This window comes from Priestia abyssalis, from assembly GCF_002019595.1.
In the GTDB taxonomy this organism is placed as follows: domain Bacteria; phylum Bacillota; class Bacilli; order Bacillales; family Bacillaceae_H; genus Bacillus_BA; species Bacillus_BA abyssalis.
This window is the reverse complement of record NZ_KV917369.1, coordinates 4530653-4645995: the sequence shown is the minus strand read 5'-3', so window position 1 is coordinate 4645995 and position 115343 is coordinate 4530653. Positions and strand designations below refer to the sequence as shown.

Sequence of the window (115343 nt, the reverse complement as noted above, 5' to 3'; positions counted from 1 at the left end):
TCCCATTACCAACCTCTTATTATACTATTTTACGCTCTAACACGATTCATTTAAGTGATGATAGTTCCACTGAGATAGATATTCAACCCCAGTCATTTTCAGAGTGGCAGTTAAATCGTCCAACTTCACCAGAGTGGTCCCCTCTTTTTAGCACGTATTCCTGTTATACGAAAAACGTAAGGTGAAAAGCAATGAAAACAAATCAACTAACAGTTATTTATGCCCCATTTTCTTACTTTTCAAAAATGGGGGAAGCACATTGGGATGAAACAGATTTATATCAAGAGATGATACAGTTCTATTTGCCGTTGTTTCATTATTTAGAAGATGAAGAAATTCCGCCATGTACTATTGCTATTTCTCCTCTTTTATTGGAGTTATGGGATCGTCCGGATTTTCAACAGCGATTTTTTCTTTATTTACAAAAAGAAAAAAAAGAGGATTCTCTTCGGTTATTTTTAAGGTGGAACCGTAATTTGTTAAATGGTTTGAGATATTTATCTGAACAAGGGAAAATTGAATGTATCCCGACAACTGCCAGTCACTGTTTACTTCCGTTTCTTTCAACAAGAAAAGGTAAGGCGATTCAAATTAGTTATGGCATTCATATCTTTGAAGTTTGTTTCCATAAAAAACCAAGGGGTTTTTGGGTAGAAGAGGGATTTATAACGGAAGAAATTGAAGAAATTTTACATGGAGAAGGGATTCAATATACATTTTTAAATAGAAAATTCCTTCTGGAAGATGACCAGGTGGCATCGAATCCGTATGTTTCTTCTCGAAATATAGTTATAATTCCGTATGACCAAGAAGTGAAAGCGTTATCGAACGTTTTTATGGCAAGTATCGAAACAGGGAGTATTCCAAAGAAGCTGTTTTCTTTACTTAAGAAGAGAAAAAGTGAATCGATAAATTTTCAATTACCTAAACAATTCTTCACTGAAAATGTACATTCTTCTACAATAAGAAGAAAGGCCGCTGTTAATCGCAAATTTAGGGAACAGTGGCTTAATCAGCTTACTCAAGAGATTTATACGATTGTGTACGAGATGGAAGAAATTCTATGGAAAATCATGGATTTTGCACAAAGCGCTCTTTTTTTACAAATGATGAAAATATGGTTCATTGTCGCGAGTAAGGGATGGGTGCAGTTTTTGACGAAAGATATGGAAAAGAAAGAATATGTTCTCGACTGTTTGAATATGCATGTAAAACACTTTAAATCTCTTTATAAAATGGTTGATGAAGGTTCGATTATTAATGAGTCAACCGATGTTCCTATCTTTTCCTATCTGTCAATAGAACATTTGAGAATGTTACGAGGAACATTCTCAAATGAGCCGCTTTATTTAGACAATGAAGAACATTCCAGATTAAATATTTTGATGCTGTCATGGGAGTTTCCACCCCTTGTAGTGGGAGGGTTATCGCGTCACGTGTTTGATCTATCTCGAACGCTGACAAAACAAGGTCACCAAGTATTTGTTATAACCACATTTGTAGAGGGATTACCAGCCTATGAAAAGATTCAAGGTGTTCACGTCTGCAGGGTGTTAAGTTTACAGCCTCATCACTCAGATTTCTTCGCATGGGTTAACAGCTTAAATGCAGCCATGGTACATGAGGGCTTACGCTTATGTAAACATATTCCGTTCCATATTGTTCATGCGCATGACTGGCTTGTAGGAAGTGCCGCCCGGGTGATTCAGGCTCAATTGAATATTCCATTAATTTGTACCATCCATGCGACAGAACATGGCCGTAACAATGGTATTCATAATGCTTTGCAAGAGAGTGTTCATGAAAAAGAAAGAAGGCTGATTCATGATGCTCACGCAGTTATCGTTTGCAGTGAATACATGAAAAAAGAACTTATCGATTTATTCTATGTACGACCAGATAAAATATCCGTCTTTCCAAACGGAATTGAGCCGGGAATGTTTTTATCTCAATGTCGACCAAATAATCTACAGAAAAAATATCAATTGTGCTCTGATGACAGGCTTATTTTTTCGGTAGGAAGAGTCGTATATGAAAAAGGGTTCCACATTTTAATCGAAGCAGCTGAAATCATACGAAAAGAAAAAGCGAATGTTCGAGTCATCATTGCAGGAAAAGGTCCTTTGTTGCATGAGTACCGTGCACTGATAAAAGAAAAAAAACTAGAAAAACATATTCAATTTATCGGCTATATTACGGATGACGAACGAAATCAGTTGTTTCATCTCAGCGATATAGTCGTATTTCCAAGTTTGTATGAGCCTTTTGGGATTGTGGCGCTTGAAGGAATGGTAGTGGGGAAACCAACTATTGTAACCAATACAGGCGGGTTGCAAACAATTGTGGAAGATGGTGTTTCCGGCATAAAGGTTCGCCCGAATGATGCCGTTCATTTGGCTGAGAAGATTTTAGTCTTATTGCAGGACAAAGAATATGCCCGTCGCCTAGGCGAAAAAGGTAAAAAAAGAGTGGAAACGATGTTTGGGTGGGATCACATCGCAACAGAAACAATAAAGCTGTTTGAAGAGAATGTCGTTACATTTCAAGAGGAGGGAGGGGAGTGAGCTGAAAGCAATCATATTAGCAGGAGGGGAGGGCATGAGGCTCCGCCCCCTTACTTACCGTACTCCAAAACCGATGCTGCCTTTATTAAATAAGCCCGTATTAGAATATATGATTGAACATTTAAAACATCATGGCATTATTGATATCGCTATTACGCTTAGTCATCTCCCTGCCTCTATTAAGGATTACTTTGGAGATGGAAGCAGGTGGGGAGTTCACATCTCCTATTTTTTAGAAGAGTTGCCGCTTGGTACGGCAGGAGCCCTTCGGAATGCACAATCATTCATAGAAGGTCCTTGTTTAGTCGTGAGCGGAGATGCGTTAACAACGATTGATTTTAATGAGTCGATCAACTATCATCGAAAAAAAAATGGAATCATGACGGTTATCACAAAAAAGTCTTCGACCCCGTTTCGCTATGGCACTGTATTATCAAGGCTTGACGGTAAAGTGGAAAAGGTCATCGAAAAGCCGAGGAAACATGAAGTTTTAAGTGACTATATCAACACTGGAATTTATATCATCGAACGAGATATGCTGGGGTATATGAAGGACAATACGGCCATGGATATCAGCCTGGATTTAATTCCGCTCTTACTCTTTGAAAAGCAGCCCATTTATCATTATTTAACGAAAGAATATTGGATCGACATAGGAGAGGTCGACCATTATTACAAGGCTCAGCAAGATCTTTTAGACAGGACATGTGCCTTTTCCATAAAGGGAGAAGTGATGGAAGATCGTGTTTGGATTGGCAAGGATGTTTACATTGAAGAAGATGCTACAGTACGGGGACCTGCGTTCATCGGTGATCACACGATTGTACGAAAAGGCGCGATAATTGGGCCGTATGCTGTAGTTACCGCCAATGGTATTGTTGGTGCAGATTCGTGCATAAAAGAAGCGATCCTGTTGTCTGATGTATTCATTGGAAAAAGTTCAACCGTTCAAAATGCAGTGATTGATGCCAATATAAAATTAGAGGATAAGAAAAAGCTTGGTCATGACCAACATATGGTGCTATATAGTGTACCGCAGGAGAAAAGAATTTCCAACGGTTATGTTTATCATGATGACGATTCACCACCACTGTTTTTTTATCATTATCCATTTGTTGTTCAAGGAACCATTCCCCATTCTGTTCTGGATGAACGGTCGTATGTTTTTATTGCCGGGGCGTTAAGCCAGCTATGGAAAAAGTATAAGAAAATCATTATTGGTTGTGAAGAAGGGGCGGAGTTTTTTAAGGAACAAATGGTTATGCATTTACTGTCGTGCGGCTTTGAAGTAGAAGACTTTCATCTTGTTGCGGTTCCTTTCGTTCAAGATGCGGTACAGAGTGAAAAGGCAGATGGGGCTGTTTATATTGGAAGACATCAAGAAGGTAGCAAAGACGATACTTTTGTTCAATTTTATGGAGAAGATGGGGTTTTAATCAATCGTAATTTGGAATGGAAGTTGGAACAGTTTTTAAGGAAGCAGCAATGGAGGAAAAAAGAACGGATAGGACAGCGGTGGTTAAAGAATGAAGAACAGCTTTTGGATAGGTATGTGGCAAAACTCCTTCACTCCCTTTGTCTCCCTGCCATTATTGGCGCAAATTTAAGGGTCATCGTGTCAGCCCCTGCCCTTATTCAAAAAACGTTGAAAAAGGTATGCGCAGAGCTTAATGTACAGTGCCTGCTGTATCAAGACATCAATGAAGAAAAGTTAATCATGGAAATAAAGAGAGCCAAGGTCCATTTTGCGATAAAGGTTAACGGTTCAGGGAGCCGTTTTCAACTGTTTGATGAAACAGGAGGAAAGTTGACTGAAACACAATCTTTAATTTTATATATGTTCCATCAGTATCTCATTCAAAATAAATGGTTGCATTTTTCTCATATGAACGAGACAGATCTTTTTTCTCTTAGGGATAAAGTTATTCACGCTAGTTTGCGAAGAAATGGAAGAAAAAAGTGGCTTAATACGGTTCCTTTTCAAACAAATGCTTTTTACGCTTTTTGTCAATTGCTTGAATTAATGGCCATTCAGTTTTTAGCCATTTCTCAAATTCTCGCTATTGTTCCTGATATTCACGTTGTAAAGGAATGTGTGTTTTGTCCGATAGATTTACAAGGAAGGGTTATGAGGAAAATTTTAGAAGACGTTGAGGGGCATGAAGTTGAATTGATAGAGGGAATGAAGATTTATCATTCAGAAGGAGGATGGACATTGATTATGCCGGATTATAAGTTATCAGTCATAAATGTTTATTCAGAAGCGAAGGAATCGTTTATTGCTCAAGAGTCATCCGCTTATTTTATCAATAAAATTAAAGAGTATCAGAGGATGTAGAGTCATGGATACTATCTTTCAAAATTTTCAGCCGTTATGTTTCCATGATGACAAAGATAGTTGCTTGAATTTTGAGGGGATCTTAACAAAGATGGGGATTTGGACAGAAGGCGAGTTTTGTTGGATTCACCCTTCTTTCGCTTCCCTAAGCACTATTCTAGAAGAATATTATTTAACGTTGAATTGTCAAACCTTTGATGCGTTTATTAACCATTGCAACGTATTGTATGTTAAAGTAAATATTAGTAATCAAAGCAATCGGTATCAGACTATTAAAATGTACTTGCAGCAAGAAATAGAATGTCAAAAACAACAAGATGTCGTTTATTATGCACCGAATGAACAGGCAATGATTCATCATTCAGCCGACCATGCTTTTCTTTGCAATGGAAAGTATAAAGAAAAAGGTATTATCCAATATTCCATGAGATCAAGAGAGCGAGATTTATCATCCCATTTGTGGAAAGATATACCTAAAGGGAGACTTTGTTTTCAGCCATTTTCTACGGGAAAAGTAACGAGTGCTTTTACATTAGAAGGAAATTTGGGTCCTTATGAGACACATACTGCCTGTTATTGGTTGATTAAAGGACAACATTCTCAAAATGCTCACATGTTAAATCAATTTCTTCGAAAAAACACACTGGAATTTCGAAAAGAAAAATGATATTATATTATAGTCTGATTTATGTTTTTATAGTTTGGAGGGAAAAACATGCGTGTAAATATTACTTTAGCTTGCACAGAGTGCGGTGAGCGTAACTATATTTCAAAGAAAAACAAACGTAACAACCCAGACCGTCTTGAGCTAAAAAAATACTGCTCAAGAGACAAAAAAGCAACGGTACACCGTGAAACAAAGTAAACAGTAGGGAATTTTCCTGCTGTTTTTTTTATTATATAGGCTATGTTAAAGCCTAGTGCATTCACTTTCGGCTTCTGCCGAAAAAATAGCGGGAAATCAATCCCGTTTGCTCATAAAGCGTATTCAAAAACAGGGGGGACAGGTATGGATCTTAAATCGGTTACTCGAAAGGAAGTAAAAGAGAGACTTCAGAATCTAAGTGTTGAACAATATGAAACATGGTCTGATTGCATCGCAGATACGCTTTACGAGACAGCTTGGTGGCGAAAGGCAAAGGTCATTGCACTTACTATTTCACGAGATAGAGAAGTATCTACAATTCCCATTATTGAAAGAGCATGGGCATCAGGCAAGGAAGTTGTGATTCCAAAGTGTGATCCACATCATCATATAATGAAGTTCTATCACATAACGTCTTTTTCCCAATTAGAAACAGTATATTTTGGTTTAAAAGAACCGATTGTAGAACAGACGACGTATTATAAACCGGAAGAAATCGATTTAATGATTGTACCGGGTGTGGTATTTTCGAGAAACGGCTATCGAATAGGCTATGGAGGAGGCTATTACGATCGCTATCTTGCTGATTTCCGCGGAATGAAAATTTCGTTGGCGTTTACTGTTCAATTACAAAAAGAAGTCCCATTTGAGCCTCATGATGTCCCGGTCGAAGCTATCATTACAAATGAAGGGATAACGGTTTGCCATGGTTGAACCCCTGTTTGTTTACATAGGAGTTATGGTGCTGTCTCTGTTAGCTTTTTGGTGGAAGGCCTTATCTGTATCGGGTGCTGTTGGGGCTGTGCTGGTGGGAGGAGCCGTTTATGCCGGTTTTGGGTTAAGCGGGTTGCTGTTGCTTGGTTTATTTTTTGGCACATCTACCTTTTGGAGCAAATTTAAAAAAGGCCAGAAAAAGGTACTCGAAGATAAATTAGAAAAAAACAATGCAAGGGATTTTATCCAAGTGATGGTTAATGGCGGAGGAGCGGCTCTTATGGGCTTGTTGTTTGCCGTCACTGAATCTTCTTTGTTTGAACTGCTTTTTATTATTAGCTTGGCTGCAGCGAATTCCGATACTTGGGCGTCAGAGATTGGGACACTTAGTAAGGGAAAGCCGTATTTACTTACGACCTTCCAGCAAGTGGAGCGCGGGACTTCCGGGGCTGTATCTTTATTGGGAACTTTAGCGGGGATCTGTGGTTCCTTATTAATTGTGTTGACAGCGTATCTTCTTTCATTTTCTTTGAAGGGCACAGATGTGGTGATCGTAACGATTTTTGGATTTATCGGGAACATGATAGATACCGTATTAGGAGCTCTCGTCCAAATCACTTACAAATGTCCTAGATGCGGCATTGAAACGGAGCGTTACAGCCACTGTCATACCGCTACAGTCCCAATACAAGGTGTAAAGTTTATTAATAATGATGTAGTAAACGGTCTTTCTAATCTAGCGGCGGTTTTCCTTGGTGCTGTATGGTATGGATGGATCGGATAAAGTGAAATTTCTATTAGCGGATGAATGATGGAATATATGGATAAAAATCGAAACAATGTGAAAAAGTAATAATAAGGGAGGTAAATGAGATGCAACGTGTCCTGACATTATTGCTTGTTAGTTTTATGATTTTTCTCGGTTACCGCAAACGCTATCGTTTATTAAATGTTGTATTGTCGAGTCAAATGATTCGCGAATTTGCCGTTCGTACCTTTTTTAATATGCCTTTTGTACGGGAACGCTTATTGAAGCAAATATTTCCGGCGTAAAGAATGGAACATGGATAAAAAATCCATGTTCCATTCTTTATGTATATAGATCGATCTAGAAACTATGACATGATCAAAGAACGTTCATGTCATAGTTTAAAATCTAAACTTCAACTCTTTTATATAGTTGCTTTTTTTATCTTTTTTTGCGATGGTTACATTAGATAAAGTAGAATTGCGTTCCATGTGACATTGTTGTCCGTTAGAGAGAAGAATCTTGTAGGGGGAGTTGAATACATTGACGATAAGGCAAGATTGGCTGTTTTGGTCAACCTTAAAGAAGCTGGCTGTTGAAGGCGAATATGAAATGATTAACATATCGAAAGACTTTCAAGAAGTATGGATGCTGGCAAATCATCGAACACCGGCAACAATCATACGCCTCGTGCGCCACAGCTTTCCTTGGGCTAATATAATAGAACAAGATATCCAATATGTATACGCAAAGGCGGAGCATCTGCGAAAGCAATGGTTTAAGAAACACCTGCACGTTCAAAATATTTATGTTAGTGATTATGAGCCGATCAATGAATGGAATCCTGTCCCGAAGGCAGAACAAATGATGGAGGGAAAAGCTCCTGCGCAAGTGAAAACCATGTTATGGACGGAGTCCAATAGCAGGGAAGGATATGAGCAATTATTAGGCAGCTCTTTTAACGATCCTCTCATAGAGGATGACCAGTTATTCGTTCATATAGAACATGTAAAGCAGCAAGTTGTGACATACATAAACAGCAAGAAAAAGGAAGAAAAAGAGCTTTTTGAATATGGAAAGCCTTTTTGGGCGTTTCTTTTACTTGCTGTTCAAATCATAATGTTTGGACTATTGGAATTTAGAGGCGGAAGCGAAAATACAGTGACGCTGATTGAAAACGGTGCAAAGTTCAACCCTTTTATTTTTGACGGGGAATGGTGGCGGTTTATCACGCCTATTTTTTTGCATATAGGGATGCTTCATTTATTAATGAATAGCTTTGCTCTCTATTATTTAGGCCCTCTTGTGGAAAAAATATATGGGAATTTTCGATTTTTGTTTATTTACTTATTTTCCGGCTTTACGGGTGTGTTAGGCAGCTTTCTATTTAGTTCTTCTGTATCTGCCGGAGCGTCGGGCGCCATTTTCGGGTGCTTTGGAGCTTTGCTTTATTTAGGGAAAACTCATCGTCAATTGTTTTTGCGAACGATGGGCTATAACATTATAGCTGTGATTGTGGTCAATCTTATTTTTGGATTTATCGTTCCCGGAATTGATAATGCGGGCCATATCGGAGGATTAGCAGGAGGCTTTCTTGCAGCTCATATCGTTTCGCTTCCAAAACATAAGAACCGTAAAGAGCAGTTGCTGGGACTGATGATAAGCGTCACCCTTGTCACAGCATTATTATTTTACGGCTTTAGTCCTCGTAACTTAGAAAAAGATACGGAGTATGCATTGAGGGTTGCCCGGACATTGAATGAAGAGGAACGATATGATCAGGCGATGCATGTGTTAATCCCATTTCAGGAAAACGGGATTCAAGATAGCCGCATCTACTTTCTACTTTCCTATGCACAAATAAAAAAAGACGAGATTGAAATGGGAAAGAGGAACCTTGAGAAAGCTGTACAATACAATCCTGATTTTCATGAAGCCCACTATAATTTGGCCCTAATTTATTTTAATACAGGAGAGTTGGAAAAAGCCAAAGTTTCTATTGAACGGGCTGTCGCGCTTCAGTCTGAAAATGAACAATACCGTCAATTGTTAACGCAAGTTCAAAGAGCCGTTCAATAGATTCTTGACGGGATTTAACTTTCCTTTATACTTTATTATGTACATGTTCTAACTATGAAAACAGGTGAAGATATGAAAACAATTTATGATGTGCAACAGTTGTTGAAAAAATACGGAACGATCATATACATAGGGGATCGTGTAGCTGATTTGGAGCTAATGGAAGCAGAATTAAGGGAGCTATTTCAATCACAATTGATAGAAGTGAGAGATTACCAAACAGCTGTATTGCTGCTTCGTCAAGAAATACAAATTCAAAAAGAAAAAAGGATGAAATGATATGAATGAAAAATGGCTAGTGGGTGTTGATGTCGGCGGGACAACAATTAAAATGGCGTTTGTTAATCATTATGGTGAGATTATTGAAAAGTGGGAAATCCCAACTAATATTGCTGAAGAAGGTAAAAACATTCCGACAGATATTGCAAAGGCAATTGACCAAAAACTCGTTGACCTGGGCCAGCCCCAAAATAAACTGGAGGCAATTGGGATTGGAGCGCCTGGGCCTGTCAATTCTGCAAACGGTTCCCTTTATGTAGCGGTAAACCTTGGATGGAGCAATTTTCCGTTAAAGGATCGTCTTGAAATGGAAACGTCCCTTCCAGTGGTGGTCGATAATGATGCGAACATCGCGGCAATCGGAGAAATGTGGAAAGGTGCAGGGGAAGGAGCAAAAGACTTGCTTTGTGTAACACTTGGTACAGGAGTCGGCGGCGGAATAATCGCAAACGGTTCCATTATTCATGGTGTCAATGGAGCAGCCGGAGAAATTGGGCACGTAACATCTGTTCCAGAAGGAGGAGCACCTTGTAATTGCGGTAAAACAGGGTGTTTAGAAACAGTAGCTTCAGCAACAGGTGTTGTTCGTTTAGGCATGCATGCGCTTGAAACGACTACAACGCCAAGTGTTTTACGTGAAGCGTATAGTGATAATGAAATGATAACGGCAAAGATGATCTTTGATGCGGCAAAGGCACAAGATGAGCTGGCTCTTCATGTCGTCAACGATTTGGCTTTTCATTTAGGGTTGGCTCTTGCAAACCTTTCAAATGGATTGAATCCTGAAAAAATCGTCATTGGCGGCGGTGTATCAAAAGCGCGAGATACATTGTTGAATCCTTTAAAAGAGCAATTTAAGCGATTTGCTTTTCCAAGAGTGGCTGAAGGAGCGGAATTAACGATTGCTACTTTAGGGAATGATGCAGGGGTTATTGGCGGAGCTTGGTTAGCAAAAGAGAAAATGAATCAGGCGTAATGTGCGTTCCGATATAATGGCAAACGTTTTCCTTTTCATTGAAAGTTAAAAGCTGTCCTTTTTATAAAAAGGACAGCTTTTAACTTTTTGATTCAGAATATTTAGAATTAAACCTTTTTCGAAACTTTTTCCAGATGAATCCGTCTAATTTAATAATGAAATGAATAAAACAGTAACATTACTATTCTATCTTCCTACTTTGGAGAAAGAATTGCATTTTTGTAAAAAAAACATTAAGATTAGTTAGGCCATTTAGGCAATGCTGTTTTTAGTAATATAACAGCAATATGACGGATGGTTAAGGAGGTACGGATTTGAAGCTTAGAGTGTCACTATCCAAGCTATCATTTATTTTAACAGCCGTATGTTTATTATGGCTAAAAACGTATATTGTTTACAAAACAAGCTTTAATATTGAAATTGAAAACGTGAAACAAGAAGTAATCCTATTTATCAACCCGCTCAGTTTTTTGCTGTTGGTGTTAGGAGCCGGATTATTTTTTAAAACGAAAAAAAGAAGGAACCGTTACATAGTAATCGCAAGTTTCATCATCTCTTTTGTTTTATTTGGAAATGTAATGTTTTATCGCTTTTTTAATGATTTTTTGACATGGCCTGTTTTGTTCCAGACGAGCAACATGGGAGATTTGAAAAATAGTGCATTTGAGCTGTTCAAAATAAGCGATGTACTGATGTTTGCAGATGTCTTGTTTTTAGCATGGATGGCCCGCCGCTTAAACAGCAATGCTTCCGCTTCTGTGTTCAATAAAAAAGAGCGTTTTGCTTATTACATTGCTGTTACAGCTATTTTTGTTTCAAATTTGGCATTGGCGGAATCAGAAAGGCCTGAACTATTGACACGTACATTTGATCGCGAAATGCTGGTGAAAAACCTTGGAACTTATAATTACCACATTTATGATGCCCTTTTACAATCAAAATCAAAAGCGCAAAGAGCGATGGCAGACAGCAGTGAATTCGTGGAAATCGAAAATTATTTGAAAGCAAACCAAAAGGAACCCAATGACGAACTGTTCGGTATAGCAAAAGGGAAAAATGTCATTTTAATTTCATTGGAATCTACTCAAAGTTTTGTCATCAACGAAAAGATTAATGGAAAAGAGATTACACCGTTTTTAAATAATTTCTTGAAGGAAAGCTATTATTTTGATAATTTTTATCATCAAACAGGGCAAGGCAAAACATCGGATGCGGAATTTCTTGTGGAAAATTCATTATATTCACTTGGGCGCGGGTCGGTATTTTTTACCCATTCAAGCAATGAATACAACGCCACTCCAGAAATTTTGAAACAACAAGGGTACTACACAGCCATGCTGCATGCTAACAATAAAAGCTTTTGGAACCGTGATATTATGTATCCTAAATTAGGGTTTGATCGTTATTTCTCTTTAAGCGATTATGAAGTGAACTCGGAAAATTCGATTGGCTGGGGCTTAAAGGACACTGACTTTTTTGATCAATCCATTGAGCATTTGAAGTCATTACCGCAGCCGTTTTATACAAAATTCATTACATTGACCAATCACTTTCCATTCGAGTTAAATGAAGAAGACAAAATGGTTGATGAATATGATTCTAACAGCCGTACATTAAATCGTTATTTTCCCACGGTTCGTTATACTGATGAGGCGGTTAAGTACTTCATTACCCGTTTGAAAGAAGAAGGTCTTTATGATGACTCCATTATCATTATGTATGGTGACCATTACGGTATATCGCAAAATCATAATGTAGCCATGAGCCAATATTTAGGGAAAGAAGTAACCCCATTTGTCTCAACACAACTGCAGCGCGTCCCGCTTATCATCCATATTCCGGGAGGAGAGCATAAGGGAACCATCCATACGGCAGCGGGCCAAATCGATTTAAAACCGACCATTCTGCACCTTCTTGGAATCGATACGAAAGATGATGTTCATTTTGGTACCGATTTGTTTTCAGAAGAAAAGATGGACTTTGTCGTCTTGCGTGATGGGAGCTTTGTTACGGGGAAATACGTATATACAGACAATAAATGTTATGACAAAAAAACAGAAGAAGAAATAGATGTGGAGTTTTGTCAACCTTATATGAAAAAAGCTAAGCAAGAGCTGGACTATTCAGATAAAATTGTATATGGTGATTTACTCCGTTTTTATGAAGGCACGGACTACCGCCCTGAAAAAGGAATGGTAAAGGAGTGAGAAGGAGCTTTGATGCCTTGTGTGTCAAAGCTTTTTTTGGATGGAGTGGAAAAATGGTTAGGAACATACTATCATAGGAATATGAAGGGTAAAGGTGGTTTTGTTGATGGGGAAAAAAGTTTATGTATTATTGTTTATACTATGTATACTTGCAGGGTGCGAGCTCCATTCAGCAGAGGGAACGAAGGATGGTGAACAGAATCCGCAGCCAGTTAAGCAATCCCCATCCATCAAAGCATTGAAGGTTGATGGTTCTTCCTTCTTCTCTGTTGGCGATTGGTATGATGATGAATCGGTTCTAGTCATGGAGGATGACGAAAAAGGCTCTCGCATTTATTTGTACAATATTTATACAGGTGAAAAAAAACGTTTTTTTGAAAGTGAAAATCGAATCATTTCAGTAAAAGCCAACCGTGACCATACATATTTTTTGATTCAAACGACTATATCAGATCAGCAAGCAGAACTGCTTTTTTTAAATCAGCAAGGTGAAATCATCCAATCCTTTCAAATGGATTCTTTTGATGTTCAGTATGTGTGGAATCCATATCACCAGGATCAAGTCTTCGTTACCTCGTTTTTCGAGGATTGGACGTTTCAATCATTTCTTTTAGACCTTTCCAACAAAACCCACGAAAAGTATATGCTTTCTCAGCCTTTTGCTCAATGGCTTACACAATCTGTCCTGGCCTATATTCCTATCAACCAAGACGATCCGTTGGGAGATGTTCCTCTTCTTGTTCACGATGTTCATACAAAAGAAGAAAAACAGGTGCTTAATGAAATTGTAAGTTTTTCCGCCTTTCCTGGAACTTTATTAACGATGGAACTACAACAGGGTGAAGAAGGAAGCGGAGTGTATACGTTTTATAAAAGTGATACATTACAAAAAATACAAAGTTTTTCCATGCCTCTTGTTTCAGATATTTCAGGATGGATTATTCCTTATCATCAATTTAATCCAGTCAATGACATGTTTTACATCTTCCAGCCAAGGGCATTAGAAACAATGGCGGAAGAAGAAGGTTTTGAACTTCTCTCCTTTTCCTTGAAAACAGGAAAGAAAGAAGTGATATTTGACCAAATAGACAATGTTCCTTTTAAGTTGTCGCCAAATGGCCAATTAGGTCTTATGGGATACCAGTCTGAAAAAATTATAGATTTAAAAACAAAAAAAATCATTTCTATTATTGAATTCACCTAAATAGACACATCCATCAGTCGATATACAGAAACTGCTGGCAAAGATGAGACTGATGGTTAGATGAGCTGAACAGACTTTCAGCGTCCGTTGAATCATGCTAAAAAAACAAGCCGCTTTATACGGGCAGCGGCTTGTTTTTTTATGTAATTCAATTGTTCATTAGTGGGCAGCCGGGAATCCATGATGTAACAAAGTCATGACGGTAAACCATCCGAAAACTGCAACTGTCGCTAAGGCAAATCCTACTCCGAGGAAATTTTTGTTGCGCAATGCTGTAAAAGCTCCGTATAGAGCAAGGATTGCCGTAAGTGCGAAGATGACCATAAGACCCATGAAAAGCCCTCCTTTGTATAATGAGTATCGTTTCGCTTAGCTGTATTAAAGTATAATACTGGTTTTAAGTTCATCGGAATGAATCATGAAAAAACAGCATCTTTCTTTAACGGAGCTTCACTTTATAATTGCTAACGCTTTCTTCACTCTTTTTTATTTTAAATGTTTTCAAAACATTTGTCGAGGCGAAAAAGGATACTTCTATGCCGAAAGAGGTGATGTTCCTTTTAATCCTCACACAACTTGTTGTAAAATATTGAAAAGAACGTTAAAAGGAGACTGATTACATATGAAATATCAACGTGTACCATTAGGGCCTCTTCAAACCAATTGCTATATCATTGAAAACGACAAAAAGGAATGTTTAATTGTAGACCCGGGTGAAGAAGGAAGAAAACTTATTCAGTTGATGGAACAGAGAAAGCTGACCCCTCTGGCTGTTTTGTTGACACATGCTCACTTTGATCACATCGGAGCGTTGGATGACGTACGCAAACGATATGAGCTTCCCGTCTATCTGCACGTTAAGGAGAAAGACTGGCTAGCAGACCCCGCCTTAAATGGCTCACAGTTTTTTATGATGGGAGCTATCTCGGTTAAGGCTGCCACACACCATTTAACAAAAGAAGGTTCCTTAACCATTGGGGACTTCACATGTGAAGTTTACGAGACTCCAGGCCATTCACCAGGGAGTGTTTCGTATTATTTCAAAGAGGCGGGAATTGTAGCCTCAGGGGATGCGTTATTTGAGGGAAGCATCGGACGTACAGATTTACAGGGAGGGAGTCATGAACAGCTTTTACAAAGCATTCATAAAAAGCTTCTCGTGCTGCCGGAAGATACGATTGTGCTATGCGGACATGGGCGTGAAACAACCATTGGCGATGAAATGGAAACAAATCCATTTCTAAATGGCTTTTAAGAAGGTGGAACAGGGTGATTCAATTGATTAAACAATTCATTAAGCAATCGCCGCAAAAAGGAATTCCCTATTCGGAATTTATGAGTCAGGTTTTGTATCACCCTATACATGGCTATTATATGAAAGACAGGGAAAAAGTTGGGAAAGAAGGAGATTTTCTTACTACTCCTCACATCTTTCCCGTTTTTGCCAAAATAATGGCCCGCTTTTTCAGCAAAGCTGTCGCACAGGGGGCTGTGCCGCCGGCCATTTGCGAAATAGGAGGAGGAGACGGCCGCTTTGCTTACCACGTATTACGAGAATGGGAGGTATTCTCTCCGGATACATTTTCGAAACTAACATATTATGTAGTAGAAAAAAGCTCTTATCACCAACAACAGCAACAACAAAATCTTACAGCATACCCCAAACTAGAGTATTTTCATAGTTTGGAGGAATTGAAGACAGCGATTGGGTCATTTAAAGGAATAGTGTTTTCAAATGAATGGTTTGATGCTCTTCCTGTAGAAGTCATTGAACAGACAGAGGGAGAACTGTATGAAGTCTGGGTATCGCTCGATGAGTTTGAAGAGTTGACAGAGGTATTAGTGCCTGTAAAGAATGAACAAATTAAGCGGTATGCAGACGAGTATAATCTTCAGCTGCGGGATGGGCAGCGAATGGAAGTCCCTCTAGTTATGTTAGAAAAGCTCAAAGAATTGCATGACCTGTTCCGACAAGGGATGATGGTAACGATTGATTATGGCTATACATTTGAAGAGCTTCGTCATCCATTGCATCACCGAGGAAGCTTGCGGGGATATTTGCGCCATCAATTAATATCAAATCCATTACTCCATGCAGGTCAGATGGACTTGACGGCCCATATTCACCTTGATAGTTTTATTGATGAAGGAAAGAGGTTAGGAGCAGAGGCCGTATCGGTTCAAAAACAACATGAATTTTTATTGGCCATTGGAATCTTAGACCTATTACAAGAACATGCCGGGGCGAATCCTTTTTCTGACGTCAGTAAACAAAACAGGGCAATCCGCAGTTTGGTTATGGACGCGGGAATGAGTCCGCATTTTCACGTAATTGTTCAAGAAAAGGGAATAGAACTAAATAAAGATCAGTTGTTTACGAGCAACTTTTTGATGAAGAATGGTTAAAAAAAACCTGTTGTACAAGTACAACAGGTTTTTCTATTAATGACCGCCGGCTCCTGGAACCATCATAAATGTTGTCCAATATGTAAAACCAGCAAAGAACACAGTGAGGTATGCTCCAAAAATGTAAATATACATACGTTCTGAAAGTTTCAAGTAGCTGAGAAAAGCAAAAAAACCTGTTTGACCTAAGAAAATAAGAGCCGTCGTTTGCATATGTCCAAGATAGAACATGACAGCAAATATACCAGTCCAAAATGCTAAAACACGGTACATACGGTCCATATATATCCCTCCTTTACACCCTCGTGTCAATTACTTACATTATTATAATGTACTTTTCGGGCAATTGTAAATATTACTTTGTTTTTAGTTTGCAACGCTTACATAATAGGTGCACGTTTCACAGCCTAAAGCCATGTTGTCTTTCGCTTTGAATGTTAGATGAGTGAACAATGCATCAAACATTCCTTTCAGAAAAGAGTTATGCATGCTGCAAATGGCTTCGTGCTGTTTGAAAGCTGATTCTTTAAATGGACAGTTGCGGATTTCGAAGGTGGCTGTTTGCTGATTTTCGTTTAGCGTCATGATTGGGAACACGCCTGTGCTTGCAGCTGCCTCTTTTATCATAGTCAACTTTTCTTCGTGAGAAAGCGTATCAATCGTTGACCATATGTGACAATAACTCTGTTTCATATAAGTCATTCCATACTCGTAAGCGCTGTTATTGAATAATGTTTGCCCTTCTTCACCGAGCTTTGTGATGGCATGGATCGCAATGTTAGATAAAAGCTGATAATTGCGATAAGGAAAAGAGAGTTGAATGACTTCGTCAGATAATTGATAAAATCGGCTTGGTCTCCCGCCTTTTCCCGTTTTTTTGGTTTCCGAGATAATCAGTTTAATTTCTTCCAATTTGGATAAGTGAAGTCTTGCGACGTTTGGATGGATATGAAATAAATCAGCAATTTCTTGAACGGTAACGTCTTTTCGGTGTTTTGAAATATATTCATAAATGTGAAAGCGTGTCGGATCGGATAGAACGCTTGTTACTTTTAAGGTCTCTTCCATTTTGGTTTCACTCCTAGTGCCCAATATACTTCCATTATAATACACGTTTGCAATGTGGAAAACGAAGAAGCGATTTAATAAAGTAAGTTTTGAAAAAAGTTCACAAAATATCTATACAGAATTATACAAACAAATCATTTGACATGCAAAAAAGCATGCACGTCAAATGATTTATATATTTACAAATTCTTAACAAAAATATTGTAGGAAAAACGAAGAAAAGAGAGAATATTGTAGATGTATCGAGAAGAAAAGGAGGAGATTCTTATTGTAGCAAGTATTGAAAAAACAGCGGAGCACCTCATTCATTATGCTTTTATGTATCACATTTCTGATGTGCATATCATTCCTCGGGAGGAGGATGCTGTAGTGCAAGTTCGAATGGGGAAAGAATTAGTCATTAAGGAGGTAATGTCCAAACGTAACTGCGAACGCCTGATAGCACATTTTAAATTTTTGGGTGGAATGGATATTGGTGAAAAGAGAAAACCCCAAAGCGGCTCTCTAGTTGTTACTATTCATGCTGAACCCGTTAGTCTGCGTTTTTCCACCTTACCCACTTTTTTTGAAGAAAGCCTCGTTATACGTATCCTGCCTCAAAACCACATTACACCTTTGCATAAGCTTTCACTTTTTCCTGGTGCGACCAGAAAACTAATCTCTCTTTTAAAACATTCCCATGGACTCATCATTTTTACAGGGCCAACCGGATCTGGCAAAACGACCACTTTGTACACACTATTGAATCAATCCAAAAAAATGTTCAGCCGCAATATCATAACACTCGAAGATCCAATTGAATGCAGAAGCGACGGAGTATTGCAAGTACAAGTAAATGAAAAAGCAGGCATTACGTATTCAACCGGTTTAAGAGCCATTTTAAGACATGATCCGGATATTATTATGGTTGGAGAAATCCGGGATGATGAAACTGCTCAAATTGCAGTGAGAGCGGCATTGACCGGGCATTTAGTTCTGACGACCATGCACACAAAAGACGCACCGGGATCTATTTATCGATTGCTTGAATTTGGCGTTAGATTCCAGGAGATTGAACAAACCCTTATCGCCGTTGCAGCTCAAAGGCTGGTTGAACTTCAATGTCCTTTCTGTCCAGAAGAATGTCATCCGTTATGCAGGAAAATGAGAAAACATCGTCAGGCTAGCGTATATGAACTGCTTTATGGAAAGGCGTTGAATCAAGTCATAAAAAAAGCAAAAGGAGAAGAAGAGGACGTCTGTCATTATGCCACACTAAGGGATGTCATCAAGAAAGGCATCGCTTTAGGTTACCTATATCCAAATTCCTTGGATGGGTGGGGGAAGGATGAATGAAACATCAGACACGAAGATGGAGCATGGAATCCCAATCCGTTTTCCTGCTAAAGCTTTCCGAGCTCCTTGAACATGGATATACGTTATCCCAGGCGATGGAATTTCTCCGGTTTCAGCTTTCTCCAAAGCTTTGTGAGGACATCGACTATTCGTTAAAGCAGTTGAAAAGCGGTGTGCCTCTGCATGATACGTTTGAAGCTTTGAATTTTCATCGGGATATTTTAGGATATCTATATTTTGCTGAACGTCATGGAGACTTGGTTTTTGCTTTAAAAGAAGGGGCAATGATGATTAATAGAAAACTGGCAAATGCCAATAAAATGAAAAAGGTCGTCCAATACCCCCTCATGCTGTTTTCCTTTTTATTCATCCTTTTTTTGTGATGACCACCGTGCTGCTTCCCCAATTTCAAACCCTTTACTCTTCGATGGGAACAGAAATTTCCCTGCCGCTCATCCTATTGATCAAATTCATAGGGGCATTCCCGTACGGATGCGTGACCTTTTTTGTGTTAGGGAGCGGTTCATACGCTCTATATCGGGTATATTGGCGAAAAAGGCCGCCTCTTCAACAAATGAACTTTTGGTTAAATATCCCCCTTATAAAAAACACCATTCCTTTATTCAACTCTTATTTTTTTTCTGTTCATCTCAGCAATTTATTAAAGGGCGGGTTATCTGTCCATGATTGTTTAAGTTTATTTGAACGCCAGAAGCATTATCCTTTTTTTCAAACAGAGGCTGCTTTCATAAAGGAGCAGCTTGTTGGGGGGATTGCTTTGGAGCAAATCATGGCTGACAGAAAATATTATGATTCCCAGCTTGCCAATGTGATTGCCCATGGGCAATCACATGGAGATTTGGGAAAAGAGTTGGGAAATCATAGTCAATTCATCCTTGAAAGATTGGAACAAACCGTATTCAAGTGGCTAAATATTGTACAGCCTGTGTTGTTTTCATTAATTGGCTTACTCGTTTTAATGATGTACTTAGCCATTATGCTTCCCATGTTGAAAATGATGTCAACGATATGACAAATGAAACAGATAAGGCAAGGTGAACATGGTTGGAGCTTATCACACCTAAATCCGATAAGAAGCCATTACTGGAATATTCAGTATGGGAAAGGAGGAAGTCAGGTTGAACAGATGCAGATTGAAGAAAAATGGATTCACGCTTATTGAGATGCTGGTCGTCATGTTGGTTATTTCGATTTTGCTGCTAATCATGATCCCTAATTTACTCAAAAATAATGAAGCCATCAATGGAAAAGGGTGTGAAGCGTATGTAAAAACCGTCCAAGCCCAGGTAGAGGTGTATAAAATCGAGAACGAAAACGACATTCCTACGATTGAAGAGTTAAAAAACGATGCTTATATTGATGCAGAAACATGTCCTAACGGTGATATCCTTCAAATTAACGATAAAGGAGAAGTAACAAGTGGCCCTAAGACAGAGGAAGTTCCAGTTGGATAAAAACGGGTTTACGCTGATTGAAGTATTGGTTGTATTGGCAGTCGTTCATGCCATCATGTTCGTAACCATCGTGAAGGTAGAGCCGCTTATGCAGCAATATCGATTGTACTGGTTTATTCAACAATTGGAGACAGACGTCTTTTATGCACAAGAGACAGCCATCACTCGAGGACAAGTCGTTTCATTGCGCTTTTTACCGGATAAGCATGAGTATTTTGTTCTTGCCGCGAACGCTCCCGCCCCGCTTTTTCGCCGCTCTTATGATTCACGCATTCAAATCGAGCTGGCAACGTTGGGGTCACAAATTAAGTTTCTGAGCAATGGAAATACTTCTAAGTCGGGAACGATGTTTGTTTCTTCAAGTTCTATTATGTACCGGGTGGTGTTTTTGCTCGGAACGGGTCGGTTTTATGCTCAAAAATTGTAGGGGATACACATTGCTTGAAATGTTGGTGGCATTCTCCGTTCTTTTATTACTCCTTACACATACGCTCCCCTTGTATATTCATGTTAAACAAGAAAGAAAAAACATTGAAATGGATAAAGCTGCCGTTAAACTTTTGCATCATAAGATACTGGAATATAAATACGACGGAGCTTTACCCGATTCGTTCACCGAAAAGCAAGGGGAAGTAGCGTACCATATAGAGTGGCATAAAGAACCGTCTGCTTTTTTCAAAGCATGTATTTCTTGGGAAGATTTAAATAAGCGCCAGCAAAAAAGGTGTGATTATATAAAAAGATGAAGAAGGAAGCCGGTTATACGCTGTTGGAGATGTTAATTAGTTTCTCGTTGTTTTTAATGATGATGTCGTTTGTTCCAATCATCATAAAAATGACAAAAGAACATCAAGAAACGTCAGTGTCTTTATCGACATTAGAATGGGATCTTTTCGTGCAGCAACTCACATCAGAAATAAGGACAGGGCATCAAGTGGAGTGCAGCCATCAAAAATTGACCTTTGTAAACGACTCTCATCAAACAGTCACGTATGAAAAATATGGGAACATGATACGACGGAGAGTGAATGGAAACGGACATGAAGTGGCATTGCAAAACATATCATCGGCCCAATTCATTAAAGTTCATCAAGGGGTCTTAATACAAATCAAGGATTTGGAAAGCCGATTGTATGCAGAGAGGATGAGTCTTTTTAACCGTGAAGGAATTGAAATGGGTTCGTAATGAAAGAGGATTTGTACTGCCTTTAGCCCTTCTGATTGCATTGCTCGTCTTTTTCGTTGTTCATCAGCAGCTGCAAGTATATGTATCAGAGGCGCTTTTCGCCCAACATGTAAAAAATTATTATCAATTGGAACACTTATTAGAAGCGGCAATGTCCGAGGCACCGTATAGCTTTGACGAAGAAGGGGAGGTAGGGCGAAAAAAGACGTATGCGCATCCACAAGGAGAAGTGACATATACGTTGCAATCGTGGCAAAATGATCGTATGATGGTTGAAATTCATTGTATTCTGTCACCGGAGGTACAAATGAAAGCGTTGGCTGAAATCGAACCGGAAAAAAGGTTTGTGATAGACTGGAAAAAATTATAAAAAGGGGAAACGGAAATGAAAACATTGTATCTTGTAGGGTTTATGGGATCTGGATGAAAGAGAATGGATTGGTTATTTACCTGTATTGCGATATCTGTGATGGAATACTCTTTTGGGTTAAAGAGACGACATCCCGGGCATAATAGTGGTTGAGGTGGTATTGAACGATGTCTACAAATGATTATGTGAAATTTGTCACCCAGCAATTTGTCCGTTATATTGACAAGCCAAAGGAAGAACGAAAACAACAGAGGAGACAAAGAAAAGAGGAACGGGACTCCTTTGTGCAGCGTTGGTTTGGTGTTATTCCTTTTGCTGTTATGATGTGGTATCGAAAAAAGAAAGAATAGCTTCATTCAATTTGTATTTGATGAAAAAATGACAATAATGAAACATAAAAACCGGTTGGGATGGCAACCGGTTTTTATGTTGGTGATTCCACAAATGAGATGGACTGAACTTTTTCTGTTTTGGTATCAAACACGATTGTGATAAACAAACCGAATTCTTTATTTTGATTTTGTACCCACAGTTTAAAGCGCTCTACCGTTTTGTCTGGTCCTTGCTGGGCACGGCCTAGATATAAAAAATCTTTGATTTGGGCAGTCGGATAACGCTTTTTTGCTTCTTTAATCGCAAGCCGGCTCCACTTCGCATAAGCAGGAATCGGTTTGGCCGGCGGCGAAGCTTCCGCTGGGGTCGCGGAGTGAGGATGAGAAAAAGGCACCATCGCCGTAAAGCATAGACAGATAACGATCCATATTGACTTCATTTTATTGGCACATCCTTTCTGGATTAAGCGGAAATGAGTTGTTTGCTCGTCTGTTCCGTTAAATAAAATAACCCTCCATTAATGGTCTGGACCGTAATTTTTGGTTCGTAAAGTTCCTGTAACGCTTGTTTTTCCACTTCATAACATTCAGGTTTCTCATCTATCTCTTCGTAAAAATGATTGAGAAGTGACAAATCTTCCTGCCACTTTTGTCTTGAGTAGGCTGCCCAGTCATGATTATCTTGTTCAATTTCACCTTGAATAAACTGCTGCAGCCGATTTATGCCGCTTTTCGGTTTAATTAATGGTGACAATGTGAAACAATAATCCGGGATTTTAGCCGACAAGTTATATTGCTCGAGCTGTTCCTGGAAAGAAATGGAAATGGAGCCGGTAATAAGATGGAGACCCAGTGATAAAACGATATCCTTTTTTAAATTGCATTGATATGATATTTTCACGTTCATTCCAACCCACGGATGCAGCGGCATATGAGAGGGTTGGACTTGATGAACACTCTCGTAAAGCCGAATGAATGCCCCGAGTTTTTGGGTAGAAGAAAAAATTTGGTGCAAACGCGGAGAGCCGAAATGAATTTTTTCTCCGCGAATCGTTGTATCGTCGAAAGAGGTGTCCGTAATAAACGTCAGCTGTGCCGGATTTGGAACACCGCCTGTCTTTTCAAGGTAATGCCAATAAAAAGGGCGGTTCATCAATTCTTTATCCATGTCGATGGTCAACTGGACTGTCAAATAAAAAGGTGTCTCTTCTACAATATCGCAATGGTGGGCTGTAAAATAACGTTTTAAAAATGAATGAATCTCATGTTGCTGCATGCCGTTGGTCTCCTTCATCGAATTGTTCTGCAAATTGAATGATGGATGTTAAATTATCCATCTTAATTTTCATTTCCCCCTCACTTTTGGATTGGAGGAAAATATCTTGAACATGTTCTTCGAAATTTTTGATTTCCAATCGGGTTAAAATATCATCCAGTTCACCGATGACTCGTTCGAACAAATTGATTTTTTCATAAAGAAGTTTCAAAATATGATCTTCAATCGTATTGGAAACAGAAAAATTGTAAATGTGAACATCGTGCTGCTGACCAAGGCGATGAATTCGCCCAATGCGCTGTTCCAGCTTCATCGGATTCCATGGCAAATCGAAATTGATGATATGATGGCAAAATTGTAAGTTGATGCCCTCGCCGCCGGCTTCTGTCGCGATTAATACTTGAGCGTTTTGTTGAAATAATTGTTTCATCCAGTCTTTTTTACCTCGTTTAAATCCTCCGCGGAACGGAACAGAGGAAATGCCGTGCTGCTTTAAATACCATTGCAAATAAAGCTGGGTCGCACGATATTCGGTAAAGATAATTACTTTATCATTCACTTGCTGAATTAATTCGAGTGCTTTTTCTGCCTTGGCATTTCGTGATATATTTCCAATTATTTCCGTTAGTTCTTCAATAAGCTGATGTGGAGGGTGATACTCTTCTGATTCCCGTTTCAGCATATTTTTTAAAGTCATATATACGGCTTCACGGCTGCTGCAAGCCTCCCGTTGAAGCGTTAAAACAGAAAAGGCGCTATTAATGAAGAAGTCGCCTTTATGAGACGTGATTTTTTCATATAATTGCCGCTCTTCTTCTGAAAATTCAACAGGAACCGTGTGAATGATTCGCTTCGTCCACTCGATACCCGTATCGGCTCTTCGGTTGCGAATCATCACTTTGCTGACGAGTTCATGCAAATGTGCATCATTTTGCACATCTCGTTTTTTCTTTGAGAACAAATCATCGAATAAAGCCTGATTTCCAAGGTGACCCGGCTTTAACAGCGAAACGAGATTAAAGATTTCTTCCAGCCGGTTTTGAATCGGTGTGGCCGTCAATAATAAACAAAATTTCTTTTTGAGCTGCTGAACGAATTCATAGTTTTTGGTTTTATTGTTTTTGAGCTTATGAGCTTCATCAATAATCACTAAGTCATAATCTTGCTGAAAGACGATATCGCGATGGGGAGGGCGTTTTGCTGTATCGATAGATGATACGACAATATCGCATTGTTCCCACACATAAGATTTTCGCTGTGCTACCGCTGGGATATAAAATTTTTGGTTTAGCTCCATCGTCCATTGGGAGACGAGGGAAGCTGGGACGAGAATCAATGCTTTTTTGACGAGGCCGCGAATCATGTATTCTTTTAAAATCAATCCTGCCTCGATGGTTTTGCCCAGCCCTACTTCGTCGGCGAGAATCGCTTTTCCATTCATTTCTTCTACTACTTGTTTGGCTGCTTCCAGTTGGTGTGGCAATGGAACTAAGTCAGCTAAGTGTTTCGGAGCCTGAAGCCCTTTGAAATCGGGAATCGTCGTTTGGTTTTGGATGTGATAGGCAAGCTTGTATGTTTCCCAATCGGACCATGGCCCATCTTCTTCTGTTCTTGCTAGAAAAGAATGTGTCCATTCATCATCGAATAAAATGTCTACATCCATGGTAAAACACCCCTTTCATCAATTTTTTGTTGAATTTTTGTCAAGATTAATGATAGGATGTAAATGTAATTCAGAAACTTTGAAATAAACAATTGATTTGGATTTTATCAACTTATTTTTATTTTAAGATTTTAAAAAGGTAAACGTAGTTTCCACCTAGTATGACCAACAAATGACAATTTTATATGGGCGAATGAGAATAAGAGGAGAGACTGCTTAAATGCGGCGCCGAAGGAGCAAGTGAAGAACGAATCTCTCAGGCAAAAAGACTCTTATTTGACGCAACTCTGGAGAGTGCTTACAATGTGAGCCACCCACGAGGCAAACCTATGAGATGACACACAACGGGTAAAACTTTCAGGTGAAAGGACAGAGACTTCCTAATGCATAAAAGGGAGTCGTCTGTCCTTTTTGTGCTGGCGTTAAAAAGATTAAAGGGGGAACATCAAATGGCAAATCTAAATAGAACACCGCTTTATGAGACATATAAACAATCGGGTGCAAAGCTTATCGATTTTGGAGGATGGGAGCTGCCTGTTCAATTTTCATCCATTAAAGAAGAACATGAAGCAGTCCGCACGAAAGCAGGCCTTTTTGATGTATCACATATGGGGGAAATAACAGTCAAGGGATCTGACAGCCTGGCGTTTCTTCAAAAAGTGATGACAAATGATGTTTCTGCATTAACAGACGGCAAGGCCCAATATACAGCTATGTGTTATGAAAATGGTGGAACAGTGGATGATTTGCTTATCTACAAAAAGAAAGATGACGAATACTTGCTTGTTGTCAACGCAGCCAATATTCCAAAAGATGTCGAGTGGCTTCAGCAGCACCTAAGCGGCGATGTGGCATTAACGAATGTATCGGATGATATTGCTCTGCTCGCCCTTCAAGGCCCGCTTGCGCAAAAAGTTCTGCAAAAGCTTACAACAGAAGATTTGTCAAAGATTAAGTTTTTCCATTTTAAAGATGATGTGAAGTTACATGGTGTGAAGGCATTAGTTTCCCGAACCGGTTATACAGGTGAAGACGGATTTGAACTTTATTGTGGGAAAGATGATGCATCCGCATTATGGTTGGCTATATTAGAGGCGGGAAAAGAAGAGGGAGTTCTTCCTTGCGGTCTTGGTGCTCGCGATACGCTAAGATTTGAAGCGAACTTGCCATTATACGGTCAGGAGCTGTCTAAAGATATTACGCCAATTGAAGCGGGGATTGGATTTGCAGTCAAAACGAATAAAGTTGATTTTATCGGAAAAGAAGTATTAAAGGAACAAAAAGAAAATGGAGCTCCGCGCAAACTTGTCGGACTTGAAATGATCGATAAGGGAATTCCGCGCCATGGATATGAGGTATTTGTTGGAGAAGAAAAGATTGGGGAAGTGACGACGGGAACACAGTCTCCGACTCTCAAAAAAAATGTGGGAGTGGCATTGCTAAAATCCGAATTTTCCAGCCTTGGAACAGAAGTGGAAGTCCAAATTAGGCAAAAACGCTTAAAGGCAAGAGTGGCAGCCACACCATTTTATAAGCGTTCAAAATAAGGAGACATCTAAAGGAGGAACTATAGGTATGTTGCATCGATATTTGCCAATGACAGATCAAGACAAAAAAGAAATGCTTCAAACAATTGGTGTCAGTTCTGTCGATGAATTGTTTGCGGATATTCCGGAAAGCGTGCGTTTCCAGGGGACATATAATATTAAAGAGGCAGCTTCAGAGTCTGAACTTGTAAAAGAGTTAAGCAAGTTATCGGCGAAAAATGCCAATGTAAAAGAACATTCTTCTTTTTTGGGAGCAGGTGTGTATGACCATTACATGCCGATCATTGTTGATCATGTGATTTCCCGTTCGGAATTTTATACGGCCTATACACCATACCAGCCTGAAATTTCCCAAGGTGAATTGCAGGCGATTTTTGAATTTCAAACGATGATTTGCGAACTGACGGGAATGGATGTTGCCAATTCGTCCATGTATGATGGTGGGACGGCATTGGCGGAAGCGGCTATGTTGAGCGCGGGACAAACGAAAAACAAAAAGATTTTAGTGTCAGCAGCAGTTCATCCGGAATCTCGCGATGTTTTAAAAACGTATGCAAAAGGCCAATACCTGGAAGTTATTGAAATCCCGGCTAAAGAAGGTGTGACAGATTTAGACGCTTTATCAGCTCATATGGATAGTGATGTAGCGTGTGTCCTTGTTCAATATCCGAATTTCTTCGGCCAAATTGAGCCGTTAAAGGAAATCGAACAAATTGCCCATCAAGGAAAAACGATGTTTGTCGTATCGAGCAATCCGTTGGCATTAGGTGCATTAACTCCTCCAGGAAGCTTCGGAGCTGATATTGTCGTGGGTGACGCACAGCCATTCGGTATTCCGACACAGTTTGGCGGTCCGCACTGCGGTTATTTTGCCACAACGGCGAAACTAATGAGAAAAATTCCAGGACGCCTTGTCGGTCAAACGACGGATGAGGACGGGAAACGCGGGTTTGTATTGACGCTGCAAGCGCGTGAACAGCATATTCGCCGTGATAAAGCTACGTCCAACATTTGCTCGAATCAGGCGTTAAACGCACTGGCTGCTTCTGTTGCCATGACGGCGCTCGGCAAAAAAGGCGTAAAAGAGATGGCATTACAAAATATTCATAAAGCACGTTATGCAATGAAAGCATTACAGGAGAAAGGCTTTTCTCTTGTCTTTACCGGTCCGTTCTTCAACGAAATGGTTGTCGTTTTTAACCATTCGGTGACAGAAATCAATGACTATTTGATTTCTAAAGGAATTATCGGAGGTTATGATTTAGGGCGGGATTACCCAGAGCTGGAAAATCATATGCTGATTGCTGTAACAGAGCTTCGTACAAAACAAGAGATTGATCAACTTGTGAAGGAATTGGGGGATTTCCATGCATAAAGATAACCAATCGCTCATTTTTGAACTAAGTAAAGAAGGACGCATCGGCTATTCATTACCTGCTCTAGATGTGCCTGAAACGAATGTCGAAGAATTCATTCCTTCTGACTACATCCGTACAGAAGAGCCGGACTTGCCGGAAGTGTCGGAATTGGATATTATGCGCCATTATACCGCTCTATCAAGACGAAATCACGGCGTGGATTCCGGTTTCTATCCGCTTGGATCTTGTACGATGAAATATAATCCAAAAATCAATGAACAAACGGCGCGCATGGCTGGTTTTGCCCATGTACATCCGCTTCAGCAGGAATCTACTGTACAAGGTGCAATGGAACTCATGTATGATTTGCAGGAGCATTTAAAAGAAATCACCGGCATGGACGAGGTAACATTACAGCCGGCAGCAGGAGCACATGGTGAATGGACGGGGCTTATGATGATTCGCGCTTATCATGAAGCGAACGGCGACGTTCATCGTACAAAAGTCATTGTACCGGATTCCGCCCATGGTACAAACCCTGCATCGGCTACGGTTGCAGGTCTTGAGACGGTGACGGTGAAATCGAATGAACAAGGGTTAGTCGATTTGGATGATTTACGCCGTGTTGTAGGAAGCGACACAGCGGCTTTAATGCTAACGAACCCGAACACGCTCGGACTATTTGAAGAAAATATTTTAGAAATGGCACAAATCGTTCATGAAGCGGGCGGTAAGCTTTATTATGACGGAGCGAATTTAAACGCGGTGTTAAGTCAGGCGCGTCCCGGCGATATGGGATTTGATGTCGTTCATTTAAATCTTCATAAAACCTTTACAGGCCCTCACGGCGGGGGCGGCCCGGGATCAGGTCCTGTAGGAGTGAAGGCGGATTTAATGCCGTTCTTACCGAAGCCGGTATTACTTAAAACAGAAGAAGGTTTCCGATTTGAGTACGACCGTCCGCAATCCATCGGGCGTGTAAAGCCGTTTTACGGGAACTTTGGCATTAATGTACGCGCTTATACGTATATCCGCTCAATGGGGCCTGACGGGTTAAAAGCGGTTACTGAAAATGCTGTATTAAATGCCAACTATATGATGCGCCGCTTGGCAGAATATTATGACCTGCCGTTCGACCGTCATTGTAAGCACGAGTTTGTTTTATCCGGCAGACGCCAGAAAAAACTTGGTGTTCGCACGCTTGATATTGCCAAACGCTTATTAGACTTTGGTTATCATCCGCCAACAATTTATTTCCCGCTTAACGTCGAGGAGTGTATCATGATCGAGCCTACAGAAACAGAATCGAAGGAGACGCTTGATGCATTCATCGAGGCAATGATCCAAATTGCCAAAGAAGCGGAAGAAAATCCGGAAATTGTCCAGGAAGCTCCACACACAACGGTTGTAAAGCGCCTCGATGAAACAACTGCAGCAAGAAAGCCGATCTTGCGTTATCAGGTTTAAGAAAAGCGGAGGCGCCTGTTCAGCTCGTGAAGGAAACAGGGATTGACCTATAAGGCGTTTTTTGCCTTATAGGGGCAATCATCTTTTCCACAACGAGCTAGGAGCCGTAGCTGGACCATAAAGAAAAGCGGCGAGGATATCCTCGCCGCTTTTTATTAGGCGTGCTACCTTATTTCTTTGATTTGATTTTACCAGACCATTGCTTAAAGCCGCCCTTTAATTGATAAAGTTCCTGATAGCCGTTTTTGCGGAGGATTTGAGCGGCACGGCCTGTACGAACACCGTTTTGGTCGTACAGATAAACGGGCTGATCTTTACGCATTTCGCCCATTCTCATGCGAAACTGAGTTAATGGAATGTTACGGGCTCCTAAAATGTGACCGCCTTCATATTCATTTGGTTCACGGATGTCAATAATTTGTGCTTTGCGGTATCCGGCACGGAATTCTTCTTCCGTCAATGTTTTTAAAATTTTGCGCTGATAAAAATACATCCCAACGGAGTACACGATGAAAGCTCCTAGTATGATTAATGCTAATGTCATTACAATCGCCCTTTCTTCATCTAAATCACATAAGCCTATTATATAAGTGAATGAAAATAGAAGTAAAGCCGTAATTCTTTTCCTTCGATAGAACTTTTGGTAGACTATTGAATAGTTAGTTGGATCAAACAGAGCTGGTCTATCAGTGAGTTTAAAAAAGAAAAATGATCCTGCTTTTTAAACTGAAAATGAACTGTCAACTTATATTCGGTTTTGTCAGCTTTTTACTAACAGTTCATTTTCAGGCGGCTGACTCAAAAGCATATTTTTATGCTTTTGAGTCAGCCGCAATTTAACAATAATGGGTGGGAATGAAGATAATGAAAGAAAAATGGAGATTTATTGATTCTGGAAATCGTGACCCGTATTATAATATGGCACTTGATGAGGTGCTGCTAGAATGGCACAGTGAAGGGAAAATCCCGCCGACGATCCGTTTTTATGGCTGGAATCCTGCCACATTGTCAATCGGCTACTTTCAAAAAGCGGAAAAAGAAATTGACTTTGATATGGTTAAAAAGCATGGGCTCGGATTTGTAAGACGTCCAACAGGAGGCCGCGGTGTCCTCCATGAACATGAGCTTACATACAGTGTCATTGTTTCAGAAGACCATGCTGATATGCCGAAAACCGTAACGGAAGCGTATCGGGTCATTTCACAAGGGTTATTGGAAGGATTTAAGTTATTGGGGCTTGATGCCTACTTTGCCGTTCCGAAAACCGAAGAAGAGAAAAACAGCTTGAAAAATCCTCGTTCTTCTGTTTGTTTTGATGCACCGTCGTGGTATGAACTGGTCGTAGAAGGACGTAAAATTGCCGGCAGTGCCCAAACGCGTCAAAAAGGGGTCATTTTACAGCATGGCTCCATCTTGCTTGATTTGGACGAGGACAAGCTTTTCAGTGTATTCAAATACCCGAGCGATCGTGTTAAAGAACGAATGCAGCGGGCTTTTCGTGAAAAAGCGGTGGCCATCAATGCGATTGCCAATCGAACCATTGAGCTTGAGGAATCAAAAGAGGCTTTCCAAAAAGGGTTTGAAATAGGACTGGATATCGAACTTGAACCTTATACATTGACGGAGGAAGAAGAACGATACGTCCAGCAGCTGGCAAAAACAAAATATGCTTCAGATGAGTGGAATTTCAAAAGATAGAGAAGAGGGTGGACAGGAAGAAGTAAAGCTTCCAGCTCACCCTTTTAGCATGAAAAAACTATAGATAGATTTATGGAGTTGGATAGGATCAACCATTTAAAGGTAGTTTTAATATGGAAAGGCAAATGATATGATGAAGGGCGTGCCGGAAATCAAGACTCTCTAAAGGTTCGGTGTGTCAATCTTTTTTTTATGGGGAAAATAAAATATTTCGCTTGACAAAGACAATATGTAGTATTATTGGAATAATTGAGATACTATATATTGAATTTAGCTGGTAGCTATGGTACTTTATTTATATTGCATGTCTCTGTCTATTTTCTATAATTTGGAAAAAAGGCAGAGACAAAATGTTGAATTTAGGGGAGTTGTAAGAATGACTGTTGCGTTAAATAAATCAACAAACATCGACGTAGAAAAGCTGAATAAAGACATTCAGTTATTTCCGCAAGTCCATCCGATTACACCGGATATGAACAAAACACATAAAGGTGTATCACGACTTGTGATGTTGGATCGTTATTCCTTTAAGGACACCGAGAAACTGACACTATCTGAAGGAGACTTCGTTGTTTTAACGGTAAAAGAAGATCCGAAGTTCCCGGCAAGAGGTCTTGGTTTTATTCAAAAAATAAATTGGGAAAACAAAACGGCAACAGTGCTGATCGAAGACGAGTTCCGAGGGGCTTTATCGAATGAACAGGAAACGTCAACAGGGCTCATTACACGTTCATTAGACGTGATTGAAAAGCCTCTTGAAGTGTACTATGAACAAATTGCCAAACGTAATGCAACAGGGCTTGCATCCGTTGAAACGACAGAAGAAAAACGCCAGGAATGGTTTGAGAAATTTTATAAAGAGTTAGTCGATTTAAACTTTGTACCGGCTGGACGTGTATTGTACGGAGCCGGAGCGGACACGGATGTTACATATTTCAACTGTTACGTAATGCCGTTTGTCCAGGACTCACGCGAAGGCATTTCAGAACACCGCAAGCAAGTGATGGAAATCATGAGCCGAGGCGGCGGTGTCGGAACGAACGGTTCCACGCTTCGCCCACGCAACACATTAGCACGCGGAGTGAACGGCAAATCATCAGGATCCGTTTCATGGCTCGATGATATTGCGAAATTAACACACCTTGTTGAGCAGGGTGGGTCGCGCAGAGGCGCACAAATGATTATGTTGGCGGATTAATTCATTCCAAATAGTTCCTTTTTGTGTTATTATACCTATAAGAACAAACGTTCCTGTAGGGGTGTTGGCCGTGAAGTTAACAAATGCATATCTATATAAACAATATATAGTTGAAGGTTTGTCTGTTAATCAAATTGCCAAAAATCTAGGTACAACGAAATCTCAAGTTAAAAGTGCTTTAAGAAGGCATGGTATAAGGAAGAAGCCGTTGTTGTTGGGAAATCAACTTTACGATAATAAAGAATGGTTATACGAACAGTATATAGTGAAGAAGAAGGGCTATACTGTAATTGCTAGTGAGTTAGGTGTTAGCTATACAACCATTCTAGACCGCATTCTATATTTTGGGTGGAGTCTTCGAGGCCATAAGGAAATAGATAAAGGGGCCCCTAGAAGGGGAACGAAGCATACACCGGAATCTATAGAAAAAATCAAGTCTACTCGTATAAAGAAGCGTATTTTAACTAAGTGCCAATATTGTGGAGAGAAGATTGAGCGGGTATTCTCTGCTTATAAAAGATCGGAGACTAATTACTGTAATCAGTACTGTTTCAGAAAATACTTAGAAGAGAATCGAGTTGAAACAGAAGATATTACTGATTCCGCCGAATATAAACATTGGCGCCTAAAGGTTTATAAGAGAGATGGCTATAGATGTAAAATGCCTGGTTGTTATTCGCAAAGTAGAGATATCGCGGCACATCATATCTTCCCGAAAAAATTGTACCCGGAAAAACAATTTGATATTTCTAATGGAATTACCTTATGTAGAAAATGCCATGAAAAAACTTACGGTAAAGAGGAACAATTTATTGAGATGCTAGTCCGCGTCATTCAGACAATGAGTGACTAGAAAATCGGGTGAATTGCAGGGAAATCCTTAGAGGCAATTGAGCTACAACGTGACTGGAAACGGTGAGCGTGAATGCTTTAAAAATCAATTGCATTGGACAATCTGCAGCCAAGCACCGTACAGGTGAAGGTTCAAAGACTATCGAAACCGTGTGTAAAGCACAGGGAGTAGAGTAGGGAAAGATATTCTTTCTCGAAGCGCCCGGCCTCTAACAGGTAAAGCTGAGGGTGATGATATAGTCTAATCCGTCTGCTTGAAAGCAGAGTTAAAGTATCCTGAAAAGGACGGTATTTCATGTGGCATCCAGACATCATTGAATTCATCATTTCTAAAATGCAAAACCCAAGAATTTTACGATTCTTGCTTGAAAATACAAATGACGAGCGAATTAAAAAAGCAGCACAGGATAAGCTGAAATTTACACCGCTGACAGAGCAGGAAAAAGCGATGTACCAAGGAATCGTAAATTATAAGAACATTCCTGGCCAAGGTGGATTTAACGATAAAATTTTCAAAGATGCGGAAGAAAAATTAAGAACAGGCGGCACATACAGCGTGCATAACCCTGAGTTTTTAACGGGTGCGAACATTTCCGTTTGCTTGACGAAGGATTTCATGGAAGCTGTTGAAAACGATGCAGATTATGAGCTTCGCTTCCCGGCTGTCGAAACATACAACGAAGAAGAAATGAAGGCATACAACGAAAAATGGCATGAAGTCGGCGACGTACGCGAATGGGAAAAACTTGGCTATCGCATTCGTACGTACCGCACAATGAAAGCGAAAGAGCTTTGGAACCTGATCAACATTTGTGCCACATATTCAGCAGAGCCTGGGATTTTCTTCATTGATAACGCAAACGAGATGACGAACGCAAAAGCGTACGGTCAGCAAGTCGTTGCGACAAATCCGTGTGGTAGAGTAGCTTAGTTTGCCTCACGTTAAAAATTGCGGAATGAAGCGGGAACCCTGTGATGGGAATCCGAACCGAAGGCTAAAGGTAAAGCTTTAGTCAGGGGCAACGCATAGGAGATGAACCTGTCTTAGCAGAATATAATTCTCCCACGAGGCCGCAACACCTAATGGTGAAAAGATATGCTGAACTATGCCGAACAAGAAGGGATAGAAGTAGAGGATAAAAAGCCTTTACGATAACAAAACTGGAACAGCCTCTCGCACCATTCTCCGTATGTAACCTTGCAGCGGTAAACTTAGCGGAAATGGCCGATAAGGAAAACAAAACGGTTAACTTTGAAAAGTTAAAGCAAACAGTAGAAGTAGGCGTACGCATGCAAGACAATGTTATTGATGCAACTCCTTACTTCTTGGAAGAAAATAAAAAACAAGCGCTGGGTGAACGCCGTGTCGGCCTTGGTGTCATGGGCTTGCACGATCTTCTTATCTACTGTGAAACAGAGTACGGTTCAGAGGAAGGCAACAAGCTGATTGACGAAGTGTTCGAAACAATCGCAACAACTGCTTACCGCGCTTCTGTTGAACTGGCAAAAGAAAAGGGAAGCTTCCCGTTCTTAGTTGGTGAAACAGAAGAAGAAACGGCTCGCTTGCGCGAAGCATTCACGAATACAGGCTACATGAAGAAAATGCCTGAAGATGTTCGTGAAGACATTAAAGAGTATGGTATTCGCAACTCGCATTTACTGACTGTTGCTCCTACGGGCAGTACAGGAACAATGGTTGGTGTATCAACAGGACTTGAACCTTACTTCTCGTTCTCTTATTTCCGAAGCGGACGTTTAGGTAAGTTCATTGAAGTAAAAGCGGATATCGTTCAAGAATATTTAGATCAGCATCCAGAGGCAGATCCGAATAACTTGCCAAACTGGTTCATCTCGGCGATGGATTTGGCGCCTGAAGCACATGCGGATGTACAATGTGTCATCCAGCGCTGGATCGACAGCTCCATCAGTAAAACGGTGAATGCACCAAGAGGATACACGGTCGAGCAAGTGGAAAAAGTGTATGAGCGTCTTTACAAAGGCGGTGCAAAAGGAGGAACGGTTTATGTGGACGGAAGCCGTGATGCCCAAGTATTAACGTTAAAAGCGGAAGAAAACACGTTTGACGATGAAGTGGAAGCAACCGAAACAAAACATGAAAAGCCGCATGTCGTTTTAGTGGAAACCATCAGCGACTTGCGTTCGACTGATGTGACAATCGGTTCGGAAGTAGGAAATACGTGCCCTGTTTGCCGTCAAGGAAAAGTAAAAGAAATCGGCGGCTGCAATACGTGCACGAACTGCGGTGCACAGTTAAAGTGCGGTCTATAAGGAGTCATAAAAAAGCTGTCGGGGTATTACCGACAGCTTTTCATATTATATAAATCCAAATTAATTTTTTAAGCTTTTCTATCGGACTTTCTTCTATGTAGGCCTTTCTGTTCTTCCATCCCGAGTAAGCTCACAAGGGTTCTCCTATAAGCGGCTGACAAGAGCCCTTAATGTCGCTTGGCAGCCGCTTATGCATAAATCATTTAGCATGGGCGCTCTTTGCCCATGCTAAATGATTTATGTGGATTTATATATACAAAATTTGCAGGGGATGCATTGTCTAACTTTTCGCTCATACTACATAAGAACATGGATTTCGATTGAAAAGAGGTGAGCGAACGGATGAAACCTTTTGTCCCGCAGCTTGTATATATTGAACCGCGTGCACTTGAATATCCACTTGGACGTGAGCTGAAAGAGAAATTTGAAAAAATGAATATTGAAATACGAGAAACCACTTCACATAATCAGGTAAGAGGACTGCCAGGTGAAACGGATCTTCAAAAGTATCGTGTCGCTAAATCAACATTAGTAGTAGGTGTGAGAAAGACGCTGAAATTTGATACGTCCAAGCCGTCTGCTGAATATGCGATTCCACTTGCAACAGGGTGTATGGGGCACTGCCATTATTGCTATTTACAAACGACACTCGGAAGCAAACCATACATCCGCACATACGTTAACTTAGAAGAAATTTTTGACCAAGCACAAAAGTACATGGATGAGCGGGCGCCGGAAATCACACGATTTGAAGCGGCCTGTACATCCGATATCGTGGGCCTTGATCATTTAACCCATTCTTTGAAAAAAGCCATCGAGTTTATTGGGCAAACAGAGCATGGACGCCTTCGTTTTGTCACGAAATATCATTTTGTCGATCATTTGCTGGATGCCAATCATAACGGAAAAACGCGTTTTCGCTTCAGTGTAAATTCGCGCTATGTCATTAAAAACTTTGAACCGGGAACATCTTCGTTTGACGAACGGCTGGAAGCAGCCAGAAAAGTGGCTAATGCCGGCTATCCATTAGGATTTATTGTCGCTCCGATTTACATGCATGATGATTGGCAGGAAGGCTATTTCGAATTGTTTGAGCGATTATCAAACGCATTGCAAGGTGTAAACTTACAGGACTTGACGTTTGAGCTTATTCAGCACCGCTTCACAAAACCTGCTAAAAAGGTGATTGAAAAGCATTATCCTAAAACAAAATTAGAAATGGATGAAGAAAAGCGGAAATACAAATGGGGCCGATACGGAATCGGGAAATATGTCTATCCGACAGAGGAAGCTCAAGATCTTGAAACGACCATGAGGCAGTATATTCATCAGTTCTTTCCTGAAGCCGAGATTCAATATTTTACGTAGAAAGAAGCGTCAAACTTGTTATTTTTAAGGTTCTATAGTAAAATTTCATTGATTGTCTTTTGTGAAAAATACAAATCATTGGAAATTGATTTAATAAATGAATGAAAAAGTAGAAATATAGAGAATTATTGGAGGAGATGCCATGCCTACGCCAAGTATGGAAGATTATATTGAACAAATTTATATGCTGATTGAAGATAAAGGGTATGCACGTGTATCTGATATCGCAGAAGCGTTGGCGGTTCATCCCTCCTCAGTAACGAAAATGGTGCAAAAGCTTGATAAAGATGAATATTTAATTTATGAAAAGTATCGCGGCTTAGTCTTAACATCAAAAGGGAAGAAAATTGGCAAACGTCTAGTATATCGTCATGAGCTGCTAGAACAGTTTTTACGGATCATTGGTGTTGATGAAAGCAATATTTACGGGGATGTAGAGGGGATCGAGCATCATTTGAGCTGGAACTCCATTGACCGCATCGGTGATTTAGTTCAATATTTTGAAGAAAATCCAAATAGCCTCGAGGCTCTTCGGGCTGTGCAAAAACGAAATGAAGAGGAACAGACATCTTCTTCGTCGTAAGAAATGGGTTTCACTCATCATATTATAAAGAAGTTTCACGTTTTTGAAGACTAACTTGATAGGAGTTGGTCTTTTTTGTTTTTTTATTAATGGGGTATCCCCTCTGTTGTTTTAGTGGGCCATTATACATAATTTTTATTGCATAATCCACGTGTTCTTCGATTACTAATGTAAAAGGAGTGGTTACCGAAGGAGGAACACATGTGTACATAGACGGTGTGTTTTCTGGTGGAGGGATTAAAGGGTTTGCGCTTATTGGAGCTTTGCAGGCAATCGAAGAAAAAGGCTTTGTATTTCGCCGCCTAGCCGGGACGAGTGCGGGCGCTATTATTTCGGCTTTTATTATGGCAGGGTATACGAGCCGTGACATATTTGAGATGATGAATGAGCTGGAGCTTGAACATTTATTGGATGAAAGGCGCACTATTCTTCCTGCTGGCTTAACAAAATGGCTCTGTTTGTATTGGCGTCTAGGCCTTTATAAGGGAGAAAAGCTGGAAAAGTGGGTGGAAGTGAAACTGAAAGACAGGGGAATCTATACATTTGCCGATTTGCCGCCTCATTCTTTACGAATTGTCGCATCTGATCTAACGAACGGCAAAATTCTCGTGCTGCCTGATGATTTACCTAATTACGGAATTTCTCCAGAGCGGTTTTCTGTAGCGAAAGCGGTGCGCATGAGCTGCAGTCTTCCTTATTTCTTCGAGCCGGTTAAATTAAAAAGTCTGGGTGAAACCATTGTAGTTGTAGATGGCGGTGTATTGAGCAACTTTCCGATTTGGTTATTTGATCATGAAACGAGGCCTAAGGTACGGCCTGTACTGGGAGTCAAATTGAGTCCAAAGGAAGAAGAACAAGAGAAAAATGAAATTAAAAACGCCATTGATTTATTCGGGGCTTTATTCGAAACGATGAAAGATGCGCATGATGCAAGACATATTTCCAAGCGCCATGAGAAAAACATCATTTTCCTGCCGGTCAAGCAAGTGGTATTAACAGAATTCCAGTTGTCCGATGAAACGAAATTGGAACTAATCCGATTAGGGAAAGAGGAAACGTACAAATTTTTCAAGAAATGGTGCTATTAAAAAAGCTGACGAAAACAGAGTTATTTCATCTGTTTTCGTCAGCTTTTTTTGAGATGGTTCGTTCCACTTTTCTTCATTGTCCAGCTGCGGCTCCTAATCTTTCAGCTATTTCACTTTTGGCCATGAAACCAAAAAGCGGTTTCCCGGTCAAAAGTTCCAACATCTCTCAAGATTGAACAGTCTCCTTCGCTTTTCTTATTGTCCAGCTCCACGAGCCAGCCCCTATGGCAATTTCGCTTCTTCCTGCGGAACCAAAAAGCGGTTCCTTGTCAGAAGCTCCAATTTCCTATGGGAGAGAGCCATGGATGGCGAAGGTTACAGCGTTGCTCACAGGACGTGAGCGCTCTTAGCTGGAACTTGGCTCGTTCCGCGTTTCCTAGAAAAAGGCCCGATTTTTTTCTTTCCTTTTTTTCCTTCAATAACGGTTAATTGGGTTTCTTTGCGTTTTTTCATCGTTTGAAGTTTATTAGGGCGTTTGCTCTTTTTCAAACTGCGAACATCGGCTTGCTTTTGCGTTCGTTCCCTTAATCGAGACTTCGATTGTTTAACGGCACGAATATATTCTTTGCTCTGCTGGCCGCTTTGGCCAGGGCGAAGGATATAGTTAAAAAAGACATAGAAGATCACAAGGAACAGCACCGTAAAGCCGATCGTACGCAATAGGCTCGTTGGTTTATTGATGAGTTCATAAAGAAAGCCAACCACTCCTAATGTAATAACACCGTATAATAAAGTTTTGATTAAGGGACGTCTCATCATGTTCACCTCCTGATATGTTCAGACAAACAACGCTACATCGTTTGATCATGTGCCGGCTTCATAAGAAATGGAAAGTAAATAACATGAAGGAAAACGGCTGAACAGACCGATGTATTAAACTACTTTATCTTCGTCAGCAGAAGCTTTATATTTTTCTTCTGCATGTAAGAGTTCGTTAAATGAAGCAATGGCTACTTCTACTTGTTCATTGGTCGGCTCCTTTGTTGTGAGAAGCTGAAGCCAAAGACCTGGATAGCCTAAATACCGAAGTACTGGTACATCACGCAATTTATTGGTAAACTGCAATACTTCAAATGAGATACCGAGTACAACTGGAATTAAAGCAAGGCGGTTGACGACGCGAACCCATAGAGGATCTGTCGGTACCAACAAATAGACAAACATTCCAACGACCACTGTGAATAAAATGAAACTGCTGCCGCAGCGGTAATGAAGCCTTGACATTGATTGAACGTTTTCAATTGTCAGTTCTTTATCCGCTTCATAGGCATTAATCACTTTATGTTCTGCACCGTGATATTGAAACACCCTTTTGATTAACGGTGTTTGTGAAATAGCAAAAATATAACCAAGTAACAACAAAAGTTTAAATAACCCTTCTACAAGAATTTGCGATAAGTCCGATGAAAAAACGGGCCTTGTCAATGCTGCCAGAAAAACGGGAAGAAGGGTAAACAGCACTTTGCCGAATAAAAATGAAATGACTCCGATTGTGGCAATACCGAGGATCAGCGTCAGCTTCGATTCTTTTTTTTCTTGTAAACGATAGTCTTCATTCGGGTCTAAATCAAACCTTTCGGATGAAAAATTTAAATGTCTGGACCCGTTAGCGCTCGCTTCAATAATGGCTGCAATTCCTCTTAAAAAAGGAAATTTTTTAAGAACGGTCAACACCTTATTGGGCTTGCGAGGAGAATGGAAAAAATCGATGGATTGATCTTTTCGCCGAATCGCCGTAACGCATGTGTGCTTTCCGCCGAACATTACACCTTCCATCACAGCTTGACCACCGTATACCGGTTTTGAAATTTTAGACATGTGTGACACCAACCTAACTAAACGAATTAACTTATTATTGTATATTCTACAGCAAATCGAAATAAACCTCTAGGTCGATGCATGTTATATATTGTAGCCAGAAAAATTCCATATAAATCCATTATATATAAAAAAATTACTTTGAAGGAAAAGCACAAATAGAAATCAAGGTTATAGTTCATACTATGGCTAGAGGTGAGTGGTTATGGCACAATCAAAGAAAAGTAGAAAAAACGAGAATCAGTCTGCGTCATTCCTTGCCAAAGTGGTTGTCATCGGATTGGCAGGAGGAATATTGTGGAGTTTTATTGCTTATTTGGCATCGATTGTTAACTTGACAGAAATTAGCCCGAATTTGATTTTACAGCCGTGGACGCTCGGTGCGTGGAAAGATAAAACGCTCGGAAATTTTATTAGTATTTTGTTAATTGGCGTTATATCGATTGTTGTTGCACTTATTTATTTTGCTGCTTTAAAACGGTTTAAAAGTATATTTGTTGGAATGATATATGGGGTAGCTCTATGGGCCATCGTGTTTTATTTGCTAAATCCTGTATTTCCTAACTTGAAAACCGTGAAAGAGCTTGAAATGAATACGGTTATTACTACATTATGCTTATACATCTTGTACGGTGTCTTTGTTGGTTATTCTATTTCTTTTGAAGCGGCTGAACTGGAGACGGCCTCTCAAACAGAAGGGGCTAATGAAGAGTAAAGGGTCACTCTTTGAGTTGGCCTTTTTTTTTGTTAATATGGTAAGTATATGAAACCGCATTGAAAGATCGGCGGATAAGAAAATTGAGTATCGTTTCTAAAGCTGGTTGATATTCAATAAATTTGTTTAAGTTCATAACGTTCACTGAAATGGGAGAAAGGGGAAGTCTTATGAAAAAGATATTAGTCGTCAACGGTCCAAATTTAAATCGATTAGGGGTTCGGGAACCAGGGATATATGGAATGCAAACGCTGGCGGATCTCGAGCATCGAATGCAAGAGTTGGGGAGGGGGCATGGAGTAGAAATCGACTGTTTTCAGTCCAATCATGAAGGAGCCATTATTGACCGCATCCATCAAGCTGACACTTTATATGAAGGAATCATTTTGAACCCGGGGGCATTTACCCACTATAGTTATGCGATTCGGGATGCTATTGCGAGCATTTCCATTCCTGTCATTGAAGTACATATATCGAATGTCCATGCAAGGGAGGAGTTTCGTCACCACTCGGTTACTGCACCGGTGACAAAAGGTCAAATTGTTGGCTTAGGTTTATATGGATATGAATTGGCCTTTTTTGCTTTAATAAATGAGAAAAAAGGAGAGAAATAATATGGGAAAATTAACGGGGCTGCGAGAGTCTTTTGCCAAAAATGGCATCGATGGAATGTTGATTACAAGCGGTTATAACCGCAGGTATATCACGAATTTCACAGGAACGGCAGGCATTGCGGTTGTTTCAGCTGAAAAAGCGGTCTTTATCACAGATTTTCGTTACGTGGAGCAAGCCAACGAGCAAATAAAGGAATTCGAAATTATTCAGCATAAAGGGCTAATTATAGAAGAGATAGCTAAACAAATAGAACGGCTTGGGATTAAGAACCTTGGGTTCGAGCAGCAGCATGTCACATTTGCTGAGTTTGCTTCATACAAAAAGAGTATTCAAGCTCAACTCGTTCCCGTTTCAGATATTGTTGAAAAGTTACGCTTGATAAAGACGGATTCAGAGATTAAGATATTAAAGGAAGCGGCAAAAATTGCAGATGCAGCGTTTGAACATATTTTAACCTTTATACGACCGGGTGTGACAGAACTTGACGTATCAAATGAACTTGAGTTTTTTATGCGCAAGCAAGGAGCCGTATCTTCATCATTTGACATTATTGTAGCCTCAGGCTATCGCTCAGCTTTGCCGCATGGAGTAGCCACACAAAAGACCATTGAAAAAGGTGAACTTGTTACACTCGATTTTGGTGCATACTATAAAGGATACTGTTCAGATATTACACGAACTGTTGCAGTGGGCGATGTAAGTGATCAATTAAAAACGATCTATGATGTCGTTCTGCAAGCGCAGCTTCGGGGGATGAACGGTATTAAAGCAGGGATGACCGGAAAAGAGGCTGACGCGCTCACTCGTGATTATATTAGCGAAAAGGGGTATGGCGAATATTTTGGCCATTCCACTGGACATGGACTCGGTATGGAAGTGCACGAAGGCCCTGCTTTATCGGTGAGATCTGACACGCTATTACAGCCGGGCATGGTCGTAACCGTAGAGCCGGGAATCTACATAGCAAACGTTGGCGGTGTCAGAATTGAAGATGATACAGTCGTTACGTTAGAAGGTAACGAATCATTAACTCACTCAACAAAAGAGTTGATTATCTTATAAGATGTAGGAGGATTTATTGAATGATTTCAGTAAACGATTTTCGTACAGGTTTAACAATTGAAGTAGACGGAGGCATTTGGCGCGTATTGGATTTCCAACACGTAAAGCCGGGTAAAGGTGCCGCGTTCGTACGTTCTAAATTACGTAACTTGCGTACAGGCGCTATTCAAGAGAAAACATTCCGCGGCGGTGAAAAAGTAGCGAAAGCTCAAATCGATAACCGTAAAATGCAGTATCTATATGCAAATGGCGACCAACACGTATTCATGGATACCGAAAGTTATGAACAAATCGAGCTGCCGGCAACAGCTATTGAATACGAATTGAAATTCTTAAAAGAAAATATGGAAGTTTCAATTATGATGTATCAAAGCGAGACAATCGGTATCGAGCTTCCGAATACGGTTGAATTAAAGGTTGTAGAAACAGAGCCTGGTATTAAGGGTGATACGGCTTCCGGCGGTTCAAAGCCGGCTATCGTGGAAACTGGATTAAGTGTCCAAGTTCCATTCTTCGTCAACGAAGGCGATGTATTAATTGTTAATACAACAGACGGTTCTTACGTATCACGTGCGTAATGTTTATTAAATACGCATGAATGCAGCGGCATGGATAAAAAGGGTATCCATGCCGCATTTTGCTTCTTTAGGACGAATGAAAAAGTTAAATAACGTAAAAAGCCTCCGGTGACTTTTATCGCACCGGAGTTTTTTTATGAGGTGGATTTTCATAAATTCGAATGAGCGGCATAGGCTTGTACTAGGATATATTAAAGGAATTCATCACGGATCGGAGGAACTTATGAAGCGCTGGTTGCATTATATTGACTCAACTGTTTTAACGATGGCCATTTTGCGGTTTGTTTCTTCCTTTATTGAATTGACGGCCGCCATTTTGATTTTAGTAAACAATGATGTAAAAAAAGCTTTACTTATTAACGGAGCTTTGGCGGTAATTGGACCGCTTGTGATGATGGCGTCCTTTTCCTTAGGCCTTGTATCCATTGCCGGCCAGTTATCCATCGGGAAATTCGTGCTCATCATTACAGGAGTCATTCTTATTTTGATTGGTGTTTTGAAATAATGGGGAGCCGAGACTTGTAAGACAACTCATAGTCATAAAGCGGTCAAGCCTGCATACATTGAGAATAATGATAAAGGGCGAGGGGATTAATGATGAACGAAATTTTATATATGCTTCCTAAAAGTATTGTTGATCTTTCTTCTCCGTTCATAAGGGATGAGACGAGAGGGTTGGAGGAAATTCGCATTCGCGTCGGACGTCCTCTTGAATTTATCGTAAAGGGAAAAGCCCAGTTCTGTCCGTATTTACCATCGGCAGAAGACGCCAAATTTATATTGAACAAGTTGAGTCAATTTTCCATTTATATGATTGAAGAAGAATTGAAAAAAGGCTATGTCACCATTGAGGGAGGGCATCGAGTTGGTTTGGCGGGAAAGGTCGTTACAGACAATGGATCTGTCAAAGTCATACGGGATGTCACATCTTTTAATATTCGTGTAGCAAAAGAAAAAATGGGAATTGCCATTCCGATTGTTCCATATCTTTATGAAGGGAAATGGCTCAATTCCATTATCCTTGGGCCGCCGCAAACGGGGAAAACAACGATGATCCGGGATATAGCTCGTTTGATGAGCACGGGGATGGAACAGAAAAATATCTCCTCCATTAAAGTGGGAATAGTGGATGAACGATCGGAAATTGCCGGATGTGTCAAAGGGGTGCCACAGCATACATTTGGTCCGCGGCTGGATGTATTGGACGCATGTCCTAAAGCGGAAGGGATGATGATGATGATTCGCTCCATGAGCCCAGACGTTCTTATTGTTGATGAAATCGGCCGTCAAGAGGATTGTGATGCCGTTTTAGAAGCCATTCATGCGGGTGTGGGTCTTATCATGACTGTTCATGGTTATAGCATAGACGATTTACGTAAGCGACCGTCTTTAAAGACATTGCTGGACACGGAGAGTTTTGAGCGGTTTGTGGTTCTTTCAAATGAAAGAGGACCTGGAACGATACGCCAAATCTATAATGGAAATCTGCATCCCATGCTGCAAAGGAAAAACGCCAAGGAGGAAGCGATATGAAGTTGTTTGGAGCCATCTTCATTTTAGCGGCTTCGACATGGGCTGGGTTCGAAATGGCGAAGCAGCTGAGCGACCGTCCAAGACAGCTAAGACAGTTAAAGACCGCCTTGCAGTCGCTCGAGGCAGAGATTATGTACAGCCACCGTCCACTGAGAGAGATTGCTTTACTGCTGGCAGCCCAGCTGCCTAAACCGTTGTCTCTTTTGTTTGAGCGGTTTGCATCAAGACTGGAATCGGAAGAAGCCGGTGTCAAATATGCGTGGGAGAACAGTTTGGAAGAGGTTTGGAGTCATACGTCTTTGAGACAGGGTGAAATGGAAGTGTTGAAGCAATTTGGGGAAACGCTTGGCCAACATGACCGCTATTCTCAGCAAAAACACATTTTATTGGCTCTTTCCCATTTGGAAAGAGAGGAGAAAGATGCAGTGGAAAGACAGGCGCAATATGAAAAAATGGTTAAAAGTCTTGGTTTCTTAACAGGACTATTACTCGTCATTTTACTGATGTAGCTTATGGGAGGAAAAATAGATGGGTGTGGATATGAATACAATCTTTCAAATTGCGGGCATCGGCATTGTGGTTGCTTTTCTCGTAACCGTATTAGAACAAATGGGAAAGAAAGATTATGCGAACTGGGTGACGCTAATCGGATTTATCTATATTTTATTCATGGTCGCTTCAATTGTAGAAGATTTATTTAAAAAGATTAAAGCCGTCTTTTTATTTCAAGGATAAAGGGGGTGATGCACCATTGAAATGATTCAAATTGTCGGATTGGGCCTAGTGGCTACATTTTTGGCGCTGATTCTGAAAGAGCAAAAATCGTCTTACGCTTTTTTGCTTGTCGTGTTTGTTGGATGCGTCATCTTTTTATTTTTAGTCGACCAAATTGCGGAGATCATTCGCATGGTTGAAAAGCTTTCGATTAATGCGCAAGTAAACATGGTATACGTCGAGACCATTTTAAAAATTATCGGAATTGCCTATATTGCCGAATTTGGCGCCCAAATTACAAAGGATGCGGGTCAAGGAGCCATCGCTTCTAAAATTGAACTTGGGGGGAAAATCCTGATTTTGTCTATGGCTATTCCAATATTAACGGTCATTATTGAAACAATCCTTTCGATGTTGCCAAACTAGCAGACGGTCTGTGACGGGGTGAATAAATATATGAGGTCGTTTAATAAAAAGCACTATTTAACTCTTTTTCTGCTTTTCTTTTTTTTTATCCCCCAAACTGTACAAGCATCTCCCACACAGCAAGAGATCGTCAATGAGCAAATTGATAAGTTGGGAATGGAGGAAATTAAATCGTTTTGGGATGACATCTTAAAGAATTACGGGGGTTTTTTGCCGGAAAGTCAAAAAGGCAGCCTATATGAGTTTTTGAAAGGGGAAAAGGATTTTTCGATTAAAGAGTGGTTGGCAGGGTTTCTTAAATTCTTTTTACATGAAATCATTGCGAACGGAAAGCTTCTTGGCACCTTGTTGATATTGACGATTTTTAGCGTCTTTTTACAAAACTTGCAAAATGCATTTGACCAAAAAGCAGTCAGTAAAGTTGCATATGCTCTTGTTTACATGGTATTGATCATTATTGCTTTAAACAGCTTTCATGTAGCCATTTCTTACACGACAGAAGCCATCCAAACGATGGTACAGTTCATTATGGCGCTCATTCCATTATTGCTCGCTTTAATGGCCTCATCAGGAGGTATTATATCCGCCGCTTTCTTTCATCCGATTATCATTTTCCTCATGAATACGAGCGGGCTGCTCATTCAATATATTGTGATGCCTTTCTTATTTTTATCCGCGTTATTAAGCATTGTCAGTACGCTTTCAGATCAATATAAAGTCACCCAGCTTGCCCAATTGCTCCGAAATATCAGTATTGGCTTGCTCGGAACGGTCTTGACTATCTTTCTTGGTGTTATTTCCGTTCAAGGTGCAACTTCAGCCGTAGCCGATGGAATTACCATTCGAACAGCTAAATTCATTACGGGAAATTTTATCCCGGTGGTTGGGCGGATGTTTACAGATGCGACAGATACGGTAATGGGAGCATCCTTATTGCTGAAAAACACGATTGGAATGGCGGGTGTAGCAGTTCTCTTGCTCATTGTTGCTTTTCCGGCTTTAAAAGTACTGTCTTTGGCCATTATCTACAAGCTCGCGGCCGCCCTGCTGCAACCGATAGGCGGCGGACCGGTTATCAGCTGCTTAAGCATTATCAGTAAAAATATCGTTTATATCTTTGCAGCGCTTGCCGTTGTTTCTTTAATGTTCTTCTTATGTTTAACTGTCATCATTACGGCCAGCAATGTGACGATGATGGTTCGATAAAGGAGGGAGAAAATTGGCCGCGCTCACACAATGGATCGCCAACATTATTTTATTTATTTTACTTGCTACCATTATTGATATGCTCCTTCCTAATTCGAGTTTGCAAAAGTATGCCAAAATGGTAATTGGCTTGCTGCTCATGCTGATCATCATTACACCTGTTTTTCAGGTTTTGCATATCAATGTCGATAAATTGCTCGCTTCTATGAATCTATCTTCCTTATCGGAACAAAAAAATATAGAAAATTTAATGGAATCGAAGAAAAAAGAAATACAAGCTTCACAACATGCATATATTTTAGAACAAATGGCTGTCCAAATGGAGACAGAGGTAAAAGAGGAGTTGATGGAACAGTATGGTGTAGCAATTGAAGATATCAAGATTGAACTGGAATCTTCTAATGAAAATAGCACTTATGAAAACATTACATCCATCTATGTAGCGCTTGAACCAAAAGGAGAAGAGGCCGTGTCTGCTATTAAAGTTGTTTCCATTGATACCTCCAAGCCCATCCAAAATGAACATGAAAATAAAAACGAGCACCAAATCACATCATTTCTTGCCAATAAATGGGGCATTCATGAAAGCAAAATTGCTGTGACGTTGGAGGAGGGAGTAAAAAAGGATGAGCAAGGATGAAGGTTTTTTTTCATCAATCCGCCGCTTATTTTTACCATCTAAGTCACCATCATCTGAGAAGAAAAACTCAAAGTTTTTTTATGTGATTGTACTGTTGGGAGCAGGAGCTGCCTTTATGCTTGTAAGCAATCCTCAAACATCGATCACTCCGCTGACGGAAAAAGTCTCTTCCAGTATACCGCCGGCTGAAGAGAAAGATGCTCCTGTATTCGGACAAAAAGAATCAGAGCATTCTAAATCGATGGTCAGCTATGAGGAACGCTACGAAACTCAATTGAAAGCAGCACTTGAAAGCATCGCCGGGGTAGGGGATGTAGAAGTCATCGTCAATCTCGATGCTACCGAGTCGCAAGTGTACGAGAAAGACAGAGTGATGCAAAAACAATCCACTAAGGAAACGGATCGCGAAGGCGGCACGAGAAACGTAGAAGATGCTTCAACCGATGACAAACTGGTAATTATACGAAACGGCGACCAGGAACAGCCTGTCGTCGTTAAAACAAAAAAACCGGAAATTAGAGGTGTGCTGATAGTGGCAAAAGGAGCGGAGAACATTCAAGTGAAAAAGTGGATCATTGAAGCTGTGACAAGAGCGCTGGATGTTCCGAGTCATAGAGTCGCTGTCATGCCAAAAAAGTCTAAGGGGGAATAAAGAATGTTATTGAAAAAACAAACGGTCTGGTTATTAACGATGTTGAGTTTAGTCGTTGTCTTATCCGTTTACTATATTACGTCACCGGAAGCGCCGCAAGAAAATATGGCTTTGGTGGAAGAGGATCAGAATAAAGAAAAAGGGGCGGAAGGAGAAAAGCAGCCTGCTGAGCGGCCGACAGAACAAAAAGAGGATGTAAAAGGTGCTGAAGCAAAAGCGACAGAAGACGAATCAGCTCAAGCGGAGAAAGATTCAGCGATCATTTCCAGTGTGGAAAGCGATGAATTATTTACAGCTTTGCGTTTAGAAATTGAAGATGAGCGCAATAAGCTGCGTGAAGGGCTGCAAGACATTGTGGCATCAGCTGATGTAACGGCACAAGAAAAAAGTGAAGCGATGGATAAAATGCAGGAGCTTGCTGATGTAGCAGCTAAAGAAGCGGTCATTGAGACCTTGATTAAATCGAAAGGGTATGAAGATGCCCTTGTAAGAGCTGATGGAGGGGAAGTCCGCATCACCATTAAATCAAAAGAAGAACATTCTCGTACACAAGCGAATGAAATTATCCAGCTTGTAAGAGGAGAATTAGGTTCGAAATATGTGGCTGTTGAATTTGAGCCCGCTCAATAACCGACGCGCCGCACATATTGGCGAGACATGATCCCGCACGTATAAAATAAGTATTTTAAGGATATGCTTTTAACGATAAGGATGATTGAAAAGGGAAAAAACAGCTCTTTTCAATCATCCTAATGAAAGGCCCCGTTACAAATCCAGTAGAATCAGGATTTGTAACGGGGCCTTTCATTAGAAAATCACTACTAAACATTATGAAGTCTTTATGATAAAATACATATATTATAAGGATATAATTTCTCCTTATATTACCTAGTCTTAAATTATCAGAAATTTCCATTTAGCGCTGATAATTATATTGAATTGGCAAGAAAATATATCGTATCATGAATAATAAGCATGATTAATTTTTGATAGGGAGTGTTAGATGTGTTGAAAATCCAGGAAATTCGTGAAATCATCAATCTAATTAATAAATCATCCATTGAAGAATTCGTGTTTGAGCAAGATGGAACAAAGGTGAAAATGAAGAAAAAAGGAGCCATTACAACAAGCCAAGTTGTGACAGTTCCAGCGGTAGAACAAGTAGTACAAGCTGTTCCCCAGCCGGCGCCGGCAGTTGCAGCGGCACAGCCTCCAGCTGCGGCAGTACAGACGCCGGCTGCTGAGCAGCAAGTGCAACAAGAAGCAAAAGCCGAAGCAGACGAGTCTTTACATAAAATCACTTCTCCAATGGTTGGAACGTTCTATGCTTCGCCTTCACCAGATACGGCCGCTTATGTAGCAACTGGCGATAAAGTGAAAAAAGATTCGGTTGTATGTATCGTAGAAGCGATGAAATTATTTAATGAAATTGAAGCAGAAGTAAACGGGGAAATTGTGGAAGTGCTTGTCCAAAACGGTCAGCTTGTTGAATATGGACAACCTTTATTTTTAGTAAAAGCTGAATAAGGAGCGCTCTTGTGATGATAAAAAAACTATTGATTGCAAATAGAGGAGAAATTGCGGTACGAATTATTCGTGCTTGTAAAGAGCTGGGTGTTGAGTCTGTAGCCGTACACTCAGAAGCCGACCGGGATTCCCTTCATGTGCAGCTGGCAGATGAAGCGTATTGCATCGGGCCTACCTCATCAAAGGACAGTTATTTAAATTTTACGAATATCATGAGTGTGGCAACAACGACTGGATGTGATGCCATTCACCCGGGATACGGCTTTTTAGCGGAGAATGCCGATTTTGCCGAGCTTTGCCGTGAATGCAACATTACATTTGTTGGTCCGAGCCCTGAAGCCATCACAAAAATGGGAACGAAAGATGTAGCGAGAGAAACGATGCGAGAAGCGGGTGTACCGATCGTGCCGGGTTCAAAGGGAATCATTGAAACGGTCGAACAAGCTACAGCGCTTGCTGATGAAATGGGTTATCCGGTCATTATTAAAGCAACGGCCGGAGGCGGCGGAAAAGGAATTCGCGTAGCCAAAAATGAAACCGAGCTTGTAAAAGGCATTCAAATTACCCAGCAAGAAGCGGCGACGGCGTTTGGAAATCCGGGTGTATACATCGAAAAATATATTGAGGATTTCCGTCATGTTGAAATTCAGGTGTTAGCTGATAGTTTTGGAAACACCATTCATTTAGGGGAACGCGATTGTTCCATTCAGCGCCGTCTGCAAAAGCTGGTGGAAGAAACGCCTTCACCGGCACTGGATGAGTCGGTACGCGAGCAAATGGGAGAGGCGGCGGTCAAAGCCGCTCAAGCTGTTCAGTACACGGGTGCCGGAACGGTTGAGTTCATCTATGATTATCGTGAAAAGAAGTTTTATTTTATGGAGATGAACACACGTATTCAAGTAGAGCATCCTGTCACAGAAATGGTCACAGGCATCGATTTAATTAAAGAGCAAATTAAAGTGGCGAGTGGTGAAAAACTGGCGTATGCACAAGAGGATGTGCAATTCTCGGGTTGGGCGATTGAATGCCGCATTAATGCTGAAAATCCGGAGAAGAATTTCATGCCATCTCCAGGGACAATTAATATGTACTTGCCTCCAGGGGGCTACGGTGTGCGGGTTGACTCAGCTGCTTATCCGGGATATTCTATCCCTCCTTACTATGATTCCATGATTGCGAAGCTGATTGTACATGCCCCGACTCGAGAAGAAGCGGTGGCGCGAATGAAGCGGGCATTAAGCGAGTTTGTAATTGAAGGGGTGGCTACCACCATTCCGTTCCATCTTAAACTGTTAAGTCATGAGCAATTTGTGGCCGGTGAGTTCAATACAAAATTTCTTGAGTTATATGACGTGATGAATTCATAGTGATAAGTGACAAAATACGGGTATTTATATAGTATTATGTTATACAGGAGGTGTAGTAGATGAGTGAAAATAATTTACTGCAAATGGGACAGACTCAAAATGCCTTAGGGAGAGTGGAGATTGCTCCAGAGGTGATTGAAGTCATAGCGGGTATTGCGGCTTCAGAAGTGGATGGTGTCGCCTCCATGCGCGGCAATTTTGCAGCCGGTGTAGTGGAAAAGTTGGGTAAAAAGAATCATGGTAAAGGCGTAAGAGTAGAATTAGCGGAAGACAGCATTAAAGTAGATGTATATTGCTTTATGAAATTCGGTGTTTCTATTCCAACGGTTGCCCAAAAGGTGCAAGATAATATTCGTCAAGCATTAAAAAATATGACTGCATTAGAGCTTGATGAAGTGAATATTCATATTGTCGGTGTTCAATTCGATACACCTAAGCAAGAAGGGGAAACAATCGAACCTATTTAATCATTCGGTGTTTGTGAAAAAGACTTGCCTATGTCCTATATAGGCAGTCTTTTTTCGTTATTCGGCCTTCTTTGGTCAAGGTGCTTGTACTTTTCCTGGCGATGAAAGAAAAGAAACTTGTTGTGATTGTTTCGAGAAAGAGAAGGAAATAAATAAGAGAGGCGCAAAAAGTCTCAAAATACAGAATGTGTACGATGGTCAAAAAATTATGCTATTATTTTGATAGGATATTTCGATTATATAGATCGATTTAGAAAATTCGACATGACCAAAGAACGGCCATGCCGAATTTTCTAGACCTAGGCGGCTGCCCCCCTTTTTGCGGGGTTGGTGCCATCCGCATAGGTGAACCGGGAGGATTCAAGTTGTCTGGAACGCCAATTGTGAATATCTCTCGATCAAATGATAACGTGTCGAGTTATTAAGTGGAATATATATAGAATAGACAAAGGAGAATATAAGGAATGAAAAGACGTACAGCACGCGAAAAAGCATTACAGGCTTTGTTTCAATACGATTTAGGGCAGACGGAACCGCTGGAGGCCATCCGAAATGTCGTTCAAACAGAGGAAATAGATCCGTTTTTACAAAAGCTTGTATTAGGAACAGTGGAACATGTAGAAGAAATAGATGCTACATTGCGCAAACATTTAGAGAAATGGACACTTGAAAGGGTGGCGGCAGTAGACCGTGCGATTTTGCGTTTGGCTGTGTACGAAATGACATACGAAGAGGATATCCCGACAAGCGTAAGCCTAAATGAAGCGATTGAGCTGGCGAAGAAATTCAGCGACTCTCAAGCAAATCGGTTTATTAACGGTGTACTATCAAAAGTGCTTCAAACAATCGAGTAATGTTTGATAACATCCCGCTGTTAACGGGATGGCTTGAGTGTCAAAAAGCAGATCTCTGAATTAAGGGAGATGGATGACAATGAGTGAGATCAGGTATTTAACGGTTACGGCTTTAACGAAGTATATAAAGAGAAAATTCGATGTCGACCCGCATCTTCAAGACATTTGGATCAAGGGAGAGCTATCGAATTTCAAACTACATAGCCGAGGACATATGTATTTTACCTTAAAGGATGAAAATGCCCGTATTCAAGCAGTTATGTTTGCAGGTTATAACCGTGGTTTAGCATTCCGGCCCGAGAGTGGAATGAAAGTGATGATGCGAGGCGAGATTTCTGTTTACGAGCCAAGTGGAAATTATCAAATGTATGTAAAAGAAATGCAGCCGGATGGCATTGGTAATTTATATTTGGCTTATGAACAGCTGAAGGAAAAGCTCCAGGAACTAGGGTTTTTCGATGAGGCCCGCAAACGTCCCCTTCCTCCGTATCCAAGCCGTATCGGTGTCGTTACCTCACCAACGGGAGCAGCAATTCGCGATATTATAACGACGTTAAGGCGGCGTTATCCAATCGGGGAAATCGTTTTAATTCCCGCTTTAGTACAGGGGGCGAACGCGGCTCCATCTATTGTCAAGGCTATCGAACAAGCAAACCGTCTCGGCGACTTGGATGTTCTGATTGTTGGCCGCGGCGGTGGATCGATTGAAGAATTGTGGGCATTTAATGAAGAGTCGGTTGCTCGGGCGATTTATGAGTCTGACATTCCTATCATTTCAGCAGTCGGGCATGAAACGGACTTTACGATTGCGGACTTCGTAGCGGATTTGCGTGCGCCTACGCCAACAGGGGCGGCCGAACTGGCAGTACCTCATTTAACAGAGGTGATGGAGCGTATCGGGCAGCGTAAAATCCGAATGATGCGTGTCATGAGAGAAATGATGGCTTTTCAGAAGGAAAGGCTCCATCGTGCCCAAAAATCATATGCTTTTCGCTATCCAGGTAAATTATGTGAGCAAAAAGAGCAAGAATTAGACAAATTGATGGATCGGCTGTATCGTGAGAGTAGAAGAAATATTGAGGGGAAAAAAGAAAAATATGAACAGCTTGCCCGTCTGTTGCTTCGCAATCATCCAAGAGAGCAAGCGAAGCGCTCAGCAGAACAGCACCAACTCCTGACAAAAGCGTTAATAAAAGAGATGCAGGCTATTTTAAAGCAACATCAAATGTCATTTGTTTCGGCCGCTTCCAAGTTGAATACCCTAAGTCCGCTGAAAACGATGGAACGAGGCTACAGCCTTGTCTACGATGCAGACAATCAATTGGTGAAAAGTACAAAGCGAGTTTCGACGGGAGATATGATTCACGTTCGCTTATCAGACGGAGACTTACAATGTGAAGTTGCAAAAGTAGAGGAGCGTTTTAGTAATGAGTGATCAAAAAAACTATTCTTTTGAAGAAGCAATGGAAAAGTTGGAAGAAATCGTAACAAAGCTGGAAGAGGGAGACGTTCCTTTGGAAAAAGCCATTCAGCACTTTCAAGAAGGAATGGAGATTTCAAAGTTCTGTCATGAACGTTTACAGCAAATTGAAAAACAAATGGAGCATGTTCTGCGTGAGGATGGACAGCTAGAACCGTTTGTTGTGCAGGAGGAAGAATAATGGTGAACGGTGTAGAATTTCAAGCTTACACAGCAGGTGTGAAGGCGAGAATCGAAAAAGAGCTTCCTTTGATTGTTACTAAACTGTCGTCCCCTCCTGCACTATTAGAAGCCATGAACTATTCTTTAACAGCAGGCGGAAAGCGTATTCGCCCTCTTCTTATTTTTGCGACGCTAAGGGCATTTGAAAAAGAAGAAGAGATGGGTGTTCCTGCGGCCTGTGCGGTTGAAATGATTCATACATATTCCCTGATCCATGATGATTTGCCAAGTATGGATGATGACGATTTAAGACGTGGAAAACCGACCAATCATAAAGTATTTGGAGAAGCAATGGCTATTTTAGCAGGCGATGCCTTACTTACAAACAGCTTTCAGGTGTTAACGGAAGCTGCACATCCCGACGTATCAGACAGCACGAAGCTAAAGCTTGTACTGGAGCTGGCAAAGGCTGCTGGAGCTGAAGGAATGGTTGGGGGGCAGGCGGCAGATATGGAAGGGGAACAAAAAGCGCTATCCCTTGAAGAACTGGAATACATTCATAAAAATAAAACCGGTAAATTGCTGTCTTTCTGTGTAAGGGCCGGAGCCATTTTAGCAGATGCCTCTAAGGAACAGCTCGAGCACTTACATCAGTTCAGTGTTCATTTAGGTTTAGCCTTTCAAATACGAGATGATATTCTTGATATCGAAGGAAATGAAGAGCAGCTGGGAAAACCGGTGGGCAGTGATACTGAAAATGAAAAAACCACCTACCCGGCTCTGCTTGGCATGGAAGAGGCCAAGAGAAAATTACGTTTTCACATTGACCAAGCGAAGCAATGTCTGTGGGATGCGAATGTCCAGCATGAAGTCTTGGAAAAGATATGCACATACATTGAAGAAAGAGAAAGCTAAAGGTTATTTTTTTATTGAGTATTATATGGAACTATGCTAAAATAAGATTACTATTGTGTGAAAAAATAGTGCATAGGTTTTATAAAAGAATCAATTTATCGGTCGCCGTTATCACTTTTGTGTTAGCGGCTATTTTTTCACTTAGAGAAGTTGTTCAAAAGGTTAGTTTTTTGACATATATGAATAAAAATTGTCACAATGAATTAAGGTAACTCTATATAATGTACGAAAGTGAGTGATCCAATTGGATCTTACATCGATTAAAAGCCCTCAGTTTTTGAAGAAGATGTCAAAAGAGGAGCTAATTCAATTGAGCGAAGAAATTCGCCAATTTCTGATTAATGAGCTGTCTGCTACAGGAGGGCATATTGGTCCAAATTTAGGGGTTGTAGAGCTCACCATCGCATTACATAAAGTGTTCGATAGTCCAAAAGATAAATTTCTATGGGATGTCGGTCATCAGTCATATGTTCATAAAATTTTGACAGGCCGTGCCTGTGAGTTTGCTACCCTTCGCCAATATAAAGGGCTTTGCGGGTTCCCGAAAAGAACGGAAAGCGAACATGACGTATGGGAAACAGGGCACAGCTCTACGTCGTTATCAGCTGCAATGGGAATGGTGGCGGCTCGTGACTTAAAAAAATCGAAAGAATACGTGATCCCTATTATCGGCGATGGAGCGCTGACAGGCGGAATGGCTTTGGAAGCATTAAACCACATCGGACATGAGCAAAAGGATATGATTGTCATTTTAAACGACAATGAAATGTCCATCGCTCCGAATGTGGGAGCACTTCACAGTGTGTTAGGCCGCCTTCGTACAGCTGGAAAGTACCATTGGGTAAAAGATGAACTCGAGACATTGCTGAAGAAAGTGCCGGCAGTAGGAGGTAAGCTTGCTTCAACCATTGAGCGAGTAAAAGATGGATTAAAGTACATGGTTGTGACGGGGATGTTCTTTGAAGATTTAGGGTTTACTTATTTAGGTCCGGTAGATGGCCACAATTATGATGATTTATTTGAAAACCTGCATTATGCTAAAAAAACAAAGGGACCTGTCATTATCCATGTTATCACTAAAAAGGGAAAAGGCTACTTGCCGGCTGAATCAGATACAGTAGGTACGTGGCACGGAACCGGCCCATATAAAATCGAATCCGGAGATTTCATTAAACCAGAAAGTGCTCCAATTGGCTGGAGTAAACTTGTGAGTGATACGGTTTTAAAGGTAGCTAAGGAAGATGGACGGGTGGTAGCCATTACGCCTGCAATGCCGGTAGGATCTAAGCTCGAGAAATTCCAGCAGGAACTTCCAGACCGCATGTATGATGTGGGGATTGCGGAGCAGCATGCAGCGACAATGGCTGCAGGGTTAGCTACTCAAAACATGAAGCCGTTTTTAGCGATTTATTCGACCTTTTTGCAGCGCGCCTATGATCAGGTAGTCCACGATATTTGCCGCCAAAATTTAAATGTATTTATTGGGATTGATCGTTCCGGGTTAGTGGGAGCAGATGGAGAGACTCACCAAGGTGTGTTTGATATTGCCTTTTTGCGCCATATTCCTAATATGGTTCTTATGATGCCGAAGGACGAGAATGAAGGGCAGCACATGGTGTATACAGCTCTTCAATATAATGATGGCCCGATTGCGATGCGCTATGCACGCGGCAATGGATTAGGCGTCCCGCTCGACAAAGACTTGAAGCAACTGCCAATTGGAACATGGGAAGTGTTGAGGGAGGGCAGCGATGCCGTTATTTTAACGTTTGGAACGACCATCCCAATGGCACTTGAAGCAGCAGGTAAGCTTGCGGAGCAAGGCGTTTCAGTGGAAGTGGTGAATGCCCGCTTTATTAAGCCTATGGATGAGGAGATGCTTCATGCGATCTTTGCTTCCGGAAAACCCGTTTTAACTATCGAAGAAGCTGTTCTTCAAGGCGGATTTGGCAGCGCGGTATTGGAATTTGCCGGGGATCACCGCTATTATCAGACACCAATTGACCGAATGGGAATACCGGACCGCTTTATCGAACACGGGAGCGTAGGGAAATTGCTTGAGGAGATTGGTTTAACGATAAACGATGTCGTAAAACGAATCGAACAATTAGTGCAATCTAAACAAAAAGGGCTTGAGGTACGGTGACAAAAAAAGAACGAGTGGATGTATTATTAGTTGAACGCGGACTTGCCGAGACGAGGGAAAAGGCGAAGCGGGCAGTTATGGCTGGTTTAGTGTATTCCAACGAAGAACGTTTGGATAAACCGGGTGAAAAGGTGGACCGCGAGATTCCTCTGACGGTAAAAGGTGCAGTTATGCCGTATGTAAGTCGCGGCGGATTTAAGTTGGAAAAAGCACTGAAAGAATTTGATTTGAGTGTAGAAGATAAAATTTTGTTGGATATCGGAGCTTCGACCGGAGGCTTTACAGACTGTGCTCTTCAAAATGGTGCGAAGATGTCGTATGCATTAGATGTCGGATACAATCAATTGGCTTGGAAGCTTCGTCAAGATCCGAGAGTGGTTGTAATGGAAAGGACCAATTTCCGTTATGTGACTCCAGCAGATTTGCATGAGGGCATGCCTAATTTTGCTTCTATCGATGTTTCATTCATTTCGCTGCGGCTCATTTTACCTGTTTTAAAAGAGCTTCTTGTGGCAAACAGCGATGTGGTAGCGTTGGTGAAACCGCAGTTTGAAGCAGGGCGTGAACAGGTGGGGAAAAAGGGGATTGTTCGAGATCCTCTCGTTCATCAACAGGTACTTCAAAATATGATGGACTTTTCTCTTCAAACTGGCTACGATGTCATGGATGCTTCTTTTTCTCCTATCACAGGGGGAGACGGAAATATTGAGTTTCTTCTCCATTTAAGATGGACAGGAGTAAAGGAACATGGAGAAAATCTGTTGGATATGTCAGCAGCTGAAGTAGTTGAAATGGCGCATGAAACATTGAAAGAGAAGAAATGATCTTTTGGAACGGATGAATGCAAAAGCAGGTAATCCTTCACAGAACACATTTCGAAGGGTACCATTATCTAGTGGTACATGATTTTTGATGAACTGAATTGCCATGGAGCTCCTTAAACTTTAGAAATTTCTTATGGTGAGACATGTTAGGGGGGTGTCCCGAAACCATGGTTTCGGGACACCCCCCTTTGATTTGATTAATTGCTGGGGATATCCCCAGCAATTAATCAAATTGTGCATAATAGTGAATAATAATTTAGGAAATAAATTGCACTATAAACGGTATTTCAGTAACATAAATATGTGAGGCATTTGACGAAAAGTGTGAGGTGTCATATGAATAAAGGACAAAGACAAATTAAAATTCGTGAAATTATTACTAGCAACGACATTGAAACACAAGATGAACTTGTAGATATTTTGAAAAATCAGGGATTCAATGTGACCCAAGCAACAGTTTCACGTGATATTAAAGAATTGCATTTAGTGAAAGTTCCATTGTTGGACGGACGTTATAAATATAGTTTACCAGCCGATCAACGTTTTAATCCTTTGCAGAAATTAAAAAGAGGATTAATGGATGCATTTGTAAAAATTGATGGAGCGGGACATATGCTGGTTATGAAAACATTACCGGGCAACGCCAATGCCATTGGCGCATTGATTGATCATTTAGATTGGGAAGAGATTTTAGGGACAATTTGTGGAGATGATACCTGTCTAATTATTTGCCGTACTCCTGAAGATACGAAAGTTATTTCAGATCGTTTTATAGAAATGTTGTAGAAGGTGTGAATTACTTTGTTAGCAGAACTATCAATTAAGAACTTTGCCATTATTGAAACTTTAGCGGTTTCGTTTGAAAAAGGACTAACGGTTTTGACCGGAGAAACCGGGGCTGGAAAGTCGATTATTATTGATGCTATTCATCTACTGGTAGGGGGAAGAGGTTCAGCAGAATTCGTCCGCCATGGAACGGCGAAGGCAGAAATTGAAGGGTTGTTTCTTTTAGACGATCACCACCTGGCGTGTCGTGAAAAGGCCGAGCAATTAGGAATTGAGATTGAGGACAATATGATTGTTCTGCGCCGGGATATTACGACAAATGGAAAAAGCGTTTGCCGTGTTAATGGCAAGCTGGTGACATTGGCGATTTTACGGGAAATTGGTCAAACGTTAGTGGATATCCATGGTCAGCATGAACATCAAGATTTAATGAATGAAGACCGCCACTTGTCGCTGCTGGATCAATATGGAGGAGCTGAGATAGAACGGGCGTTAACAGAGTATCAGGCTTTATATGATAAATATCTCAGTTTGAAAAAACAGCTGGATAAATTAACTGAAAATGAGCAGCAAATGGCTCACCGCTTGGATTTAATCCAGTTTCAGCTGGAGGAAATCAGGGCAGCGGATTTAACGCCAAATGAGGACAAGCAGCTCATGGAAGAGAGAATGAAGATCGCCAACTTCGAAAAGATCTATCATGCTCTGCAAGATGCATATAATGCGCTTCATGGAGAACAAAGAGGGTTGGATTGGATCGGTCTTGCGATGAACCATACAGAAGAAATTGCTAATCTAGAGTCCACATATGGGGAAATTGCAGAAACCGTATCTAACAGTTTCTATCAGCTTGAAGACATGTCCTATAAAATTCGTCAACAGTTGGATTTATTAGAATATGATCCGAAGCGCCTTGATTTTATTGAGACACGTTTGAATGAAATCACTCATTTAAAAAGAAAATACGGCCAAACAGTCGAAGAGATTTTAACATATGCAGCCGAAATTGAAGATGAAGTGGATACCATTCAGAACCGTGATACGCATGTAACGAAAATCAAAGCTGAGCTCGAGAGCGTGGCCAAAGATTTGTTGGTAGAAGCTAACCATGTTTCCAGCTTGAGAAAGAAGTTTGCAGAAACGCTTGTCGACAGCATTCATGAAGAACTGAAAGAACTTTATATGGCTAAAACGGTATTTCATGTTGAATTCTCTAAAAGAACGGGTTCATTTGATGATGTGATTCTGGACGGAGAGCCGGTCAAATTTGGGAAAGACGGCATTGATATTGCCGAATTTTATATTTCAACAAACCCGGGAGAACCGCTTAAACCTCTTGCAAAGGTAGCTTCAGGAGGAGAACTTTCTCGGATTATGCTGGCGTTAAAAAGTATTTTCTCCGAGCATCAAGGTGTAACGTCCATTATTTTCGATGAAGTGGATACAGGAGTGAGCGGGAGAGTGGCCCAATCCATCGGAGAAAAGATTTATCATATTGCATGCGGTTCTCAAGTACTGTGCATTTCGCATTTACCTCAAGTGGCTGCTATGGCTGATACGCATTTGTTCATCTCCAAGGAGGTCATTGGCGAACGCACAAAAACATCCATCAAACCTCTTGATGTAGCGGAAAAAGTGCGGGAAATCGGCCGTATGATTGCAGGCGTTGAAATTACTGATTTAACGAAAGAACATGCAAAAGAACTGTTATCGCTTGCATCCCAAATGAAGCAAACATCTTAAAGTGTGTGTTCAAAAAGGACCGAGAAGTTCAAGGAAGCGCCGTCACGAGCACAAAGGAAAGCTTCTTACGATTCTTCATCGCACGCAGGAAAAGTGCTCTTCTTTTTCGAGGATATGCTGTTAATACGTGAGTAGCGGAGAGACAAGCTTATGAAGCCCGACTAAGAGCCGCCACGTCAATCGCGCCAACGTCGGATCAGTACGTCCTGTACAAGTAATTTCGATGGTCATTTTTCCCGGACTTTTTGAACAGCCTCTTAAATGGATAAGTGTAACAATTCTACACATAATAGGGGAACTTGGAAGGAATAATTTTTTCTTTTAAGTTCCCTTTCCTTCATAGCGTTTTTACCTCGATTGTAGTTATAAATGAGAGCGAAGAAGGCAACATTAAAAATGTAGCCATAAATGGATGGTGTGGGGTAGGAAGCGAGGAGAGTGAATGAAAAGAAATGCTAAATAGATACAGAAAAATCATAGGCGTTATTCTCCTTGTTTCGCTCATAAGTTTAGGCTTTTTTCCAAGCGTTCGTCACTACGTCAATATTCCAAAGAACATTGTATTATTTGAAGGGCAGACTGAAATAGTTTCCAGCACATTACCTGTTACAGCACACCCTCAAGATCAACATGTGTATGAAGTCGATGAAGAGGGCAAAGCGGAGCTTACGATATCGGGTCATCAGTTCGGTAAAGAAGAGCTAATGCTTGAAATGGCAGGAATTCCAGTGAAAAAAGTAAATGTAGATGTGCTGCCGGATTTTAAGGTCATTCCGGGAGGGCAGTCTATAGGGGTGCGTCTCAATTCCCGCGGTGTATTGGTGGTAGGCTATCATCAGGTTGATACAAAAGAAGGGAAGAAATCGCCTGGTGAAATTGCCGGTATTCAAGTCGGGGACATGATTACGACTATCAACGGAACGAAAATCGAAAAAATGAGTGATATCACTCCATTTATTCAAGAGGCGGGCAAGACGGGAAAACCGTTAAATCTCGTCGTTGTACGCGATCAAAAAGAATTTCGCACAAAGCTTTTCCCTCTTAAAGACAAACAAGAATATGCTTATCGCATTGGTTTGTATATTCGTGATTCAGCAGCAGGAATTGGCACAATGACGTTTTATGATCCTATTTCTAAAAAATACGGGGCACTGGGCCATGTCATTTCTGATATGGATACAAAAAAGCCGATTGTAGTAGAAGACGGTCAAATCGTTAAATCAACCGTTACCTCGATTGAAAAAGGAAGCAACGGGGTTCCTGGTGAAAAGCTTGCAAGATTTTCAACGGATAAAAATATTATTGGCAATATTACAAGAAACAGTCCTTTTGGCATTTTTGGCAGGCTTAATCAGCACATTCAAAATGGAAAGCTAGATAAACCAATGCCAATTGCTTTATCCCATCAAGTGAAAGAAGGGCCGGCGACCATTTTGACGGTCGTGAATAATGATCAGGTGGAAGAGTTTGATGTTCAAATCATAAGCACCGTTCCTCAAAAATTCCCTGCTACAAAGGGAATGGTTATTAAAATAACGGATCCTGAGTTGCTTGAAAAAACGGGAGGAATCGTACAAGGCATGAGCGGCAGTCCTATCATTCAAGATGGTAAAGTAATCGGTGCTGTTACACATGTATTCGTAAATGATCCGACTTCCGGATATGGGGTTCATATTGAATGGATGTTGAACGAAGCGGGTATTGATATCTACAAACAAAATTCGAAAAAGGCGAGCTAAAAGAGTTCGTCTTTTTCTTTCTGTTTTTTCCGTGTATAATAAAGTGATTTTTATTTTTCTAAAAAAACTTTCAGCAATTAAAAAGAATGTGAGTCGAAAAATGGATAAAAACGGAGAAAATAGTAGTAATTTCAAGTAATTTACTTTTTTCAAAAAAAATAAAGGAAAATTTGTTGCATTGTCGAAATCATCATTTAGAATAAAAGATAGGATAAATGCGAGGATTACAGGGATGAGGAGGAATCTGTTGTGAAAAAAATAAAGGTTTGTTTAGTGGATGACAACAGAGAGTTAATCGGACTTCTAGAAGATTATATTTCAGCCCAAGATGATATGGAAGTTATCGGAGTTGCTTATAATGGTCAAGAATGTTTATCCATGTTAAGAGATAAAGACCCAGACGTGCTTGTTCTTGATATTATTATGCCTCATTTAGACGGATTGGCAGTATTGGGCCAAGTGAAAGAGATGAAAAAGGAAAATTATCCGAATGTCATTATGTTAACGGCTTTTGGTCAAGAGGATGTAACGAAAAAAGCAGTTGATTTGGGCGCATCTTACTTTATTTTAAAGCCATTTGACATGGAGAATCTTGTCAACCATATTAGACAGGTCAGCGGCAAGTCATCACCGGTTGTAAGACGTTCCATGACATCAGCAGTGAAAGTATCTCGTGAAGGAAAATCGAATAACCTCGATGCCAATATTACAAGCATTATTCATGAGATTGGAGTGCCTGCTCATATTAAAGGGTATCTCTATTTACGTGAAGCCATTTCAATGGTTTATAAAGACATCGAGTTATTAGGATCCATCACAAAAGTGCTGTATCCGGATATTGCGAAAAAATACAATACAACAGCAAGCCGTGTGGAGCGAGCGATCCGCCACGCAATTGAAGTGGCATGGAGCCGTGGAAACATTGATTCCATCTCATCGCTTTTCGGTTATACCGTCAGCATGACGAAAGCGAAGCCGACGAATTCTGAATTCATTGCAATGGTAGCGGATAAACTTCGCTTGGAACATAAAGCTTCTTGAAACGGTAAGGAATAAGTCGAGTTAAAGAATAGTCAAGTCAAAGAAGGTATCTATCTGATTGAAACAGGAGATTTCAACGAAAGAACTGTTTTAGAACCAAATAAATCGTTATGGAAACTCCTAAATTTTTTGGGAGTTTTTATGATGGTTCTGTTGATGGTGAGTCGTAAGGCGAAGTGAAGAAAACCATTTCGCCTTACGACTCACCTTTTTCTTCTTCTTTTTGGTTAAGCTCAGCCATTTTTTGCAATAAAATGTGTTGAGGCATATGCATTAATTGCTCCAAGGGAATCTTTAATGCTTCCGCTAACTTGACGGCTGTTTCGGGAGAAAGCTGCAAAGGTCTCATACGTTATCTTCCTTTCAATTGTAAAATGTACATGTAAGTATAGCAAAAATTTTGTAAAAGAAAAGGATTTTATAAGATAAAAAGAAAAAAGTATCATATGAATGTAAAATGAAAAGGGGTTGACCAATGTGGAGATTTATGGGCATCGAGGGGCAGCGGGAACATTTCCTGAAAATACGATGATTTCCTTTCAGGAGGCCGCCCGATCAGGGGCAGATGGGATTGAACTGGACGTACATATGTCCAAGGATGGCGAGCTTATTGTTATTCATGATGAAACGGTGGATCGGACGACAAACGGGACCGGATATGTGCGAGACTTAACGTACCCCCAAATTCGAAAATTAGATGCGAGCTACAAATTTAAGGGAAAGTACGGTAGGTGCCCAATCCCGACTTTGGACGAAGTATTAGAATGGGCGGCTGGCCTTTCTTTAAAAGTAAATATTGAGTTAAAGAATAATGTATTCGAATATCCTTATCTTGAAATGAAGGTACTGGATTTACTGTACAAATTGAACATGAAAGATGCCGCTGTGTTATCTTCTTTTAATCACAATAGCATGGCTCGTGTTGTAAGTCTTGATTCTACGGTTGAAACGGCTGTTTTATATTCGCTGCAAATGTTTGAGCCATGGCGCTATGCTAAACATATGTCGGTAAAGAGTTTGCACCCCAATTACCGGACGGTAAATGACATTGTGATTTATGGAGCCCATAGTGAAGGGCTGTCTGTCCGTCCTTATACAGTAAACGACACTGCCGTGATGAAGAAGCTGTATGATCTTGGATGCGATGCATTGATTACGGATTATCCAGAAAAAGCCGTAAAATTTTTTAAAACGGACAAATCAAAAAAGAGACGGTTATAAAGGAAACTTCCATTAGTGGGGGTCTTACTGCCCCTTAATGCGGGGCAAAATCATAACGGTCTCTTTTTTTGAAACTTTGTTTGAACTTTATTCTGCTTACGATCGCGATGAAGAATAAATCCGGCTACAAAACCGAGACCTAGCAGGAATAAAAGAAATCCTGCGATAAATTGGAAGAAAAGAGAGGTAAATGGGGGTTGAAGAATTCCGAATACCATATCTCTCATTAATTTAATTCCATATGCAGCGAAAGCCCCTGGTATGAGGAGCACGAGAAGGGCAATGATTCTAATCATGAGTCAGTAAATCCTTTCATAAAGAGGTTGTTCAAAAAGTCTTGGAAAAATGATGTCGAACTTCTCGACCGTTTTATTCTCCCTTTTTGAATACGTACTAAAAAATATCCTTCAACTGAATCATATAAGAACGAAGAAATTTGTCAAGCCGCTTTTTGAAACACTATCATGATATAAAATTTGTATGGACGATACGATAGGTGGTGCATTATGCGGAAAGTATTAATTATTGGAGCGGGGAAGTGCGGTCTGGCGATTTTGAAAATCATGCTTGAAACAGAAGCGATGAAAGTATGTGCTATAGTAGATCGAGATGAAGATGCCCCTGGGATGCAAACGGCCCGGCAATACAATATCGTGACGGGAACAGACTGGCGGTCATTTCTAAATGAGCAGATAGACATTGTCGTGGAGGCGACGGGAAGTCCGGTAATCTTTGAGGAATTGCAGCAAGAGCGTCATGAGAAGATGATTTTGATTCCAAGAGAAGTGGTCTACAGTACGGCTGTGTTGATGGAAGAGAAAGAAGCGCTTATTCGTGTATTAAAAGATGAGTCTTATAAGCATGACCTTATTTTTAACTCTACACATGATGGGATGATTGTCATCAATCAAGAGGGAATTATCACCCTTTTTAATTACGGAGCCGAAAGAATGATCGGCTGCCGGAGAGAAGAAGTTCTTGGCAAGCACATTCATGACTGTATTCCAAGCAGTCAATTACCGGCTGTCTTACAAACAAGGAACGGCGACCGCAACCAAGAATTTTTATTGCAAAATGGACGGAAAATCATCACCTCCCGCATACCGATGGTAGATGAAGAAGGCAAGCTTTTTGGAGCGTTTTCCATTTTTAAAGATATTACGGAAGTAGTGGATTTGGCAGAGGAACTGACAAATTTAAAAGAAATTCAGACGATGCTTGAGGCGATCATTCAGTCATCTGAAGAGGCGATTTCCGTTGTCGATGAACAAGGAAGAGGAATTTTGATTAATCCCGCCTATACGAAGTTAACGGGTCTCCGAGAAGAAGATGTTATCGGGAAACCGGCTGCAACAGACATCTCCGAAGGGGAAAGCATGCATATGAAAGTATTGAAAACAAGAAGGCCGGTGCGAGGAGCAAGAATGAAGGTGGGGCCGAAACGGAAAGATGTCATCGTGAATGTTGCTCCTATCATCGTCGACGGGAAGTTGAAAGGAAGCGTGGGCGTTATCCACGATATGTCAGAAATTCAATTATTAACGAATGAATTGAACCGGGCGAGGCAAATTATTCGGACACTTGAAGCAAAATACTCATTTGAAGATATTATTGGAACGTCAGAAGAGTTTCGGATCGCCGTAGAACAAGCGAAAATGGCGGCTAATACTCCGGCGACGGTGTTGTTGCGTGGAGAATCGGGAACAGGGAAAGAATTGTTTGCACATGCCATTCATAATGCGAGTGATCGAAAATATAACAAATTTGTGCGGGTAAATTGTGCAGCGCTCTCAGAGTCTTTATTGGAAAGCGAGCTGTTTGGATATGAAGAGGGAGCATTTTCGGGGGCTAGACGAGGCGGAAAGAGAGGGTTATTTGAAGAAGCGAATAACGGCAGCATTTTTTTAGACGAAATTGGTGAATTATCGGCCCACATGCAAGCGAAATTATTGAGGGTTCTTCAAGAAAGCGAAATCGTCCGCGTTGGAGGGACGACACCCATTTCCATTAACGTGCGAATTATTGCCGCGACAAATGTAAACTTAGAAAAGGGAATGGTTTCTGGAGAAATAAGGGAGGATTTATATTACCGGCTCAATAAAATTCCTATTTTCATTCCTCCTCTTCGACATCATAAGGAAGACATCGAACAGATTGCTCTTCGATTAATTACGAAGATCAATCAAGACTATGGACGCCGTGTAGAGGGGGTTACAACAGAAGCTGTTCAGCTGTTGCAAAAATATGATTGGCCAGGAAATGTCCGAGAATTGGAAAACGTGTTAGGCAGGGCGATGATTTATATGAATTACAGCGAATTATGGATTGACGTCCACCATATCCCGCCGTTGCAAACTCTTGTAAAGGAACAAGGAAATCATGCAGGGGAGAATGCCTCTATTGAAGGGGAAGAGACACTGGCATCTTTAATTGAAAAGTATGAAGCGTCTATTATTGAGGAAGTACTAAAAAAACATAATGGAAATAAAACAAAAACGGCCCGCCATTTGGGGATTTCAATCAGATCTTTGTATTATAAGCTTGAGAAATATCAAATTGAAGAAAAAAGCATGCAATAAATTGCTTACTGTGCAATTTATTGCATGCTTTTTTTAGGTGGAAACATGATAAGAGTGTATTAGTAGTTTGGCATTCTTCTTGCATGATTAGTAATGTGAGTAATACAGATTATTTGGCTCTAACAGGCATCACCTCCCGATGAATGTATGTTCAAGCTATCCTGCATGAACGGTCAATAAAATCTCCATTCAAAACTTAGGACAATCGAAGAAATTTTAATTTTATGTGTACAGCTAAGACATCAAGCAATCACAACAACCAGGAGGAATGAAAATGGAAATCTTTAAATACATGGAAAAATATGATTATGAACAATTGGCTTTTTGTCAAGATGAGCAGTCAGGGCTAAAAGCCATTATTGCGATTCATGATACGACATTAGGTCCGGCTCTTGGCGGGACGAGGATGTGGACATATGAATCAGAAGACGCGGCCATTGAAGATGCCCTTCGTTTGGCAAGAGGGATGACGTATAAAAATGCCGTTGCGGGATTGAACTTGGGAGGAGGAAAAACAGTCATTATTGGTGACCCCAGAAAAGAGAAGAATGAAGAAATGTTTCGGGCGTTTGGACGTTACATTCAAGGGTTAAACGGCCGCTACATTACAGCCGAAGATGTCGGTACAACGGTAGAAGACATGGACATCATTTATCAGGAAACCGATTATGTCACAGGAGTTTCTCCTGCGTTTGGCTCTTCAGGAAACCCATCTCCCGTTACGGCTTACGGAGTTTATAAGGGGATGAAGGCTGCTGCCAAAGAAGCGTTTGGCACAGACTCCCTTGAAGGAAAAGTTATTGCTGTACAAGGAGTAGGAAATGTTGCGTTTAACCTTTGCAAACATTTGTATGAAGAAGGGGCTAAGCTTATTGTGACAGATATCCAGAAAGAAGCCATTCAACGCGCTGTGGAAGCGTTCGGGGCAACAGCTGTCGATCCAAACGATATTTATGGAGTGGATTGTGATATTTATGCTCCATGCGCATTGGGAGCGACCATTAATGATACGACCATTCCGCAGCTAAAAGCGAAAGTGGTTGCAGGGGCAGCCAATAATCAATTAAAAGAAACCCGTCATGGAGACCTCATTCATGAGATGGGAATCATTTACGCTCCCGATTACGTCATTAATGCTGGAGGAGTCATCAACGTGGCAGATGAACTGTACGGCTATAATCATGAACGTGCTTTAAAAAAGGTTGAAGGAATCTATTCTAACATTGAACGTGTGATGGAGATTGCGAAACGGGACGGAATTCCAACATATGCCGCCGCAGATCGATTAGCGGAAGAACGAATTGAACGAATGAGAAATTCACGCAGTCAATTTTTGCAAAACAACCATCACATTTTGAGCCGCCGTCGACATAGTTAACATCGTTTGCGGATGTATCTTACGACTTAGGAGGTTTAAAGTTGGACACGAAAGATTATCGTATCCTGACGCTTAATCCAGGTTCTTTGTCTACTAAAATGGGGGTTTTTCAAAATGAACGTCTCATCTTTGAGAAAACGGTTCATTATGACAGCGGTGACTTAAGCAAGTATAAAACGATTATTGATCAGTATGTTTTTAGAAAAGAAACAGTTCTCCAGGCTCTTGATTGTGAAGGGATTAATCTTTCCAAACTGGATGCCGTATGCGGACGCGGAGGATTGTTAAGACCGATTGAAGGCGGCACTTATGAAGTGAATGAGCTTATGATAAGTGATTTAAAGCGGGGATATGCAGGACAGCATGTTTCCAATTTAGGAGGAATCATTGCTCACGAAATCGCTTCAGGACTCAATATTCCCGCCTTTATTGTTGACCCTGTGGTAGTGGATGAACTGGAGCCGTATGCCCGCTTATCGGGTATACCTGTCATTGAACGAAAAAGCATTTTTCACGCCTTGAATCAAAAAGCGGCCGCAAGGCGTACAGCAAAAGAACTAAATAAACGATACGAAGACTTAAATTTAATCGTTGTTCATATGGGGGACGGAATCACTGTCGGCGTGCATAAGCGCGGCAAAGTAATTGACGTAAACAATGGATTGCATGGAGATGGTCCATTCAGTCCGGAACGTGCAGGTACGGTTCCGGCAGGAGATTTAGTAGCTCTTTGTTACTCTGGTAATTATTATCATAATGAAGTGATGGAAATGCTTGTCGGGCAAGGGGGACTTGCAGGATATTTAGGCACATCGGATATACGGAAAGTAGAGAAAATGATTGATTCAGGAAATGAAAAGGCCCGAATTGTATTCGAGGGTATGGCGTATCAAATTGCCAAAGAGATTGGAGCAGCAAGTACAGCTATTCACGGAAAAGTGGATGCCATCATATTGACAGGCGATTTAGCACATGCAAAGTCGTTCGTACACCTTATTATAGACCGAGTGAATTGGATTGCTGATGTTACCGTCCATCCGGGTGAAAATGAGTTGCAGGCCCTTGCAGAAGGTGCCTTGCGCGTACTGTTTGGTAAGGAACAAGTAAAACATTATACAGAAAATAAGGTGAACACGACAGTATTTCAGTGATAAGGAGGGATTGTGTTATGACAGTGGAATACGACTTGGCCGTTCTCGGTGGGGGAACAGGCGGATATGTGGCAGCGATTCGTGCAGCCCAGCTTGGTTTAACCGTAGCGGTCGTTGAGAAAAAACATCTAGGAGGCACGTGTTTACACAACGGCTGCATCCCAAGTAAGACACTTTTAAAAAGCGCCGAAGTGTACACTGCCACAAAACGGGCAGCAGAATTCGGGGTAATGACAGAGTCTGTGAAATTGGATTTTTCGAAAGTCCAGGAAAGAAAGCAGTCTATCATCAATCAGCTCCATAACGGAATTCAGTACCTTATGAAAAAAGGGAAAATTGATGTCTATGAAGGGATTGGGCGAATTTTGGGCCCTTCGATTTTTTCTCCCATGCCTGGCACGATTTCGGTTGAATTGAACAGCGGAGAAGAAAATCAGATGATTTTACCGAAAAACGTTCTAGTTGCAACGGGTTCCAGACCGCGGACATTACCTGGGCTAGAGATAGATGGACAATATGTGATGACTTCAGATGAGGCGCTGCAAATGTCTGAGCTTCCTTCCTCCATTGCGATTGCAGGCGGCGGGGTGATTGGCATTGAATGGGCTTCAATGCTGCGGGATTTCGATGTGGATGTCACTGTTATGGAATACAGTGACCGTATTTTACCGACAGAGGATTATGAGGTTTCAAAAGAGATGGAGCGGCTGTTAACGAAAAAAGGTGTGGCCATCATGACGAATGCAAAGGTACTTCCCGATACTTTGCAAATTCAGAACGGAATTATCATTCAAGCTGAAGTTCAAGGAGAAATGAAAGAAGTCAAAGCGGATAAACTGCTTGTGTCTGTCGGGAGGCAGGCAAATATCGAGAATATCGGACTTGAAAATACAGATATCATGATTGAGAACGGATTTATTCAAACCAATTCATTTTATCAAACGAAAGAGTCGCATATTTACGCCATTGGCGATGTAATAGGCGGAATGCAGCTTGCCCATGTTGCGGCACATGAGGGAATAGTGGCTGTGGAGCATATGGCGGGAGAAAAAACGCTGCCTTTAAAGTATGAAATGATTGCAAAGTGTGTTTACAGCAGTCCAGAAGTGGCGAGCATAGGATTAACGGAACAAGAAGCGACGGAGAAAGGTTATTCGGTAAAAGTGGGAAAATTCCCTTTCAAAGCCATTGGGAAGGCCCTTATCCATGGAGAGTCAGAGGGATTTGTCAAAATAATTGCCGATCGGGACACACAAGATCTTTTAGGAATCCATATGATTGGTCCGCATGTGACGGATATGATTTCTGAAGCGGGTCTTGCTAAAGTGTTGGATGCAACTCCTTGGGAAATTGGACACACTATTCACCCGCATCCGAGCTTATCGGAAGCGATAGGAGAAGCAGCGCTGGCCGTTGATGGGAAATCAATTCATTTTTAAAGGGACTTAAGGAGGAGATGACGATGGTAAAACGTCATGAGGAACTTGGATTAACGGATGAGCAAGTCATCAATATGTTTGAAACGATGCTGTTAGCCCGGAAAATCGATGAGCGCATGTGGTTATTGAATCGAGCGGGGAAAGTTCCGTTTGTCATTTCCTGCCAGGGGCAGGAGGCGGCTCAAGTGGGAGCTGCCTTTGCGTTGGATAAAGAAAAAGACTATGTTCTTCCTTATTATCGGGACATGGGGGTCGTCTTAACATTTGGCCAGACAGCGAGAGATATCATGCTGTCCGGATTTGCGAAGGCTGGGGATCCGAACTCGGGAGGACGGCAAATGCCGGGGCACTTTGGCAGCAAAAAATACCGGATCGTGACAGGTTCTTCTCCTGTTACGACGCAAGTTCCACATGCAGTCGGCATTGCGCTCGCAGCGAAAATGGAAGGGAAGGACCTCGTCAGTTTTGTTACATTTGGTGAAGGGTCCTCAAACCAAGGAGATTTCCATGAGGGAGCCAACTTTGCCGGTGTTCATAAACTTCCTGTGATATTCATGTGTGAAAATAATAAATACGCCATTTCAGTTCCGATTGAAAAGCAGCTCGCTTGCGAAAAAGTGTCTGATCGTGCCATCGGATATGGGATGCCGGGAATTACGGTCGACGGAACAGATCCGTTGGAAGTCTATCAAGCTGTCAAAGAAGCGGCAGATCGTGCGAGAAGAGGAGAGGGCCCGACTTTGATTGAAGCTGTATCGTATCGGCTTACGGCTCATTCAAGCGATGATGATGACCGTGCCTACCGCGCGGAAGAAGAGCGCATGGAAGCCAAACAAAATGATCCGATTGGAAAATTTGCTTCTTATTTAAAAGAGACCGGAGTGTTAACGGATGAAAAGGAAGCGGCGTTAATGAAGAAGGTGGCAAGTATGGTGGATGAAGCGACGGATCATGCGGAAAGCGCACCATATGCAGAAGCCGACTATGCATTAAAACATGTTTATGCAGAGTGAGGGGGAGAAGAGGATGCCAGTTATTTCATATATAGATGCTGTCACGATGGCTATAAGAGAAGAGATGGAAAGAGATTCTCAAGTATTTGTACTTGGGGAGGATGTCGGGCGAAAGGGCGGCGTATTTAAAGCCACAAACGGACTATATGAACAATTTGGTGAACAGAGGGTCATAGATACCCCATTAGCCGAATCCGCTATTGTAGGGGTTGGCATTGGAGCGGCGATGTATGGCATGCGTCCGATCGCCGAAATTCAATTTGCCGATTTTATTATGCCGGCTGTTAACCAAATCGTATCAGAAGCAGCAAGAATCCGCTATCGCTCCAACAATGATTGGAATTGTCCCATTACCATTCGGGCACCGTATGGCGGCGGGGTGCACGGGGCTCTTTATCATTCCCAATCCGTTGAAGCGATGTTTGCCAACCAGCCGGGTTTGAAGATCGTGATGCCTTCTACCCCTTATGATGTGAAAGGATTACTGAAAGCGGCCATTCGAGATGAAGACCCTGTTTTATTCTTTGAACATAAACGGGCTTATCGATTAATTAAAGGGGAAGTTCCCGAAGGTGATTATGTATTGCCAATCGGCAAAGCAGATGTAAAACGTGAAGGTGAGGATATTACCGTCATCACATATGGATTATGTGTGCACTTTGCGTTACAAGCGGCAGAAAAACTTGCTGCTGACGGAATTTCTGCCCATATTCTTGATTTGCGCACGGTTTATCCATTGGATAAAGAGGCGATTATTGAAGCGGCTTCTAAAACTGGGAAAGTATTGCTCATAACGGAAGATAACAAAGAAGGCAGCATCATGAGCGAAGTGGCTGCCATTATAGCCGAACATTGTCTGTTTGAATTGGATGCGCCGATTCAACGGTTGGCTGGTCCTGATATTCCAGCCATGCCATACGCTCCTACGATGGAAAAATTCTTTATGGTCAATCCTGAGAAAGTAGAAAAAGCAATGCGTGAATTAGCAGAGTTTTAACAAGGGAGGTTTTACGTATGGCTGTTGAAAAACTCACTATGCCTCAGCTTGGAGAAAGCGTCACGGAAGGAACGATAAGCAAGTGGCTCGTTTCAGCCGGAGATCGCGTCAATAAATATGACCCCATCGCTGAAGTCATGACGGATAAGGTGAATGCAGAAGTTCCCTCGTCTTTTTCAGGGATCATTAAGGAACTGACTGCCCAAGAAGGTGATACATTGGCAGTGGGAGAAGTGATTTGCTTGATGGAAGTGGAGGGAAGTGTATCGCCTTCTTCTGTCGAACAAAAGCAAGAAGAGACAAAAGAGACTGAAGAACAAAAGGATACATCCCAAAAGCGCCGGTATTCTCCTGCTGTACTAAAGCTGGCACAAGAACATTCCATGGATTTGGAGCAAATAGAAGGAACGGGAGCGGGCGGAAGGATTACGAGGAAGGATATATTGAAAGTTATAGAAACGGGCCAAATTCCGGCGGCAGCCGAGAATTTCAAACAGGCAGCACAAGCAGAGCCTGTCCAGCGAAATTCCGTTCAGGATATAGCGCAGGTGCAACCTTTGTCTGCCGCTCCTGCAGCAGGATTACAGAATGGGGATACGGAAATTCCAGTTTCGGGTGTTCGAAAAGCGATTGCGTCCAATATGCTGCGAAGCAAGCACGAAATTCCACATGCCTGGACGATGGTAGAAGTAGATGCAACGAATTTGGTGGAATACCGAAATGCTGTTAAAGATGAGTTCAAGAAAAAAGAAGGGTTTAACCTCACTTATTTTGCCTTCTTCGTTAAAGCGGTCGCTCAAGCGTTAAAGGAATTTCCGCAAATCAATTCGATGTGGGCAGGCGATACGATTATCCAAAAGAAAGATATTCATATTTCAATTGCAGTAGCAACAGAGGATGCTTTATTCGTTCCGGTCATTAAGCACGCTGATGAGAAAACAATTAAAGGAATTGCACGTGAAATATCGGAATTGGCCGGTAAAGTGCGAAACAACAAGCTGCACCCTGAGGATATGCAGGGAGGGACATTTACGGTCAATAATACAGGCTCGTTCGGATCTGTTCAATCCATGGGAATCATTAACTATCCACAGGCCGCCATCTTACAAATAGAGTCGATCGTAAAGCGCCCTGTCGTCATGAATAACGGCATGATTGCCGTAAGGGATATGGTCAACTTATGTTTGTCCCTTGATCACCGCGTCCTGGATGGATTAGTTTGCGGGAAATTCTTAGCGAGGGTAAAAGAAATTATCGAAGCGATTTCAGTTGACCGCACTTCTATTTACTGAAGGATGAATCGACAGGTATGCTCTTTATACCTGTTGATTCATCCTCTTTTCTTAATTTGCTCGTTGATAATTTTAGCGCGGTTATATTAAGATGAAAGTACAGGATATTTTTAACTATTCTGATTAATCGGAGGCAAAGGGGGACATGTGATGAAACCAACAGGCGGAGTATCATTTGATGAATTTGCTGCCGTAAGTACGGAAGAGTGGGAGAAAGAAGTAGAACGAACGTTAAAAGGGAAGAGTGTTACCTCACTTCACACAAACACCTATGAAGAAATTGTTTTGAAACCGCTTTATTTAGCGAGAGATGTGTCTTCGTCCATACATATTAATGATTTGCCTGGTAAAGGATCTCTTGTAAGGGGAAGCAGTCAAACAGGCTATGTACAAAAAGCGTGGAAGGTTGCCCAAGAAATCAATCATCCGTTAATTGAAGAAACAAATCGGTTGGCTGTGTCCGCTTTAACAAGAGGTCAGACGATGCTGGCGATTCAATTCGATGAAGCGACCAAACGGGGGCTGGATTCCCATAAAGCCTCTTTAGAACAAGTAGGTAACGGCGTTCCGGTTAGTTGTTTGCAAGATATAGAGGAATTATTGAAGGATATTCCCTTGGAACAAACACCTCTTCATATGGTCACGAACTTTACGGTTTTACCCCTCTTGTCATTAATGGCAGCTTATACTGATAAAAAAGGATTTTCGATGAAAGATATAGAGGGAGTCATCGGAACAGATCCGCTTGCTTCTTTAGCGGAAGCCGGCTCTTCACCGCTGTCCATTTCGTGCATGTATAAATACATGTCAGAGACGATAAAGTGGGCGAACCATTATGCTCCGAGACTTAAAACAATTGTAATAGATACAGAGGTATACCATAACGGAGGAGCGAACGCTGTTCAAGAGCTCGCTTTCGCCATTGCAACAGCAGTGGAATATATTGATGCTTTATTGACAGAAGGGTTATCACTCCAAGAAGTATTACCCCATTTTTCGTTTACGTTTGGAGTAGGCTCCGAATTATTCATGGAGACTGCCAAGCTCCGTGCCTTCAAAATGTTGTGGACGAAAATGCTTGCCGCTTTTGGAGGGGAAAGTGACCAATATACACCTTACATTCATGCGAAAACATCCCGCACCACTAAAACAAAGTATGACGCTTATACGAATATGATTCGGGGGACAGTCGAAGCGTTTGCTGCAGTGGCTGGGGGAATAGACAGCCTGCACGTTACCCCATTCGATACTCTTATTCAGCCTTCCAATGAATTTTCACAGCGAATTGCCCGCAATACTCAACTTATTTTAAGTGAAGAAGCGTATTTGACAAAAGTAATTGATCCGGCCGGAGGTTCATGGTATGTGGAATCTTTAACGACCGAACTTGCAGAAAGGGCCTGGCATTTATTTCAGCAAATTGAAGGAAAAGGCGGCATGTCAGCAGCGTTGAAGCAGCAGTTTATCCAATGTCAGTTGAAGGATGTACTTAACAAGCGAAAGAAAGACGTTGAAACACGTGTGAAGCGTGTAGTCGGCATTACGCATTATACACAAGTGAACGAGCGTTTACATGACAGGGACAAATTTGATGATGTTTCTTTTCACGAACAGCGTGTCAGTCAATTGCAGGCTGTTTTGGATGAACCTCTAACCGTAGAGCATGTCTCTATAGAAGCATTTAAGGAGGCTTTCTTAAAAGGCGCGACCATTGGGACTTTGACGGAATACATGACACAACTCTCAGTTCGAGAAACGATTGAACCTGTTTCAAACTGGCGAAAAAGCATGGAGTTTGAGGAGTTAAGAGAAAAAGTAGAAAAGCGGATGGAATACTCACTGCCAGCAACTGTTCATCTTTTGGTTCTTGGCCATGAAAAAGAATGCAAGACGAGAATTGATCTCGCTCGCTCTTTCTTTGAATCAGGAGGATTTATCGTGGATCAAAGCCATTCTCTTTATTCGGTTCATGAAGCCATCCGATGGTGCAATGAGCAGGAAGGAAACATATGGATTCTATGTGGAACGGATGAACTTTATGAAGAGTTGGGGATTGAAATCATCCACGAGCTTGCATCTGCTCATAACCATATATATGTGTGCGGAAAACAGGTGAAGGAGCGGCGGAAGGCTTTCATCAACAATGGAGCTAAGGGGATCATTGAACCGAATACAAACGCATTTTTGCTCTTAAGTGAATTAATGAATGACCTGGAGGTGAATTGAATGTATCAGAAACCTGATTTTAACCGAATTTCATTTTATGAAGAATCAGATGGTATAGGAGGTAAAGAAGAGCAAAAAGAAACATCCGCCGACTATGATGCACTTATGTTTCAAACAAATGAGCAAATCGATGTGAAGGCCCTTTATAAAAAAGAAGATATTGACTCCCTTCATTTTCCCCAATTTCTTCCTGGAATACCGCCGTTTTTAAGAGGACCGTATTCCACGATGTATGTGAATCGGCCATGGACGATTCGACAATATGCCGGCTATTCGACGGCCGAAGAAAGTAATGCGTTTTACCGTCGTAATTTGGCTGCCGGTCAAAAAGGGTTGTCTGTTGCGTTTGATTTGGCGACCCATCGCGGCTACGACTCTGATCATCCAAGGGTTGTGGGAGATGTGGGGAAGGCCGGTGTTGCCATTGATTCTATTTTGGACATGAAAGTTTTATTTGATGGCATTCCGCTCGATCAGATGTCTGTTTCCATGACGATGAATGGAGCGGTACTGCCAATCATGGCTTTTTACATTGTGACAGCAGAAGAACAGGGGGTCAAACTGGAGCAGCTTTCAGGTACTATTCAAAATGATATTTTAAAAGAGTACATGGTACGAAACACGTATATTTACCCTCCTGATATGTCGATGCGCATCATTGCGGATATTTTCGAGTATACTTCTCAAAATATGCCGAAGTTTAACAGCATCAGCATCTCTGGTTATCATATGCAGGAAGCAGGTGCCCCTGCTGATCTTGAACTTGCCTATACTTTGGCAGATGGATTGGAATATGTTCGGACAGGCTTAAAAGCAGGAATCGATATTGACTCGTTTGCTCCAAGGTTGTCATTCTTCTGGGCAATCGGCATGAACTATTTTATGGAAGTGGCAAAAATGAGAGCGGCACGCCTCTTATGGGCAAAGCTCATGAAGCAGTTCAATCCCAAAAGCTCGAAATCACTCGCCCTACGCACACATTCCCAAACGTCAGGCTGGAGTTTAACGGAACAAGACCCTTATAACAATGTGATTCGGACATGCTTAGAAGCATTGGCGGCGACACTTGGCCATACACAGTCACTGCATACAAACGCATTGGATGAAGCGATTGCTCTCCCGACCGATTTTTCGGCGAGAATTGCCCGAAATACTCAGTTGTATTTACAAGATGAAACGGGGATTTGCAATGTCATTGATCCATGGGGCGGTTCTTATTATGTAGAATCATTGACAAATGAGCTCCTGAACCGTGCATGGGCACATATGGAGGAAATCGAGCAGCTTGGGGGCATGGCTAAAGCTATTGAAACGGGAATTCCGAAAATGAGAATTGAGGAAGCGGCGGCCAGACGTCAAGCGAAAATCGATTCGGGAATAGAGATTATTATTGGAGTCAATAAATATCGAGTGAAAAATGAGCAGCCGCTCGACATTTTAGACATTGATAATACGGCTGTACGCCTGAAGCAAATGAAGCGGCTGGAAGAGCTTCGGACTTCAAGAGATTATAACCGGGTAGAAGAAACGTTGAAAGCCATTACGGAAGCGGCAGGGACGGGCCAAGGCAATTTACTGGCTTTAGCGGTGGAAGCTGCCCGTGCGAGAGCAACGCTTGGAGAAATTTCGGAAGCGATTGAAAAGGTCGCCAAGCGGCATACTGCGACAATCCGCTCTATTAGTGGAGTGTATAGCTCGGAGTTTGCATACGAAGAGCAAATTAAAGAGGTACAAGAGATAACAGTGAAATTTGCAGAAGAAGAGGGACGCCGGCCGCGAATACTGATTGCCAAGATGGGGCAGGACGGGCATGATCGTGGAGCGAAAGTCATTTCTACTGCTTTTGCCGACTTGGGGTTTGACGTTGATATCGGACCGCTGTTTCAAACTCCGGAAGAAACGGCCATTCAAGCAGTAGAAAACGATGTTCACGCCATTGGAATGAGCTCGCTGGCCGCAGGGCATAAGACTTTATTGCCACAATTAATTGCAGAGTTGAAAAAACATGAACGTGAAGATATTGTCGTCGTGGTAGGGGGAGTCATTCCTCAGCAAGATTACGAGTTTTTGCTGCAAAACGGGGCATCGGCAATTTTTGGCCCTGGTACCGTTATTCCGAATGCCGCCAAACAAGTGCTGCTTGAAATCAAAAAACGAATTGGGTATGAGGAAACGGAGTGGCATGATGAGAAAAGAGAAAACGGTTGAGGAGTATGTAGAAGGTGTTTTGCAACATAATCGAGCGATGCTCGCACAGGCCATTACGCTAATCGAAAGCAATGCTCCCCGTCATTTTCAGAAAGGACAGGATGTGTTAAAAGGGATTGCTCCACATGCCGGGAAGTCGGTAAGGATTGGAATTACAGGGGTGCCAGGTGCAGGAAAAAGCACGTTTATTGAAGCATTTGGTATATATTTATGCGGATTGGGCCATAAAGTGGCAGTACTGGCTGTTGACCCAAGCAGCACCATTACAGGCGGGAGCATTTTGGGAGACAAAACGAGAATGGAAGAGCTTTCCCGTCACCCCCAAGCTTTTATTCGACCTTCTCCCTCTCAGGGAAAGCTTGGAGGAGTGCACCGAAAGACGAGAGAATCGATTCTGCTTTGCGAAGCCGCTGGTTTTGATGTCATCATTGTCGAAACATTAGGGGTTGGGCAAGGAGAAACGATTGTAAAAGATATGGTCGATTTATTTTTGCTTCTCGCGTTAACCGGAGCGGGAGATGAGCTTCAAGGCATGAAAAAAGGCATTATGGAGCTGGCTGATGTAATTTGTATCAATAAAGCAGACGGAGATAACTTGAAAAAAGCATGGGCGACGAAACAAGAATATGAAACCATTTTACATTTTCTTCAGCCGACAACAAAAGGCTGGGACACGAAGGTGCTTACATGTTCCGCCCTTTATAAAGAAGGGATTGAGGAAGTGTGGAGCAGCATTCAGCAGTATGTAACATATTGTCGTCAACATGGCTTTTGGACAGAGAAAAGAGACAAGCAGATGAAGGGTTGGCTTGAAGCAATGGTTTCAGATTATTTATATGCTTCGTTTTATGGAAACGAAAGCATAAAAAGAATATTATCGATGGTAGAAACGAAAATGATGAATAGAGAAATGACCGTGTCCGAGGCGGCTGACCGTCTTATTCGTGCATACGAACAAGAAAAATAAAAAAGATAAGGTTATGCAGCTGCATAACCTTATTTTTTATGGGAGTTTAGGGGTATGGATTTAGATGTACTATTATTATTGCCGGGAAGAAAAAAGTTTAAACCTCTTTTTAAAAAAGATTATTTGTTTGAAAATGCTTCCGTATCCTTGGTATGATGATAGTACGCAAATATAGAGGAGGCTTTCAAGATGAATGTTGATTTCAATTTATTCATGAATGATATTGTAAGACAAGCGCGTCAAGAAATTACAGCCGCTGGCTATACAGAACTCAAAACACCGGAAGATGTAGCAGAAGCGTTCAAAAAAGAGGGTACGACCCTTGTGATGATCAATTCCGTTTGCGGATGCGCAGGCGGAATTGCGAGACCGGCTGCAGCCCATGCTGTTCATTATGATAAGCGTCCAGACCATTTAGTGACGGTATTCGCAGGACAAGATAAAGAAGCCACAGCGCATGCTCGCGATCATTTCGTTGGCTACCCGCCATCCTCCCCATCTTTTGCCTTATTAAAAGATGGCAAGCTAATGACGATGGTGGAGCGCCATGAAATTGAAGGACATGATCCAATGTCTGTCGTTACAAAGCTTCAACAGGCCTTTGATCAATATTGTGAAGAAGTGTAAAAAAGGACAGTTGCCCCTTAATGAGGAGCAACTGTCCTTTTTTATTGGATAAATCCGGAAGAAGGTTTTTGTTTTTTTGGAATAGTAATATTCATACGATAATATGGTTAATCTATATTTAAAAATGGGTTTGCATAATTATAAGTATGTGATAAAATACATTTTGTTGAATAAAAATATGTTTGTTAAAATGATGCTTGCAATAGTGAGAAACTTATTTCATAATATTATTGAATTTTAAAAAAATTTAAAAAGATCTAGGGGGCAAAGTCATGAAAAAATGGCTGTCATTGATCATGATGAGTATGCTTGTGATCGGAATGCTGGCGGCATGCGGCACAAGTGACGATTCAGCAAATGGGGCTGAAGGAGAAAAGACAGAAGATAAAAAGGTATTAAAAATGGGTACATCTGCGGATTACCCGCCGTTTGAATACATTGATACGGCAAAAAGCGATGAAATTATCGGTTTTGACGTAGACTTGGCAAAAGCAATCGCAAAAGAGCTTGGCTACGAAGTCGAAGTGCAAGATATTGATTTCAACGGACTAATTCCTGCCATTCAAGCAGGCAAGGTGGATTTTGTGTTAGCTGGTATGACACCGACAGAAGAACGCAAACAGAATGTTGATTTTTCAGATGTTTATTATGAGGCAAAACATATGATTGTCACACCAAAAGACAGCGGTATTAAGACGCTGGAAGATTTAAAAGGAAAAACGGTAGGCGTACAAGTAGGTTCTATCCAAGAAGGAAAAGCGGAAGAAATTAAAGAACAGGTAGACATTAAAATTGAAAACCGCAACCGAATTCCAGAATTAGTGCAAGAAATGAAATCAGGCCGCTTTGATGCTGCAATCATTGAAGATACAGTGGCGAAAGGTTTCTTTGAACAAGATAAAGAAATGACCGGATTTGTCATTGAAGATGAAAATCAGGAAGAAGCAGGCTCAGCGATTGCTTTTCCTAAAGGAAGCGAACTAACAAAAGACTTCAACCGTGTGTTAAATGAAATGAAAGAAAACGGCGAAGTAGATAAATTAATCGTGAAATGGTTTGGCGGCGAGCAATAAGCCAAACATTGACGGAGAGAGAGGAATGGGTCGGGCATGAATTTGGACTTTACGCAAATCCTGCCCTCAATCCCTTATATATTAGAAGGGATATGGGTAACGATAAAAATTGTCCTGGCAGCGGCATTGCTGGGATTCACATTAGGGATTGTTTTAGCGCTATTTAAGATTGGAAGAGTAAAAGTACTGGCATGGATAGCGGATGCTTATACGTCTGTATTTCGTGGAACACCGCTCGTACTGCAATTGTTAATTATTTATTTTGGATTGCCGCAAATCTTGGGGTTTGAAATTGATGCATATCCTGCAGCGGTTATGGCTTTCGGCTTAAACTCTGCAGCATACATTTCCGAGGTTATCCGCGGAGGGATTTTGGCAGTGGACAAGGGTCAGCGAGAAGCTTCCCTTGCGCTGGGAATTCCTTATAGACAAATGATGAAAGACATTATTTTGCCGCAAGCGTTGAAAAACATTTTACCGGCTTTAATGAATGAGTTCATTACTCTCACAAAAGAATCAGCCGTAGTGACAGTAATCGGCGCCATGGATATCATGCGCCGTGCTTATATTGTAGGCGGTCAAACATATCGCTATTTTGAGCCGCTTCTTTTAGCTGGTCTTATCTACTATATAATGGTTATCGGCTTGACGCTCCTTGGCAAGGCGGTCGAGAGGAGAATGAGAAAAAGTGATTAAAATTGACAATCTTCATAAATCATTTGGAAAACTGGAAGTATTAAAAGGAATTTCGACAACAATTAAAGAAGGGGAAGTTGTCGCGATTGTAGGTCCTTCCGGTTCGGGGAAATCCACCTTTTTACGATGCATGAATTTGCTGGAAGAACCAACGGACGGCCACATTTGGATTGGTGACCAAGACATTGCCGATTCGAAAACAGACATTATGAAGGTAAGACAAAATGTCGGAATGGTATTTCAGCATTTCCATCTCTTCCCTCATAAGACCGTTCTTGAAAACTTAACATATGCGCCGATGACGGTAAAGGGTGTCTCAAAAAAAGAGGCGGAAGAAAAAGGGCATGAGTTATTAAAGAAAGTCGGTTTGGCTGAAAAAGCGAACGAGTATCCGAACCGCTTATCAGGAGGACAAAAACAGCGTGTCGCGATTGCGAGAGCACTGGCAATGAATCCTGAGGTCATTCTATTTGATGAACCAACATCGGCTCTTGATCCTGAAATGGTTAAAGAAGTATTAGAAGTTATGAAATCGCTGGCTCATACTGGAATGACCATGGCCATTGTGACACACGAAATGGGCTTTGCAAGAGAAGTGGCTGACAGAGTATTGTTTTTAGATGGAGGACTGTTAGTGGAAGATGCACCTCCGGCTGAATTCTTCTCGGCCCCGAAAAGCAAAAGAGCAAAAGATTTCTTGGAAAAGATGCTATAATAAAAAAAGATGACCCATTATGGTCATCTTTTTTTATTAACTGTATTGTTGTGATCGATCAATATCTCGTAAACTAAAAACAGGATAATGTGAAACTTCAATCAGGACTGCCTGTTAAATCCGGGCAAAAAATCAATATAGGGGCTTACGATATAATGAAATTTAAAATTGGTTACCGCACCATTAAAACAGCAGTTGGCACAGCTGCTGCCATTATCATTGCACAGTTTTTTCACTTGAATTATTTTGCTTCTGCAGGTATTCTGACAATTTTATGCGTTCAAAATTCCAAAAGGAAATCTCTTCAAAGTGCATCTGCCAGATTTTTTGCCTGCTTATTGGCTATCCTCTTTTCGTTTATTTTCTTTGAAGGAATTGGTTATCATCCGATCGTTATTGGACTTATGCTTTTATTTTTTATTCCTGTTACCGTATTCTTTAAAATTACAGAAGGTGTCGTAACAAGTTCGGTTATCACACTCCATATTTATTCTGAACAAAATATGACGATGGGGATTGTATTAAATGAAGTTGGTATCATTGTGATTGGAATCGGGGTGGCACTTCTCGCCAATTTATATATGCCAAGTCTTGATTCAAAGCTCAAGCAATACCAAACACAACTTGAACATAATTTTCGTAAAATCTTTGAAGAAATGATTACATACTTAAGGACGAATGAAAGTCATTGGATGGGAAAAGAGGTTACTGAGACGGCTCGTTTAATTGAAGAAGGAAAGAGTTTTGCATTCCGGGATGTTGAAAACCACTTTTTACGCGCAGAAAACTATTATTATCATTATTTTAAAACACGCGAAAAACAATTTGAGATTATTGAACGTGTTTTGCCAATTGTGACATCCATTGAACCATTTGTTGAACAACGGTATATGATTGCGGATTTTCTCGAAGAATTAAGTTTATCTATTCATCCGGGAAATACGGCACAGCTTTTTCTTATCAAATTACGACAATTACAGGAAGAGTTCAAAGAACAACCTCTTCCTAAAACACGTGAAGAATTTGAAGCGAGGGCACAGCTGCATCAGTTTGTAAGAGAAGTTGAACAATATTTGCTGATAAAAAAATCATTAAAAGTAGAATGATTTTCTGTATGCTTCACTACCGTCTTACGGAAAATAAGGAAAAGGCGGTGGAAATTATGAATGTTATTTTTTCTTTGCTATTGCTATCTGTTTTCTCGCCCATTTGGCCGCTGGGAACAAACCCGGTTTTAGGAGACCCTTTTATTATTATAAATAAAGAAAACAATAAAGCGGTGTTCATTAATGAAGGGAAGATTCAATCTGAGTTTCACATTTCTACGGGGAAAGAGCCGGAACTTACACCAGAAGGAAAGTTTACAGTTGTGGTAAAAGCTAAAAATCCATACTACCGACGGAAGGATATACAAGGAGGGGATCCGGAAAATCCTTTGGGAACAAGATGGATCGGCTTTGATGCAAGAGAGACGGATGGACGCATTTACGGACTTCACGGTACAAATAATGAGCGATCAATCGGTAAGTATGTGACGGAAGGCTGCGTTCGCTTTCACTCGGAAGCCATCGAATGGTTATACGATCAAGTCCCTTTAGGAACGAGAGTGTTGGTTGTCAAAACAACAAAATCGTTTGAAGAACTGGCCCGGCAAGAGGGAGCGATATCGACGGAAATATTGAGTCCATGAAGTGGCTGTCCCGTAAGTTTCTAATAAATTACAAAAACTGATTTTTACTGAAAGGCCCCGTCACACAACCCTTTGGTTTTACTGGGTTTTCATGACGGGGCCTTTCAGGAGGATGACTTAAAAGATATGCTTTTTATATCTTTTAAGTCATCTTCTTTTAAATATTAAAGCCACATGGTTAGGCCCGCCAGCAATGTAGTTAATACCATTGTGCCAAGCATGAGCATAACGACTATTTTTTGCATCTTTTTATTAGACATTTTACTCTCTCCCTCATGAGTTCCTATCCATATTTTATATCGATTTATAAAAGGATACAAGGCAAGCCCCTTTTACGGATAACTATTTGAAAATTGAAGGAAATTGTAATTTTTTGAAGAATGGATATAGTGATATGCAAACGGCTGAAAAAGGGAAGGTGAACAACATGGTGGAAAAAGTTGATCATATCGGTATTGCGGTTCGCTCAATAGAAAGCGCTTTACCGTTGTATGTAGACGTGTTGAAAATGCCGCTTAAAGGAATTGAGGTGGTGGAATCACAAAAAGTGAAGGTCGCATTCTTGCAAGTGGGTGAAACGAAAATCGAGTTATTGGAACCGACGTCAAACGAAAGTCCCATCCACCGTTTTATCGAGAATAAAGGAGAAGGCATTCACCATGTTGCATTGGGTGTGACCTCTATTGAGGAGAGAATTGAACAGCTTCAGTCTGAGGGAATTCAGATGATTGATATGAAAGCAAGAAAGGGAGCAGGAGGAGCAAATATTGCTTTTGTTCACCCAAAATCGTGCGGTGGAGTTTTGTATGAATTGTGTGAAAAAGAGAAAAAGGGGGACGTTCACGATGATTGATATGTATGACAAAATCAATGACTTATATGACTATCGGCGTGAAGTGGAACTGGGCGGCGGTGACAAAAGAATTGAAAAACAGCATGAAAAAGGAAAACTTACAGCTCGTGAACGGATTGATTTATTGGTGGATGAAGGAAGCTTTGTTGAGCTGAATCCTTTTATTGAGCATCGGTGCAATGACTTTGGATTAAAAGACAAAAAAGGACCAGGGGATGGAGTCGTAACGGGATACGGAAAAGTTCATGGGCGCCCCATTTATTTATTCTCTCAAGATTTTACCGTATTTGGCGGTGCATTAGGGGAAATGCATGCAAAAAAAATTGCTTACGTTATGGATTTAGCGGCGAAAACAGGAACACCATTTATCGGCTTGAACGATTCCGGAGGAGCACGCATTCAAGAAGGTGTGGTATCATTAGATGGATACGGTCAAATTTTTTATCGCAATTCGATTTATTCAGGCGTTATTCCGCAAATCTCTGTTATTATGGGACCGTGTGCCGGAGGAGCCGTGTATTCACCGGCGATTACTGATTTCGTTTTTATGGTAGAAAAAACAAGTCAGATGTTTATTACGGGTCCAAAGGTGATTGAAACGGTAACAGGAGAGAAAATTACAGCGGAAAACCTTGGCGGGGCGAATGTACATAATGAAATTAGCGGAAATGCCCACTTTTCAGGGGAAACAGAAAAAGAGGTACTGGAAAAAGTACGGTTATTGTTAAGTTATTTGCCGCAAAATAATGGAGAAAAGCCGCCTTTTGGCACATCAGAACAGAATGGGCATTATCGCCCTGATTTAGCAGATGCAGTACCTTTTGATGCGGTGAGGCCATATGATGTACGAAATGTCATCACGCACGTGGTTGATGAACATTCGTTTTTGGAAGTTCAGAGAGACTTTGCCAAAAATATTGTAGTCGGTCTGGCAAGGATCAACGGGGAAGTAGTCGGATTGGTTTGCAATCAACCGAAAGTGATGGCAGGAGGTTTAGACATTAATTCTTCTGATAAAGCCGCTCGCTTTATCCGTTTTTGCGACTCTTTCAATATTCCGCTTCTTACATTTGAAGATGTAACGGGATTTTTTCCGGGTGTTAAGCAGGAACATGGAGGAATCATTCGCCACGGGGCTAAAATTTTATATGCGTATTCCGAAGCGACGGTCCCGAAAATTACAGTCATTTTACGGAAAGCATACGGCGGTGCATACGTTGCTTTAAACAGTAAATCAATTGGAGCTGATATTGTGTATGCTTGGCCTAATGCTGAAATAGCGGTAATGGGACCGCAAGGAGCAGCCAATATCATCTTTGCCCAAGAAATTCAAAACAGTGAAAACCCTGACGTGACAAGATCGCAAAAGATTGAGGAATACCGTGAGAAATTCGCTAATCCGTATGTGGCAGCTAAACTTGGAATGGTCGATGATGTAATTGATCCGCGCGATACGAGAATAAAACTTATTCAAGCTTTGGAGATGTTGCGAAACAAACAAGAAGACCGTCCAAAGAAAAAACACGGCAACATCCCGCTTTAATTTTTACGACTTCTGGAGGGATACATAATGGTTAATCAACAACGATTAGTCGATTTATTTTTAGAATTAGTTCAAGTAGATTCTGAAACGAAATATGAAACAGAAATTGCAAAAGTACTAAAAGAAAAGTTTACGGCACTCGGTGTAAATGTAGTAGAGGATGATACGACTTCTGTAACAGGCCATGGAGCAGGTAACTTAATTTGTACATTAGCAGGAACGAAAGAAAATGTAGATCCGATTTACTTTACATCGCATATGGACACAGTCGTACCAGGAAAAGGCATTAAACCATCAATTAAAGACGGCTATATCGTAACAGATGGTACGACCATTTTGGGTGCCGATGATAAAGCAGGGTTGGCTGCCATGCTCGAAGCCATTCAAGTGTTAAAAGAAACTAACATTGAACATGGTACGATTCAATTCATCATTACGGTTGGCGAGGAATCCGGTTTAGTAGGAGCAAAGGCAATGGATCCTGCTATGGTAACGGCTAAATTCGGATATGCGCTCGATAGTGACGGCAAGGTGGGAGACATTATTGTAGCAGCTCCAACACAGGCAAAAGTAAAAGCAACTGTGTATGGTAAAACCGCTCACGCTGGTGTTGCGCCTGAAAAAGGAATTTCAGCTATTACATTAGCGGCAAAAGCCATTGCTAAAATGCCGTTGGGCCGTATCGATGAAGAAACGACAGCGAACATCGGCCGTTTTGAAGGCGGGACTCAAACGAATATCGTATGTGACCATGTGCATATTTTAGCGGAAGCACGCTCATTAGTGCCTGAAAAGATGGAAGCTCAAGTTCAAAAAATGAAAAATGCTTTCGAAATGACCGCAAAAGAAATGGGCGGAAAAGTCGAAGTGGATATCCAAGTCATGTATCCTGGATTTAAGTTTGCAGATGGAGACCATGTTGTTGAGGTAGCGAAAAAAGCTGTAACAAAACTTGGACGCGAGCCTCGTCTATTAACGAGCGGCGGCGGAAGCGATGCCAATGTAATTGCTGGATTCGGAATTCCAACCGTAAACCTGGCTGTTGGTTACGAAGATATTCACACCACAAACGAAAAAATGCCAATTGAAGAACTGGTTAAAACGGCAGAAGTGGTTTTATCGATTATTAAAGAAGTAACAGATCAATAAACATAGACTGTAAATGAAAGCATAACAGTTTTTGTCAGGAGGATGTGCCCAAAGGGTTACTTTGTACCCTTTGGGCACATCCTCTTTCTTTTTACATTATGGTCAAAAAAACAGATGGAAGTTTTGACAATTTGTATAGTGTAAGATGTAAGCGGGGCACGTACAATAAAAATAACTTCTGAATTTTTAGATTTTTTTGAAGTGTATAAAACGTAATGCTAGATTTTGAAGTAATAAAAAACTGTAAGCGCTTACAAAAAAGAAGGTGAGGGGAAGCAAAATATAAAATGTAAAATTGAAGGTGTATCCGGAAGTAGGTGATCAATGTTTCCTTGCAGTGGAACAGTATCTAGAAATCTACTAAAAAAATAATTGTTTTGTTTCCGCCATTTTTCTTATATACATTCCACTTGATTACTCTATACATCTTCATCTGAATGGAAATATATTACAATTGGTCATTCCGTCATCCAAACAACTTGAATAGGCCTGCAAGGGTTCAATTTATATAGTTCTTCCGCTTAATCCTCATTTTACAAGACACTTTTTCAAATCGTTTGGCTATGCTCTTTGAAAATAAGGAGGTTGATTGAATTGAAGCAAGCTTATAAAGAATCTCTTTCTCCAAAAGACTTAATCGAAAATTTCAGAGAGGTGAAAAAAGGACTGACAGCCCGTGAGGCACTTGAAGAAGCGAATCGATGTCTATTCTGTTATGATGCTCCCTGTATTAAGGCTTGTCCTACGAGCATCGATATTCCTAGTTTTATTAAAAAGATTGCATCTGGAAATTTAAAAGGGTCCGCTCGCACGATCATGTTATCCAATCCTGTCGGTGCTAGCTGTTCACGAGTCTGTCCGACAGAAGAACTATGTGAGGGAGCATGTGTTTTAAATGATGCTACAAAGCCGATCATGATTGGTGACCTTCAGCGTTATGCCACAGATTGGGCCATCCAAAATGAACAAGTACTGTTCTCCAAGGGGGAAGCGAACGGAAAGAAAGTTGCGATAGTGGGCGGAGGGCCTGCAGGTCTTTCAGCTGCGAGGGAGCTTGCCAGATTGGGATACGGTGCCACGATATTTGAAGCGGAGGAAGAAGCTGGAGGCCTGAACACATATGGTATCGTATCGTTTCGTTTACCAAAGCAGATTTCCTATTGGGAGGTTAATCAGGTAAAAGGACTTGATGTAGAGATACGCACGAATACGAGAGTCGGCAAAGATATTTCTGCTAAAGAAATCATGGAAGAATACGATTTTGTAGTGCTGGCTATCGGAATGGCAGAAGTGCCGAATCTTGGAATTGAAGGAGAGCATCTAGATGGGGTATACGATGCTATCGAATTTGTGAAAGACACGAAAACGAAACCTCTGTCAGTTGATTTTGCGGGCAGCCGGGCCGTTGTCATAGGGGCCGGAAATACGGCCATTGATGCTGCGACCTGTTCTATGCGTTTAGGAGCTGATAATGTCAAAATCTTATATAGACGTACAGTTGATGAAATGACAGCGTATGATTTTGAATATGAGTTTGCGAAACAAGATGGTGTCGAGTTTCGCTGGCTGACTGCCCCTAAGCGCGTCATCGGAGATGAAAATGGCAAAGTAAAGCAAATTGAATGTATCCAAATGAGTCTTGGGGAGCCGGGAGCAGATGGCAGAAGGCGTCCTGTGCCGATTGAAGGGTCCGAGTTCGTGTTAGAGGTAGATGCGGTCATTAAGGCGATTGGTCAAAATCGCCATATAGGATTAATTGAAGAGTTTGATCTCCAGCACGACTATGGCGTCGTGAAGGTGAATCTAGATACATTACAAACATCCAATCCGAAAGTATTTGCTTGCGGGGATGTTATTTTCGGCAAAGGTCAAGGGGAAGCGATGGTTGTTACGGCGGCCCAACAAGGAAAAGATACGGCTTATGCGATTCATCGTTTTGCCGCTGAAGAAGTGGAAATGGCTTAACCATAAAAGGGAGGGGAATTAGTATGGCAGATTTACGTATCAATTTAGCTGGGATTCAATCACCAAATCCATTTTGGCTTGCATCCGCGCCGCCGACCAATTCTGGTTATCAAGTACAAAGAGCTTTTGAGGCAGGCTGGGGAGGAGCCGTGTGGAAGACGTTGGGAGATCCGATTTTGAATGTATCCTCTCGATTTGCAGCAGTTAGCTTTAACGGCCAAAGAGTAGCCGGATTCAATAATATTGAATTAATTACAGACCGACCATTAGAAGTGAATTTAAAGGAAATTTATGAAACGAAAAAACGTTTCCCAAATCATGCCATTATCGCTTCATTAATGGTGGAGCCAAAGCAGGAGAAATGGCATGAGATTGTAAAAAGAGTAGAGGATGTGGGAGTTGATGGACTTGAATTAAACTTCGGCTGTCCTCATGGCATGGCGGAGCGCGGGATGGGGGCCGCTTCAGGACAAGTGCCTGCTCTTGTGGAGAAACAAACGTATTGGGCGAAGGAAGTAGCTGCAACCCCTGTTATCGTCAAGCTGACTCCAAATATCACAGATATTACGGTAACAGCGGAAGCGGCCGTTCAAGGCGGTGCGGACGCTGTCAGCATGATTAATACAATCAATAGTTTAGCAGGAGTAGATATCGATTCGTGGAATACGATTCCGCACGTAGCGGGCAAAGGGGCTCACGGCGGGTACTGCGGACCGGCAGTCAAACCGATTGCATTAAATATGGTGGCAGAGTGTGCCCGTAATCCAAGAATCAATGTTCCGATTTCCGGGATGGGCGGCGTTTCCAATTGGCGTGATGCAGTAGAATTTATGCTCATGGGAGCGGCTGGTGTTCAAGTTTGTACGGCAGCCATGCATCACGGTTTCCGAATCGTAGAAGATATGATTGACGGATTGAACCATTATTTGGATGAAAGAGGACTAGCGAGTGTATCCGATCTTGTCGGGAAGGCGGTTCCTAAATATTCAGACTGGGGCAATCTTGACTTAAACTATAAAGTCGTCGCCCGGATTGATCCGGACACGTGCATCAACTGCAATAAGTGTCATATCTCATGTGAAGATACTTCTCACCAATGTATTGATATGTTAACAGATCCAAATGGTAAAAATTATTTGCAGGTACGCGAAGAAGACTGTGTCGGCTGTAATTTATGTTCTATTGTTTGTCCTGTAGACGGAGCCATTTCCATGGTGGAAGTGCCGAGTGAGCACCCGCCGATGACATGGAATGAACGACAGGCAGCTATTGGCTTGATGGCAGAATGCAAAGCAGATGCATTGAAATAAAGGAGGAGATTGCATATGAAAAAAATCATCAAAAACGGGGTCATTGTAACGGCTTCCGATACGTATCAGGCCGATCTTTTAATTGAAAATGAAGTGATCTCTGCCATAGGCAAAAATTTTGATGAACGAAACTGTGAAGTGATTGATGCAAAAGGATGCTATGTATTCCCGGGTGGAATTGATCCGCATACACATTTGGATATGCCGTTTGGAGGGACCGTTACAAAGGATGATTTTGAAACAGGGACCATTGCCGCTGCGTTTGGCGGCACCACCACAATCATTGATTTTTGTTTAACGAATAAAGGCGAGCCTTTACAAAATTCCATTGATGTGTGGCATAAAAAGTCAAAAGGAAAAGCGGCCATCGACTATGGATTTCATTTAATGATTGGAGAAATTAACGAAAGTGTGCTGCAGGAGCTTCCAAAAGTTATTGATGAAGAGGGGATTACTTCCTTTAAAGTGTTCATGGCATATAAAAATGTCTTTCAGGCAGATGATCAAACATTGTTCAGAACGTTAGTGGCTGCTAAAGACTTAGGTGCTTTGGTCATGGTTCATGCGGAAAATGGCGACGTCATTGAATATTTGACGAAAAAAGCGCTGGAAGAGGGGAAAACAGAACCGATTTATCACGCATTGACACGACCACCTGAAATAGAAGGAGAAGCAACGGGAAGAGCGGCACAATTGACAGGGCTGGCGGGCTCCCAATTATATGTTGTCCATGTTTCTTGCGCGGAAGCAGTTGAACGTATTGCAGAAGCGAGAACTAAAGGTGTGGATATTTGGGGAGAAACATGTCCGCAATATCTAGTCCTTGATCAAAGCTATCTGGAGAAGCCAAATTTTGAAGGTGCCAAATATGTTTGGTCTCCTCCGCTGCGTGAAAAGTGGAATCAAGACGTTTTGTGGAATGCCCTGAAAAATGGTCAGCTGCAAACGTTAGGGTCTGATCAATGCTCATTTGATTTTAAAGGACAGAAGGACCTGGGACGGAACGATTTCACGAAAATTCCAAATGGAGGGCCTATTATTGAGGACCGGGTGAGCATTCTGTTTTCAGAAGGCGTGAAGAAAGGGAGAATCACGCTTAATCAATTTGTTGATATTACATCCACAAGAATCGCGAAACTATTCGGCTTATATCCGAAGAAAGGAACCATTTCTGTGGGAGCTGATGCCGATTTAATTCTTTTTGATCCAAATGTAGAACGAACGATTTCCGCCAGCACCCATCATATGGCTGTCGATTACAATGCCTTTGAAGGAATGAAAATAACGGGTGAACCTGTTTCCGTATTATGCCGCGGCCAGTTTGTCATACGGGATAAACAATTCGTTGGGCAGCCTGGATACGGCCGTTACTTAAAACGTGCCAAATACGGCCAATCAACTGTTATAAATGAAAATGAAAAACTAACCATTTAAATGAGTAAATTCTTCACCCCTTTAGCACTCGATTTATTTAGTCGAAGCAATAGTCCTGAAGTTCCGTTTGAAATAGAGAGAAAACAAAAGAAAGGTGTCTTTTCTTGGTATCTTTCTCTTGTGCAGGAGAGACGGTGTTGCTTTTGCTTTGAAATAAACATTTAAAATGAAGGGGTGCTGTTTATGAAAAAACAGTCAAATTATTTGAAGTCACCGGATTTGCTTCCCATTTCCCATGGTGACAAGAAAATCGGAACGCTAGGATTTGCCCTTATATGGGTAGGGATGGCAGTCGTATTAGCCGCATTCGCTATTGGAGGAGCCGGTGTACAAAGCCTCTCTCTTGGATGGGTTGTTTTTGCTACTATCATTGGTTCGATTGCCATAGGCATTTTTATGACCCTCATCGGTGATATCGGAATTGAGCACGGGCTGTCTTTTCCCGTTTATATGAGGGCTCCTTTTGGAACGATTGGCACCCATATCCCATCTATTGTCCGCGGACTTGCCGCATCATGCTGGTTTGGAATTAACACCTATTTCGGATCCACTGCAATGAATGGGATTTTAAACGCTTTATTTGGCTATGATAACTGGTTTGTTTGCTTTCTGATTTTTGCTCTTTTACAGTTAATCAATACAGCTTTGGGAATTAAGGCGATTGAACGTTTTGCCGATTTGGCGGCACCTATTATTATTATCATTTCAGCATGGATGTACACAACGTTATCTGATCAAGCTTTGTCACAAGGACGGGAAGTATGGGCATGGATTGAAAGTCCTGTGACAGGAGGAGCGGCTGTAACGGCTTTTGTTGTGGTGATTATGAGCAATATGGGATTTTGGGCGACGCTTGCTGCCGATATGCCGTCTCTTTCACGCTACATTAAAGCACCCCAGTACGAGTCGAACTGGTTTAAACGGAATAAATCTGCCCTTGTCGGAAATGTCGTCGCCTTGCCGATTACTCAAACCTTCATGGTCATTATCGGCGGAGTATCTTACATTGCCGTACAAAATTACGATCCTGTCGTTGCCTTGCAAGAAGCGGCAACAGGAATGGTGCTCGGTGTTTTACTGTTAATGATCATTTTGGCCCAATGGTCGACGAATACTTCCGCTAACTTAATTCCGGCAGCTACGATTTTTTCCAATGTAGGCGGCCCGAAAGTTCCGTTTTGGATAGGGGTGTTTATAGCCGGCTTTATCGGATGTATTGTGCAGCCTTGGAATCTATTCGCTATCATCATTCCTGCTTTGCTCGTTATAGGAGGGATTTTATCTTCCATTGTTGGAATCTTGTTTGCCGATTATTATTTAATCCGTAAGCGCCGGGTAAATGTCATCGATTTATATGAGGAGGAAGGTCAATACCATTATTATAAAGGGGTCAATGTTGCGGGTTTCATCGCTTGGATTATAGGCGGAATCTCTTCTTATATGTTGGCTAACTACTCTTTTATTGTCGGTTTTATTGTTGGATCTGTTTGCTATTATGTGTTAGCCAAATATTGGTGGTTTCCGAAATATTCGCAAGCAGAACTTAAAGACCCTAGCGACGAAAAGTATTTAGGGATTACGGTAGGAAGAGATTGGGAGATTGATGTACAATCGAATGTTTCCGTACCGGCAGCAGATTCATCTTTTAGTCAATAAGGGGGACTTATATGTCGAGTTATAAAGAATTTGTAGAAGAAAGAGATAAAATCGACTATTACATCCAGAATGGGTACACCATTAAAGGTGTGACAGAAAATTTAAGCGGGGCTTTTTTGTTATTAGAATCAAAGGATGGAGAAAAACAGGAAACTCTTCACATCTTAACGGCGGATGCCCGTAAATATTTCTCATCTGTACTGCTGCAGCAAAAACGTGGAAATGCTCCTGTTTAATTATCTTCTAACATACAGTGAAATAACAGCTTCAAGGTAAATAGTATGAGCGAAGTTGCGATCGGCAGTGGCTAAATCTAATCATATGTTTAAGTGTTTCAATGGGCTTTTATTTACCCCCGTTGGAACACTTTTTTCTTTTTACATAAAGGAATCTTCCATCAGTGGAGATCTTACTGCCAGTTAATGAAGGATAAAAAAATTATGACAATGTATGGATAACCCCCTAAAAAAATGAAAGCCTTCGTATTTTATAGTAAGCGATACCTACGAAAGGATGAATCTCAATGAACGTACGTGAATGGATGACGAAAGAGGAATGCGCTTTGCTCGATAAATTAAAAATGGAAATATTAAATGCAGTTACGGTAAAGGATCTGTTATTTTATAAGGACGAAATGGACCGTATTATAGACGGCGCAAAAAAACGTGGAAGGCTGTTGGAGAAAATATCGGTAAATGGATAAGCAAAAGTGATACTGCCTGGATATAAATGATAGAAAATACAAAAAATTCTTTTTAATCTTGTCCAAATATTATATGATTATGTAAAAGTAATCATTAAAGAGGGCGGTGTCAATTTGAAGTCATATTTTACTGTCCAGGAAGTTTTAAAACGAAAGCATTTTGTCGCAAGTGAAGTAGCGGCAGGAATAGAGGGTCTCCATCGACCTGTAAAGTGGGTCCATATTATGGAAGTGACTAAAATAAAGCAGTTGTTAAAAGGGAACGAACTTATTCTGTCGACAGGGGTCGGATGGAAAAAAAATGAGCAAATGTTCATCTCTTTTTTAGAACAGCTAATCGAGTGCAAGGCAGCCGGCTTATGCATTGAAATAGGTACATATACCTCAGAAATTCCTTCAGAAGTAATCAATATTGCTAATCAGCATCAGTTTCCTATCATTCTCTTTCATCAAGAAGTTCCATTTATTGAGATTACCCAAGATATTCACTCTCTGCTGATCAACCAACATTATCAAATGATTTCCGATTTGGAAAATTACTCCCAGAAACTCCACAAAATGCTATTGACCATTGACCACTACGAACCAATTCTCCATTTTTTTCACCAATATACGGATTTACAAGTGATTATAAAACTAAACGAAAATGAGACATTCTTTGTACCTGAAGCAAATATGAAAAGGAAAAGGGAATTACTGTCCTCACTCTCTAATGACGCTGCCGAAAGATCTAATGCTAAACATGTCATTCAAGTGTTAAACCGCAACTATGCAGAGCTTTTTGTCGTCTCTCCATACGGGCAGTTAACAGAATTTGATTTATTGGCGCTTGATCGTACGGCAACAGCGCTCGCCCAGCATTTTCTGAGGGATTTGTATGTAGCAGAAAAGAAACGGGTAGATGAAGCGGAGTGGATCATAAAGTGGCTGACAGGTGAGCTGGCAGAAGGGGATTTGCTGCATCATTTAGAAGAAGCGAATGTAAAAGGGTTTGCCAACGGGTCCATCGCATGTGTATGCAGACCAAACCCTAAAAACCATTCTGTCGACTTTACGTATTTAAAAATGTTTTTAAAGACACTTTTTGAACAGCATGGCTTTGAATTATTTGCAGCGGAACGGCGCAATGATTTTATTTTGGTTTTAATCAACAAGCGCTCTGTTCACACATGGAAACAAAGGCTGGAGGAAGGGTTTACGAGATTTTTGAATACCGATTACAGCAAAAGACAAAACTCGTTTGTTCATCTGCTGGGAATCGGAAAACTTGTACAGAATGTTTTGGACATTCATAAAAGCTACCAAACCGCTTTGGAAACAATAAAAGTCCAGGAGAAGCTTGAGCCGAATTCTTCTATCCATTTTTATGACGATTTGCATATGTACCGTGTACTGTCCCTGATTCAACAACCTAAAGATTTACGAGATGTCATGATGGAGTATTTAGAGCCTGTTTTAACATATGATCGGCAATATAATGGGAAGTTAATGGAAACCTTAAAAATCTATCTGGAATGTAACGGATCGAAACAAGAAACGGCAAAGCGTTTGTTTGTAGTAAGACAAACGTTATATCATCGTATTGAAAAGTTGGAAAAGCTTCTGGGCGGCGATTTTATGGAACCGAAAAAAAGGATGGCCATCGAATTTATGATCATGGTGTATGATTATTTATTTTCAAAAACGGATCAAATCTCTTCTTGAGGGAAGAGACGTGCAGAAGAGATGATACCGGGAGCGGTATCGTCTCTTTTTTAGTTTTTCTTTATTTTACGTGAACGGGAGAGATATTCACTACTCAATTTGTGAAATGTTCCAGCGTGACTATTTCACATTATGTCTAATGAATTACCAAGAAAAATGATACATAATAGGAAACAAATTCTTTGTTAATTGCTCAAGGGGGTAATGCAATGTCAATTGTAAAAAATGAAACTGTCATTCTCCAAAACTACATTAACGGTCAATGGATATCGGCCCAAAGCAGTGAAACATTGGAAGTCATTAATCCCGCAACAAGAGAAGTGCTCGCCAAGGTACCGATTTCCACGAAAGCGGATGTCAATCTTGCTGTACAGGCAGCCTCGCAAGCGTTTAAAACATGGAAAAACGTTCCTGTACCTAAGCGTGCCCGTATTTTGTTCAAATACCATTCATTGTTGATGGAGCATCACGAAGAATTGGCGGAACTGGTTGTCCAAGAAAACGGAAAGGCATATAAAGAGGCGTATGGAGAAGTGCAGCGCGGAATCGAATGCGTAGAATTTGCAACAGGTGCGCCTTCTTTGTTAATGGGGGAAACGCTGGGAAACATTGCAGAAGAAATCGACTCGGAAATGTATCGATATCCGTTAGGTGTTGTAGGAGGAATTGCACCATTTAATTTTCCGATGATGGTTCCTTTATGGATGTTCCCTCTTGCTGTGGCATGCGGTAATACGTTTGTATTAAAACCGTCTGAACGAACGCCGATTTTAGCAAATAAGCTGGTTGAGCTTTTTTCGAAAGCAGGCGGACCGGCCGGGGTGTTAAACGTGGTGCATGGTGCGCATGATGTTGTAAACGGCCTTCTTGAGCATGGAGATATTAAAGCGGTTTCATTTGTTGGATCTCAGCCTGTTGCCAAATATGTATACGAACGGGCAGCTGCAGAAGGGAAAAGGGTTCAAGCACTTTCAGGAGCGAAAAATCATCATCTTGTCATGCCGGATTGTGATATGGGAAAAGCAGTCCAACACATTATCAGCTCTGCATATGGCAGTGCGGGGCAGCGCTGCATGGCATGCAGTGCCGTCGTATTGGTAGGAGACGACACGCGCAGTGATGAGTTTGTTAAAATGCTGAAACAAAAAGCAGATGAGCTTGTCATTGGAAGCGGAATGGATGATGAGGTGCTGTTGACTCCTGTCATTCGTGAGCAGCATCGTTCCAAAGTGCTTCAGTACATTGAAAAAGGGATTGAAGAAGGAGCCGAGCTTGTTCGAGACGGCAGAAAAGAAATGAACGAGCTTCAGCAAGGAAACTTTTTGGGAGCAACGATTTTTGATCGGGTAACTCCGGAGATGACGATTGCGAAAGAGGAAATTTTTGCCCCGGTATTAAGTTTACTGCGCGCTGAAGACATAGGTGAGGCGCTTGAATATATTCGTAAGTCGCGTTTTGGGAATGGCGCGACAATTTATACGAAAGATGCGGCGGCTATTCGTCAATTCCGTGAAGAGGCAGATGCTGGAATGCTTGGAATTAATGTAGGTGTACCTGCCACAATGGCTTTCTTCCCATTTTCAGGATGGAAAGACTCGTTCTACGGTGACCTCCATGTTAACGGAAAAGATGGTGTGAATTTCTACACACGTAAAAAAATGATTACATCTCGTTTTGACTTTTAAATGATAAGGGGGAAGAAGAGATGGTTCAGTTAGGACAGAATCAAGATTTGCTTTCAAAGGATGAGAAATATGTGTGGCACTCGATGAAACCATACAGTCCCCAAGGAACGATGGTTGTCACCAAGGCAGAAGGAGCTTGGGTAACGGACCATGAAGGAAAGCGCTTTTTGGACGGGATGGCTGGACTGTGGTGTGTGAATGCGGGATATGGGCGGCAAGAACTGGCGGAAGCGGCTTATGAACAGTTAAAGCAAGTATCTTATTTTCCTTTAACTCAAAGCCATGTTCCGGCAATCCAGTTGGCTGAAAAGTTAAATGAGCTGCTGGGAGGAGATTATGTCATTTTCTTTTCAAACAGCGGGTCTGAGGCCAATGAAGCAGCGTTTAAGATTGCTCGCCAATATCACCAACAAAGAGGTGAGCATCAGCGCTATAAATTTATCTCACGCTACAGGGCTTATCATGGAAACTCGATGGGATCGTTAGCCGCGACAGGGCAGGCGCAGCGCAAATACAAGTATGAACCGCTGGCACCTGGTTTTATTCATGTTGCACCGCCGGATTCATATCGTTCTCCTGAACCAGAAAATTGTGCACCATGTGATCTTCCTTCTGTCCAAGCGATTGATCGCGCCATGACGTGGGAGTTAAGCGAGACGATTGCAGGTGTCATCATGGAGCCAATTATTACAGGCGGCGGGGTGTTGATGCCGCCTGATGGATATCTCCAAGGAGTCAAAGAAGCATGCGAAAAACATGGGGCTCTTTTGATTGTAGACGAAGTCATTTGCGGCTTCGGACGGACTGGAGAAGCATTCGGGCACATGAATTACGGCGTAAAACCGGATATTATCACAATGGCTAAAGGCATTACAAGCGCATATCTTCCGTTATCAGCAACGGCGGTAAAACGGGAAATCTATGAGGCGTTCAAAGGAACGGAAGAATACGATTATTTAAGACACGTCAACACGTTCGGGGGCAATCCGGCAGCGTGTGCTGTAGCGGTAAAAAATCTGGAGATTATGGAACGTGAGAATTTATTTGAGCGGTCCAAACAGCTTGGAGCTTATTTGCTGGGTGAATTGAAAGAGGCCCTTCAACATCATCCTCATGTAGGGGATGTGAGGGGGAAGGGGCTGCTTATCGGTGTAGAACTGGTGGAAAGCAAAGAGACGAAAGAGCCATTAAATCCGGCGATGGTTAATGAGGTGATTGCGGGTTGTAAACAAAATGGTTTAATCATCGGAAAAAACGGAGCCACGGTGGCAGGTTATAACAATGTCTTGACTCTTTCTCCCCCGTTAAATATTACCGAAGAAGATTTGGAGTTTCTCATTAAGACGTTTGTGAATGCTCTTAATTAATTAAACTAAATCCACACAATGAAATGGACATGGGCGTCTGCCCATGTCCATTTCATTATGCATAAACGGCTGACAAACATTCTTTCGGGAATGTTTGTCGGCCGTTTAAATCTCAAATTCGCCTTAAAGCAAAAATTTTGTATAATAGGGAGAACCAATACAATGAGTGTAATGCTTTTATGCAGTTACGAATCTTGACTTGCACATGATATGCCAGAAAGACAGAAACCGTCTAGAAGTGGGAGGGAATTTATAAATTGGAATTGTTATTCTTAGGAACGGGTGCAGGTGTTCCAGCTAAACACCGCAACGTATCATCCATTGCTGTGCAGCTTCTTCAAGAGAGAGGATCTACGTGGCTATTTGATTGTGGAGAGGCCACTCAGCATCAAATTTTACATACATCGATTAAACCTAGAAAGATTGAAAAAATATTTATTACTCATCTTCATGGAGACCACATTTTTGGATTACCCGGTTTATTAGGCAGCCGATCCTTCCAAGGGGGAGAGTCGAAGCTGACTATATATGGCCCACAAGGGATTAAAGCATTTATTGAGACATCATTAACTGTCAGTCAAACCCATGTAAAGTATCTGATAGAGATTGTGGAAATAACAGAGGGAATCGTTTTTGAAGATGATACGTTTATGGTAGAAACTATGTTGCTGGAACATGGGATTCCTTCTTATGGTTATCGAATCATTGAAAAGGATTTGCCCGGTACTTTATTAGTGGAAAAATTAAAAGAAGCCAATGTACCGCCTGGACCTGTTTATCAGCAGCTAAAAAAAGGGGAAACGGTCCAGCTGGAAGATGGGAGAGTGGTGAATGGGCATGATTTTATCGGTTCTCCTCAAAAAGGAAGAATATTAGCGATTCTTGGTGATACAAGATTTTGCCCTCAAAGTATTACACTGGCAAGGGATGCCAACGTTTTGGTGCATGAATCTACTTTTGCTTCAGAAGACGGGGTTCTTGCCTATGATTATTTTCACTCGACCGCTGCTCAAGCAGCAATGATAGCGAAAGAAGCAAATGTGCAAAAACTTATCCTAACTCACATTAGCTCCCGTTACCAGTCAGAACATACGAATATATTATTAAACGATGCGAGGGAAATTTTTGAAGATACAGAAATCGCAGAGGACTTCAAGTGTATTGCTGTTTTGAAATAAACATGTATCCATTCCTAGGAAAAGAGACAGAAATTGCCTGTCTCTTTTCTTAGTAGTTGGTTTTTAAAATAGTAAGAAAGTATAATTTTTCGACCAGTACTGGTGTCTAGCTCAGCACGGGAAAAGATGATTGCCCTCATAAGGCAAAAAGCGTATACGGGGTTAATCCCTATTTCCTTGGGCCCGCAGGATGGGGGTTATGCCAACGTTGGTGATTGACGCGGCGCCTTTAGTCGGCTTTTTTGCCCAAGATGCTTGCGCTTTTTTACCAGCCGCGCTTGTATTGAGCAGGAGCTTTGATTTCTACTCCGAGCTCACGGGCAGCTGTCCGCGGCCAATAAGGGTTACGTAATAATTCTCGCCCGATAAAGATTAAATTGGCCCGGCCGTTTTGCAAGATTTCCTCCGCATGCAACCCGCTTGTAATGAGACCGACAGTTCCTGTATCAATATCAGCTCCATATTTTACCGTTTCAGAAAACTTCACTTGATAGCCGGGATATGTAGGGATACGAGCGGGAACAACGGCACCGGAGCTAACATCAATTAAATCGACGCCGTCCCGCTTCATCCACTTCCCGAACGTCATATAGTCTTCAGCTGTCAGTCCTTCTTCATGATAATCATGAGCGGAAATACGGACGAATAATGGACCGTCCCATACTTCCTTTACGGATTCAATCACTTCTTTTAAAAGACGATAGCGATTTTCACTTGAGCCGCCGTATTCATCAGTTCGTTTATTGCTTAATGGAGATAAAAATTCGTTTAGTAAGTAGCCATGTGCCCCATGAAGCTCAATGATGTCAAACCCGGCTGTTTTGGCTCTTTTTGCTGCTTCTTGAAATGCCAGAACGGTTTGTTTAATATCTTCTTTGGTCATTTCTTTTGGCTGTTTCATTTTTTCGTCAAACGCAATGGCAGAAGGGGCTGCAATCTCCCCCGGCACAGTTGCTTTTCTCCCTGCATGAGCGAGTTGGATGGCTGTGGCAGAACCATGCTCTTTAATCATGGAAACTAATCGGCTTAATCCAGGAATATGCTCATCACTCCAGATGCCAAGATCATTGACAGAAATTCTTCCTTGTGGAGTAACGGCTGTTGCTTCTACCATAATCAATCCGACTTGCCCCACAGCTCGACTCGTATAATGGGTAAGATGCCAATTTTCAACTTTTCCATCTTCGTTTTGACAAGAATACATGCACATCGGCGACATGACGATTCGATTTTTAAGGGTGACATTTTTAACTGAATATGGGGAGAATAATAATGCGGACATCCTTAAACCTCCATTTATTTCGATTTTCTAAACATTGACAGTATATCACTGGACGTGTGCTTAACTCACGTAATAAGCTTTGACTGTCCGACAAGATACAATTGCGTTAATGAAGTGTCCGCTTCCGTTCAATTTATAGTCTGTGATTGTCCCATAAGTGATGAATAAGCAGCAAAAATAATTTTTTACTGAAAGGGCCCCCGTCACTAAATCCTTGATTTTTCTGGATTCCCATGACGGGTCCTTTCAGGAGGTTGACTCAAAAGGTCTGCTCTTTAGACCTTTTGAGTCAACCTCGCTTAGTTAATATTTCTTCCTCAATAGCCGTCCCTAATTCTTTCGAGCGATCGGCAGCTCGCTTAATGCATTCAACCATCGCTTCTTGGAAGTGGTATGTTTCGAGTTTTTGGATGCCTGCTTCTGTCGTTCCTCCTGGACTCGTTACTTCTTTGCGCAATACAGCAGGGTGTTTTGGAGATTGCTTTAACATTTCAGCTGCTCCGATTAATGTTTGAAGAATAAGATCTTTTGCAACAGGACCCTCAATTCCAATTTGTTCAGCTGCTTTTTCCATTGATTCTACCAAGTAATAGACATAGGCCGGCCCGCTTCCTGAGAGACCTGTAACGGCATGTAAAAGGTTTTCGTTGACGACAGATACGATTCCGACCGTTTCGAATAGCTGAGCGGCGAAGGAGAGGTGGTCATCGGTTGCATATTCTCCTTTTGCGATGGCAGTAGCAGAGCGCCCGATGGCAGCCGAGGTATTTGGCATCGCTCGTACGATAGGTACATTTCTTCCCAGTAAGCAAGCGATGCTTTTCGTGGAAACCCCGGCCAATAAAGAAATAACTAATTGTTGTTCATGAACATATTGCTTTATTCCTGCAACTCCTTCCGCTAAATCTTTCGGTTTCATCGCCAGGACGATCACATCGGTTTGTTCAATTAATTGTTTCTCGTCACGAGTCGCATTCACACCATACTCGCTGCGGAAATATTCAAGGCGTTCATCATTTGTGCGATTTGTAATCGTAACATGCTGTTTTTTAACATGTTCGTGCTGAAGCAAACCTGCAATCATCGCCTCTGCCATAGAGCCCGCTCCAATAAAGGAAATTCTTTTCATCTCACTCATCATCCCATTCCTCCATTTATCATTTCATATATTTTTCGATTTAAAAAAATCTTAGTTAAAATCTTTCTACATTCCAATTTAGTATTTCTGTAGGGTTCTCTAGTATTTTTGTTCTCTATTTAAGAAATTGGGCATAAGCGTCTGCCTGGCAGACGCTTATGCCGTAAATCAAGTGACCCGGATGGTCTTTATCCGGGTCACTTGATTTACGGAAATGCAAAAAGACCTCTCGTCGCAAAGGACGGAAGGTCTTGGATCCGCGGTACCACCTTTATTAGCATAAACATGCTCATCTCGATGCCCGTAACGTGGGGAACGTTTAGGTTTACCTAAAAGCTCATGGGTAGGTTCAAACGTTAAGCGGATAATGAAACCTCTCAGCCTATGGGTTTCAATCTCTGATTATCATTAATGGATTACTGGTCCCAATCAACGCATCACATATTTTTTGCTATTATGCCCCGAATCAGCTTGTACTGTCAATAAGAAAAAAAGGGGAAAATTATAAAAATTATTTGAATATAAAGACAAAATGATGAAAACAAGGTAAACTGAACATAACAAAGACCGTTAGAAGGAGAATGAACATGTCTGTAATGATACATAAATTAATTATTCCAACCCCTTTTCCAGTGGGGGATCTTAATGCATATGTCATAGAAGCAGAAAAATTGACATTGATTGATGCCGGGCCAAAGACAGAAGAGGCGTGGCAATCGTTCAATGAACAATTAGGGAAATTGGGCTTTCAGATAGAAGATATTGAACAGGTAATCGTCACTCATCATCATCCGGATCATGTTGGACTGTTAGATTACTTTTCCAATGATATGCCTATTATTGGCCATGCACATAATAATGTATGGTTGGAACAAGATGAAGAATTCTTTAAAAGATATCGGGAATTTTTTATGGAATTATTTCAGCGGTATGGTATTCCCTATACACCCGAGGTTTTGCTCAAGAGTCTGACAGCACTGATGGAATATTCTTGTAGACGTTCCCTTACTCAAACGGTAAAAGAGGGAGATACAATTGCAGGACTTGAGGGATGGACGGTTCTAGAGACACCTGGACATGCTCAGGGTCATATTTGTTTGTATCATGAAGAAGAAGAGGTTTTAATGGGCGGAGACTTACTGTTAGCCCATGTTTCTTCCAACCCTTTACTGGAACCTCCTCAAGATCCCTGTGCAGAAAGAGTGAAATCATTATTGCAATATAATCATTCGATGACAAAAATTAGTGAGTTAGCCATCTCTACTGTTTATGCGGGGCATGGCGAAGAAGTGGAAGATGTGAAAGGATTAGTGGAACATCGCTTGAAAAGGCAGGCAGAACGAGCGTACGGAGTATTAGGTATGTTAAAAGAAAAACCGATGACAGTGTTTGAGATATGCCGGCGTCTTTTTCCAGCCGTGTATGAAACACAGCTTGGTTTAACAATTTCTGAAACGATCGGCCAACTCGATTATTTAGAAGAAGCGGGTGAGATAAAGGTTGATGAAACAACTCCTCATTGGTTATATTATGCTCAGTGAAAATTCAATTGAGGTGTATGTATGAAAAAACAGACGTTAGCCGAGAAACATATTATGATTACAGGGGCATCGGGAGGAATCGGTGAGCAAATCGCCTATGAAGCAGCCAGCCGAGGAGCAGTTCCCATTTTAGTGGCGCGTAATGAAAGTAAATTAAACGCAGTTGCAGAACATATCCAGCAAAAATACGGAATAACATGCTACATATACATGTTGGACATCGGAGACATTAGATCAGTCGAAAGAATATGTCAACAAATTTATCAAGATGTTGGCTATATTGATGTTCTCATTAATAATGCGGGGTTTGGAATTTTTGAACATGTAGTGGACACAAAGATGGAAAATGTAGAATCCATGTTTCGAGTGAACGTTCTCGGTCTCATCGCTTGCACAAAAATGATCTTGCCCCATATGTTGGCGCGTAATACAGGACATATTGTCAATATTGCTTCCCAGGCTGGAAAGCTGGCAACTCCGAAATCAAGCGGTTATTCAGCGTCAAAACACGCGGTGCTCGGTTTTACGAACAGTTTGCGCATGGAGCTGTCGAAAACGAATATCTTTGTGACGGCGGTCAATCCCGGTCCGATAAAAACCAACTTTTTTACGATCGCCGACACATCTGGCAGCTATGCAAAAAATGTAGAAAAATTTATGCTTGACCCAAAGGATGTAGCCAGGAAAGTTGTCGGTTCTTTATTTACAAAAAAGAGGGAACTAAATTTGCCCGGCTGGATGAATCTGGGCAGCAAGCTTTATTTATTGGCACCTAGTCTGGTGGAAAAACTGGCTGGGGACCGCTTTCATCAAAAATAAAGCGCAAAGAAAAATGAATAGGACACAGAAAAAGGCACTCCTACCATGGAGAGCCTTTTTCTGTTAAATAATCATAAATAATATCTTGGACGATTTCATGCAAGTCGGGTTCAACGTCCCGGTCCATCCGCTTACGGACTTCATCAAATAATTCTTCATAGTCTGCTTCTGTCAGCGGAAGTGACTCTGCTAGATGATTGTATTGAAGGAAGCCGTTTCGGATCATTTTATATACGAGCTTCTTTTCCACTTTATTTTTCGTCCAGCACCTTTTCTGCGCGTACACACGATTCAAACTGTCCTTTATGTGTGCCGTCGCAAAACGGAAGTTTGCTGGACAATCCACATCGGCAAAGAGAGAAAGCTTGCTTTGTTTCAAATTTGTTGCCGTCTGCATCAATAAGCTCTACTTCACCTGTAACGCGCAATGGACCATTATCCATTACTTTAATTTGTACTTTTGACATCATGATTTCCTCCTTTAGAATAAAATTCATGTCACACTTTAATGGTAAAGGTAAAACGGGCGATAATCAACTAGGAGAGGTTGTTCAAAAAGTCCGGGGAAAATGAGCGTCGAAATTACTTGTACAGGACGTACTGATCCGACGTTGGTGATTGACGTAGTGGCTCTTAGTCGGGCTTCATAAGCTTGTCTCTCTGCTACTCACGTATTAACAGCATATCCTCGAAAAAGAAGAGCACTTTTTCTGTGTGCGATGAAGAATCGTGAGAAGCTTTCCTTAGTGCTCGAGACTGCGCTCCCTTGAACTTCTCGGTCCTTTTTCCCTCCCTTTTGAACACATACTAAGAGTGAATCATCGCGGAACAGGAAAAGATGTAATATACTTATTGTATGTTGAAAATAGGCTGATGAGAGAGGGCATATGAACATGAATATTACATTTACAGATAAAGCGATGGAAAAAATTCAACTAAAATTATCTGACAGCAAAGGAAAACAACTAAAGCTCAAATATGATACAGAAGGCTGCGGCTGTGTGGTGAGCGGAGTATCTGCTTTGTGGATTGTAAGTGAACGTGAAGAAGACGATATCAATATTTCGACCAACTTTCAACCGCTGTTAATGGAAAAGACAAAACAAGTCTTCTTTGACGAGGAAATGACCATTGACTTTGTGAAATCCGCGAACTCGTTTATGCTAAAAAGTCCGAATCAGATTTTAAATCCTCGCATGTCGCTTGTAGACAAATCTTGACTGCAAAAAGGAACCATTTAATGATGGTTCCTTTTTGCAATGTTGAATTTTTCTAGAAAATCATCAATTACTTTTTCATAGTCGCTGCGATTTTCCGCATACGAGCGGGCGTGTGTTCCAAAAGGTGCATAATAAAGCGCTTTGGGTCCTGGTTTCTTTTCATATAGCTCCTTGGTCATGCGCGGCAAAATGTAGTCGTCTTGAGCGCTGTGGATAAACAGGACCGGGTTTTGGATATGATCAACGAACTGGATGGGAGAGACATCCTTCAGCGAGTAGCCATCCCGGAGTTTTAAAAAGATATTGGCAATGGGCAGTACTGCCTGGCCCGGTAAGCGGAATTCTTCTTTTAGACGGTAGCGAAGCTGTTCTTCTAAGTCAGAAAACGGGCAATCTGCTATATAGAAATCCGCTCCATCTTCAATCATTCCGGCATATAGAAGGGTAGTAGATGCCCCCATTGATTCGCCGTGAATGCCAAGGATAATATCCTGTCCGAAACGATTTTTAGTCCAGTCTATAATAGCTTTTAAGTCAAATTTTTCATAATGGCCATAGCTCGTTGTTTTTCCTTCAGACTGGCCGTGCCGACGATGGTCATACAAAATCACATTCCAGCCTCTTTCCAAGAAAATATTCATATATTTAATGGAGTTGATGGAATGGACGGTTACACCATGACAGAAAATGATAAACTTCTTTGTATTATGCTGTTCAATCACGTTTCCTTTCAGTAAGTAGCCGAACGGAGAGGGAATTGAGAATGGTTTTTTCTCTAAGGTTTCATATACTTCGTCTACGTAAAAGCCCTCCGCTTTTTCGCGCATCAGCAATTCTTCATCTGATTTTTTCCGGATATACATAACCTTATTGGTAAAGAAAAGCCCTACTGTAAGGATATATGCAATGATTGTTCCGAATACAGCCAGCCATTTTTTCATGAATGTGCCCCTTTTTCAGAAATATATTAAGTATAGTTTATCATGGACATAAAAAAAAGAGGGAGTGGGGAACAGTCATGAATAGTATCAAATATTAGTGAGCGTTTTCAAATTAAAGTGCTTACTTTCTATTTTTCTAGATACATACTTCTCGATAAAGGAAACGGCTTCAAGGACTTTGTTCAAATCAATTCCAGTTTTGATCCCCATTTGATGGAGCATAAATACAACATCTTCTGTCGCGATATTTCCTGTTGCCCCTTTGGCGAACGGGCACCCGCCGAGGCCGCCTGCTGATGAATCAAAACGGTAGACCCCCGCTTCGAGTGCTGCATAAATGTTAGCCAGCGCCATTCCTCTTGTATCATGGAAGTGACCTGTAAGTAAAATGTGGGGAAACGCGTTTTTTAATCTTGTAAAAAGAGAATGCACTTCTTTAGGATTGGCCATTCCAATCGTATCGGCAACACTTAGTTCATCGACCCCGGCTTCTACGAACTGCTCGCAAAGTGAAAGGGTTTCTTTCTCCTCTATTTTTCCTTCGTAAGGGCAATAAAAGGAAGTGGAAATGCAGGCACGTATGAATACATCATCCTGTTTTTGCTTTAAAAGAAGCGGTTTTAACTGATTTATGCTTTCTGAAGTCGTTTTATTGATATTTTTTTGATTGAATGTATTGCTAACACCGACAAAAACGGCAATGGCCTCACAATTGAGAGCCCTTGCTGCATCGATTCCTTTTTCGTTTGGCGTAAGGACAATATTTCTTGTCTCGTCTTGAAAAACTTTAACGATTTCTGTTGAATCTTGCATTTGCGGCACCCATTTAGGCGATACAAATGACGTGAGCTCCATTTCTTTAAATCCGGCATCTTTCAAAAGTTGGATAAAGTGGATTTTTACATCTGTCGGAACGAACTGTGTCTCGTTTTGCAGTCCGTCTCGTGCACCAACTTCGATAATAGCGGCAAATTCAGACGACATAATTTTCCTCCTTTATATGGGCTTACAGGCTTAATTCTGCATTTATAGGCAACTTGGGTTTTCACTAACAGAAGTTTTTTACAAGAACAAGAAGGTTCAAGGTGTGAAGAACGGTTAGAAAGGATACTAGATTATCTTTAATTTTATTTGAATTTTCCGTTAATTCAATATAAAAAAATTTTTTGACAAATTAAGAGGAGTTTAAAAAAAAATGACGAATAACTTACCACGTACATAAATTTACGTACAATAATCAATTCAGTAAGGGGAGACAGCGTCATGAGTCAAACAGAAGTTGTAATCGTAAGTGCCGTAAGAACTGCAATCGGCAGCTTTGGGGGAAGTTTACAAAATGTACCGGCAACTACACTGGGTGGAGTAGTCATTAAGCAGGCATTGGAAAAAGCGGGAGTACAGGCAAACGACGTAGATGAAGTCATTATGGGGAACGTTTTACAAGCTGGCTTAGGACAAAATCCGGCTCGCCAAGCTGCGCTTGCAGCAGGCTTACCGCAGGAAGTTTCGGCGATGACTATTAACAAAGTATGTGGATCTGGTTTAAAAGCAGTTCATCTAGCTACACAAGCAATCCTTGCTGGAGATGCTGATATTGTTGTAGCAGGTGGAATGGAGAATATGAGCCAAGCTCCGTATCTATTAAAAGGAGCACGCAACGGCTTTAAAATGGGAGATCAAAAAGTAGTGGACAGCATGATCCAAGATGGATTATGGTGCGCATTTAACGATTATCACATGGGAACTACTGCTGAAAACCTATGTGATAAATATAGCATTTCAAGAGAAGAACAAGATGAGTTCTCCGCTTGGAGCCAACAAAAAGCAGAAGCTGCAATCCAATCAGAACGCTTTAAAGATGAAATTGTTCCTGTTGAAGTACCAGGAAGAAAAGGCCAAGTAACTGTATTTGCTCAAGATGAATTCCCTCGTGCAGGTACGACAGCTGAAGGATTAGGGAAACTTCGTCCCGCTTTCAAAAAAGACGGGTCAGTTACAGCAGGTAACGCTTCTGGTATTAACGACGGTGCTGCAGCCGTTGTTGTAATGAGCCGACAAAAGGCTGATGAGTTAGGCCTTAAGCCTTTAGTGCGTATCCGAGGTAATGCAAGTGCAGGGGTAGATCCTAGTATCATGGGAATCGGACCAGTTACTGCCGTGAAAAAAGCGCTTGAAAAAGCGGCTGTAAGCTTAGAAGACATTGATTTAGTAGAAGCAAATGAAGCCTTTGCGGCACAAGCGATTGCAGTAGATCGCGAACTTCAATTTAACAAAGACAACTTAAATGTAAATGGCGGTGCTATTGCACTTGGACACCCAATTGGTGCAAGCGGCACGCGTGTTTTAGTATCATTAATTCATGAGATGTTAAAACGTGAATCGTCTTTAGGGTTAGCTACATTATGTATCGGCGGCGGCCAAGGTGTAGCGACTATTGTAGAGCGCGCTTAATCATTACACATAGAAGCCACAATCTTTCCTGCTATTAGGGGAAGGACTGTGGCTTTTTTATTGGAAATAGGCAGTTAATCTTAACTTATATAATGAAGATTAAATTCAATGCTTATTAATCTTTGAACGATTTTCAAATATGATATAATACCTCTAAAATACTAGCTGGAGGTTTGTGATGGCTAAAAAAACAAGACAATCAAAACAACCGACACCTTCTTATTTAAAAGATGAAAAAGTAAGTTTAAAAGATCAATTGAACGGCTCCATTTTAGAGCAGCTAAAACAAAAAAAGCAGGTGCTGGAAACGAAAGAAGAAAAACGAAAAGAAGAAGAGTTAAAGAGACAACAAGAGTTACGCAAGCAGCAAGAAAAAAATAAATCGTTTGAGCAGCTTTTGAATGAAAGTGAATTGAACTGGAATGAATTCAAATAAACCCGTGGAGGCAGCGCCCCGGGTTTATTTGAATTTAGACAACCATGTTGATTTTTAATCTCAGAGCTGCTTTACAAACATCGTATATGAATTTGTTTAACGATGAGCCTCGTATCGACTAGCTTTACATAGGTGTTGGATTTGTTTCATTTCTTCGTCAGATAAAGTTGTGGGATTGGCAGCGTCCACATTTTCTTTCAACTGCTCAATGCTGCTTGCACCTGGAATGACCGCTCCTACTGCAGGAGAGTGCAGACAATATTGAATGGCTGTTTCAGTCAATGTGTGATGCGGGCGAAGCTGCTGCAGCTTTGGAAGGATGCTACAAAGTTCTTTGTAAGAGTAGTCTAAGTAATCTTTAGCGGAAAACTTCTCTTCTAGCTTTTCTATCGTTTGATTTGTGAGCAGACCTTTTGCAAGAGGACCTCTGGCGATAATGCTAATGTTATGCTGGGCTAAAATCTCCATTATTTCTTCTTCTGGTCGGCGATCAAGAATACTGTATTGCATCATCACACTGATAATGGATGACTTTTGCAAGTATTCTCGAATGACATTTGGGCGAATGGAAGAAATCCCATAGTGGCGGATGACACCTTCTGTTTTTAACTCTTCAAATGCCTCGATGGTTTCGTCGATACGATCTTCAATTGTACCGCCATGCAATTGATACAGGTCAATGTAATCCGTTTGAAGGCGGCGCAGGCTGTTTTTGACTTGTTCTTTTATGTACGTTTTAGATGGATCCCAGCTCCAGCCGTCTTTGCCTTTTTCCCATCGATTTCCTACCTTTGTTGCCAAAATGACATCTTGTCGTCTTCTCTTGACAGCTTCACCCACTATTTCTTCATTTAAGCCAAAGTCATATAAATCGGCTGTATCTAAATAATTCACACCTAAATCGACAGCCTGATCGAGAATGGCTGCTGCTTTTTTTCTGTCTGTCCCAAGAGACATGCAGCCAAGTCCGAGTGCACTTACATATAAATCGGATGTGCCTAAACGATTTTTCTTCATCTATATACCCCCGTTTCTCTCGTATGCAGTTTTACTTAATGATTGCATTTCAATTATTGTAGCGTGAAAAGAAGCTTGAACTCAAATAAGATGTTTCTTCCGAACTAAATGGCTCTTATTCGGCTATTCAATAACGTTTTTTCATCCAATTGAAAATTCTAATTCTTTTGGAAAGAAGGGAAAGGAATGTGATAAACTATTTAAAACTAAAAGAAGAAAAGCGGAAAGAGCCAAGTTATAGTGGGGTCGTATATCGAGCCAGATAAGAAAAGGGGTATAACAATGGAAAGAGAAGCTTTGTTGATCATTGACATGAGCAATGATTTTGTTGCGGATAATGGAAATTTGACAGTCGGAAAAAAAGCTCAGGATATCGTTCCTGCTATCATTGAATTTGCCAGTGAATGTTTAACTCAAGGGAAAGTAGTGGCGGTGTGTATGGACGGACATGAGGAAAATGATCCTCACTTCGAACTTTGGCCGTCCCACAATGTGAAAGGGACATGGGGACAGCAATTATTTGGGGAGCTGCAAACATGGTATGAGCAAAACAAGCATAATCCGAATGTTATTTACATAGAAAAACCTGAATATGATGCATTTTTCCAAACAAATCTGGATGAAGAACTGAAAGAAAGAGGGGTCAAAATGGTACATTTAGCCGGAGTTTGTACGGATATTTGCACCTTCTTAACCGCTTACGGTGCCTATGCAAGAGGATATAAGACGGTTGCTCATCGCAATAAAATGGCCACGTTTACAGATCACCATGATACATTTATCGACCATATGAAAAACATCTTTAAGACAACGGTTATATAGGATAAGGCCGCAGACATTAAACATTATCAGCATTAAAAAGAGTTGACCGCATTTTGGTGGTCAACTCTTTTTGGCAGGAGACGACTGGATGGACTGCGTTTCAATCCAGCTGGAAACGGACTCGTATTTTTTGCTATATTGCTTCAGCTTTGCACGAATTTGCCACGCTTTACCGACTAGAATAATTCCATTGTCGATGACATATACCTTCATTTTATTCCTCCCGGTATCGGTATGTTAGAATGTATGTAAGAAAGGGAAAAACTAGAACGAGGTGTAGAGAATGGAGCATTTAAAGGAAAAAACCTTAAAATCGGAAAAGTTATTTGGTGGAAGAGTCATTGATTTATACCATGAAGAAGTACTGCTTCCAAATGGAAAAACGAGTACGCGCGAAGTCATAAAGCACCCGGGAGCTGTAGCAGTGATTGCTTTGACGGAGGATCATAAAATTGTAATGGTTCGTCAATACCGAAAGGCGATGGAGCGTGTATTGGTTGAAATTCCTGCCGGTAAATTAGAAAAAGGTGAGCAGCCTGAGGTAACGGCAAAGCGTGAACTGGAGGAAGAAACGGGTTATACGTGTTCTTCCCTGGATCATCTCATTTCGTTTTATACATCACCGGGATTTGCCGACGAATTAGTGCATCTGTATATTGCAACTAACTTGGGAAAAATGGAAGTAAAAGCAAGTCTTGATGAAGATGAGTTTGTTGACGTACTAGAGGTGACATTAGAAGAAGCACTTGGCTTAATCCAGGATCAGCAAATCTATGATGCTAAAACAGCGTATGCCGTTCAATATTTACAACTAAAAAGCGCGTTAGGGGAGTAGTATGCAGCATTACTATGTGGACTTACATATTCATATAGGAAGAACCGGTACCGGGAAGCCAGTTAAGATTACCGCTTCCCGATCACTTACCATTCCCTCCATTATTGAGGAATCTTCCCGACGTAAAGGTATGGATATGATTGGTATCATCGACGGGCACGTTCCTGAAGTACTATGTGAATTCGAACGTTACATCGAAACAGGAGGAATGGTGGAGTTAGAAGAAGGGGGATTTCGATACCATAATCTTACAATAATTCTTGGATCAGAGATTGAGATTTATGATAAGCATTGTCATGGGCCCATTCATGTGCTCGTCTATTTCGGAAGCATAAAAGAAATGACAGAGTTTTCGTTGTGGCTGGGAGCCCGAATGAAAAACATTACATTAAGTTCCCAGCGTATATACGAGCAAGCCGGCGTTGTGCAAGAAAAAGTAAAGGAATTAAACGGTCTGTTTATTCCGGCCCATGTATTCACTCCTTTTAAAAGTCTATATGGTAAAGGGGTAAGGCATTCGTTGACAGAGGTATTCAATCCTTCTTTAATAGACGGAATAGAGTTGGGATTAAGTGCCAACACAGATATGGCAGGCGGAATTGAAGAATTAAAGGCATATTCCTTTTTATCTAATTCAGACGCTCATTCTGTTGCCAAGATTGGAAGAGAGTATCAGCAAATGAAGATGGAGTCACTAAGTTTTACCGAATTGAAAAAAGTATTAAAAAAGGAACATGGACGTAAAATCACTGCTAACTACGGATTAAATCCATTATTAGGAAAATATTATCATACTGTCTGTGAAAAATGCTTTCACAAACAGCCCGCTTCTTCACAATGGATATGCGCACAGTGCGGCCATCATAAGTTTATTAAAGGGGTTTCCGAAAGAATTAAGGAACTGCCCTCTGCAGATTGTCCAATCAGTCGTCCTCCGTATATCCATCAAGTACCTTTGGATTTCATACCGGGTATCGGAGCGAAAACATTGGATAAACTTATTCAATTTGTGGGAACAGAAATGTATATACTACATGAAGCATCCGAAGAAGAGCTGAAAGAATATGTAAAGCCTTCGATTGCCGGTCTCATTTTAAAAGCCCGAAAAGGAGAGCTGGACATTCACTCAGGAGGCGGAGGAATATACGGAAAAGTCATGGCAGATTAGCGGTAAATACTATATGCATTGAACTTCTCTCATTCTTTTTGCAGGAAAAATTATGAAGAGGAGGTCTTGCCTCCTCTTCATAATTTTCTGGCATACAAATCTTACTCTATCATATTATCTAGTAAGGGAATGATAGGAGGAAGACCATGAAAAAGTTAAAACAGTTTTGTCTTTATCATATTCGGGAAAATAGCTCCATTTATTTGTTTACAACCGTTTTGTTTTTAATGGGTGTGATTTTTGGAGCCATTGTCGTCAATAGTTTAAATCTGGAGCAAAAACAAGATCTTTATTTTTATTTGAATCGTTTT

The 115343-nt window shown here is 41.2% G+C and carries 117 protein-coding genes, 3 pseudogenes and 1 riboswitch (2 of these 121 running past the window's edge); of the genes and pseudogenes, 100 read left to right on the top strand and 20 right to left on the bottom strand.

From position 1 onward, the window contains the following. The 13 genes from BK575_RS22215 to BK575_RS22155 all read left to right on the top strand — a co-directional run. Positions 1 to 185: the end of a DUF4912 domain-containing protein gene (locus BK575_RS22215; protein WP_078413772.1), read on the top strand. It extends 280 nt beyond the left edge of the window; only the last 185 of its 465 coding nucleotides appear in the window; its start codon lies off the left edge, out of view; it ends in the stop codon at positions 183 to 185. 6 nt (positions 186 to 191) lie between these two features. Continuing rightward, positions 192 to 2564, top strand: a complete 2373-nt coding sequence (locus tag BK575_RS22210) for a glycosyltransferase (protein ID WP_078413771.1) — start codon at positions 192 to 194, stop codon at positions 2562 to 2564. Then, positions 2530 to 4902 (top strand): sugar phosphate nucleotidyltransferase, encoded by a 2373-nt coding sequence (locus BK575_RS22205; RefSeq protein WP_078413770.1) that lies wholly within the window; start codon positions 2530 to 2532, stop codon positions 4900 to 4902. Before BK575_RS22210 ends, BK575_RS22205 begins: the two co-directional genes overlap by 35 nt. Before the next feature lie 4 nt (positions 4903 to 4906). Beyond that, positions 4907 to 5569, top strand: a complete 663-nt coding sequence (locus tag BK575_RS22200; RefSeq protein WP_078413769.1) for a hypothetical protein — start codon at positions 4907 to 4909, stop codon at positions 5567 to 5569. 48 nt (positions 5570 to 5617) lie between these two features. Then, positions 5618 to 5767 (top strand): 50S ribosomal protein L33, encoded by a 150-nt coding sequence (gene rpmG, locus BK575_RS22195; protein WP_028394888.1) that lies wholly within the window; start codon positions 5618 to 5620, stop codon positions 5765 to 5767. Positions 5768 to 5911: 144 nt separating this feature from the next. Then, positions 5912 to 6481, top strand: a complete 570-nt coding sequence (locus BK575_RS22190; protein ID WP_078413768.1) for a 5-formyltetrahydrofolate cyclo-ligase — start codon at positions 5912 to 5914, stop codon at positions 6479 to 6481. Beyond that, a complete protein-coding gene (locus tag BK575_RS22185; protein WP_078413767.1) occupies positions 6474 to 7265 on the top strand; it encodes a DUF92 domain-containing protein in 792 nt (263 codons plus the stop codon). The genes BK575_RS22190 and BK575_RS22185 overlap by 8 nt, the downstream gene beginning before the upstream one ends. A gap of 89 nt (positions 7266 to 7354) precedes the next feature. After that, positions 7355 to 7534 (top strand): hypothetical protein, encoded by a 180-nt coding sequence (locus tag BK575_RS22180; protein ID WP_078413766.1) that lies wholly within the window; start codon positions 7355 to 7357, stop codon positions 7532 to 7534. Between the two features lie 238 nt (positions 7535 to 7772). Beyond that, on the top strand, positions 7773 to 9308 hold the full coding sequence (locus BK575_RS22175; protein WP_078413765.1) for a rhomboid family intramembrane serine protease: 1536 nt from the start codon (positions 7773 to 7775) through the stop codon (positions 9306 to 9308). Between the two features lie 72 nt (positions 9309 to 9380). Further along, positions 9381 to 9587 carry a YqgQ family protein gene (locus tag BK575_RS22170; protein WP_078413764.1) on the top strand — a complete coding sequence of 69 codons (207 nt, stop codon included), beginning with the start codon at positions 9381 to 9383 and terminating at the stop codon, positions 9585 to 9587. A gap of 1 nt (position 9588) precedes the next feature. Beyond that, the gene (locus BK575_RS22165; RefSeq protein WP_078413763.1) at positions 9589 to 10563 is read left to right on the top strand and encodes an ROK family glucokinase; all 975 of its coding nucleotides are present in this window, start codon (positions 9589 to 9591) and stop codon (positions 10561 to 10563) included. 314 nt (positions 10564 to 10877) lie between these two features. After that, on the top strand, positions 10878 to 12770 hold the full coding sequence (locus BK575_RS22160) for an LTA synthase family protein (RefSeq protein WP_078413762.1): 1893 nt from the start codon (positions 10878 to 10880) through the stop codon (positions 12768 to 12770). A gap of 106 nt (positions 12771 to 12876) precedes the next feature. Then, entirely contained in the window at positions 12877 to 13974 is a 1098-nt protein-coding gene (locus BK575_RS22155) for a YqgU-like beta propeller domain-containing protein (protein WP_078413761.1), read from the top strand. 159 nt (positions 13975 to 14133) lie between these two features. On the opposite strand, the gene BK575_RS22150 is transcribed toward BK575_RS22155, so the two are convergent. Next, a complete protein-coding gene (locus tag BK575_RS22150) occupies positions 14134 to 14307 on the bottom strand; it encodes a DUF2759 domain-containing protein (protein ID WP_078413760.1) in 174 nt (57 codons plus the stop codon). Between the two features lie 289 nt (positions 14308 to 14596). Between BK575_RS22150 and BK575_RS22145 the strand changes: the two genes are divergently transcribed. Together BK575_RS22145 and BK575_RS22140 are read left to right on the top strand one after the other, a co-directional pair. Beyond that, complete coding sequence (locus BK575_RS22145; protein ID WP_078413759.1) at positions 14597 to 15229, top strand: MBL fold metallo-hydrolase; 633 nt, start codon at positions 14597 to 14599, stop codon at positions 15227 to 15229. Positions 15230 to 15243: 14 nt separating this feature from the next. Continuing rightward, positions 15244 to 16380, top strand: a complete 1137-nt coding sequence (locus tag BK575_RS22140; protein ID WP_078413758.1) for a class I SAM-dependent methyltransferase — start codon at positions 15244 to 15246, stop codon at positions 16378 to 16380. Between the two features lie 36 nt (positions 16381 to 16416). Here BK575_RS22140 and BK575_RS22135 read toward each other — a convergent pair whose 3' ends face one another. Together BK575_RS22135 and BK575_RS22130 are read right to left on the bottom strand one after the other, a co-directional pair. Further along, positions 16417 to 16662, bottom strand: a complete 246-nt coding sequence (locus BK575_RS22135) for a DUF2626 domain-containing protein (RefSeq protein WP_078413757.1) — start codon at positions 16660 to 16662, stop codon at positions 16417 to 16419. An 84-nt stretch (positions 16663 to 16746) separates the two neighbouring features. After that, a complete protein-coding gene (locus BK575_RS22130; protein ID WP_078413756.1) occupies positions 16747 to 17448 on the bottom strand; it encodes a helix-turn-helix transcriptional regulator in 702 nt (233 codons plus the stop codon). A gap of 237 nt (positions 17449 to 17685) precedes the next feature. On the opposite strand from BK575_RS22130, the gene comGA reads away from it, so the two are divergent. From comGA to BK575_RS22085, 9 genes are all read left to right on the top strand, one after another. After that, complete coding sequence (comGA, locus tag BK575_RS22125; protein WP_078413755.1) at positions 17686 to 18783, top strand: competence type IV pilus ATPase ComGA; 1098 nt, start codon at positions 17686 to 17688, stop codon at positions 18781 to 18783. Continuing rightward, the gene (locus BK575_RS22120) at positions 18780 to 19166 is read left to right on the top strand and encodes a type II secretion system F family protein (protein ID WP_078413754.1); all 387 of its coding nucleotides are present in this window, start codon (positions 18780 to 18782) and stop codon (positions 19164 to 19166) included. Before comGA ends, BK575_RS22120 begins: the two co-directional genes overlap by 4 nt. Before the next feature lie 8 nt (positions 19167 to 19174). Next, positions 19175 to 19816: a type II secretion system F family protein gene (locus tag BK575_RS22115; protein WP_169907941.1), complete on the top strand. Its 642-nt coding sequence runs from the start codon at positions 19175 to 19177 to the stop codon at positions 19814 to 19816. Positions 19817 to 19922: 106 nt separating this feature from the next. Further along, positions 19923 to 20258: a competence type IV pilus major pilin ComGC gene (gene comGC, locus BK575_RS22110; RefSeq protein ID WP_328589528.1), complete on the top strand. Its 336-nt coding sequence runs from the start codon at positions 19923 to 19925 to the stop codon at positions 20256 to 20258. Continuing rightward, positions 20251 to 20685, top strand: a complete 435-nt coding sequence (gene comGD / locus BK575_RS22105) for a competence type IV pilus minor pilin ComGD (protein WP_169907939.1) — start codon at positions 20251 to 20253, stop codon at positions 20683 to 20685. The genes comGC and comGD overlap by 8 nt, the downstream gene beginning before the upstream one ends. Before the next feature lie 19 nt (positions 20686 to 20704). After that, positions 20705 to 21004: a hypothetical protein gene (locus BK575_RS22100; RefSeq protein ID WP_235867511.1), complete on the top strand. Its 300-nt coding sequence runs from the start codon at positions 20705 to 20707 to the stop codon at positions 21002 to 21004. Then, on the top strand, positions 21001 to 21444 hold the full coding sequence (comGF, locus tag BK575_RS22095; protein ID WP_078413749.1) for a competence type IV pilus minor pilin ComGF: 444 nt from the start codon (positions 21001 to 21003) through the stop codon (positions 21442 to 21444). The genes BK575_RS22100 and comGF overlap by 4 nt, the downstream gene beginning before the upstream one ends. After that, positions 21419 to 21814, top strand: a complete 396-nt coding sequence (comGG, locus tag BK575_RS22090) for a competence type IV pilus minor pilin ComGG (RefSeq protein WP_078413748.1) — start codon at positions 21419 to 21421, stop codon at positions 21812 to 21814. Before comGF ends, comGG begins: the two co-directional genes overlap by 26 nt. A 167-nt stretch (positions 21815 to 21981) precedes the next feature. Further along, the gene (locus tag BK575_RS22085; protein ID WP_028394867.1) at positions 21982 to 22164 is read left to right on the top strand and encodes a YqzE family protein; all 183 of its coding nucleotides are present in this window, start codon (positions 21982 to 21984) and stop codon (positions 22162 to 22164) included. Between the two features lie 74 nt (positions 22165 to 22238). Here BK575_RS22085 and BK575_RS22080 read toward each other — a convergent pair whose 3' ends face one another. From BK575_RS22080 to BK575_RS22070, 3 genes are read right to left on the bottom strand one after another with little or no spacing between them, the layout of a single operon-like run. Then, entirely contained in the window at positions 22239 to 22586 is a 348-nt protein-coding gene (locus tag BK575_RS22080) for a YqzG/YhdC family protein (RefSeq protein ID WP_078413747.1), read from the bottom strand. 23 nt (positions 22587 to 22609) lie between these two features. Continuing rightward, positions 22610 to 23422, bottom strand: a complete 813-nt coding sequence (locus tag BK575_RS22075; RefSeq protein ID WP_078413746.1) for a YqhG family protein — start codon at positions 23420 to 23422, stop codon at positions 22610 to 22612. After that, positions 23409 to 25085: a DEAD/DEAH box helicase gene (locus tag BK575_RS22070; RefSeq protein ID WP_078413745.1), complete on the bottom strand. Its 1677-nt coding sequence runs from the start codon at positions 25083 to 25085 to the stop codon at positions 23409 to 23411. Before BK575_RS22070 ends, BK575_RS22075 begins: the two co-directional genes overlap by 14 nt. Positions 25086 to 25278: 193 nt before the next feature. Then, positions 25279 to 25367: riboswitch (glycine riboswitch) on the top strand. 167 nt (positions 25368 to 25534) lie between these two features. Here BK575_RS22070 and gcvT point away from each other — a divergent pair. The 3 genes from gcvT to gcvPB are packed head-to-tail and all read left to right on the top strand — an operon-like array spanning position 25535 to position 29457. After that, the gene (gcvT, locus tag BK575_RS22065) at positions 25535 to 26632 is read left to right on the top strand and encodes a glycine cleavage system aminomethyltransferase GcvT (protein WP_078413744.1); all 1098 of its coding nucleotides are present in this window, start codon (positions 25535 to 25537) and stop codon (positions 26630 to 26632) included. Positions 26633 to 26660: 28 nt separating this feature from the next. Beyond that, positions 26661 to 28007: an aminomethyl-transferring glycine dehydrogenase subunit GcvPA gene (gene gcvPA, locus BK575_RS22060; protein WP_078413743.1), complete on the top strand. Its 1347-nt coding sequence runs from the start codon at positions 26661 to 26663 to the stop codon at positions 28005 to 28007. Next, entirely contained in the window at positions 28000 to 29457 is a 1458-nt protein-coding gene (gene gcvPB / locus BK575_RS22055; protein WP_078413742.1) for an aminomethyl-transferring glycine dehydrogenase subunit GcvPB, read from the top strand. The genes gcvPA and gcvPB overlap by 8 nt, the downstream gene beginning before the upstream one ends. 169 nt (positions 29458 to 29626) lie before the next feature. Here the strand turns inward: gcvPB and BK575_RS22050 are convergent, their stop codons facing one another. Next, positions 29627 to 30001 (bottom strand): rhodanese-like domain-containing protein, encoded by a 375-nt coding sequence (locus BK575_RS22050; protein ID WP_078413741.1) that lies wholly within the window; start codon positions 29999 to 30001, stop codon positions 29627 to 29629. Positions 30002 to 30318: 317 nt separating this feature from the next. Here BK575_RS22050 and BK575_RS22045 point away from each other — a divergent pair, with 317 nt between their 5' ends. The 8 genes and pseudogenes from BK575_RS22045 (at position 30319) to BK575_RS22010 (ending at position 38533) form a co-directional block, all read left to right on the top strand. Next, positions 30319 to 31155 carry a lipoate--protein ligase family protein gene (locus BK575_RS22045; protein WP_078414917.1) on the top strand — a complete coding sequence of 279 codons (837 nt, stop codon included), beginning with the start codon at positions 30319 to 30321 and terminating at the stop codon, positions 31153 to 31155. Between the two features lie 376 nt (positions 31156 to 31531). After that, a pseudogene (locus BK575_RS22040) lies at positions 31532 to 32350 on the top strand (ribonucleotide reductase N-terminal alpha domain-containing protein); the annotation flags it as partial. Positions 32351 to 32423: 73 nt separating this feature from the next. Next, positions 32424 to 33206, top strand: coding sequence for an HNH endonuclease (locus BK575_RS22035; protein WP_078413739.1), 783 nt, complete (start codon positions 32424 to 32426; stop codon positions 33204 to 33206). Positions 33207 to 33503: 297 nt separating this feature from the next. Then, a pseudogene (locus BK575_RS22030) lies at positions 33504 to 34124 on the top strand (vitamin B12-dependent ribonucleotide reductase); the annotation flags it as partial. A gap of 245 nt (positions 34125 to 34369) precedes the next feature. Next, positions 34370 to 35494 (top strand): annotated as a pseudogene (locus BK575_RS22025) (ribonucleoside-diphosphate reductase); the annotation flags it as partial. A 342-nt stretch (positions 35495 to 35836) separates the two neighbouring features. Next, positions 35837 to 36862 carry a spore photoproduct lyase gene (gene splB / locus BK575_RS22020; protein WP_078413736.1) on the top strand — a complete coding sequence of 342 codons (1026 nt, stop codon included), beginning with the start codon at positions 35837 to 35839 and terminating at the stop codon, positions 36860 to 36862. A 142-nt stretch (positions 36863 to 37004) separates the two neighbouring features. Further along, positions 37005 to 37445: a transcriptional regulator MntR gene (mntR, locus tag BK575_RS22015; protein WP_028394853.1), complete on the top strand. Its 441-nt coding sequence runs from the start codon at positions 37005 to 37007 to the stop codon at positions 37443 to 37445. A gap of 203 nt (positions 37446 to 37648) precedes the next feature. Then, positions 37649 to 38533, top strand: a complete 885-nt coding sequence (locus tag BK575_RS22010) for a patatin-like phospholipase family protein (RefSeq protein ID WP_078413735.1) — start codon at positions 37649 to 37651, stop codon at positions 38531 to 38533. 327 nt (positions 38534 to 38860) lie between these two features. On the opposite strand, the gene BK575_RS22000 is transcribed toward BK575_RS22010, so the two are convergent. Then, positions 38861 to 39292 carry an SA1362 family protein gene (locus BK575_RS22000; protein ID WP_204524878.1) on the bottom strand — a complete coding sequence of 144 codons (432 nt, stop codon included), beginning with the start codon at positions 39290 to 39292 and terminating at the stop codon, positions 38861 to 38863. A gap of 114 nt (positions 39293 to 39406) precedes the next feature. Further along, positions 39407 to 40351, bottom strand: coding sequence for a DUF1385 domain-containing protein (locus BK575_RS21995; RefSeq protein ID WP_078413733.1), 945 nt, complete (start codon positions 40349 to 40351; stop codon positions 39407 to 39409). Between the two features lie 205 nt (positions 40352 to 40556). Between BK575_RS21995 and BK575_RS21990 the strand changes: the two genes are divergently transcribed. The 26 genes from BK575_RS21990 (at position 40557) to spo0A (ending at position 63543) form a co-directional block, all read left to right on the top strand. After that, complete coding sequence (locus BK575_RS21990) at positions 40557 to 41066, top strand: YqhR family membrane protein (protein ID WP_078413732.1); 510 nt, start codon at positions 40557 to 40559, stop codon at positions 41064 to 41066. A 170-nt stretch (positions 41067 to 41236) separates the two neighbouring features. Further along, a complete protein-coding gene (gene aroQ, locus BK575_RS21985; protein ID WP_078413731.1) occupies positions 41237 to 41680 on the top strand; it encodes a type II 3-dehydroquinate dehydratase in 444 nt (147 codons plus the stop codon). A gap of 1 nt (position 41681) precedes the next feature. After that, the gene (locus BK575_RS21980; protein WP_078413730.1) at positions 41682 to 42743 is read left to right on the top strand and encodes a M24 family metallopeptidase; all 1062 of its coding nucleotides are present in this window, start codon (positions 41682 to 41684) and stop codon (positions 42741 to 42743) included. Between the two features lie 20 nt (positions 42744 to 42763). Next, positions 42764 to 43321: an elongation factor P gene (gene efp, locus BK575_RS21975; protein WP_028394845.1), complete on the top strand. Its 558-nt coding sequence runs from the start codon at positions 42764 to 42766 to the stop codon at positions 43319 to 43321. A gap of 223 nt (positions 43322 to 43544) precedes the next feature. Further along, complete coding sequence (locus tag BK575_RS21970) at positions 43545 to 43826, top strand: YqhV family protein (protein WP_078413729.1); 282 nt, start codon at positions 43545 to 43547, stop codon at positions 43824 to 43826. A gap of 92 nt (positions 43827 to 43918) precedes the next feature. Continuing rightward, a complete protein-coding gene (spoIIIAA, locus tag BK575_RS21965; protein ID WP_078413728.1) occupies positions 43919 to 44854 on the top strand; it encodes a stage III sporulation protein AA in 936 nt (311 codons plus the stop codon). Then, positions 44851 to 45363, top strand: a complete 513-nt coding sequence (gene spoIIIAB / locus BK575_RS21960; protein ID WP_078413727.1) for a stage III sporulation protein SpoIIIAB — start codon at positions 44851 to 44853, stop codon at positions 45361 to 45363. Before spoIIIAA ends, spoIIIAB begins: the two co-directional genes overlap by 4 nt. Positions 45364 to 45382: 19 nt before the next feature. Beyond that, a complete protein-coding gene (spoIIIAC, locus tag BK575_RS21955) occupies positions 45383 to 45589 on the top strand; it encodes a stage III sporulation protein AC (protein ID WP_028394841.1) in 207 nt (68 codons plus the stop codon). A gap of 21 nt (positions 45590 to 45610) precedes the next feature. Continuing rightward, positions 45611 to 45994, top strand: coding sequence for a stage III sporulation protein AD (gene spoIIIAD / locus BK575_RS21950; RefSeq protein ID WP_078413726.1), 384 nt, complete (start codon positions 45611 to 45613; stop codon positions 45992 to 45994). Positions 45995 to 46024: 30 nt separating this feature from the next. Continuing rightward, positions 46025 to 47200 carry a stage III sporulation protein AE gene (spoIIIAE, locus tag BK575_RS21945; RefSeq protein WP_078413725.1) on the top strand — a complete coding sequence of 392 codons (1176 nt, stop codon included), beginning with the start codon at positions 46025 to 46027 and terminating at the stop codon, positions 47198 to 47200. A 13-nt stretch (positions 47201 to 47213) separates the two neighbouring features. Then, positions 47214 to 47840, top strand: a complete 627-nt coding sequence (gene spoIIIAF / locus BK575_RS21940; protein ID WP_078413724.1) for a stage III sporulation protein AF — start codon at positions 47214 to 47216, stop codon at positions 47838 to 47840. Continuing rightward, positions 47827 to 48492 (top strand): stage III sporulation protein AG, encoded by a 666-nt coding sequence (gene spoIIIAG, locus BK575_RS21935; protein ID WP_078413723.1) that lies wholly within the window; start codon positions 47827 to 47829, stop codon positions 48490 to 48492. The genes spoIIIAF and spoIIIAG overlap by 14 nt, the downstream gene beginning before the upstream one ends. Before the next feature lie 3 nt (positions 48493 to 48495). Further along, positions 48496 to 49122: a SpoIIIAH-like family protein gene (locus BK575_RS21930; protein ID WP_078413722.1), complete on the top strand. Its 627-nt coding sequence runs from the start codon at positions 48496 to 48498 to the stop codon at positions 49120 to 49122. A gap of 375 nt (positions 49123 to 49497) precedes the next feature. After that, positions 49498 to 50019: an acetyl-CoA carboxylase biotin carboxyl carrier protein gene (gene accB / locus BK575_RS21925; RefSeq protein ID WP_078413721.1), complete on the top strand. Its 522-nt coding sequence runs from the start codon at positions 49498 to 49500 to the stop codon at positions 50017 to 50019. Positions 50020 to 50033: 14 nt separating this feature from the next. After that, complete coding sequence (accC, locus tag BK575_RS21920) at positions 50034 to 51386, top strand: acetyl-CoA carboxylase biotin carboxylase subunit (protein WP_078413720.1); 1353 nt, start codon at positions 50034 to 50036, stop codon at positions 51384 to 51386. Between the two features lie 59 nt (positions 51387 to 51445). Next, the gene (locus tag BK575_RS21915) at positions 51446 to 51853 is read left to right on the top strand and encodes an Asp23/Gls24 family envelope stress response protein (protein WP_078413719.1); all 408 of its coding nucleotides are present in this window, start codon (positions 51446 to 51448) and stop codon (positions 51851 to 51853) included. A gap of 464 nt (positions 51854 to 52317) precedes the next feature. Continuing rightward, complete coding sequence (gene nusB, locus BK575_RS21910) at positions 52318 to 52707, top strand: transcription antitermination factor NusB (protein WP_078413718.1); 390 nt, start codon at positions 52318 to 52320, stop codon at positions 52705 to 52707. Between the two features lie 79 nt (positions 52708 to 52786). Further along, positions 52787 to 54142 (top strand): exodeoxyribonuclease VII large subunit, encoded by a 1356-nt coding sequence (gene xseA, locus BK575_RS21905; RefSeq protein ID WP_078413717.1) that lies wholly within the window; start codon positions 52787 to 52789, stop codon positions 54140 to 54142. Then, the gene (locus tag BK575_RS21900) at positions 54135 to 54368 is read left to right on the top strand and encodes an exodeoxyribonuclease VII small subunit (RefSeq protein ID WP_028394830.1); all 234 of its coding nucleotides are present in this window, start codon (positions 54135 to 54137) and stop codon (positions 54366 to 54368) included. Before xseA ends, BK575_RS21900 begins: the two co-directional genes overlap by 8 nt. Then, positions 54368 to 55264: a polyprenyl synthetase family protein gene (locus tag BK575_RS21895; protein WP_078413716.1), complete on the top strand. Its 897-nt coding sequence runs from the start codon at positions 54368 to 54370 to the stop codon at positions 55262 to 55264. The genes BK575_RS21900 and BK575_RS21895 overlap by 1 nt, the downstream gene beginning before the upstream one ends. Before the next feature lie 244 nt (positions 55265 to 55508). Further along, complete coding sequence (dxs, locus tag BK575_RS21890; protein ID WP_078413715.1) at positions 55509 to 57410, top strand: 1-deoxy-D-xylulose-5-phosphate synthase; 1902 nt, start codon at positions 55509 to 55511, stop codon at positions 57408 to 57410. Further along, positions 57407 to 58234 (top strand): TlyA family RNA methyltransferase, encoded by an 828-nt coding sequence (locus BK575_RS21885; RefSeq protein ID WP_078413714.1) that lies wholly within the window; start codon positions 57407 to 57409, stop codon positions 58232 to 58234. The genes dxs and BK575_RS21885 overlap by 4 nt, the downstream gene beginning before the upstream one ends. Before the next feature lie 336 nt (positions 58235 to 58570). Then, positions 58571 to 59020 carry a transcriptional regulator AhrC/ArgR gene (gene ahrC / locus BK575_RS21880; RefSeq protein WP_028394826.1) on the top strand — a complete coding sequence of 150 codons (450 nt, stop codon included), beginning with the start codon at positions 58571 to 58573 and terminating at the stop codon, positions 59018 to 59020. A 15-nt stretch (positions 59021 to 59035) separates the two neighbouring features. Then, on the top strand, positions 59036 to 60763 hold the full coding sequence (recN, locus tag BK575_RS21875) for a DNA repair protein RecN (protein ID WP_078413713.1): 1728 nt from the start codon (positions 59036 to 59038) through the stop codon (positions 60761 to 60763). Positions 60764 to 61215: 452 nt separating this feature from the next. Further along, on the top strand, positions 61216 to 62502 hold the full coding sequence (gene spoIVB, locus BK575_RS21870; protein WP_078413712.1) for a SpoIVB peptidase: 1287 nt from the start codon (positions 61216 to 61218) through the stop codon (positions 62500 to 62502). 249 nt (positions 62503 to 62751) lie between these two features. After that, positions 62752 to 63543, top strand: a complete 792-nt coding sequence (spo0A, locus tag BK575_RS21865; protein WP_078413711.1) for a sporulation transcription factor Spo0A — start codon at positions 62752 to 62754, stop codon at positions 63541 to 63543. A gap of 196 nt (positions 63544 to 63739) precedes the next feature. Here spo0A and BK575_RS21860 read toward each other — a convergent pair whose 3' ends face one another. Further along, complete coding sequence (locus BK575_RS21860) at positions 63740 to 63892, bottom strand: YycC family protein (protein WP_078413710.1); 153 nt, start codon at positions 63890 to 63892, stop codon at positions 63740 to 63742. Positions 63893 to 64020: 128 nt separating this feature from the next. On the opposite strand from BK575_RS21860, the gene BK575_RS21855 reads away from it, so the two are divergent. Then, positions 64021 to 64764: a glycerophosphodiester phosphodiesterase gene (locus BK575_RS21855; protein WP_078413709.1), complete on the top strand. Its 744-nt coding sequence runs from the start codon at positions 64021 to 64023 to the stop codon at positions 64762 to 64764. A 50-nt stretch (positions 64765 to 64814) separates the two neighbouring features. Here BK575_RS21855 and BK575_RS21850 read toward each other — a convergent pair whose 3' ends face one another. Then, the gene (locus BK575_RS21850; protein ID WP_078413708.1) at positions 64815 to 65060 is read right to left on the bottom strand and encodes a DUF2627 domain-containing protein; all 246 of its coding nucleotides are present in this window, start codon (positions 65058 to 65060) and stop codon (positions 64815 to 64817) included. Between the two features lie 210 nt (positions 65061 to 65270). Between BK575_RS21850 and BK575_RS21845 the strand changes: the two genes are divergently transcribed. From BK575_RS21845 to BK575_RS21770, 16 genes are all read left to right on the top strand, one after another. Next, a complete protein-coding gene (locus tag BK575_RS21845; protein WP_078413707.1) occupies positions 65271 to 67343 on the top strand; it encodes a sigma-54 interaction domain-containing protein in 2073 nt (690 codons plus the stop codon). A gap of 274 nt (positions 67344 to 67617) precedes the next feature. Then, entirely contained in the window at positions 67618 to 68721 is a 1104-nt protein-coding gene (bcd, locus tag BK575_RS21840; RefSeq protein WP_078413706.1) for a branched-chain amino acid dehydrogenase, read from the top strand. A gap of 41 nt (positions 68722 to 68762) precedes the next feature. Beyond that, the gene (gene buk / locus BK575_RS21835) at positions 68763 to 69872 is read left to right on the top strand and encodes a butyrate kinase (protein WP_078413705.1); all 1110 of its coding nucleotides are present in this window, start codon (positions 68763 to 68765) and stop codon (positions 69870 to 69872) included. 17 nt (positions 69873 to 69889) lie between these two features. After that, complete coding sequence (lpdA, locus tag BK575_RS21830; protein WP_078413704.1) at positions 69890 to 71311, top strand: dihydrolipoyl dehydrogenase; 1422 nt, start codon at positions 69890 to 69892, stop codon at positions 71309 to 71311. A 23-nt stretch (positions 71312 to 71334) separates the two neighbouring features. Next, positions 71335 to 72324, top strand: coding sequence for a thiamine pyrophosphate-dependent dehydrogenase E1 component subunit alpha (locus tag BK575_RS21825; protein WP_139368088.1), 990 nt, complete (start codon positions 71335 to 71337; stop codon positions 72322 to 72324). 13 nt (positions 72325 to 72337) lie between these two features. Then, the gene (locus BK575_RS21820; RefSeq protein ID WP_078413702.1) at positions 72338 to 73321 is read left to right on the top strand and encodes an alpha-ketoacid dehydrogenase subunit beta; all 984 of its coding nucleotides are present in this window, start codon (positions 72338 to 72340) and stop codon (positions 73319 to 73321) included. A gap of 17 nt (positions 73322 to 73338) precedes the next feature. Further along, a complete protein-coding gene (locus BK575_RS21815; RefSeq protein WP_078413701.1) occupies positions 73339 to 74613 on the top strand; it encodes a dihydrolipoamide acetyltransferase family protein in 1275 nt (424 codons plus the stop codon). 150 nt (positions 74614 to 74763) lie between these two features. Beyond that, a complete protein-coding gene (locus BK575_RS21810; RefSeq protein WP_078413700.1) occupies positions 74764 to 76839 on the top strand; it encodes a methylmalonyl-CoA mutase family protein in 2076 nt (691 codons plus the stop codon). Beyond that, the gene (gene scpA / locus BK575_RS21805) at positions 76840 to 79047 is read left to right on the top strand and encodes a methylmalonyl-CoA mutase (protein WP_078413699.1); all 2208 of its coding nucleotides are present in this window, start codon (positions 76840 to 76842) and stop codon (positions 79045 to 79047) included. Continuing rightward, the gene (gene meaB / locus BK575_RS21800; protein ID WP_078413698.1) at positions 78959 to 80014 is read left to right on the top strand and encodes a methylmalonyl Co-A mutase-associated GTPase MeaB; all 1056 of its coding nucleotides are present in this window, start codon (positions 78959 to 78961) and stop codon (positions 80012 to 80014) included. The genes scpA and meaB overlap by 89 nt, the downstream gene beginning before the upstream one ends. 189 nt (positions 80015 to 80203) lie before the next feature. Next, on the top strand, positions 80204 to 80641 hold the full coding sequence (locus BK575_RS21795; protein ID WP_078413697.1) for a BrxA/BrxB family bacilliredoxin: 438 nt from the start codon (positions 80204 to 80206) through the stop codon (positions 80639 to 80641). A gap of 272 nt (positions 80642 to 80913) precedes the next feature. Then, on the top strand, positions 80914 to 81714 hold the full coding sequence (locus tag BK575_RS21790; RefSeq protein WP_078413696.1) for a transporter substrate-binding domain-containing protein: 801 nt from the start codon (positions 80914 to 80916) through the stop codon (positions 81712 to 81714). 36 nt (positions 81715 to 81750) lie between these two features. After that, on the top strand, positions 81751 to 82410 hold the full coding sequence (locus tag BK575_RS21785; RefSeq protein WP_078413695.1) for an amino acid ABC transporter permease: 660 nt from the start codon (positions 81751 to 81753) through the stop codon (positions 82408 to 82410). Next, positions 82403 to 83125, top strand: coding sequence for an amino acid ABC transporter ATP-binding protein (locus BK575_RS21780; protein WP_078413694.1), 723 nt, complete (start codon positions 82403 to 82405; stop codon positions 83123 to 83125). The genes BK575_RS21785 and BK575_RS21780 overlap by 8 nt, the downstream gene beginning before the upstream one ends. 155 nt (positions 83126 to 83280) lie before the next feature. Continuing rightward, complete coding sequence (locus BK575_RS21775; protein ID WP_078413693.1) at positions 83281 to 84231, top strand: aromatic acid exporter family protein; 951 nt, start codon at positions 83281 to 83283, stop codon at positions 84229 to 84231. Between the two features lie 56 nt (positions 84232 to 84287). Continuing rightward, positions 84288 to 84815, top strand: coding sequence for a L,D-transpeptidase (locus BK575_RS21770; protein ID WP_078414916.1), 528 nt, complete (start codon positions 84288 to 84290; stop codon positions 84813 to 84815). 164 nt (positions 84816 to 84979) lie between these two features. On the opposite strand, the gene prli42 is transcribed toward BK575_RS21770, so the two are convergent. Further along, positions 84980 to 85075, bottom strand: coding sequence for a stressosome-associated protein Prli42 (gene prli42 / locus BK575_RS28785; RefSeq protein ID WP_169907935.1), 96 nt, complete (start codon positions 85073 to 85075; stop codon positions 84980 to 84982). Between the two features lie 167 nt (positions 85076 to 85242). On the opposite strand from prli42, the gene mce reads away from it, so the two are divergent. The 13 genes from mce to rnz all read left to right on the top strand — a co-directional run bounded on the left by mce (position 85243) and on the right by rnz (position 101362). Next, positions 85243 to 85668: a methylmalonyl-CoA epimerase gene (mce, locus tag BK575_RS21765; protein ID WP_078414915.1), complete on the top strand. Its 426-nt coding sequence runs from the start codon at positions 85243 to 85245 to the stop codon at positions 85666 to 85668. Beyond that, positions 85661 to 87211, top strand: coding sequence for an acyl-CoA carboxylase subunit beta (locus BK575_RS21760; protein ID WP_078413692.1), 1551 nt, complete (start codon positions 85661 to 85663; stop codon positions 87209 to 87211). The genes mce and BK575_RS21760 overlap by 8 nt, the downstream gene beginning before the upstream one ends. Positions 87212 to 87238: 27 nt before the next feature. After that, positions 87239 to 88360 carry a tripeptidase T gene (locus tag BK575_RS21755; protein ID WP_078413691.1) on the top strand — a complete coding sequence of 374 codons (1122 nt, stop codon included), beginning with the start codon at positions 87239 to 87241 and terminating at the stop codon, positions 88358 to 88360. A gap of 594 nt (positions 88361 to 88954) precedes the next feature. After that, a complete protein-coding gene (locus tag BK575_RS21750) occupies positions 88955 to 90325 on the top strand; it encodes an NAD(P)-dependent oxidoreductase (RefSeq protein WP_078413690.1) in 1371 nt (456 codons plus the stop codon). A gap of 23 nt (positions 90326 to 90348) precedes the next feature. Then, complete coding sequence (gene preA, locus BK575_RS21745; RefSeq protein WP_078413689.1) at positions 90349 to 91635, top strand: NAD-dependent dihydropyrimidine dehydrogenase subunit PreA; 1287 nt, start codon at positions 90349 to 90351, stop codon at positions 91633 to 91635. 15 nt (positions 91636 to 91650) lie between these two features. After that, entirely contained in the window at positions 91651 to 93069 is a 1419-nt protein-coding gene (gene hydA / locus BK575_RS21740; RefSeq protein ID WP_078413688.1) for a dihydropyrimidinase, read from the top strand. Between the two features lie 183 nt (positions 93070 to 93252). Continuing rightward, positions 93253 to 94725 (top strand): NCS1 family transporter, encoded by a 1473-nt coding sequence (locus BK575_RS21735; RefSeq protein ID WP_078413687.1) that lies wholly within the window; start codon positions 93253 to 93255, stop codon positions 94723 to 94725. A gap of 11 nt (positions 94726 to 94736) precedes the next feature. Then, positions 94737 to 94961, top strand: coding sequence for a hypothetical protein (locus tag BK575_RS21730; protein WP_078413686.1), 225 nt, complete (start codon positions 94737 to 94739; stop codon positions 94959 to 94961). A gap of 287 nt (positions 94962 to 95248) precedes the next feature. Further along, on the top strand, positions 95249 to 95428 hold the full coding sequence (locus BK575_RS21725) for a hypothetical protein (protein WP_078413685.1): 180 nt from the start codon (positions 95249 to 95251) through the stop codon (positions 95426 to 95428). Between the two features lie 114 nt (positions 95429 to 95542). Further along, a complete protein-coding gene (locus BK575_RS21720) occupies positions 95543 to 97132 on the top strand; it encodes a PucR family transcriptional regulator (RefSeq protein WP_078413684.1) in 1590 nt (529 codons plus the stop codon). Between the two features lie 209 nt (positions 97133 to 97341). Then, complete coding sequence (locus BK575_RS21715; protein WP_078413683.1) at positions 97342 to 98817, top strand: CoA-acylating methylmalonate-semialdehyde dehydrogenase; 1476 nt, start codon at positions 97342 to 97344, stop codon at positions 98815 to 98817. A 20-nt stretch (positions 98818 to 98837) separates the two neighbouring features. After that, complete coding sequence (locus BK575_RS21710; protein ID WP_078413682.1) at positions 98838 to 100184, top strand: aspartate aminotransferase family protein; 1347 nt, start codon at positions 98838 to 98840, stop codon at positions 100182 to 100184. Positions 100185 to 100441: 257 nt separating this feature from the next. After that, positions 100442 to 101362: a ribonuclease Z gene (gene rnz, locus BK575_RS21705; RefSeq protein ID WP_078413681.1), complete on the top strand. Its 921-nt coding sequence runs from the start codon at positions 100442 to 100444 to the stop codon at positions 101360 to 101362. Positions 101363 to 101627: 265 nt separating this feature from the next. On the opposite strand, the gene namA is transcribed toward rnz, so the two are convergent. Continuing rightward, positions 101628 to 102644, bottom strand: coding sequence for an NADPH dehydrogenase NamA (namA, locus tag BK575_RS21700; protein ID WP_078413680.1), 1017 nt, complete (start codon positions 102642 to 102644; stop codon positions 101628 to 101630). Positions 102645 to 102933: 289 nt separating this feature from the next. After that, the gene (proI, locus tag BK575_RS21695) at positions 102934 to 103782 is read right to left on the bottom strand and encodes a pyrroline-5-carboxylate reductase ProI (protein WP_078414914.1); all 849 of its coding nucleotides are present in this window, start codon (positions 103780 to 103782) and stop codon (positions 102934 to 102936) included. Positions 103783 to 104369: 587 nt separating this feature from the next. Here proI and BK575_RS21690 point away from each other — a divergent pair. Both BK575_RS21690 and BK575_RS21685 read left to right on the top strand, forming a co-directional pair. Continuing rightward, positions 104370 to 105323: an MBL fold metallo-hydrolase gene (locus BK575_RS21690; RefSeq protein WP_078413679.1), complete on the top strand. Its 954-nt coding sequence runs from the start codon at positions 104370 to 104372 to the stop codon at positions 105321 to 105323. Between the two features lie 21 nt (positions 105324 to 105344). Beyond that, positions 105345 to 106142 (top strand): SDR family NAD(P)-dependent oxidoreductase, encoded by a 798-nt coding sequence (locus BK575_RS21685; protein ID WP_078413678.1) that lies wholly within the window; start codon positions 105345 to 105347, stop codon positions 106140 to 106142. A 40-nt stretch (positions 106143 to 106182) separates the two neighbouring features. On the opposite strand, the gene BK575_RS21680 is transcribed toward BK575_RS21685, so the two are convergent. Together BK575_RS21680 and BK575_RS21675 are read right to left on the bottom strand one after the other, a co-directional pair. Beyond that, positions 106183 to 106392 carry a YqzH family protein gene (locus BK575_RS21680; protein ID WP_078413677.1) on the bottom strand — a complete coding sequence of 70 codons (210 nt, stop codon included), beginning with the start codon at positions 106390 to 106392 and terminating at the stop codon, positions 106183 to 106185. Between the two features lies 1 nt (position 106393). Further along, entirely contained in the window at positions 106394 to 106609 is a 216-nt protein-coding gene (locus BK575_RS21675) for a CDGSH iron-sulfur domain-containing protein (protein ID WP_078413676.1), read from the bottom strand. Positions 106610 to 107035: 426 nt separating this feature from the next. On the opposite strand from BK575_RS21675, the gene BK575_RS21670 reads away from it, so the two are divergent. Continuing rightward, complete coding sequence (locus tag BK575_RS21670; protein WP_078413675.1) at positions 107036 to 107362, top strand: iron-sulfur cluster biosynthesis family protein; 327 nt, start codon at positions 107036 to 107038, stop codon at positions 107360 to 107362. 17 nt (positions 107363 to 107379) lie between these two features. On the opposite strand, the gene BK575_RS21665 is transcribed toward BK575_RS21670, so the two are convergent. Then, positions 107380 to 108303, bottom strand: coding sequence for an alpha/beta hydrolase (locus tag BK575_RS21665; protein ID WP_078413674.1), 924 nt, complete (start codon positions 108301 to 108303; stop codon positions 107380 to 107382). 87 nt (positions 108304 to 108390) lie between these two features. Then, the gene (locus tag BK575_RS21660) at positions 108391 to 109287 is read right to left on the bottom strand and encodes a hydroxymethylglutaryl-CoA lyase (RefSeq protein WP_078413673.1); all 897 of its coding nucleotides are present in this window, start codon (positions 109285 to 109287) and stop codon (positions 108391 to 108393) included. A gap of 279 nt (positions 109288 to 109566) precedes the next feature. On the opposite strand from BK575_RS21660, the gene BK575_RS21655 reads away from it, so the two are divergent. Together BK575_RS21655 and BK575_RS21650 are read left to right on the top strand one after the other, a co-directional pair. After that, complete coding sequence (locus BK575_RS21655; RefSeq protein WP_078413672.1) at positions 109567 to 110754, top strand: acetyl-CoA C-acetyltransferase; 1188 nt, start codon at positions 109567 to 109569, stop codon at positions 110752 to 110754. A 178-nt stretch (positions 110755 to 110932) separates the two neighbouring features. Beyond that, positions 110933 to 111190 (top strand): YqkE family protein, encoded by a 258-nt coding sequence (locus tag BK575_RS21650; protein WP_078413671.1) that lies wholly within the window; start codon positions 110933 to 110935, stop codon positions 111188 to 111190. A gap of 96 nt (positions 111191 to 111286) precedes the next feature. Here the strand turns inward: BK575_RS21650 and BK575_RS21645 are convergent, their stop codons facing one another. Then, positions 111287 to 112207 (bottom strand): aldo/keto reductase, encoded by a 921-nt coding sequence (locus BK575_RS21645; RefSeq protein ID WP_078413670.1) that lies wholly within the window; start codon positions 112205 to 112207, stop codon positions 111287 to 111289. Positions 112208 to 112489: 282 nt separating this feature from the next. Here BK575_RS21645 and BK575_RS21640 point away from each other — a divergent pair, with 282 nt between their 5' ends. Further along, positions 112490 to 113029: a cysteine hydrolase family protein gene (locus BK575_RS21640; RefSeq protein ID WP_078413669.1), complete on the top strand. Its 540-nt coding sequence runs from the start codon at positions 112490 to 112492 to the stop codon at positions 113027 to 113029. A gap of 60 nt (positions 113030 to 113089) precedes the next feature. Here BK575_RS21640 and mciZ read toward each other — a convergent pair whose 3' ends face one another. Then, a complete protein-coding gene (gene mciZ, locus BK575_RS21635) occupies positions 113090 to 113242 on the bottom strand; it encodes a Z-ring formation inhibitor MciZ (protein ID WP_078413668.1) in 153 nt (50 codons plus the stop codon). A gap of 70 nt (positions 113243 to 113312) precedes the next feature. On the opposite strand from mciZ, the gene BK575_RS21630 reads away from it, so the two are divergent. The 3 genes from BK575_RS21630 to spoIIM all read left to right on the top strand — a co-directional run. Further along, positions 113313 to 113864 (top strand): NUDIX hydrolase, encoded by a 552-nt coding sequence (locus BK575_RS21630; RefSeq protein WP_078413667.1) that lies wholly within the window; start codon positions 113313 to 113315, stop codon positions 113862 to 113864. Between the two features lies 1 nt (position 113865). Continuing rightward, positions 113866 to 115032, top strand: coding sequence for an endonuclease Q family protein (locus tag BK575_RS21625; protein WP_078413666.1), 1167 nt, complete (start codon positions 113866 to 113868; stop codon positions 115030 to 115032). Positions 115033 to 115178: 146 nt separating this feature from the next. Then, positions 115179 to 115343, top strand: the 5' end (the start) of a protein-coding gene (gene spoIIM, locus BK575_RS21620; protein ID WP_078413665.1) for a stage II sporulation protein M. It continues 474 nt past the right edge of the window; only the first 165 of its 639 coding nucleotides appear in the window; the start codon lies at positions 115179 to 115181; the stop codon falls past the right edge of the window.

Bases quoted from the DNA above. Each gene is read 5' to 3' on its own strand.
- spoIIIAB (WP_078413727.1), top strand. From the start codon at position 44,851: ATGAAGTTGTTTGGAGCCATCTTCATTTTAGCGGCTTCGACATGGGCT.
- BK575_RS21725 (WP_078413685.1), top strand. From the start codon at position 95,249: ATGAACGTACGTGAATGGATGACGAAAGAGGAATGCGCTTTGCTCGAT.
- proI (WP_078414914.1), bottom strand. From the start codon at position 103,782: ATGAGTGAGATGAAAAGAATTTCCTTTATTGGAGCGGGCTCTATGGCA.
- scpA (WP_078413699.1), top strand. From the start codon at position 76,840: ATGTATCAGAAACCTGATTTTAACCGAATTTCATTTTATGAAGAATCA.
- BK575_RS21785 (WP_078413695.1), top strand. From the start codon at position 81,751: ATGAATTTGGACTTTACGCAAATCCTGCCCTCAATCCCTTATATATTA.
- BK575_RS21715 (WP_078413683.1), top strand. From the start codon at position 97,342: ATGTCAATTGTAAAAAATGAAACTGTCATTCTCCAAAACTACATTAAC.
- aroQ (WP_078413731.1), top strand. From the start codon at position 41,237: ATGAAAAAGATATTAGTCGTCAACGGTCCAAATTTAAATCGATTAGGG.
- gcvPB (WP_078413742.1), top strand. From the start codon at position 28,000: ATGCATAAAGATAACCAATCGCTCATTTTTGAACTAAGTAAAGAAGGA.
- BK575_RS22130 (WP_078413756.1), bottom strand. From the start codon at position 17,448: ATGGAAGAGACCTTAAAAGTAACAAGCGTTCTATCCGATCCGACACGC.
- nusB (WP_078413718.1), top strand. From the start codon at position 52,318: ATGAAAAGACGTACAGCACGCGAAAAAGCATTACAGGCTTTGTTTCAA.
- gcvT (WP_078413744.1), top strand. From the start codon at position 25,535: ATGGCAAATCTAAATAGAACACCGCTTTATGAGACATATAAACAATCG.
- BK575_RS21710 (WP_078413682.1), top strand. From the start codon at position 98,838: ATGGTTCAGTTAGGACAGAATCAAGATTTGCTTTCAAAGGATGAGAAA.
- BK575_RS21770 (WP_078414916.1), top strand. From the start codon at position 84,288: ATGAATGTTATTTTTTCTTTGCTATTGCTATCTGTTTTCTCGCCCATT.
- BK575_RS21980 (WP_078413730.1), top strand. From the start codon at position 41,682: ATGGGAAAATTAACGGGGCTGCGAGAGTCTTTTGCCAAAAATGGCATC.
- BK575_RS22170 (WP_078413764.1), top strand. From the start codon at position 9,381: ATGAAAACAATTTATGATGTGCAACAGTTGTTGAAAAAATACGGAACG.
- preA (WP_078413689.1), top strand. From the start codon at position 90,349: ATGGCAGATTTACGTATCAATTTAGCTGGGATTCAATCACCAAATCCA.
- BK575_RS21900 (WP_028394830.1), top strand. From the start codon at position 54,135: ATGAGTGATCAAAAAAACTATTCTTTTGAAGAAGCAATGGAAAAGTTG.
- BK575_RS21990 (WP_078413732.1), top strand. From the start codon at position 40,557: ATGGCACAATCAAAGAAAAGTAGAAAAAACGAGAATCAGTCTGCGTCA.
- BK575_RS21810 (WP_078413700.1), top strand. From the start codon at position 74,764: ATGAAACCAACAGGCGGAGTATCATTTGATGAATTTGCTGCCGTAAGT.
- spoIIIAC (WP_028394841.1), top strand. From the start codon at position 45,383: ATGGGTGTGGATATGAATACAATCTTTCAAATTGCGGGCATCGGCATT.
- BK575_RS21625 (WP_078413666.1), top strand. From the start codon at position 113,866: ATGCAGCATTACTATGTGGACTTACATATTCATATAGGAAGAACCGGT.
- BK575_RS21820 (WP_078413702.1), top strand. From the start codon at position 72,338: ATGCCAGTTATTTCATATATAGATGCTGTCACGATGGCTATAAGAGAA.
- efp (WP_028394845.1), top strand. From the start codon at position 42,764: ATGATTTCAGTAAACGATTTTCGTACAGGTTTAACAATTGAAGTAGAC.
- hydA (WP_078413688.1), top strand. From the start codon at position 91,651: ATGAAAAAAATCATCAAAAACGGGGTCATTGTAACGGCTTCCGATACG.
- BK575_RS22210 (WP_078413771.1), top strand. From the start codon at position 192: ATGAAAACAAATCAACTAACAGTTATTTATGCCCCATTTTCTTACTTT.
- BK575_RS21685 (WP_078413678.1), top strand. From the start codon at position 105,345: ATGAAAAAACAGACGTTAGCCGAGAAACATATTATGATTACAGGGGCA.
- BK575_RS21665 (WP_078413674.1), bottom strand. From the start codon at position 108,303: ATGAAAAAATGGCTGGCTGTATTCGGAACAATCATTGCATATATCCTT.
- BK575_RS21915 (WP_078413719.1), top strand. From the start codon at position 51,446: ATGAGTGAAAATAATTTACTGCAAATGGGACAGACTCAAAATGCCTTA.
- accC (WP_078413720.1), top strand. From the start codon at position 50,034: ATGATAAAAAAACTATTGATTGCAAATAGAGGAGAAATTGCGGTACGA.
- BK575_RS22000 (WP_204524878.1), bottom strand. From the start codon at position 39,292: ATGATGAGACGTCCCTTAATCAAAACTTTATTATACGGTGTTATTACA.
- BK575_RS21735 (WP_078413687.1), top strand. From the start codon at position 93,253: ATGAAAAAACAGTCAAATTATTTGAAGTCACCGGATTTGCTTCCCATT.
- ahrC (WP_028394826.1), top strand. From the start codon at position 58,571: ATGAATAAAGGACAAAGACAAATTAAAATTCGTGAAATTATTACTAGC.
- spoIIIAA (WP_078413728.1), top strand. From the start codon at position 43,919: ATGAACGAAATTTTATATATGCTTCCTAAAAGTATTGTTGATCTTTCT.
- BK575_RS21675 (WP_078413676.1), bottom strand. From the start codon at position 106,609: ATGTCAAAAGTACAAATTAAAGTAATGGATAATGGTCCATTGCGCGTT.
- BK575_RS22165 (WP_078413763.1), top strand. From the start codon at position 9,589: ATGAATGAAAAATGGCTAGTGGGTGTTGATGTCGGCGGGACAACAATT.
- BK575_RS21995 (WP_078413733.1), bottom strand. From the start codon at position 40,351: ATGTCTAAAATTTCAAAACCGGTATACGGTGGTCAAGCTGTGATGGAA.
- BK575_RS21795 (WP_078413697.1), top strand. From the start codon at position 80,204: ATGAATGTTGATTTCAATTTATTCATGAATGATATTGTAAGACAAGCG.
- BK575_RS22205 (WP_078413770.1), top strand. From the start codon at position 2,530: ATGTCGTTACATTTCAAGAGGAGGGAGGGGAGTGAGCTGAAAGCAATC.
- splB (WP_078413736.1), top strand. From the start codon at position 35,837: ATGAAACCTTTTGTCCCGCAGCTTGTATATATTGAACCGCGTGCACTT.
- BK575_RS21860 (WP_078413710.1), bottom strand. From the start codon at position 63,892: ATGAGACCTTTGCAGCTTTCTCCCGAAACAGCCGTCAAGTTAGCGGAA.
- BK575_RS22180 (WP_078413766.1), top strand. From the start codon at position 7,355: ATGCAACGTGTCCTGACATTATTGCTTGTTAGTTTTATGATTTTTCTC.
- meaB (WP_078413698.1), top strand. From the start codon at position 78,959: ATGCCGCCAAACAAGTGCTGCTTGAAATCAAAAAACGAATTGGGTATG.
- BK575_RS22185 (WP_078413767.1), top strand. From the start codon at position 6,474: ATGGTTGAACCCCTGTTTGTTTACATAGGAGTTATGGTGCTGTCTCTG.
- BK575_RS21815 (WP_078413701.1), top strand. From the start codon at position 73,339: ATGGCTGTTGAAAAACTCACTATGCCTCAGCTTGGAGAAAGCGTCACG.
- BK575_RS21895 (WP_078413716.1), top strand. From the start codon at position 54,368: ATGGTGAACGGTGTAGAATTTCAAGCTTACACAGCAGGTGTGAAGGCG.
- BK575_RS22155 (WP_078413761.1), top strand. From the start codon at position 12,877: ATGGGGAAAAAAGTTTATGTATTATTGTTTATACTATGTATACTTGCA.
- BK575_RS21660 (WP_078413673.1), bottom strand. From the start codon at position 109,287: ATGTCGTCTGAATTTGCCGCTATTATCGAAGTTGGTGCACGAGACGGA.
- BK575_RS21640 (WP_078413669.1), top strand. From the start codon at position 112,490: ATGGAAAGAGAAGCTTTGTTGATCATTGACATGAGCAATGATTTTGTT.
- BK575_RS21730 (WP_078413686.1), top strand. From the start codon at position 94,737: ATGTCGAGTTATAAAGAATTTGTAGAAGAAAGAGATAAAATCGACTAT.
- lpdA (WP_078413704.1), top strand. From the start codon at position 69,890: ATGACAGTGGAATACGACTTGGCCGTTCTCGGTGGGGGAACAGGCGGA.
- BK575_RS21755 (WP_078413691.1), top strand. From the start codon at position 87,239: ATGGTTAATCAACAACGATTAGTCGATTTATTTTTAGAATTAGTTCAA.
- BK575_RS22135 (WP_078413757.1), bottom strand. From the start codon at position 16,662: ATGGACCGTATGTACCGTGTTTTAGCATTTTGGACTGGTATATTTGCT.
- BK575_RS21655 (WP_078413672.1), top strand. From the start codon at position 109,567: ATGAGTCAAACAGAAGTTGTAATCGTAAGTGCCGTAAGAACTGCAATC.
- comGF (WP_078413749.1), top strand. From the start codon at position 21,001: ATGAAGAAGGAAGCCGGTTATACGCTGTTGGAGATGTTAATTAGTTTC.
- BK575_RS21790 (WP_078413696.1), top strand. From the start codon at position 80,914: ATGAAAAAATGGCTGTCATTGATCATGATGAGTATGCTTGTGATCGGA.
- BK575_RS22190 (WP_078413768.1), top strand. From the start codon at position 5,912: ATGGATCTTAAATCGGTTACTCGAAAGGAAGTAAAAGAGAGACTTCAG.
- mntR (WP_028394853.1), top strand. From the start codon at position 37,005: ATGCCTACGCCAAGTATGGAAGATTATATTGAACAAATTTATATGCTG.
- BK575_RS22150 (WP_078413760.1), bottom strand. From the start codon at position 14,307: ATGGGTCTTATGGTCATCTTCGCACTTACGGCAATCCTTGCTCTATAC.
- BK575_RS21650 (WP_078413671.1), top strand. From the start codon at position 110,933: ATGGCTAAAAAAACAAGACAATCAAAACAACCGACACCTTCTTATTTA.
- spoIIIAD (WP_078413726.1), top strand. From the start codon at position 45,611: ATGATTCAAATTGTCGGATTGGGCCTAGTGGCTACATTTTTGGCGCTG.
- BK575_RS22075 (WP_078413746.1), bottom strand. From the start codon at position 23,422: ATGCAGCAACATGAGATTCATTCATTTTTAAAACGTTATTTTACAGCC.
- BK575_RS21845 (WP_078413707.1), top strand. From the start codon at position 65,271: ATGCGGAAAGTATTAATTATTGGAGCGGGGAAGTGCGGTCTGGCGATT.
- mciZ (WP_078413668.1), bottom strand. From the start codon at position 113,242: ATGAAGGTATATGTCATCGACAATGGAATTATTCTAGTCGGTAAAGCG.
- BK575_RS22080 (WP_078413747.1), bottom strand. From the start codon at position 22,586: ATGAAGTCAATATGGATCGTTATCTGTCTATGCTTTACGGCGATGGTG.
- gcvPA (WP_078413743.1), top strand. From the start codon at position 26,661: ATGTTGCATCGATATTTGCCAATGACAGATCAAGACAAAAAAGAAATG.
- xseA (WP_078413717.1), top strand. From the start codon at position 52,787: ATGAGTGAGATCAGGTATTTAACGGTTACGGCTTTAACGAAGTATATA.
- BK575_RS22145 (WP_078413759.1), top strand. From the start codon at position 14,597: ATGAAATATCAACGTGTACCATTAGGGCCTCTTCAAACCAATTGCTAT.
- BK575_RS21775 (WP_078413693.1), top strand. From the start codon at position 83,281: ATGAAATTTAAAATTGGTTACCGCACCATTAAAACAGCAGTTGGCACA.
- mce (WP_078414915.1), top strand. From the start codon at position 85,243: ATGGTGGAAAAAGTTGATCATATCGGTATTGCGGTTCGCTCAATAGAA.
- comGA (WP_078413755.1), top strand. From the start codon at position 17,686: ATGTATCGAGAAGAAAAGGAGGAGATTCTTATTGTAGCAAGTATTGAA.
- spoIIIAE (WP_078413725.1), top strand. From the start codon at position 46,025: ATGAGGTCGTTTAATAAAAAGCACTATTTAACTCTTTTTCTGCTTTTC.
- BK575_RS22200 (WP_078413769.1), top strand. From the start codon at position 4,907: ATGGATACTATCTTTCAAAATTTTCAGCCGTTATGTTTCCATGATGAC.
- BK575_RS21690 (WP_078413679.1), top strand. From the start codon at position 104,370: ATGTCTGTAATGATACATAAATTAATTATTCCAACCCCTTTTCCAGTG.
- namA (WP_078413680.1), bottom strand. From the start codon at position 102,644: ATGTCCGCATTATTATTCTCCCCATATTCAGTTAAAAATGTCACCCTT.
- bcd (WP_078413706.1), top strand. From the start codon at position 67,618: ATGGAAATCTTTAAATACATGGAAAAATATGATTATGAACAATTGGCT.
- prli42 (WP_169907935.1), bottom strand. From the start codon at position 85,075: ATGTCTAATAAAAAGATGCAAAAAATAGTCGTTATGCTCATGCTTGGC.
- rpmG (WP_028394888.1), top strand. From the start codon at position 5,618: ATGCGTGTAAATATTACTTTAGCTTGCACAGAGTGCGGTGAGCGTAAC.
- BK575_RS21850 (WP_078413708.1), bottom strand. From the start codon at position 65,060: ATGATTAGAATCATTGCCCTTCTCGTGCTCCTCATACCAGGGGCTTTC.
- BK575_RS22120 (WP_078413754.1), top strand. From the start codon at position 18,780: ATGAAACATCAGACACGAAGATGGAGCATGGAATCCCAATCCGTTTTC.
- BK575_RS22100 (WP_235867511.1), top strand. From the start codon at position 20,705: ATGTTGGTGGCATTCTCCGTTCTTTTATTACTCCTTACACATACGCTC.
- BK575_RS21630 (WP_078413667.1), top strand. From the start codon at position 113,313: ATGGAGCATTTAAAGGAAAAAACCTTAAAATCGGAAAAGTTATTTGGT.
- spoIIIAG (WP_078413723.1), top strand. From the start codon at position 47,827: ATGAGCAAGGATGAAGGTTTTTTTTCATCAATCCGCCGCTTATTTTTA.
- BK575_RS22050 (WP_078413741.1), bottom strand. From the start codon at position 30,001: ATGACATTAGCATTAATCATACTAGGAGCTTTCATCGTGTACTCCGTT.
- BK575_RS21930 (WP_078413722.1), top strand. From the start codon at position 48,496: ATGTTATTGAAAAAACAAACGGTCTGGTTATTAACGATGTTGAGTTTA.
- BK575_RS21760 (WP_078413692.1), top strand. From the start codon at position 85,661: ATGATTGATATGTATGACAAAATCAATGACTTATATGACTATCGGCGT.
- BK575_RS22070 (WP_078413745.1), bottom strand. From the start codon at position 25,085: ATGGATGTAGACATTTTATTCGATGATGAATGGACACATTCTTTTCTA.
- spoIVB (WP_078413712.1), top strand. From the start codon at position 61,216: ATGCTAAATAGATACAGAAAAATCATAGGCGTTATTCTCCTTGTTTCG.
- BK575_RS21670 (WP_078413675.1), top strand. From the start codon at position 107,036: ATGAATATTACATTTACAGATAAAGCGATGGAAAAAATTCAACTAAAA.
- BK575_RS21645 (WP_078413670.1), bottom strand. From the start codon at position 112,207: ATGAAGAAAAATCGTTTAGGCACATCCGATTTATATGTAAGTGCACTC.
- BK575_RS21825 (WP_139368088.1), top strand. From the start codon at position 71,335: ATGGTAAAACGTCATGAGGAACTTGGATTAACGGATGAGCAAGTCATC.
- BK575_RS21970 (WP_078413729.1), top strand. From the start codon at position 43,545: ATGAAGCGCTGGTTGCATTATATTGACTCAACTGTTTTAACGATGGCC.
- BK575_RS22085 (WP_028394867.1), top strand. From the start codon at position 21,982: ATGTCTACAAATGATTATGTGAAATTTGTCACCCAGCAATTTGTCCGT.